Below are 115,343 nucleotides of genomic sequence, written 5' to 3'. Positions count from 1 at the left end.
TTTCACTGGCTCTTTCGTGATGAACAGAAATAACATTACCACCACAATCAGCGATAATCTTACTTACCATTTCTAGCTGACCCGGTTTATCCATAAGTTCAATACATAGGGAAGCACTTCTGCCTGTGTTCATAAGACCTCTCTTAATAACTCTTGATAGGATAGTAACATCAATATTACCACCTGAAACAACACAAACAACTTTCTTACCCTTAACAGGTAGCTTGTTGAACATTACTGCAGCAACAGAAACTGCACCTGCTCCTTCAGCAATCATCTTTTGTTGTTCGATAAGTGCAAGAATAGCAGAAGAAATTTCATCTTCGGTTACTGTAACAATTTCATCAACATATTCTGAAACTAACTTAAATGTATTTTCACCCGGTTCCATAACCTTGATACCGTCAGCAATTGTGTTAACAGAATCAAGCTTAATGATTTTACCTTCCTTAATTGAGTTGTACATTGATGGTGCACCGGCAGCCTGAACACCATAAACCTTAATCTTTGGATTTAACTTCTTAGCAGCAAATGCAACACCACTAATCAGTCCACCACCACCGATTGGTACAACAATAGCGTCAACATCGGACATTTCTTCCATAATTTCAAGACCAATAGTACCTTGACCGGCAATAACATTAATATCATCAAATGGATGAACAAATGTATAACCACATTTATCTCTTAGTTCAATAGCCTTTGCATAAGCGTCATCATATACGCCCTTAACCATACAAACTTCTGCACCATAGTTCTTAGTAGCCTCTACCTTAGAGATAGGAGCACCATCAGGTAGGCAGATTAAAGACTTAATACCATACTTAGTAGCTGCAAGTGCAACACCCTGTGCATGGTTACCGGCAGAACAAGCAATAACACCATGTGCCTTTTCTTCATCACTTAGCTGAGAAATCATATAACCTGAACCTCTTAGCTTAAATGAACCTGTAAGCTGTAAACATTCAGGCTTTAGATAAACTTCACATTCAGGGTTGATTTTTGTAGCTTCAACAAGCTTTGTTTCTCTAACAACATTCTTCAATACATGAGAAGCGTGATAGATTTTGTCTAATGTCAACATTTTAATAACCTCTATTCCATAAAAATAAAAAAGCCTTCGTCCCATAAAGAGACGAAGACCGTAATCTCCGTGGTACCACTCTTTTTATTGCAAAAAAGCAATCACTTAATTCATACACCACTATGTACTATTCTTTAACGCAGAACATACGAACTCTCTTACTAAATTTCAGATGTCAGCTCAAGGGTGATTTACTATGAAACTTTTCGTTATCTTTCACCAACCGATAACTCTCTGAAGAAAAGTACTTCATGTACTGTCCCTATCCTTGCTTTTCAATCATATTTTATTCTTATCAAAAACTTTTGTCAATAGTTTTTTGTAACTTTTAGTATTTTTGTTTTCCACATTGTTACTTATTAAATGTGTAATACAAAAATTCAGGGAAGATACTTCTCCAAAAATGTTCATTGTGACAAGCCTTTTTGTATTCCTTAAATATGATTTTATCTTTAGGATAATTTATGTTTTCAAGATACTTAATCATATTCTTAGTATCGGTTAGTAGCATTGATTCAAGTTCATCACCATCACCGTTGTACATATAAAGTAGGGGATAGTTACCTTTAAAATCAAGATTTTTTAAGTATTTGTTCCATGTGTTTTCATTAAATAATAGAAATGCCGGGGATAATGCACCGATAGAACTGAACTTATCACTGTGTTCCATACCAATATAAAAAGCCTCAAGTCCACCGGAAGAACTACCACATACAGCAGTATGTTCTTTGTCGGTATATGTGTTGTAGTTTTTGTTGATGTACTTCATAACAGTATTTACAACAAAATCGGAAAATTCTTTGCCTGTACCATTTTCAAAATCACCTAAAGACTTTTGGTCTTCTCTGATTTCACCAATGTTAGGGGTAAGTTCATTATCTCTGTTTCCGTCACCATTATCAATACCAACTACAATACAGTTGTTGTCACTGTTCTTCATCATAGAATTTACACTTTCAGCAACATTCCAACAACCTTTATCAGTTGATAATTTGTCAAAAAGATTTTGACCGTCACACATATAAATAACAGAATACTTTTTATTCTTGTCATTTTTGTCATATCCGTTAGGTGTGTAAATGAAAATATTTTTTTCTTTATCCTTATTGTATTTTAAAGATACTGTTTCATATTTTGCATTTTCTTCTTTTTCATCATATACAAATGGAATACCGATATTACCTTCTGAGCTACCGGCCTCTAGGTGATAGCCACTAATGTACTTATTAAATACAAGAACCATTGATTTGTCGGTATCATCACCGATAAACATAACTCTGTCATATTTTTTGTAGTCACCTGTACAACTATATGTATTGTAGTCATCACTTGACTTTATTCTCTTTAGATTTACTTCTTCAGTTTCTTTACTTGTTGTACTGGAAAAGACTGCTTTGATTTTGTCAGAATATGACTCTCTAATATAAATGGTATGTGGATTTTTAATAGTCATTTTTTCCTCCTTACTGACGGAATTATTTTGATTGCTACAACCAAATAATCCCATTATAATTGGTAAAATAAGTAGTATTGCTAATATTTTCTTCATTTTTATCAAGCCCCTCTGTTCCATTGTAACAAAAAGCAATAAACTTCGTCAATAACTATTTATTTTGTATATTTTTCTACTTGCTTTTTACCTCTTTAATGTATTAAAATATATATTGTGTTTTCTATAAACAATATTTTTATGAAAGGGGTAGTATGATTTAATTCATACGAGTAGAACATGGAAAAACTATTCAAACTCAAAGAAAATGGCACTACAGTAAGAACCGAAATTATTGCCGGTGTCACAACTTTCCTTGCTATGGCTTATATCTTGGCAGTTAACCCAAGTATTTTGTCAGCAGCAGGAATGGACCAGAGTGCTGTTTTTGCAGCTACTGCAGTATCTGCTGCTTTCGCTACATTAATTATGGCATTCTTCGCTAATTATCCTGTAGCACTTGCTTCCGGTATGGGACTTAATGCTTATTTTGCATACACAGTAGTTCCTCAGTTAGCAGAACAGGGTATCACTAACCCTTGGCAGGTTGCACTAACTGCAATCCTAGTAGAAGGTATTATCTTTATTATCCTTTCTATCTTTAAGTTTAGAGAAACTTTGGTAAATAAAGTTCCGGCTAACTTAAAAAATGGTATCTCAGCAGGTATCGGTCTTTTCGTTACTATTGTTGGTCTAAAGGGTGCAGGTGTTGTTACAACTGATGCTTACTATGATGGTAAGGCAGTTCAGTCATCAACACTTGTAAAGCTAGGTGACCTAGGTTCAGCTCCTGTAGTACTTGCTTTAGTTGGTCTATTAATTGTTGCTGCTCTATGGCACTTCAAGGTTAAGGGTTCAATCCTTATCGGTATCCTAGCTACTTGGGTACTTGGTATTATTGCTCAGTTAACAGGTTGGTACGATGGTACTTCACTAATTCCTGATTTCTCTAACTACCATGTATTTGGTCCTGTAGCAGATATGGGTTCAAAACTAGCATTCCACTTTGACTTTGGTTATGTAGCATCAAATGTTGTTAATTTTGCAGTTATCGTATTTGCATTCCTATTTGTTGACCTATTTGATACAGTTGGTACTCTAATCGGTGTTGCTCAGGAAGGTAAGCTACTTAATGAAAAAGGCGAACTACCTAGAGTTGGTAGAGCTTTAATGGCTGATGCTCTTGGTACTTGTGCAGGTGCTTGTCTTGGTACATCAACAGTTACATCTTATGTAGAATCTACAACAGGTGTTGCTGAAGGTGGTAGAACAGGTCTTACTGCTTTAACATCTGCAATTCTATTTTTACTTGCACTTCCACTATATCCAATCTTCCTAGCTATTCCATCATTTGCAACTGCACCTGCTCTTGTATTTGTTGGTCTACTAATGCTAAAGAATATTACAAAGATGGATTTCAACACAGATATTGCTGATACAGTTGGTGGTTTCTTAGCTATCATTATGATGCCATTTGCATATTCAATTGCAACAGGTATTATGTTCGGTATCCTATCATGGGTTATCCTAAAGGTTGTTACAGGTAAGATTAAAGACATTCATCCGGTTATGTGGGTTGCATTTGGTCTATTTGTACTTCGTATAGTTACAATTATATTGGGAATTTCTTCCTGATAAATTATAAACATTCTATGGGTTGAGGTTAATGCTTCAACCCATTTTTCTTTTGTTAAATACTTGAAAAACCTTATATCTTGTTGTATAATACTTTTTGGCTTTTTGCCCGTCAGTTCGTGACCATCCTGACGATAAACAAAACTACGGACTCTAGCAATAATAATTTTATTGACTTTGGGCGTAGTATAACTATGCCCATTTTTTATTTGTTACTGTTCCGTCATTTTAGGGAGGAACTATGGAAAGGTACAGTGTCTTAAAGGACAAAAATCCTCGTGAAATTGTTTTATTACGAGGTAGTGGTTGCAAGTGGAAACGATGTACATTTTGTGACTATCATCTTGACTATTGTCTTGATGAGGAGGAAAACTATAATCTAAATGCACAGGTGCTATCTAAGGTTACAGGTATTTATAATAAGCTGGAAGTTATTAATTCCGGTAGTTTTTGTGACTTAGATAACAAGACTATGGATTTGATTATCAAAACTTGTGAAGAAAAGAATATTTCTACAGTACATTTTGAATGTCACTATATTCATCACAGAGAAGTTCCTACATTAAAAGAAAAGTTCAAAGAACACAGTATTAATGTAAGGATAAAAACAGGTGTTGAAACATTTGATGTTGACTATAGAGAAAATGTAATGAAAAAAGGTTTTGGTAAGTCAACACCGGAAAAAATAAGAACATATGCAGATGAAGTTTGTTTACTCTTTGGCTTAACAGGTCAAACAGAAAATTCTATGAAAAATGATATTGAAACAGGTTTAAAGTACTTTGACAGAGTTTGTGTAAACATTATGAATGACAACACAACTAATGTGAAACCTGACAATTCCGTTATCAAAGTTTTTGCAGAAAAAATTGCACCAAATTATATTGATAACGATAGGGTAGATATTTTAATGGAAAATACCGACTTTGGTGTTGGTGGAGAAAGTGAGGAACAAACAAATGATTAATGATTTATTATTGGTAGGTTCACTACTGTTTATTTTTGGTGGTGCATTATTTGCATATAATTTCTTTGGTAAAGCCGGTCTTTATGCAGTTACTGTTATTGCAACAATTACTGCTAATATTGAGGCACTTATTATGATTAGAGCCTTTGGTATGGAACAAACATTAGGTAATGTTTTCTTTGCAGTAACATTCCTTGTAACAGATATTCTCAGTGAAACCGAAGGCAAGAAAGAAGCCAACAAGGCAGTATGGATTGGTGTGTTTACATCAGTATTCTTTATTTGTATGACTCAAAGTTGGATGTTATATACTCCATCTGAGTCTGACTGGGTAATGCCATCAATTACAGCAGTATTTTCAAATACACCAAGAATGATGATTTCTTCATTGGTTGTATATGCAATTTCTCAGTTAATTGATGTTCAACTTTATCACTTGTGGTGGAGATTTACTGAAAAGCATTTTGGTGATAAGAGAAGATTTTTATGGGTTCGTAACAATGGTTCAACTTTGATTTCTCAAATTCTAAATACTGCATTATTCACAATTTTTGCTTTCTGGGGTACATACGAAATCGGTACATTATTTAGCATTATGATTTCAAGCTATGTTATTTATATTGTTACCAGTCTATGTGATACACCATTTGTATATTTTGCAAGATTAATAAAAGAAAGAAAAGATAAGAGATTAGCAACTACTGCTCATTAATTTCAGATATAAAAGTAGCCCTTATAGATTTTATTCCTATAAGGGCATTGTTTTTTTAATTAACTTTTTAATTAACTTTCGTTAAGGTTGTTGTGAATGTAGTAAAGTGTATGACTTTCTGTATCATAATAATATACAGAATATTTGTGATAAATTTTAACTGCCTTTCTTTGACCAACTGAACTTACATTAACATTTTCATCTGCAATACAGTAGTAGTCACCTTCGGTAATCATATCAGTTTTAAAGTCATAATGGTCACTAAAGGAACTTGTAGTACCCCAAGTGTCAAAGTCCTGAAAATAACCTGAAATTTCTTCCTTATTTTTAGAAGTAACCTTTGTATAATTTTCATCTTTGCCAAATTTGCTATCATAACTTTTGTCGTAAGTGTATTTACTAAAATCCTGTTGAGTAGAATTATCATCACCATCAGAATAAGTTTCACTGTCGCTATATCCTTTTAGTACTTGCTTAGGGTCTTCACTATTACCACAACCTGCAAGAATTGTACCACACATTAAACCGGCTAGTAAAATTGTTACTAATTTTTTCAAATATATTCCTCCTTTATAATTTGCTAATACCACTTTCCAATTGTAGCACATAAGTATTGTTAACTCAATATTAAATAAAAATTTTCGGTTTTACACAAATAATCAACACAAATTATATTAATGTTGAATAAACATATACCTATCCTACAAATTTTTGTTGCATTTAAGGGTATTATTCGTTAAAATAGATAACAGAATGTTTCTGGGAGGTACAGTTATGGAAACAAAATGGATTAATGAATCAATGTTTTATCACATTTATCCTTTAGGATTTTTCGGATGTGATATGGAAAATAAAGGTGGGGATAATGAGTCCCACAAAATTTTAAAGTTAATTGACTACATTCCTCATATGAAGTATATAGGAATAAATGCTCTTTATATTGGACCGATTTTCCAAAGTGCAACTCATGGTTATGATACAACTGATTATAGGCTAATTGACACCAGACTTGGTACAAATGAAGATTTCAAGAAAGTTGCACAGGAACTAAAGAAGAATGATATTAAGATTGTTCTTGATGGTGTATTTAACCATGTTGGCAGAAAGTTCTTTGCCTTTGAAGAAGTAAGAAAGCATAGAGAAGGCTCTCAGTATTGTTCTTGGTTTAGTGGACTAAGATTCGATTGGAACAATAGTTATAATGATGGTTTCCATTATGACAGTTGGGAAGGTCATGAACTACTTGTTAAACTTAATATGCAGAACCCTGATGTAAGAAACCATTTGCTTGATGCAGTAGAAATGTGGATTGATGAATGGGATATTGACGGTATCAGACTTGATGCAGCCGATTGTATTGATTTACAGTTCTTCCGTGAATTAAAGCAGAGAACAACTGCTAAGAAAAGTGACTTCTGGCTAATGGGTGAAATCATCAACGGTGAATACACAAGATGGTTACAACCTGATTTACTTGATGCAGTTACCAACTATTCACTGTTTAACGGTATTTACAATAGCTTAAATTCAAAGAACCTTTGTGATATTGGCTACAATGTAAACAGAGAATTTAACAATGAATGGGGACTATACAAAGGTAAGTTACTTTATAACTTTGTTGATAACCATGATGTAAACAGAGTTGCATCCTTAATCAATGACCCTAAAGATTTGTTTAATGTTTATTCAATCCTTTATACTTTACCAGGTGTACCATCAATTTATTATGGTAGTGAATGGGGAATAAAAGGCCACAAAAATGATGGTGGGGATATTGAGCTAAGACCTGCTATTGATGTGGATAATATTCCTATTGAAAATCAAGAACTTGTTGACCATATTAAGAAGTTAGCAGAAATTCGCAAGAATAGTGTTCCTCTAAAGTATGGAGATTATGTTCAAATTAGTAATGAATGTTTGTACTGGGCATTTGCTCGTAACTTTAACGGTGAAACAACAGTAGTATGTGTTAATACTGATGACAACCCTCATCACTTCTCATTTAACTACAACGGCAGACAGTATGACATTGATGTAAATGGCAGAGATACTGAAATTGTATAATTCTTTTTTATATTATATTAGAAAGCTGGAATTAAAATGTATAAGTCAATTAAAATTGCTGATACAACAAGAGAAGAAAGAATTGAAATTATTAAAACTTCTTTAGCTTATAATGAAGACAGTTGTGAAGGTTCTGTAGGTTTTGATGCAATGGCTATGTATCAGCCATATATAGATGGTGAAAAAGAAATTGCACAAATCAATATGGAATTCCGTAGTGGAATGGTAAAGTAAGGAGATTTTACAATGGAAAAGTTTTTTACTCATACTTGGAAAGTAATTTCAAGATTTTTTGAAAACTTCAATTGGGAAGGCTTATTAATAATGATAATCATTTTAGTAGGTGGTTATTTTGCAACAAAAGCCTTTACAAAGGTTGTTAAGAAAGGTCTTGATAAGGCTAATATAGATTATTCACTTTCAAAGTTTTTTATAAACGCAATCAGAATTGCTTGTTATATTGTAATTGTAATGAGTGCATTATCTTATATTGGTATTTCAACAACAGGTTTAGTTGCATTCTTCTCAGCAGGTGCTGCTGCAATAGCCTTGGCTTTAAAGGACAGTTTGTCCAACATTGCTTGTGGTATTATCCTACTTTTTTCAAAACCATTTGTAACTGATGATGTAATTGAAATAAATGGTGAAAGATGTACTGTACTTCAAATTGATTTGATGCACACAAAGGTGCTTACTGCCGACCATAGATATATTATGATTCCTAACAGTGTAATCTCATCAAAAGAAGTAGTAAACTTTACAGCAGAGGATAAGAGAAGACTTGACTTCCATGTACCTGTTGATTACAGTGCCGATATTGAAGAAGTAAAGAAAGTTTTAATGGATGTTGCTTTATCTAATGATAAGGTTATCACAGATGAAGAAATGCCTTTTGTAAGACTGAATGCATTAGGTGACAGTTCACTTGATATGGTGGTAAAAGTTTGGGTTAAAACCGAAGATTATTGGGATGTATATCACGATATGATTGAAAGTATGAAAAAGGCATTAGACCGAAATAATATAGCAATTCCATACAATCAATTAGATGTACATATAACTAAATAATGTCAAAAATGCACCTTGTATTCCACTAAATATTGTGGTATCATATTATGGTATGTTTAAATGTGGAGGTGTTGAGGTGCAGTATAGAAATTTTGGAAACACAGGTATAAAGGTTTCTGCATTGGGTTTTGGTACAATGCGACTTCCTATGTTTCCTAATTCCAACACTATTGACCAAGAAAAGTCTATTGAATTAATAAGATATGCCATTGATAATGGTGTTAATTATATAGATACTGCTTATTCCTATCAGGACGGACAAGCTGAAATTGTTACCGGTAAAGCATTAAAGAACGGTTACAGAAGTAAGGTTTATTTAGCTTCAAAAGCACCTGTATGGGAATACAATAACGAGTATGATTTTGACAGAATTTTAGCTGAACAAATGAGAAGAATGAATGTAAATCAAATTGATTTTTATATGCTTCATTCTCTTGATGCTAATTTCTGGGACAACAAAGTCCTAAAGTATAATGTACTTGAACATCTTTATAAAGCAAAGCGTGACGGTAGAATTCGTTACATTGGTTTTTCATTTAATGATGACTTTGATATGTTTAAGTGGATTTGTGACTATTGGGAACATTGGGATTTTTGTCAAATTCACCTTAACTATATTGATGAAGAATATCAAGCAGGTTTAAGAGGCCTTGAATATGCCAAGAAAAAGGGAATGGCAGTTAATATTATGGAACCACTTAGAAGTGGATACCTTGCTAATGTACCTAAGTCCACACAAATTGTATTTGATGAAATTTGTGCTAAACCTGTAGAAATTGCAATGCAGTACCTTTGGGATAAAGAAGGTGTCAGTTGCGTACTTTCTGATATGGGTAGTTTTGAACATATTAATCAGAACCTTGAATATGCAAAGGTTTCTTCAATCGGTATGCTTAGTGGTAAGCGTATTATGGCTATTAAGAAAGCTCAGCAAACCTATATTAATTCAAGAATGATTCATTGTAACGGTTGTTATAAGTGTAACCGTTGCCCTCAACATGTTATGATACCTAGAAATCTTGAAGCAATTAACAAGATTGGTATTCACAGTAGTGTAAAGGTTGCAAAAGAATTTTATGATGGCAGTGTTGCCTTGGTAGGTGGCAGTGCAACTGATTGTACAAATTGCAAATGGTGTGAGTCAATTTGCCCACAACATATTAATATCAGTCATTGGATGCGCAAACTTCCTGAATTAATTAAATAATAGAATACATAATATAACTAAACCGGTGCTTTTTCAGCACTGGTTTTCTTTATTATTCTATAAAGTAAATATACAATATATATGATAAGAAAAAATTTACTAAACAGAAACTAAAATAAAGTAAAATAATCCTCATAAAAGCTGACTTTGTTGAATATTACCCACAAATAGATGGAAATTATTTACAAGTTAAAATTCTAGTGATGAAAGTGATACTTTGTTATATTGCAAAATATATATGAATTATGTTTATAATAATATATTGCAATATAATTTTTGCAATATAAATAACAATCACTTGCAAAAACACAAAATGTACTAATGTTTATTGAATTTTTTGTAGTTTTTTACAAAAAGTCTGTTAAAACATTGACATTTTAAATCAAAAGTCGGATAATATGGGTGTTATAAGATTATTGGCACACTATATTTTGTAGTGAACCGTAACCAAACAATTTTATATGGAAGAGGAGGCGACATTATGGGCAATATTGCAGAATCAATCCAACAAGAAATGACCTGTGAACCTGTGTTTACAATCCCCATCTTTGGTGGTATCAAAGTTTACGAGTCGGTTGTTGTCACTTGGATTATAATGGCAGTATTCCTTGCATTATGTCTTATTCTTGTAAGAAATCTGAGGGTGAAAAATCCTAGCAGAAAACAAGTTTTCTTAGAGTTTTGTGTAAACTGGCTCTATAAATTTGTTGGTGGAATGGTTGGAGAGGAAGGTTCAGAATATGTACCTTACTTAATATCTGTTCTTATTTATATAGGATTTAGTAACATTATAGGTATTTTTGGCTTTAAGTCACCGACAAAGGACTTGGCAGTTACCATTGCCTTAGCTCTCATGAGTATTATCCTAATTGAAGGTGCAGCTTTGATTAAGAAGCGTCCGAAAAAGTTTCTTAAGAGTTTTATTGAGCCAACACCGATTATGTTGCCCTTTAACATTCTTGAAATTGGAATAAGACCACTTTCACTTTGTATGCGACTATTTGGTAATGTTCTGGGTGCTTTTGTTGTTATGACACTTATCGAATGTGTTGTTCCATTTGTTGTACCGGTAGCATTTAGTCTATACTTTGACTTTTTTGATGGCTTGATTCAAGCCTATGTATTTGTATTCTTGACATCTTTGTTTATCAAGGAAGGTATAGAAACAGAATAATTATTAATTAACATATTAAGGAGTGTTCACTATGTTGACATTACTTGCAATTGGTGCAGGTATAGCAGTATTTACCGGTCTTGGTGCAGGTATCGGTATCGGCTATGCTACATCCAAGGCTACTGAAGCAGTTGCTCGTCAGCCTGAGGCAGACGGTAACATTAGCAAACTTCTACTTCTAGGTTCAGCTCTTGCAGAAGCAACAGCTATCTACGGTTTCGTTGTTGGTTTGCTTATTATTCTATTATTAAAAGATTCAAGTGCAACCCCGGGTATCGCAGTTGGTGCAGGTGTTGCAGTTCTAACAGGTGTTGGTGCTGGTGTTGGTATCGGTCTTGCTACTGCAAAGGCTTGTGAGTCTGTTGCCAGAGCACCTGAGGAAGACGGTAAAATTTCTAAGCTATTGCTTCTAGGTTCAGCCCTTGCTGAAGCAACTGCTATTTATGGTTTCGTTGTAGGTCTACTGATTATCCTACTTCTACCTGATAACTCAAGTCAGTATGTATCTCAACTTGCAATCGGTGCAGGTCTTGCAGTACTTACAGGTGCAGGTGCCGGTGTAGGTATCGGTCTTGCAACATCTAAGGCTTGTGAAGCAGTTGGTCGTATGCCTGAAGCTGACGGTAAGATTTCTAAGCTATTACTTCTAGGTTCAGCCCTAGCTGAAGCAACTGCTATTTACGGTTTCGTTGTAGGTCTACTAATTATCCTACTTCTACCTGACAATGCAGAACTAGGTAAAGGTCTTGTATCCTATACAGGTATCGGTGCAGGTCTTGCAGTTCTTGGTGGCCTTGGTGCCGGTGTTGGTATCGGTATTGCTACTGCTAAGGCTTGTGAAGCAGTTTCTCATCAGCCTGAAGCTGACGGTAAGATTTCAAAGCTATTACTTCTTGGTTCAGCACTTGCAGAAGCAACAGCTATTTACGGTTTCGTTGTAGGTCTACTAATTATCCTACTTCTACCTGGTAACAGTGACCCAACTATTGCTATGGGTGCAGGTATTGCCGTACTTACAGGTCTTGGTGCAGGTGCCGGTATCGGTGTTGCAACATCAAAGGCTTCTCAGTCAGTTGCTCGTCAACCTGAAGCAGATGGCAAAATCTCAAAGCTATTACTTCTTGGTTCAGCACTTGCAGAAGCAACAGCTATCTACGGATTTGTTGTTGGTCTTCTTGTTATTCTACTATTCTAAGGTAGGTGGGATAAATAATGCTAAATTTAGATCCATGGAATATTTTATTCACAGTTATTAACTTATTAGTGTTCTTCTGTATTATTAAGTTCTTCCTTCTAAAACCTATCAAAAAGGTTATGGACCAGAGAGAAAAAATGATTCAGGATGACCTAAACAACGCAGCCGAAACAAAGAAAGCTGCTAATAAACTAAAGGCTGAGTATGAAGGTAATGTACAGGCTGCTCAAGATAAAGCAGCTGAAATTACTAAGGAAGCTAAAAAGACAGCCGAACTTCAGAAAAACAATATTATTGCTTCTGCCAATGATCAGGCAAAAGAAATTGTTGATAAAGCACAAAAGAATGCTCAGCTTGAATATGACAAGACAATGAGCAAACTTGAAAGTGAAATTGCAGGTCTTGCTCTTGTAGCAGCAACAAAGGTTGTTAAGGAACAGTCAAGCAATTCAGATACTTCTTCCTACGATGAGTTTTTAGGTGAGGAGGACAAGTAATGACTACAACAGTTAGTAACTATGCTAAGGTGTTGTACCAGTTAAATGTTAGTGCTGACTCTATTAGTATTGCTGAAGATACTTTTGCCGAAAGCAAGGAACTTATGAAAGTTCTTTGCTCTCCGGTAATTATGCCAAAGAAAAAGTATGAAATTATTGATAAGATTTTTCCAAAAGATATTTGCAATTTTATCAAGGTAGTTTCAAAAAATGGCAGAATGACATCTATTAATGATATTTTCAAAGAGTATCATAATTGGTACAATAAAGAGAACAAGATTGTTGTTGCTCATCTTTATTATGTTGTGAAACCAACTGAGGAACAGCAAGAAAAGTTAAAAGCATTCGTTAAGAAAAAGCTAAATGCCAGTAAGGTTGAACTTGAACTTATTGAAAAACCTGACCTTATTGGTGGATTTGTAATTGAAGCTAACGGTCATGAATTTGACAGAAGTTTCAAGAATAAACTTAACGCATTAAATCGTAAATTAGTCTGGAGGTAAACTCGAATGAGCGCAATCAGATCAGATGAAATTATTTCAATACTAAAAAGTGAAATTGAAAATTTTGATTTTGATAATGGAGAGAAAGAAACCGGTACAGTTATCTCTCTAGGTGACGGTATTGCTCGTGTATACGGCATTGATGCTGCTATGTACGGTGAAATCGTTGTATTTGAAAATGGTGCAAAAGGTATGGTACAGGATATTCGTGCTAACGAAATCGGTGTTATCCTTTTTGACAAAGACCGTGGTATCCACGAAGGTACTAAGGTTTCAAGAACTCACAAAAAGGCCGGTATCCCTGTTGGTGATAACTTCCTTGGCAGAGTTGTAAATGCCCTAGGTGCTCCTATTGACGGTAAGGGTGAAATTAAAGAATCCGACTATCGTCCAATCGAATGTGCAGCACCTTCAATTGTACAGAGAAAATCAGTTGACACACCTATGGCAACAGGTATCCTATCAATCGACTCAATGTTCCCTATCGGTAGAGGTCAGCGTGAACTTATTATCGGTGATAGACAGACAGGTAAAACTTCTATTGCTACTGATGCTATCCTTAACCAAAAGGGCAACGGCGTAATTTGTATTTACGTTGCAATCGGTCAGAAGGCATCAACAGTTGCCAGAATTGTTAATACACTTGAAAAGAATGGAGCAATGGATTATTCAATAGTTCTTTCAGCTACTGCATCAGAACCAGCTCCTGTTCAGTATATTGCTCCATATTCAGGTACTTCACTTGCTGAATACTTTATGTATCAGGGTAAGGATGTACTTATTGTATATGATGACTTAAGTAAACATGCCGTTGCTTACAGAGCAATGTCACTTCTACTTGAAAGATCTCCGGGTCGTGAAGCTTATCCAGGTGATGTTTTCTATCTACATTCAAGACTACTTGAAAGATCAGCAAGACTTTCTGATGAACTTGGTGGTGGCTCAATCACTGCTCTACCAATTATCGAAACTCAAGCAGGTGATGTTTCAGCTTATATTCCTACAAATGTTATTTCCATTACTGACGGTCAGATTTTCCTAGAAAGTGACCTATTTAACTCAGGTATGCGTCCAGCCGTTAATGTTGGTTTGTCAGTTTCCCGTGTTGGTGGTGCTGCTCAGACAAAGGCTATGAAGAAGGCTGCCGGTTCTATCCGTATTGACCTTGCTCAGTACAGAGAAATGGAAGTATTTACACAGTTCTCATCAGACCTAGACCCTGAAACTAAGGAACAACTTCAGTTTGGTAAAGGTCTAATGGAAATGCTAAAGCAACCTTTATGTCATCCACTTTCACTTTCACAACAGGTTATTTCACTTGTTGTTGCCGAAAACAAGCTAATGCTTGATGTTGATGTTAAGGATATTAAGCCATTCCAGATGAATATGTTAGATTACTTTGCTACTAAGCATCCTGAAATCGGTAAAGAAATTGAAGAAAAGAAAGTTCTTTCCGATGAACTAAAGGATAAAATCCTTGAAGTAGCAAAAGAATATAAGTCTATAAGTTAAAGGAAGTCTTGATATGGCAAATACAAGAGAAATCCAAAGCAGAATTAAAAGTATCAACGATACCCTTAAGATTACAAATGCTATGTATATGATTTCTTCAAGTAAGCTAAAAAAGGCTAAGAGAAATTATGAAAATACTCACCCATACTTTATCAGCCTACAGGATTCAATCAGAAAAACATTGAAACTTGTTCCTGATGTTGAAAACAGATTTTTCTGTGACCAAAAGTATGTTGCAGGTGACACTGATAAGCGTAAGGGTATTATTGTTGTTACTGCCGATAAAGGTCTTGCCGGTGCTTATAACCAAAATGTTATTAAGTTAGCCCAAGAAATTATTGATACAGAAAAAACAAGTAACGATAAGCTTTTTGTTATCGGTCAAGTTGGTCGTCATTATTTCAAGAAGAAAGATATTTTTGTTGACGAACATTTCCAGTTTACTGCTCAAGACCCTAGCCTAAACAGAGCCAGAAGAATTGCAGAAACTGTACTTGATTTATATGAATCAAAAGAACTTGATGAAGTTTATATCGTTTATACAAATATGAAGTCAGCTATTGCTACTGAACCAAAGGTTAAGCGTCTATTACCACTTCGTAAACACGCATTTACAGATACATCAGACCATATTGATATGGGTACTCATATTGAGAACATTACTCTTTTACCATCTGCTGATGCTGTTTTTGATAATGTTGTACCGGACTTTATTGCCGGTTACATTTACGGTGCTTTAGTTGAATCTTACTGTAGTGAACAGAATGCCAGAATGATGGCTATGCAGTCTGCTACAGATAGTGCGAAGGAAATGTTAAAGGACCTTTCAGTCCTTTATAACAGAGCTCGTCAAGCAGCTATTACACAAGAAATTACAGAAGTTATTTCCGGTGCAAAAGCTCAGAAAAATAAAGGTTAATTTTCATAATATACTTATGAAAGGATGAATATAATGAATAAAGGTAAAATCATTCAGGTAATGGGTCCTGTTGTTGATGTTCAGTTTACTGAAGACACAATCCCTGAAATCAAGGATGCCCTTACTGTTGAAAATGATGGCAAAACTCTTGTTATGGAAGTAGCACAACACCTTGGTAATGACCAGGTAAGATGTATTATGCTTGCTTCTTCTGATGGTTTATATAGAGATATGGAAGTTACTGCTACCGGTTCAGGCATCAAAGTTCCGGTTGGTGAAAAAACACTAGGCAGACTTTTCAACCCACTAGGTGAAACTATTGACGGTGGCGAAAACCTAGACAATGAACAACATTGGGAAATCCACAGAGACCCACCTTCATTTGAAGATCAAAGTCCTGTTGTTGAAATTCTTGAAACAGGTATCAAGGCTATTGACCTTCTTGCTCCTTATGCTAAAGGTGGTAAGATTGGTTTGTTCGGTGGTGCCGGTGTTGGTAAGACAGTTCTTATTCAGGAACTTATCCGTAACATTGCTACTGAACATGGTGGCTATTCAATCTTTACCGGTGTTGGTGAACGTTCAAGAGAAGGTAATGACCTTTGGACAGAAATGACAGAGTCCGGTGTTATTGAAAAGACTGCACTAGTCTTTGGTCAGATGAACGAACCACCGGGAGCTCGTATGAGAGTTGCTGAAACAGGTCTAACAATGGCTGAATACTTTAGAGATGAAATGAACCAGAACGTTCTTCTATTTATTGATAACATTTTCCGTTTCACACAGGCCGGTTCAGAAGTTTCTGCTCTACTAGGTCGTATGCCATCAGCCGTTGGTTATCAGCCAACACTAGCTACTGAAATGGGTGAATTACAGGAAAGAATCGCATCAACAAAGAATGGTTCTGTTACATCAGTTCAGGCCGTTTATGTTCCTGCCGATGACCTTACTGACCCTGCTCCTGCTACAACATTCGCTCACCTTGATGCTACAACTGTTCTATCAAGAAAGATTGTTGAACAAGGTATTTACCCAGCTATTGACCCATTGGAAAGTACATCAAGAATTCTTGAACCTGATGTAGTTGGTGAAGAACATTACGAAACTGCTCGTAAAGTTCAGGAAATTCTACAGAAATATAAGGAACTTCAAGATATTATCGGTATCCTGGGTATGGAAGAACTTTCTGACGAAGATAAGGTTACAGTTTATAGAGCAAGAAAGATTCAGAGATTCCTTTCTCAGCCATTCCATGTTGCTGAAACATTTACAGGTGTTCCCGGTAAGTATGTACCACTAAAGGATACTATCCGTTCATTTAAGGCTATTATTGATGGTGAAATGGATGAATATCCTGAAGCAGCTTTCTTCAATGTTGGTAATCTTGAAGATGTTATTGCTAAAGCAAAGGCAATGAAAGAATAAAAGGTGATTCATAATGAATACTTTTAAATTAAAAATCTTGGCAGCTGATAAGGTTGTTTTTGATGGTGAATGTGAGAAGATGACTATTCCTTGCTTTGATGGTGAAAAGGGTATCTTGGCTCATCACGAAAACATTTTGATGGCTACTGATGTTGGTATTACTAAGTTTAAGCCTGTTGATGAAGATGAGAGAGTAGTATTCACCGGTCTGGGCTTTATTGAAGTTATCGACAATGATGTTACTTTCCTTGTTCAAACAAGTGAAAGACCTGACGAAATTGATGCTAACAGAGCCAGAGAAGCTAAGGAAAGAGCAGAAGAAGCATTGCGTCAGAAGCGTAGTCAGATTGAGTATCACCACTCAAAGGCATCTCTATCAAGAGCTATGGCTCGACTAAAAGCTACAAGTAAATATATGTAAAAGTCAAAGGTTGTCCTTTATGGGCAACCTTTTTTATGTTATGAAAAAGAAAAATCCCATCTTCAATGAAGATAGGATTATATATTACATATCAAATTGTAAAAATTACTTTCTAACTAAAAGAATTTTACCGGATCAAATTGTAAAAATTACTTTCTAACTAAAAGAATTTTACCGGACTTTTTGTTTACAGTATATTTTCTTAATTTTACTGCAAGTCCAATGTCTAGCTTTTGCATACATTTCAGAGTAAGCAAAATTGTTATAGCAAACAGAATAACACATAAGGAGATAATAGCAACTGCCATAGTCCAGTAAATATCAGATATTAAGTATGTAATACCGAAAACTATTGTGCCGATAATTCCAACAATAAGTGTTACTACACCAACAAAAATAATATTGCTGACAAGTCCACTTCTAAGAACTTTGTCACTAATATTACCGTGAATTTCAATTTCTTTCTGCTTTTCATTTAAAGCAGTGTTTAGGTTTTTCATATTACTTATTTTCATAAAATCACCGTTATTATTATATCATATAAGATTAAATTTGTCATTATTTTATGTTAATGAAATAGTTTACTTTGTTAAATATTTGCAAAAAAAGTGGGAAATATATTGAAATTCAAGTGATTATTTACAATTAGTTCATTGTTTTATTTTGGTGATAGGTTTATAATAAAGATGAAATATATTAGGAGGGATAAAAATGATTAAAAAACCCGTTGCAATCATTCTATCTGTAATGATGATTGTTACTTCAATGTTTACAGCTTCCTCTGCTGTATTTGCAGAAACAACATCAACTGATGGTTTTAAATCAGGTGATACAGTATACTTTGATTGTTCATCCTGTGGTGATAATTGGACTAGTGCCTATGCTACAGAGTATATTAATTTTACAGAATATTCAAAGGCAGATAATGATGGAAAAAATGTTTCTATTAATACTGCTGACAAAACAAAATATAATCCGGTAAAGGTAACTAATGACTTAGGTAACTATAAGTTTAGTTATACATTTACTAATGAAACTGCCGGTGCAAAGGCAATAAGATTTTGGAGAGGTAGTTCTGATACACTATGGAACAATTCTCCTGTTCTTACATATGAAGATTTTGCAAAAGGCAACAACTGTGTATTTGCAACAGATCTAGAGGGCAATGGTTCTGTTGGTAAATATGGTGAAAAGCCTACAGAAACTAAACCTACTGAACCGTCACAACCTTCAACCGGTGAATATAAGTTTAGTTATGCAAAGGCTAATAACCTTTATGTTCACGGTGTAACTGCTAACGAAAATGAAACAGAGGCTTGGCAGGTATGGCAACATAAGTATGATGAAAAAGGTAAATTAACTGATAGTGGTGACTACTATTTCTTCTTACCATCATCAACTGATAAATCTAAGATTGATATTTATAACACATTCTCTTCAACAGTAAAGATTGGCAATGTTGAAATTCCTTCAAAGTCAACAGTTACTATGAATTACACACCAAACAGTAAATATACTGTTACTGTAAATTCAACTAGCTACACTTTAAATATTATGAGAAGTGGCGCTGAATGTGCAGTTTATGTAAATAATGCAGCAAGTTTTAACGGTCAAGATTTATTGTCTTATCTAAGTGCCGATAAGTCAAATAACGCAAAGGCTACTGCAGCAGTTACAGAAAGTAACGGTAAAATTACTGATACTTCAATTAAGAAAGTAAAGGGTAGAGGTAACACTTCTTGGGCAAAGTCAAAGAAGTCATTTAACCTTAACTTTGATTCAGCACTTTCTGTTGCAGGTATGGAAAAGACAAAGAAATATAGCATTGTTGCTAACTATCAAGATGACTCACTATCTCGTAATAGATTCCTATATGATCTAGGTGATCAGGTTGGTATTCCATATAACTCAGACAGTAGATATGCTGATTTCTATATGAATGGTGTATATCTTGGTTCATATCAGCTATGTCAGAAGATTGATGTTGGTACTGATAACTTAATCTCTGATATGACAGGTGAAGAATATATTAACGAAGACGGTACAACACCAACTGATTTCCCATTTGTTATTAAGATTGATGGTGCAGCAGAAGGCTTTGCATTCTATACTTGTGGTCAAAATGTTGAAGTAGTTTCACCTGATATTACTTCATCAGATAAGGGCTATACCAATGCTTATAACTACATTAAGGCAAAGTTTGAGAAAATGTATAATGCAGTTAAGAATAATCACGAAGATTTAGCTGATGTTATTGATGTTGATTCATTTGCCAGAATGTACCTACTAAATGAATATTGTAAAAACTGGGATGCCGGTGTAAGTTCATTCTATTTTGTAAACAAAAAAGATGCTAACGGTAATTATAAGTTATATGCAGCACCTACATGGGACTATGATAATTCACTAGGTAATGCAGCAGGTTTTGGTGGTGGTACATATACAAAGCCTGAAGGTTCATATATTTCAACTAAAGGCGATAGAAATATGTGTACTCTAATGTACAAAAACCCTGTTATCAAAAAGAGAAGTGGAGAACTATGGTATAAAGATTTTGTACCTGCTATTGAATATCTATTTAAGGGACAAAATATTTCTTTCGGAGAATTATATTCATCAGATGTTTACTACAATCTAGTTAAAGACTCAGCAGAAATGAACTATACTTCCGGTAGATTGTTAAACCCAGAACCACAGTGGTTAGCAGACCATAGCACACTTTATAAACTAAGTTTCGATTATAAGACAAAGACATATACAAAGAGCACAACTGCTACTAAGTATGATACAAATACATTTAAGGGTGTATATGATTATATGGTAGATTGGGCAATTAGCCGTGCTGCATATATGTCAAATATGTTTATTGATTATTATGTAGAACCTGTAAAGCCAACTGACCCTACAGAACCAACAGATCCTACAAAGCCAACAAAACCTGAACATCAGGTTGGTGAAAATACAATTTCAGAATTCTATTTTGACAATACAGGTAAGAATACCGGTGATAAGCTAGAAGAATATGGCGACAAGTCCGGTTACAAGGCAACATTCGGTCAGGCTGATTTGTTCCTATCTATGGATGGTAAGAATGGAAGAGCACTTGAATGGTCAGACGCTGAATACGGTAAAGACAGTGATGAGATTGTACCTGTAATGTCAGCCGGTAAGAAGAACCCTTGGGGAGAAACTCCATATATTCAAACTACTTTTGATGGTACTGATTGTAAAGATTTAACATTCTCAATTAGTATGGGTGGTAGTAGTAAAGCACCGGCAAATTGGAAAATGCAGTATAGCATTGACGGTACAAACTTTACAGATATTTCAAACTCTAACTTTACAATTACTTCTGATAACAGAAAGATTTTAACTAACTATATTAACAAGGTTAAACTTCCTGAAGATTGTAATGGTGCAAAGAGTGTTACAATTAGAATTATTGCAACATCAACAACAACTATTGCAGGTGGCAGTACATCAGATAACCCAACAGGTGGCGAAATTGCAGTAAACAATATTGTAATTGAAGGTAAGTCAACTCGCCGAGGTTTAATTGGTGACTTGAACCTTGATGGTAAGATTACTGTACAAGATGCTACAATTCTACAGAAATATACTGTTAAAAGATTAACTTTAACAGATGCCCAAAAGGCAGTTGCAGATGTAAACAATGATGGCAAAATTAACATCAAGGATTGTTCTGCAATTCAAAAAATGCTAGTAAGAATTTCATAATATATTTCTCTTTTTAAACCCCACGCTATAATAGTGTGGGGTTTATCCTTTTGTTTTATTGACTATATGATGTGTTTGAAGTATAATATATTTGGGTGTGTAATATTTTGCACAAAACCTATGTGATTTATAAGAAAGAGATTTTAAAACAGAGGGAAAAATGATGATTGAAGACAATTTTAGAAAAGTTGTTCCTTATGTTCCCGGTGAACAACCTAAGGACAATGATGTTATTAAACTAAACACTAACGAAAATCCATATCCACCATCACCATCTGTACTGGATGCACTTGCTAAAGTGGATAACAATTCCTTTAGAAAGTATCCTGATCCGGATGTTACTGATTTGGTACAAGCTATTGCCGACTATCATCATTTTAAGAAAGAAAATGTTTTTGTAGGTGTAGGTTCTGACGATGTACTTGCAATGTGTTTCTTGTCATTCTTCAATAGTGGTAAGGAAATTTTATTTCCTGATGTAAGCTATGCTTTCTACAAAGTTTGGGCTGACCTTTTCCAAATTAAATATAGGGAAGTACCTTTGGATGAAAACTTTAACATTGTACCAAAGGACTATATGGTAGACAATGGTGGTATAGTATTTCCTAATCCAAATGCTCCAACAGGTCTAACACTTCCTTTATCTGATATTGAAGATATTATTATTGAGAATAAGCACAAGGTTGTTATTGTTGATGAAGCCTATATCGATTTTGGTGGAGAAACTGCTCTTTCTCTAATCAATAAGTACGACAACCTTATTGTTACAAGAACATTCTCAAAGTCACGCTCAATGGCAGGTATGCGTATTGGCTATTGTATTGGTAATGAACAGTTAATTTCTGTTCTAAATTCTGTGAAATTCAGCTTTAATTCATACACAATGTCTGATGTTGCAATTAAGTGTGGTGTTGCTTCTATTAATGATGATACATACTTTAAGAATATTGTAGCCAAGATTATTGATACAAGAGAAAAGACTAAAGAAAGTCTTACAAAACTAGGCTTTACTTTCTTAGATAGTTCATCTAACTTTATTTTTGCTAAGCATAATGAAATTAGTGGTGAAGAATTGTTTAATGCTTTAAAAGAAAATAAAATCTTTGTTAGACATTTTAATGCACCAAGAATTAATGACTATCTAAGAATTACAATCGGTACAGAAAGAGAAATGGAAGAATTAATATCATTCCTAGACTCATATATTAGTGGTAAGAGAGGATAAGAAAATGAGAATTGTAAAATTAACTAAAGAATCAAAGAACAATATCCTTGAGGGGATGCTAAAGAGAAGTCCTAATAACTACGGTAGTTATGAAAGTGTTGTAGCTGATATTTTAGCTAATATTAAGAAAAATGGCGACAAGGCACTTTTTGAATATACTAAGAAGTTTGATAAGTTTGGTCTTAATAAAGACAATATCCGTGTAACAGAAGAAGAAATTAAGGATGCTTATTCTAAGGTTTCAGAAGACCTATTAACAGTTATCAAGAAGTCACTTGTAAATGTTAAGTCTTATCACGAAAAGCAAAGACAGAACAGTTGGTTTAACTCAACAGAAGATGGCACAATCCTAGGACAAAAGGTTACACCACTTGAAAGAGTCGGTGTTTATGTACCGGGTGGTAAGGCAGTTTATCCATCATCTGTACTTATGAACATTGTTCCTGCAAAGGTTGCCGGTGTTAAGGAAATTATTATGACAACACCTTGTAACAGTGAAGGCGAAGTTAACCCTGCAGTTTTAGTTGCTGCTAATGAAGCCGGTGTTGATGAAGTTTATAAGGTAGGTGGAGCACAGGCAATCGGTGCTTTAGCTTACGGTACTGATAGCATCAAAAAGGTAGATAAGATTGTAGGTCCGGGTAACATTTATGTTGCTTTAGCTAAGAAAGCTGTTTATGGTTTTGTTAATATTGACAGTATTGCAGGTCCTTCAGAAATCCTTGTTATTGCCGATGAAACTGCAAACCCAAGATTTGTTGCAGCCGATTTGCTTAGTCAGGCTGAACATGATGAACTTGCATCAGCAATTCTTATTACTACTAGTGAAGACTTTGCAAAGAAAGTTTCTGCTGAAGTTGATAAGTTTGTTGCAGTTCTTTCAAGAAAAGAAATTATTTCAAAGTCACTTGATAACTTTGGTTATATCCTAGTTGCAGAGAATATGGATGAAGCTATTGATGCAGCAAATGAAATTGCATCAGAACACCTTGAAATTCAGACTGCCGATCCATTCCTAGTAATGACAAAGATTAAGAATGCCGGTGCTATCTTCCTAGGTAGCTATAGTTGTGAATCACTTGGTGACTATTTTGCAGGTCCTAACCATGTTCTTCCAACTAACGGTACTGCAAAGTTCTTCTCACCACTTTCAGTTGATGACTTTGTAAAGAAATCAAGCATAATCTATTATTCACAGGATGCCCTAAAAGGTGTTTATAAAGATGTTGCTAAGTTTGCTCGTTGTGAAAGTTTAACTGCTCACGAAAATGCAGCACTTGTTAGATTTGAAGAAGAATAATTCTTTAACGAATAAAGGAGAATTATAGTGGATAGAATTGCAGAAGTAACAAGAGTTACTAAAGAAACTGACATTTATATTAAAATTAACTTAGATGGTAGTGGCAAAAGTAAAATCAAAACCGGTATTGGTTTCTTCGACCATATGCTAGAAGGATTTGCTAAGCATGGACTGTTTGACCTTGAAGTAAAGGTTAAAGGCGACCTTAATGTTGATTGTCACCACACCATTGAAGATACAGGTATTGTTCTGGGTGAAGTTATCAGAAGAGCATTAGGGGATAAGTCAGGCATTAAGAGATATGGCAATTTCCTATTGCCAATGGATGAAACCCTTGTAATGTGTGGTGTTGATTTATCAGGCAGACCTTACTATGTATCTGACTTAAAGTTTACAAATGATAGAACAGGCGAAATGGATAATTGTATGGTTGATGAATTTTTCTATGCAATTTCATATAGTGCAATGATGAATCTTCATTTTGTACAAATGCGTGGTGTTAACGACCATCATATTATTGAAGCAACATTTAAAGCCTTTGCAAAGGCTCTTGATATGGCAACAACTGTTGACCAAAGAATTAATGGTGTACTTTCTACAAAAGGTACTATTTAATTCAATAAATTGCACAAATTTTCTCAATAATTTTGTATAACATTTTTAGAAAAAAACTTTATTTTTAATTATTATTGTGATATAATAAATTATAAATAATATGAGTTGTTATCCTTAAATATAGGAGGAAATTATAATGAAAAAAATATTTGCAATCTTAGCAATTACTGTTGTAGCAATGACAGTTTGTTTCTCATCAATTAGCTTTAGTGCTGCTAGTAGAAAAAGTCCTGTAGCTACAACAACTCGTCCAAGAAATACTAACGAAGACCCATCAAACCATACCGGTAACCCAGGTGGTGGTGGAGATAATGGTAATAATGGTGGTGGCAACGGTACAGATGGTACAAACGGTACAGGTGATTCAACAACTTCTCCTGTAACAGGTGACTATGTTGCATATTCAGTTCTTATTGCTGCCGGTTTAGGTCTATCTTCTTTGTTTGCATATAAGAAATATACTTCAAAGAAAAAGTAATCACAAAGATTATACCCCTACTTTTTAAGTAGGGGATTTTTTGTTTGACCCAAATTCCTTACTATGGTATAATTTTTCTAAAGGAGTTTTATTATGAAAGAAGATAAAAATCTAGTAGAAAATAAATCTATTGAAGATATTATTAAAGAGAATGAACCTGAAAAAAAGCCTAAGAAAAAGTTAGTTTGGCTAGTTGTTTTCATAATCTCACTTGTACTATGTGTTTGTTGTGTTTTGTTTTTTGTTTTAAATGCTTCTTCTTGTACTAATGGTGAGAGTCAGTACAAAAAGTTATCCAGCCAAGTTGTTTCACCAACATTAACAGACGACAATAAACCTAATGTTAAGAAAACTAAAGAGAAAAATCCTATCGACTTTAAGGCATTAAATAAGATTAATAAGGATATTGTTGGGTGGATTAAGATTTCTGATACCAACATTGATTATCCAATCTTGAGAACACCAGAAAGTGACCAAAGTTTCTATCTCCATAGAGATTATTACAAGAACTATCTTTATGCCGGTTCTATCTATATGGAAAGTTATAACCAACCTGATTTTTCCGACAGAAATACTATTCTTTATGGTCATAATATGGCAAATGGCACTATGTTTGCTGATTTGCATAAGTTTGAAGATTCCGGCTTTTTCTCAAAGCACAAAACTTTTAAGGTATATACTCCTAAGAGTATCAAGACCTATAAAGTGTATTCAGCTTATGAATATGATGATAGACATATAAATAATTCTTTTGACCATTTTAGAGATGATAAGGTCTTTAAAGAATATATTGACTATAGTTTAAATCCTACTAACGCAATAGTCAGCAATGTAAGAAAAGGTTCTAAGGTAACAATTAACGATAAGCTAATTACACTTAGCACCTGTACCAACAACCGTCCTGAAAACAGATTTTTAGTTCAAGGTGTATTGATAAAAAATGAAAGAACAGAATAACGATAAAATAATTAAAATTGAAGATAGTCCTCTAATTGAAGAAAGTAAAGATTTCAACAAGAATGCTCCAATAAAAAATATTGCGAATGATACTGCAATTGATGTTGATGGTGTTTCAGGTTATGTACTTTCTTCTGTTAAGAGAAAGAGAATTAACCCTACTGAAAATAAAAATAAAAGTCAACACAATAAGCACAAAATGAAGAAAAGTAAGAAAATTTTGATTACAATTCTTTCTTGCATTTTAGGTTTGTGTTTACTTGTAGTGGGTACTTTCGGTTTCTTGTATTATAGAGGCAAGAACGGACTTCTCGATAAAAGTGGTATGTCACTAAATCCACCATCAGATACAAAGGTTATTGATAACGGTAACTATATTTTCTATAACGGTCATAATTATAGATACAAAGACAGTATGACTTCAATTCTATTTATGGGTGTTGATAAGGATGAACTTGGTACTGTTAAGAATGTAGTTGGTACAGGTGGTCAAGCTGATGCTCTTTATCTAATTGCTATTGACACAGACAATGGTGTTACAACAACATTCCAAATTAGCCGTAATACAATGGTAGATATTGATTTGTACAATACTGCAGGTGACTTTATCCGTACAGAAAATAACCAGATTTGTCTTTCTTATGCTTATGGTGATGGCAAAGAAACATCAGCAGAAAACACAGTAAGGTCAGTCAGAAGATTGTTTTATGGACTTCCTGTAGCTCAGTCTTATACTGCACTTGATATTAGTGGTATCTCAGCATTAAACGATTCTATCGGTGGTGTTACTGTTACTTCACCTGTTACATATAAGGATGATAATAATAAGGTTGTGTACAATGAAGGTCAAACATATGAACTTCACGGTAAAGATGCCGAGAGTTTTGTTCGTTCAAGAAACCACGAAACTGCTAACTATAATGATAACCGTATGGTAAGACAAAAGGCATATTTAAACGCATTTATAGACAAAACAGTTTCTATGACAAAAAGTGATATTACTACACCGGTTACTATTTACAATTCAGCAAAACCTTATATGACAACTAATTTGTCGGCATCAAAGGTTAGCTACCTTGCTACCGATTTACTTCGTAAAGGTATCACAAGTGCTGATATTCAGAAAGTACCCGGTAAAGATAAAGATGGTAAAAATTATGTTGAATATAAAGTGGATAACAAAAAGTTCTTTAAAATGATTGTTGATACTTTTTATGTTCAAGCTGATTAATGGAGGCGTTATGTACAATTTACTTGCTAATTCCGAATCAATGAATGCAGTAGAAGAATTTACTTCAACCGTACCTATTGTACAAAAAGGTACTAATCATGCAGAAAATCCACTGGAAACCAATATGACTTTACAGTACGGTATTCTAATTGGTGTGTTGGTGGTTTTAGTAGCTATATTAGTTTATAGAAAAGTTAAGAACAAAAAGAAAAAGTAAGGAGCATTTATTATGAAAAAGTTTTCAAAAATTATTTCATTATTCTTAGTTTTGGCACTTTGTCTTTCAACTTTTATTGTTTCAGCAAGTGCAACAACAAAGGCAAAGAATTACACATTAAACCTAAATGCTAATAAGTCCAAAGGTTATAGCTGGACTTGTACAGTAAACAACAAAAAGTCAGTTAACTTTACTGTAAAGAAAAAGAATGTATCAAAGACAACTTGTAAGTATACATTTACCTTTATCGGTAAGCAAAAGGGAAGTGCTATTGCAACACTAAAGTATGGCACAAAGAAAAAGACAATTAGTCAGAAAACTATTAACCTAACTGTTGATGAAAACAAAAATGTTACTAAGACAATTCCTCCAAAGAATTATGTTCTAAAGCTAAATACAACATCAACAACTAATTACAATTATTCATATCATAGTTCAGATAAGTCAGTTGCTAATATTAGTGCTGATTTAAAGTTCAATAATAAAGGTGCAACATACATCTTTACTTTTAAAGGACTTAAGAAAGGCAAAGTTACTTATACAATAAAGTATCAAAGTAGCAACAAAAAATCATCTACAAAAGTAGTTAAACTAAATGTAGATAACAAACTTAATGTAACACTTGCAAAATAAAAAATAACCCTCATCTTTTTAGATGAGGTTTTACTTTTGTCAATTTCATAGAAACAAGAAAGAGCAATCACAATTGTGATTGCTCTTTTTTAGCTTATATGTAGAATAAATTACTTATTCTTAATAGCTTCGTCAATAGCAGCAGCAGCCTTTTTACCTGCACCCATAGCTAGGATAACTGTAGCAGCACCTGTTACTGCGTCACCACCGGCATATACGAATGGACGGCTTGTTAGACCATCTTCATCAGCAATAATGCCACCCCACTTCTGAGTATCAAGACCTTCTGTAGTAGACTTGATTAGTGGGTTAGGGGATGTACCGATAGACATAATTACACAATCCATAGGAATAGTAAATTCAGAACCTTCCTTAACGATAGGTCTTCTTCTACCACTTGCATCAGGTTCGCCAAGTTCCATTTCAACACACTTAATGCCTGTTACTGCATCATCCTCATCACCAAGGATTTCAACAGGGTTTGTAAGTGTACGGAAGATAATGCCTTCTTCTTTAGCGTGATGTACTTCTTCTGCTCTGGCTGGAAGTTCAGCATCAGATCTTCTATAGATAATGTTAACTTCCTCTGCACCTAGTCTTAGTGCTGAACGGGCAGCATCCATAGCAACATTACCACCACCAACAACTGCAACTCTCTTAGCGTGCATAATTGGTGTTGTGCTACCTTCTTTATAAGCCTTCATTAGGTTAACTCTTGTTAAGAATTCGTTAGCTGAGTAAACACCCTTTAGGTTTTCACCGGGAATGTTCATAAATCTTGGAAGACCTGCACCACTACCGATGAATACTGCTTCATAACCATCTTCCATTAGTTCATCAATAGAAAGCACTCTACCGATAACCATATTAGTTTCAACATCAACACCTAAATCTCTTAGGTTGTCAACTTCCTTATTAACAATAGCCTTTGGTAGTCTGAATTCAGGAATACCATACTGTAGAACACCACCTGCTGTGTGTAGTGCTTCAAAGATAGTAACTTCATAGCCAAGTTTAGCTAGGTCACCGGCACAAGTTAGACCACTAGGACCACTACCGATAACTGCAACCTTATGACCGTTTGATTCAGGCTTCTGAATTTTTTCTGTTGAGTGTTCATTGTGATAGTCAGCAACAAATCTTTCTAGTCTGCCGATAGCAACAGGTTCTGTCTTAATACCACGAACACACTTTGATTCACACTGAGATTCCTGAGGACAAACTCTACCACAAACTGCAGGTAGGGAAGAACTTTCGGAAATTACCTGATAAGCACCTTCAAAGTTTTCTTCAGTAATCATCTTAATGAAATCAGGAATATTAATATTAACAGGACAACCGTTTACGCAAGGCTTGTGCTTACAGTGTAGGCATCTGCTTGCTTCATCAAGAGCCATCTGCATTGTATAGCCTGTAGCAACTTCTAGGAAGTTCTTAGCTCTTACTGCAGGTTCTTGCTGTGGCATATCTGTTCTTGGAATTTTCATATTTGGCATCTTATTTTACCTCCTTATTTAGAAGGTTACAACTTTCTTCGTAAGCGTGTCTTTCAAATTCTTTGTACATTTGACCTCTCTTCATAGCCTCGTCAAAATCAACAAGGTGACCGTCAAAGTCAGGGCCATCAACACAAGCGAACTTTGTTTCACCGCCAACTGTAAGTCTGCAACCACCACACATACCTGTGCCATCAATCATAATTGGGTTCATTGATACAATGGTTTTTACATCATACTTCTTAGTTAGCTGACATACGAATTTCATCATAATAAGTGGACCAATTGTGATAACTTCATCATACTGGTTGCCTTCTTTGATTAGTTCTTCTAGAGCGTTAGTTACAAGACCCTTTTCACCATAAGAACCGTCATCTGTCATTAGCTTAAATACATCAGAATTGTTCTTAAAGTCATCTTCTAGGATAACAAGGTCTTTGTTTCTAAAACCAACTACTGAGTGAACTTCAACACCCATTTCATGAAGTTTTTTAGCAATAGGGAATGCAATAGCACATCCTACGCCACCACCAACAACAGCAACTTTCTTTAAGCCTTCTGTTTCTGTTGGTTTGCCTAGAGGACCAACAAAGTCATGAATATAGTCCCCTTCATTAAATGAGTTTAGCTGATTAGTAGTAGCACCAACAATCTGGAAAATGATTGTTACAGTACCCTTTTCTCTGTCATAATCAGCAACAGTTAGAGGAATTCTCTCACCGTTTTCGTCAGTTCTTAAAATGATAAACTGACCTGGTTGTGCTTTTTTAGCAATTAGTGGTGCTTCAATTTCCATCTTAGTTACGGTAGGATTAAGCACCTGTTTACTTATAATTTTGTACATGTGTATACTTCCTAACATAATTTTATACCGTACTTTCATTTTACACTAACGGAGTAGTCTTTGTCAATGAAATATTCACATTTTCTATTGAATATAGCCTAAAAATGTGGTTTTTCAACATTAAAATTCGTTAAATAATTAACGGAGCATATTTTCATATGCTCCGTAGATAGTTTTACTATTAAAATTACTTTGCAACAGATGTTAAGTACTCAACTACTTCACTTTCTGTTTTTAGTGTAAGTGCTTTATTTGCTACTTCTTTTGCCTCATCAATAGTCCACTGAGAGATTATCTTTCTTGTCTTTAGTACAGATGTTGCACTAACTGAAAATTCATCTAGACCAAAAGCAAGTAGTAGAGGAATTAGCAGTGGGTCAGCAGCAGCTTCGCCACACATACCAACCATAATATCCTTACCGTCTTCAATAATCTTCTTGATACTTCTTAGTACTGCCGGTTGGAAAGCTGAGTATAAGTAAGCTACATCAGCATTGCCTCTGTCAACTGCCATTGTGTAACCTGTAAGGTCATTAGTACCGATAGAGAAGAAGTCAGCTTCTTCTGCCAATAAGTCAGCAATAAGAGATGCAGCAGGTGTTTCAACCATTACACCAACTTGAATATCCTTGTTGTAAGCAATGTTTTCAGAGTCAAGCTCAGCCTTAATATTTTCAATCATAGCCTTAACTTCTCTAACTTCATCAATACAAGTTACAAGTGGAATCATAATCTTAATATTACCAAAAGCACTTGCTCTTAGTAATGCTCTAAGCTGAGGCTTATAAACATCTTCTCTGTGTAGGCAATATCTAACTGCTCTAAATCCCATAAATGGATTATCCTCTTTTGATAAACCAAGATAAGGAATATCCTTGTCACCACCAACATCAAGTGTACGAATGATAAGTGGCTTGTCACCAAGTTTTAGTACAGTTTTCTTATATGCCTCAAACTGTTCTTCTTCTGTTGGAATAGATGAACTGTCCATATATAGGAACTCTGTTCTAAATAGACCAACACCTTCACCGTCTTTAGATAGAACTGCGTCAGCATCATCAGGTTTACCAATGTTGCAACATAGCTCAACTTTTACACCATCAGCAGTTACTGTTTCTTTGCCGATAAACTTCTTAAGTTCTTCTTTTTCTTTTTTGTATTCAATGGTCTTTTCTCTATAGATAGCAATTTCACCGTCACTAGGATTTTCAATTACTTCACCATGACTACCGTCAACAATAATTTCTTGACCGTTCTCAAATGTTTCCATAACATTAGGAACAGAAAGTACTGCCGGAATTTCCATTGCCCTTGCTAAAATTGCAGAGTGGCTTGTTTTGCCACCAACTTCTGTTACAATACCAACAATGTTTTCTTTCACAATACAAGATGTCATTGACGGTGTTAAGTCTTTAGCAACAAGAACTGTACCGGATGGGGCAGAGGCAATGTCAACTTCTTCCTTACCAAGTAGCATTGTAATAAGACCGTTTTTAATATCTTCAACATCAGATGCTCTCTGTTTTGTTAGTTCATCATCAGCCATTGAGAATACACCAATGAACATATCACATACTTGAGCAACTGCATCTTCAGCACAACAACCACTGGAAATATTACCCTCAATTGAACTGCTCATTGCAGGGTCTTTCAACATAAGTAGGTGACCAAGAATAATGTCAGCTTCTTTTTCACCAATAGTGTTCTTAATGTTTTCAGCTTGTTTTTCTGTTTTTTCACAATATGCGTCAAAAACTTTTCTGTATCTGTCAATTTCAGCTTGAGTATCTGTAATCTGTTTCTTCTCATAATCAAGAGAAACTTCTTCAATAAGCATTACTTTACCAATACCGATACCTTCTGATGCGTTTACACCTTTTAACATAATTTCACCTCTTAAAAGAAAAAGCAGGAGAATTATAATAAATAACTCTCCTGCTAATGTACTTAACTAACGATTAATTATTCACCAAAGCCTGTTGAAATCATTTCAGCAGCTTCTTTCATTGCAGCTTCTTCGTCCGGACCTTCAATCTCAACTGTGATTTCTGTGCCACACTTGATACAAGCAGCAATTAGGTTCATAATGCTTTTACCATCAATTCTGTTGCCATCTTTAACGATAGTAACTGTGCTTTGGTACTTACCCATAGCAGATGTAAAAGTTCCTGCAGGTCTCATATGGAAACCCTGACTATTAGTTATAGTAAATGTTTGTGATACCATTTTAATTTCTCCTTTTGATTAAAAAAGTTTTTCATCACAAATATTATACAATATAAGTCAATTATTATCAATATTTAATTGTGTCAAAATTGAGTTTTATATTATTAAATTGTGATTATATTTTAATTACTTAGATTTCTTCTTCATAAATAGAGCAAGTAGAATCATTGAGATAAATGAACCTACTGCTAGTGCTAGTAGATACCAATACCATGTACCTGCCATTGTAGCAAATACGAAGATACCACCGTGAGGAGCCATTAGCTTACAACCGAATAGTGCTGATAATGCACCGGCACTTGCTGAACCTACGATACTAGCAGGGATAACCTGTAGTGGGTGGCTGGCAGCGTAAGGGATAGCACCTTCTGTAATGAATGATAGACCCATAATGTAGTTTACAGTACCGTTCTTTCTTTCATCAGCAGTCCATCTGTTTTTGTTAAATGTTGTTGATAGAGCAATTGCAATAGGAGGTACCATACCACCAACCATTACAGCAGCCATAATCATATAAGAAGCATCTGTACCTGTTGAAAGTAATCCTGTTGCGAATACATAAGCAGCCTTGTTGAAAGGACCACCCATATCAATAGCCATCATACCTGCAAGTAATGCACATAGAGGAACCATTAAGCCTTCAGTTTTGCTCATAGCTGTTAGAGCATTGTACATACCTGTGTTAATCCAACCCATGATTGGGTTAATTGCACACATAAGTACTGCAATAGCACCTAAACCAAGTAGTGGATAAATAAGAACCGGTTTAATACCTTCTAGAGAATGAGGTAGTTTATCACATGCCTTTTCAATCATTAGCATAATCCAACCACCAACGAAACCGGCAAGTAGACCACCTAAGAAACCTGATGGAACAGCAGCAGCAACACCGGCATCAATAGCAGCTTGACCTGTTAAAGCACCTGGGTTAGCAAAAGTTGCACCACTTGTTGCAAGGAAACCACCTACTAAACCAACTAACAAACCCGGTCTGTCAGCAATACTCATTGCAATGAAACCGGCTAGGATTGGAACCATTAGGTTAAATGCAACACCACCGATTGTTTTTAAGAAAGCAGATACAGGAGTCATTGTACCAAATTGGTCACTACCTGAACCACCATAACCACAGATTGTATCAATTAAGAATGCAACTGCAATAAATAGACCACCGGCTACAACGAATGGTAGCATATGAGAAACACCGTTCATTAGATGCTTGTAAAGCTTTCTACCAAAGCTTTCACCTTCAATTTCATCACTTGAAGCAGCAGCTCCACCATGATGATGGTAAATAGGAACTTGACCACTTTCGATTTTTTCGATAAGTTCTTTTGGCTTGTGAATACCATCAGCAACTTTAGTTGAAATAACAGGCTTACCGTCAAAACGAGCCATTTCAACATTCTTATCGGCAGCAACAATGATACCGTCACATTCTTCAATTTCTTTCTTTGTAAGAATGTTCTTAGCACCACCTGAACCGTTAGTTTCTGCCTTTAGAGGAATACCCATTTCTTTACCGGCTTTTTCAAGAGCTTCAGCAGCCATATAAGTGTGGGCGATACCTGTAGGACAAGCTGTTACAGCAAGAATTCTGTAACCGTCTTTCTGTTCTTTCTTAGCAGGTTCGTCAGGGTATTTTACTTTTTCAAATTCATCAATTGCCTTTAGAAAAGCTTCCTTATTTGGAGCGTTGAGTAACTTGTTCTTAAAGTCAGCGTCCATTAGCATTGTCATTAGTCTTGCTAAAACTTCAAGATGTACATCGCCGTCATTTGGTGCAGCAATCATAAAGATTAGATTAGAAGGCTTACCGTCCATAGCCTCATAATCAACACCATCCGGTACAGTTACTACTGCAAGAGCAGGTTCTTTTACAGCTTCACTCTTTGCGTGTGGAATTGCAATTCCGTCACCAATAGCTGTAGTTCCTCCGGCTTCTCTTGCCAAAATTCCTTCTTTGTAGACCTTAGCATCAACAAGATTACCGGCTTTGTTGTGCAAATCTACTAGTTTGTCAATTGCTTCAGATTTTGAATTTAGCTTAACGCCAAGTTCGATACAATCCTTTTTGAGTAAATCAACGATCCTCATAATTTTACCTCCTGTTTATAAATTTAGATTTTATTGAGTAAATCTATTACTTCCTGTTTTGTAGCCAGACTTTCTGAAAAGGCTGAAGCACTACCTGCTGCAGTACCCATTCTTAAAGCATATTTGTAGTCACCTTTTTCAAGGTATCCGGCACAGAATCCGGCAACCATTGAGTCACCAGCACCAACAGAGTTCTTGACCTTACCTTTTGGTGTACCAATCTTGTGTGCTACATCATTTTCATCAACAAGAATTGCACCGTCACCAGCCATAGAGATAAGTACATTTTTTGCACCTTGTTTCTTTAACTCTCTGGCATAGTAGATAATTTCATTGTCTGTTGTAAGTTCAAGTCCAAAGATTTCACCAAGTTCGTGATTGTTTGGCTTGATTAGAAATGGTTCATACTTTAGTGACTTAACAAGTAAATCACGAGTAGCATCAACAACAAATCTTATGCCCTTGCCGTATAATCTTTCCATAATTCTCTCATACATATCATTTGGGAGAGAGGTTGGAATTGAACCGGCAAGTACAAGTGTGTCGCCTGACTGGAGATTATCAAGCTTTTTAAATAGTTCATCAATTGCAGAGTTTGGAATTTCCGGTCCTCTGGCATTAATATCGGTTTCTTCAACACCTTTAATGTTTACATTGATTCTTGTGTTACCCTCTTCAAGGTTGATGAAGTCGGTTTTAACACCCATTCTTTCAAGTCCTGATCTTAGTGCATCACCTGTAAATCCGGCAACAAAACCAAGAGCAACATTTGGAACTTCTAGGTTTGTTAGAACTCTGGAAACATTAACACCTTTACCACCAAGGTTCATATATTCTCTTGTAGTACGGTTAATTTCTCCAATGTTAAAACTAACTAACTCAACAACATAGTCAATTGCAGGGTTAAAGGTAACTGTGTAAATCATCCATCTACCTCCTTAATTACAGCTAAGTCTTTGTAGCTATTATCTGTAAGTTTGTCTGTAATGATGCAAGAATTTGACATCTCTCCAAAAGAAACAGAAAACACTCTGTTAAATTTACTGTGGTCTGCAAGAATATAAGTAACATAGCTTTTTTCGTGAGCTTTGTTTTTTATCATTGCTTCATCAATGTCAGGAGTGGTAAAACCGTTTGCCTTAGAAATTCCGTTAGTACCAAGGAAACATTTTGAGAAGTTATATCGGTTAAGTTCTTCAATAGCAGTAACACCAATGATAGCTTCTGTAATCAGCTTTAACTCTCCACCGATAACAAATGCTCTAAGTCCTTTTCTAACTAAACTTTTTGCATGAACAATACCGTTAGTAACAAATGTTGCTTTGATATTTTCAGGTAAGTATTTAATTAGCTTTTCTGTTGTAGTACCGGCATCAATGTAAACAAAATCATCATCTTTTATAAGTGACGCTGCGTACTTTGCTATGTTTTCTTTTTCTTGAGAATGAAGATGTGACTTTGTAACAAAGTCATCCTCTGTGTTTACAAATCCATCGTCAGATTTTTTTAATGTAGCACCACCATGAACCTTTTCAAGTTTACCTTGTTCATTAAGTGTGTTTAAATCTCGTCTGACTGTTGATTCAGAAGTACCTAAAACTTCTGATAATTCTTGAACTGTAACAGCTCCTTTTTCTTCTAGTAAATTTAGAATTGTGTTAAATCTTTCTTGTGTCAACATTCAATCACCTTCTATGGTTTAAATTATACATAAAAATATTAGCTTGTCAATAGAAATTATGCATTTTCTTGATATTTTTTTCATTTTCTATCAAATTACTTCAAATATACGCATTATTTCAATCAAAAAGCGTCATATTTTTGATTTTTTATAGAATTTTTTAGTCTTGTTTATGTAAATTTGCACAAAAGTATTATGCACAATTTACAGTTAATAATAAAGAAAGGCGATGAAAAATTCATCGCCCTTAGTTTAATTTTTCTAATTTCATAAATCAGAATATAAAGAAAAACAATATTCCAATAATAGAACTAATCAATATACCTGCAACAACATCACTAATGTAATGTACACCACAAAGTGGTCTTAATGATGCCATTACTAAAGATATACTTAGTGAGATAATTCCAAGTATCGGATTAATGTATAGAAAAGCATATGAAAGTATAAAAGCACTTGCTGCATGACGAGAAGGAAAACTTTTTCCTTTAGTGTCTTTTGGAAACACAGGAGTGTAGTTATATTTTTCATATGGTCTTGTTCTGTTAATTAGTAATCTCATTATTGTTACACCGATAAATGTAACTAGAGGAATTACTATAACCTTAACAATCCTTATATCTTTAGTAAATAAAAGGTAGCATAATAGAATAGGGTAGCCTAGAAAAATTGAAAACGGTACAAACTTGTAAATGAATTTTACTATGTTGTACAGAGCTTTATTGTTTTTTATTGTGTCAATACATTTTATAAATTGTTCTCTTTTAATTTTAATCACCCTTTATTTGGTCGTAAAAATTCAATAGCCCTTTCGTGATTATGAATTTCCACATTATCGGTTTTGCCACCAAATTCACCGTCAAGTGTCCAGTTAAGTGGTTCTTCGCTAATAATTCTAAAGTTGCTACTTCTAAAATATTCAAAGTGTTTACTGTTTAGCTTGCCACTTAATGTGTCGTTAAGTGTTTCTTGAAGTTCAATAGGGTTCTTAGGTTTCTTTACAAAGATAGCTTCAAACTTACCGTCATCAAGAGAAACATCATCTCTGTCGATTTTAAGTAATCCACCTACAGAAAAAGTATTGCAAATCATACCGAAAATATAATTACCTTCTACAGTTTTATTTTCTGTAACTATTTTTACATTAGCACTTTTAATTTTTGTAAGACTTTTAATACCCTCAAGAATATAAGCAGTTTTGCCTAGCATATTTTTAACACTTTGTGATGTTGAGTAAGCAACTTCTGTAAATGCACCAAAACCTGCAATATAGTTAAAGTATCTGTCACCAAATTCACCAATATCATAAGGGAAGATACTACTATCCAAAATTTGGTCAACACATTTGTTAATGTTTTTAGAAATGCCAAGTGAAGTTGCAAAGTCGTTTACTGTACCAGCAGGAATATAACCACAAGGTTTTCTTCTTTCTTTTTCCACTTTCATATATCCTGTAGTAACTTCATTAAGTGTACCGTCACCACCTGAACAAATGATAGTATCGAAATTATCCATATTTTTAACTACAAATTTAGTAGCATCACCTTTTGCTTTAGTAGGCATAACCGTTACTACACCCATAGTTGATAGATTTTCTACAATATAAGAAAGCTTTGACCTTATTGCACCTTTACCTGATACAGGGTTATAAATGAATAATATCTTTTTCATGATTACTATTATCTCCTTACCGTAAACGGTATTATAACATATCAAAGTTGATATTTCAACGAATAGTGATTAATTGTGATTGATTTGTAACCAATATGAAAATCAAAAGTGCAAAATAAATCATAAAAAAGCAGAGTTACAAAAACTCTGCTTTCATCTCTATATATCTATTTCAACATTGTATGTTTTAAACCATTCATCAAGTTCAATAATATAAGCCATAATCTGTGGTGCTCTCATTAATTGACCGTACCAAGGTGTTTCTATCTTATCAGGGTTATCCATAATATCCTTTATGCCATCTCTGTTAAGTAAAGTGGATAATGCACTATTTTTATCTTGTAAAATTTCTTGAACCTTTTTACTGACAATTTCCATATAAACAGGGTTGTGAGTTTTAGGATAAGGACTTTTCTTTCTCCAACATATTTCATTAGGTAATGTGTCTTCAAATGCTTTTCTTACAATACCTTTTTCTCTGCCATCATAGGCTTTCATTTCCCAAGGCATATTGTAAGCATATTCAACAATTCTATAATCACAGAAAGGAACTCTGACTTCAAGACCTGAGTACATACTCATTCTGTCTTTTCTGTCAAGTAGGCATTGCATAAAGAAGTAAAAGTTCAGCATAAACATTTCTCTCATTCTGGCAGATACCTTTGTGTCACTTCTTAGCTTATCGGTTTTTCTACAAGTTTGATAGTATCTTTCGTGTACATATTCTTCACCATCTTTTAATAAACCGGACTTTAGAATTTTTCTTCTGATAGTTTGGTCCTTTGACCAAGGGAAACATTGTTCAAATAAAATATTTTTATTGTGATACCATGGGTACCCACCAAAAAGTTCATCGGCACATTCACCTGAAAGTGCAACTGTATATTCTTGTTTTATCTTTTTACAGAACAGCAGTAGGGAAGAATCAATATCAGCCATCCCGGGTAAATCTCTTGCAACAGTAGCATCATAAAGTGCATCTGCAAGTTGAGGATGATTTAGGATAACTTCGTTATGAACACTATGAGTATCCTTAACCATCATTTTAATATAGTCAGCATCTCTGTTAGGTTGAAATAAACTTTTCTTAAAGTATTTATCATTTTCTTCATACTCAACAGAGAATGTGTGTATTCTGCCTCTGTTCTTTTCTCTGTAGTACATTGATGCAACCTTTGAAATTATTGAACTGTCAAGTCCACCTGATAAGAAGAAACATACCGGCATATCGGAAATTAACTGTCTTTTAATTGAGTCAGTAAGTAGGTATCTTGTTTTCTCAATAGTAGTTTGTAAATCATCAGTATGTTCTTTTGCTTTCAGTTTAAAGTAAAATTCCTTGTGTAGCTTTCCATTTTTGTATAGAGCCATTTCACCGGGACATAGTTCATTAATATCCTTAAATACACCAACTCCCGGTGTTCTTGCAGGTCCCATAAAGAAAATTTCCATTAATCCTTGTTCATCAACAACAGGTTTTACCATACCGGTTGCAAGTATTGCTTTTATTTCCGAAGCAAAAATCAAACCACCTTTGTATTGATGATAGAACAAAGGCTTTACACCGATTCTATCTCTACAAATGAAAAGTTCCTTGCTTTTCATTTCATAAATACCAAAGGCAAAAATACCGTTTAGCCTTTCAACACATTTCTTTCCCCATTGAATGTAGGACTTTAGTACAACCTCTGTGTCACTTCTTCCTCTAAACTTAAAACCTTTTGCAATAAGTTTAGTTCTAACTTCTTCAGTATTATATAACTCACCATTATATACAATAGTATATTTTTTGTCTTTGTGTTGTACTGTCATAGGTTGAGTTCCGTTTTCTCTGTCAATAACTACAAGTCGCCTATGTATAAGGGCAATGTCATTTGTAATGTAAGCACCATTCTCATCAGGACCTCTAGGTATTAATGATTGTGATACTTTGCCGATAACCTCCTTCTTTTCACTAAAGTCAATGTTTTTGTCAAACCATCCTGCTATTCCGCACATAAATTAACCTCCTGATTATTTTTATGATTTATTGACACTAAGAATATTAATGAAAGAAATATAAGGGCAAAACTTCCCCAAATAGTAGAAGAAACCGTTACAGTAGTTCCTTTGTTTATACTTTCAAAGGTTTCTGCCGAAATAGGAAAAACTTTTAAGAGAATAAACATTACTACATAAGAAATTAAACCTTGTAAAACTCTCATTAAAAAGAAAAACACTTTGTTAATATGAATATCTTTTATAATTCCAAAATCTGAAAGTGAACACATATTCCACCAAACCCAATGAAAAATGCAACACCTTCTATTGATAAAATATGATTGCAATTAATAACACCACTTGTGATTTCTAAAACAATAGAAATCAGTTCGGTATGTATAGGTAAAAGTTTAAGTAAATTGTTTGAAACAATAAAAATTATTACGAAACCACACATTGAAAGTGATGACTTAATACTGCTTTCTGTAGCATTTACAATGCTTTCCCCAAGGCTATAATCACTGCTTTTCTCTATACTATTGTATATATAGGGCTTTTTAGACCGTTTATTCAGTATTTTGCAGTTTAAAAATGTAATTAAGAGAACACTTAGATAATTTGCAAATAACAGATAAATGCCAAGTGTTTTGTTGCAAAACAAATTTTCTCCAACAAATGTAACTAAAAATCCCGGACCTGCACCTACTAAGCAATAACTTAAAATTTTAGCCTCACTTTCAGTAATTTTGTTTTCAGAGTATAAAGTAGCAATAGCTTTTCCACCAACAGGAAAACCACCTACTAAACATAAAAGAATAGCTATAAGTCCATTTTTAGATACACCGAAAATTTTACTGACAAAACCTAAATGCTTCGCAATAGGCTGAAAGCAATTTGTGTATATAACAAATGAACTGAGAAAGAAAAATGGAAATAAAGAAGGCAAAAGTACATTACAACATACATCAATACCTTCAATAACACTTTCCTTGTATGTATTAGTAAATATTAGGAGAATGATTATTGCACCTAAAGAAAACAGGAATATTAAGTTTTTCTTAAAATTAATAAAAGTCTTCACTTTTAATATATATGCAATTAGTCATAAATATAACTTTACTTTCGTAAAAATAAGTGAAAGAGGTGACTTGATGAAGAAAGATTTTGAAAGATTTTTCCCAACAGATTTAACTTCAAACATACCATTAATAGAAATGACAGGTAATAGAGAAATTACAATTGAAGGTTGTACAGGTGTTTTAAAATATGAAAGTGAAAATATTAAGGTAAATACAAAGTCAATGGTTATATCGGTTGCCGGTAGAAGTCTGAAACTAAAATATCTTTCTTCTTCAGCTTTAGTAATAGAGGGTACTGTGCTAAAAATAGAATTTATATTGTAGGTGAGTAAATGCTGGTAAAGTTAATTCGTTATGTTCGTGGCTATGTTACTTGTATTGCCAGAGGAAAGTTTACAGAAAGATTAATTAATATTCTAAACCGTCAAGGTTATACATATTGGAACATTGTTCCTTGTAAAGACGGTATTTCTTTTTCTGTTAATGTCAGAGAGTATAAAAGACTAAGAAAATCTTTATATAAAACTGGTATAAAAACAAGGATAAAGAAGAAAGTAGGTTTACCATTTATAATTAAGAAGTATAAAGCAAGAAAAGGTATTTTCATCGGTGCAATAATATTTCTTTTAATAACCTTTACTTTAAGTAAATTTATTTGGGTAACAACAGTTAACGGTAACAACAATGTACCAACTACTAAAATCTTAAATGTTCTAAATGATGTTGGAATTCATAACGGTGTATATAAAGAAAATCTGAATTTAAAGGATATTGAAAGAAAGGTGGTAAAGAAATTACCTGAATTAAGGTGGATTTCAATTAATCTAACAGGCTGTAAAGCTGAAGTAGAAGTGAAAGAAAAATATAAAGAACCAAATAAAGTTTTAAAAAATAATCAACCATCAAATTTAAAATGTAGGAGAGATGCAGTAGTAGTAAAGTCAAGTGTTCTAAAAGGTACACCAATGGTTAAAGTAGGTTCAGCAGTAGTAAAGGGACAAATGCTGGTTAGTGGTGTAGTTGTAAATGGTGAAAGTGAAGAAAATACAGAAACCACAACTACACTTGTACATTCAGTAGGTGAAATTATTGGTAGAACTCATTATGAAAGAACATACAAGATAAAAAAGAAAAGTGAATTCCTTTGTGAAACTAATGAAATGATGAAGAGAAAAAGATGTAATTTACTTTGGTTTTCATTTCCCATAGACTTTAACCATATAAAATATGATACCTATAAATCCACTAAAAAAACTTATTACGGTTATACAAATGATATTGTTCTGCCTTTTTCGCTAACAGAAGAATATATTTATAAATTAGAAAAGAAGAATATTTCTCTGAAAGAATATAAAAAGCAACTGAACAAACTTGCAAAGTTAGAAGAAAAATTTTATTTCCACAATAAAAATATTGAAAAATGTAAATACACCTATCGACAAGATAAAGATTATTACTATATAGATTGTGATTATCAAGTTACAGAGAATTTATGTGTACAGTCACCAATAATTGTGGAAAATTAAAATACTACTTTTTTATGCAAATGAAGTGTGATATAATATCCTTATAAATTTAAGGTTGAAAATAATTCACCTATATAAATATAGAAAGTGTGTATATATGAGAATTTTATGTATTGGCGATGTTGTGGGAAAAAACGGTTGTGAGTTTCTAAGGAAGAAACTTCCTTCTTTAAAGAAAATTAAGTCAATAGATTTAACTATTTGTAATGGCGAAAATGCAAGTGACGGTAACGGTATTACACCTACTTCTGCTGATCATATTTTTACCAGTGGTGCAGATATTATCACTTTAGGTAACCATACATTTAGAAGAAAAGAATTTTATTCTTATCTTGATGAAAAGCCATATATTATAAGACCGGCGAATTTTCCAAACAGTACTACTCCGGGAGTAGGCTATTGTAAATACGATATGGGCAGAGTTACTGTTGGTGTAGTTAATGTTATGGGCAATTCATTTATGGATAATATTCTTGATTGTCCTTTTAGAACAATGGATAAAGTTCTTGAAGAATTAGATGATTGCAAAATTAAGATTGTAGATTTTCATGCTGAGGCAACAGGTGAAAAGAGAGCTATGGGCTATTACCTAGACGGTAAGGTTACAGCAGTATTTGGTACACATACTCATGTACAAACTGCTGATGAAGAAATTTTACCAAACGGCACAGGTTATATAACTGATGTAGGTATGACAGGTCCTATTAATTCTGTGCTTGGTGTTAAACCTGAAATTATTATCAGTAAGCTGAGAAATAAGTTACCTGAAAGATTTGATTATGCAGACGGTGACTGTAAGATGGATTGTGTTATCTTTGATATTGATGACAAAACAGCAGTAACAAAAGATATTGAGAGAATTGAATTAAGATAATTTATACCAAAATATGTAATAAAACTCTTGAAATTGCCACACTAATAAGTTATAATATAACTAAACATTTTATTTGTTGGAGGAAAAAGAATTATGGAAACACTAAAAGTATCTTCAAAATCAGTAACAAATTCTGTTGCAGGTGCAATAGCCGGAGTTATTCGTGATGAGGGCCAGGTAGAAATTCAGGCAGTAGGTGCCGGTGCTACTAACCAAGCAGTAAAGTCAATTGCAGTTGCAAGGTCATATCTAAATGAAGAATGTGACATTGTATGTGTACCATCATTTACAAATGTAGAAATCAATGGTGAAGAACGCACAGCAATGAGTTTTTTAGTAGAAAAAGCGACAAAATAATAACAAAGTGTTGAATAACTATGAAATAACAAAACAAATGGAAATTTTTTCTATTTAAAAAGCTGAAATTTTATACAATTATTTTAAGGGCTTGTCTTGTACAAGTCCTTTTTTTGTGTTATAATGGTTAAGAATTTAATTATCGTTAAGGATAGGATGTGATGAGATGATTACCGGTAACGTATTTAGAGATGCCATCATTTCAGGTGCAAATAATATATGTGCTCAAAAACAAGCACTAAATGACTTAAATATTTTCCCTGTACCGGACGGTGATACAGGTACAAATATGTCAATGACAATTTCTGCAGCAGCTAAGGAACTTAAGAAGATAGAAGATGCTCCTATTTCAGAAGTAGCATCCAAGACTGCTTCCTTTATGCTTCGTAACGCCAGAGGTAACTCAGGTGTTATCCTTTCAATTATCTTTAGAGGTTTTGCAAAAGGTCTTAAGGATAAGGAAAAGGCTAATGGTGAAGATTTAGTTGATGCTTTAGGTATTGGTGTTGATGAGGCTTATAAGGCTGTTACTAAACCGGCAGAAGGTACAATCCTTACTGTTGCTAGAATGGCTTATGAAGCAGGTATGAACATTATTACTGAAACAGGCAATGCTACAATTGTTTGGACAGAAGTAGTCAGAGCAGCAGAAGAAGCTCTTGAACTTACACCGAAGTTCTTACCTGTACTTAAAAAAGCAGGTGTTGTTGATGCCGGTGGTAAAGGTTTGTTAGTTATCTTCCGGGGTATGCTTTCTGTTATTGCTGATGATGAGATTATCCCATTTGAAGAAGAAACAGAAGCTACAACAGATAGCTTTGAAAGTGCAGCAGCTCAGTTTGATGAAGTAATTAACTTTACTTATTGTACAGAGTTTATTGTTGGCAGAGATACTGAGTGTTTAGCAGACCCACAAGACCTAAAGGAATATTTAATGTCTATCGGTGACTGTGTTGTAGTTGTTGATGATGAAGAAATCATTAAGGTTCATGTTCATACAGATAACCCTGGTATGGCACTACAAAAAGGTCTAAAGTACGGTCAGTTACTAACTGTTAAAGTTGAAAATATGAAAGAACAACACAAGAATGCCGGTGCTACAGAAGAAAAAGCACCTAAGCTACAAAAGGCTGAACCAACAGAAGAAATCGGTTTTGTTTCAGTTGCAGCCGGTGAAGGTCTTTCAGAATTATTTACAGATATGGGTTGTAACCACATTGTTTCAGGTGGTCAGAGTATGAACCCATCAACTGATGATATTTATGATGCAATTATGGCAACACCTGCAAAGGTAGTTGTTGTACTTCCAAATAACAAGAATATTATTATGGCTGCTCAGCAGGCTGTTGATATGGTAGATGACAGAGAAGTTTATGTAATTCAGTCAAAGACAATTTCTCAAGGTTTAACTGCTCTTATCAACTATGATGAAGATTCTACAGTTGAAGAAAACCTAGAAGTTATGTCTGAGTCAGTTAAGAATGTTGTAACAGGACAGATTACATTTGCTGCCAGAGATAGCGAATTTGGTGGAAAGAAGATTAAAGAAGGAGAGATTATCGGTCTTAAAGACGGCAAACTTTGTGTTTGCGAAAAGTCTTCTCAGAAAGCTCTTCTAAAACTAGCAAAAGAAGTTATCAAAAAGGGTGCATCATTTGTTACTCTAATTTACGGTGAAGATATTACAGAAGAAGAAGCTAACGAGGCTTATGAAGCATTGCTTGAAAAGTACGGTAGCAACATTGATATTTCACTAATCAAGGGTGACCAGCCGGTATATTACTACATTATGGGTGTAGAATATTAATTTAGAAGTTTTAAAAGGGCAGGATTTTTCCTGCCTTTTTTGTTTATAAGATTTTATGAGGTATAATATGGCAAGTCTATTTAAAAAGAAAATTGAATGCCTTAAAGGAATAGGAGAGAAGAGAGCAGAACTTTTTCACAATCTTTCTGTATATTCTGTTGGTGACTTAATTAGATATTATCCTCGTAACTATGAGGATTGGAGCAGTCCTACTCCTATCAAAGAGGCTGAAATCGGTATTAATGTGTGTATTAGGGCAACTGTAGGAACTGCTTTCAAAGTTGGTTTTGCTCGTGGTAGTGGCAAGATGATTTGTAAGGCAATGGCTTATGACGATAGTGGTGCAGTAACTTTGCTTTACTTTAATAATAAATATATTAGCCAAATGATAAAGCAAAATGAAGAATATTTCTTTTTTGGAAAAATAACTCAGGCTAAATCAGGTTTGCAAATGATTGCACCTACTTTTGCAAAGGTCAGTGACGGTACTTCAATTCACCCTATTTATCCTTTAACTGCCGGACTTAATAATAGAATTGTCACAGATGCAGTAAAGAATGCCTTAGACCTATTACCGGAAAAGGTAAACGACCCATTACCTCAGTGGATAAGGGATAAATACAACTTGCAAAGCCTTGACTATGCAATTAGGAAAATTCATTTTCCTCTTGATAGTGATGAACTTTACACTTCAAGAAGAAGATTGGTTTTTGAAGAACTTTTAGTTTTAATATTAGGACTGAAATTTCTAAAAAGTAATACTAAAGAAGAAAACGGTATTGTTCTCCAGAAGAATTATACAGATGAATTTTTAAGTATGTTGCCATTTAATCTAACAAATGCACAGAAAAGAACTATTGATGATTGCCTAAATGATATGATGAACAAACGCTCACCAATGAACAGACTTGTTCAAGGTGATGTTGGTTCAGGTAAAACTGCAGTTGCCTCAGCAGTAGCATATAGTGTTATTAAGAATGGCTACCAAGTAGCTTTTATGGTACCGACAGAAATTTTAGCTCAACAGCATTATGAAAGTATTTCAAAATTACTGGAAAATACCGATATAAAAGTAGATTTGCTAACAGGTTCATTAACTCCTAAAAATAAAAAATTAGCAAGAGAAAAACTTGCCTCAGGAGAAACTAACCTTGTTATAGGTACTCATGCATTGTTAACAAAAGATACCGAATTTAAGTCATTAGCACTTGCAATAACTGATGAACAACATAGATTCGGTGTAGGTCAAAGGTCAACCTTGCTTTCAAAGGGCAACCACCCACATTTGTTAGTAATGAGTGCAACACCTATTCCGAGAACTTTAGGACTTATTATTTACGGTGACCTTGATATTTCTATAATTGATGAATTACCACCTGGAAGACAGGTGATTGATACTTTACTGATTGACGGTAAAAAGAGAGCAAGAGCATTGGGTTTTATTAAGAAAAATGTTGAAGAAGGTCATCAATGCTATATTGTTTGTCCTTTGGTAGATGAAAGTGAAAACCAAATGCTTAACCTACATTCAGCAGAAATGTATGCAGAAACTTTGAGAAATCATACTGACTTTCAAAATATAAATGTAGGTCTTATTCATGGTAAAATGAAACCTGCAGATAAAGAAAAGGTAATGAATGACTTTAAGGATAACAAAATTCAAGTCCTAGTTTCCACAACAGTAATTGAAGTTGGTGTTGATGTGCCAAATGCAAATATTATTATGATAGAAAATGCTGAAAGGTTTGGTCTTTCTCAACTTCATCAGTTAAGAGGTAGAGTAGGTAGAGGTAGTGAAAAAAGTTATTGTATCCTAGTTTCCGACAACACTACTCATGATACTATCAAAAGACTTGAAACTATGAAACGCACTTCAAATGGTTTTGAAATTGCTGATGAGGACTTGAAACTTAGAGGACCGGGTGACTTTTTTGGTGAGAAACAACATGGTTTACCTGAAATGAAAATTGCCGATTTAGGCAATATGGAAGATTTAAATGAGGCACAAATGTGTGCTGAAGAAATTCTGAAAAAGTCAAGTGACCTAAGTGAAGATGAATACAAAGGCATCAAGGCTGAAATTAACCAACTCTTTGGCAGAGTAGGTGGAGAAAGTTTAAATTAATATATTTCCATAAAAGAAAAAACTGCTTGATTTGTTCAAGCAGTTTTCTTTATATATAAGAATAAGTTAAAAAATTCTGGGTTTTTCCTTTTTATTAACCGGCAAAAGTTCATTAAACACACTAAAATAATTTGGTCTGACTTCTTCATCAATATGTGCATATCCAAAGAACCATTTGTCAAAGGTAACTTGTTCAGCAATTTGTTCAAGGTAAATATTAACTGCATTAGGTTTTAAGTCAGGATTAATAATACCTTTAATTTGAGTAGGTGGTTCGTGAGTAATAATGTAATCCAGTTTACCACCGAATTTATTAAGTTGTCTTGCACCTTCAATAAATTCTTCCTTGCTAGGCATTTCTCTTTCAAACCACATATTAATGTCAAGCATTTTCTGTAAATCTCTGCTAACTCCACCACCAAAGGTAAAGATACCTTTCTTTTCTATAATATACACCTGACCTCTCATTAAATGATAAATGTTGTGTGCAATTTTTCTAGCTTTAGCACCACCGAATTTTACAATAGGGTACTTTTCTATCATATTAAAATTTTCGTGAGTACCATCAACAAATAGTATTTTATATGGTTGTCTCATTAAATATTTCAGATTTTCGATTTCTTGCCTACTATTGTTCCAAAAGAAACCAAAGTCACCTGTTATTATTAAGTAATCATTCTTTTTTAGCTTTTTCATTTCTTTTCTTTTAAAGAAAGAAATGTCCCCATGCTTATCACCTGTTATGTAAATCAAAAAGTATCACCTAAAATTTAAAATTTTGATTGAAAGTAAATCAGTTTTGTAGTATAGTATATATGATATATTAACATATAAGAGGTATTTTTTCTATGAAAAAAAGAATTTTTTCAATAATTTCAGTAATTTTAGTTACATTCGTTTTGTGTTCATCACTTGCTTTACCGGTAAGTGCAACAACTTCTTCAAATATTAATAAGGACTCGGCAACTATTTCTAACTTTGATTTTGGTTGTAATGTAAAGACAAAGTCAGAAACAGTTTTGCTTGTAAACCTAGATACAGGTGTTACAGTATATAGTAAAAATGCTGATGTAAAGAGATACCCTGCATCTCTAACAAAGATTATGACTTATGTAGTAGTTGCTGAAAATGTAAGTGACTTTACTCAGAAGGTTAAGATTAAGGCAAGTGTCCTAAAGCCACTTGAAGGTACAGGCAGTTCACAGTCTGCTGTTTCCGATAATATCGGTAAATCTTTTACTATTGAACAGTTATTAAAGTGTTTGATGATTTCTTCCGGTAATGATGCAGCCCTTGTACTTGCTGACTATGTTGGTGGTGAAGGTGGTGTTACTCACTTTGTTCAGATGATGAATGATAAGGCTAAGGAACTTAAGTGTAAGAACACTCATTTTGTAAACCCTCATGGTCTACATGATGCTAACCACTATACAACTGCCGAAGATATGTACAAAATTGCAAGTTATGCACTTATGCTACCTGAATTCTCAGATATTACAAATACAATTTCCTATACAATCGGTGATACATATTATTCATCAACTAACCACCTAATTGACTCAACTACTGAATATTATTATCAGTATGCCAAGGGTATCAAGACAGGTACAACAGATCAGGCAGGTCGTTGCTTAGTTACTCAGGCAGTAGCTGATGGTTATAGTTATATGGCAGTTCTTATGAAAGCACCATATAACGAAGAACAAGGCATTGATGAATATTACAATATGGAAGATGCAGCAGCTTTGTTCCGTTGGGCATTCCAAAATATTGAACTTAAAGAAATTGTTTCAAGAGAAACTCCTGTATGTGAAGAAAAGGTAGATTTGTCTTGGGATAAAAATTCTATTCAGTTAAGTGCAGAAGATGACTTTAATATTCTTCTACCAAGCAGTGTTAAGGATAAAGAAATTACTATCAAAACAGATGTGCCTGACTCAATAGATGCACCTATTAAAGAAGGTGACTATGTAGGTAAAGCATCAGTTTATTATAAAGGCGAAAAGGTTTCTACCTTTAACCTTGTAGCTGATGAAACAGTAGAGAGAAGTACTCTTCTTTATGTACTTGATATTTTGAAAAATGTATTTACTTCAATCTACTTTATTATTGCAGCAATTATTGTTGTAATCCTATTTGCAATTTATCTATTTGTTGTTGTTAAACACAACAGACAGAAAAAGTCAAAGAAAAGAAGAGTAAAGCATTATCGTGATATGTAATAACTTATAAAGGATATTTTTATGAAGTATAAGAAGATGTGGTTTACATTAATACCTACAATATTATTAATGTCAATAACTAAAGTGTATCAAATTTATACAGAACAAACCGGTAACAGTATTTTTGGCAATGACAATATAATTGCATCATATGTTACAATAGGACTTGTTTTTGTTCAGTTTATTATTTTGTTTATTATGTCTGTTACTGATAAAAAGACTGCTTCTGTTTATAATTATAAGAAGAACACATTTGCAGGTTCAATGTGTTTATTTTCAGCAGTAGCACTTATAGTTGATGTTTGTTGTTACTTGCCATCAATCTTAATTTACAAGAATTATACTTCAACTACACTTTTAAATATTATCCTTTCTTGTGTTGCAGCTTTTGGTTTGTTCCTACTTAGTTGGACTCATATTAGTGGCAAAAAACCACCATCAACTGTTTCACTGTTAATGTTAACAGTACCTCTATGGTGTGTTGTAAAATTGTTTACTGCTTTAACAGAGAACAGTGCAAGTTCAGTTGTAATGACTGATGTACTTGATTTGTTTATCTATCTTTTCTTGTCACTGTATTTACTTTCAGCTACTTCAATAATTTCAATGTTAAACCAAAAAAATTATGTGAAAGAGATTATTCTTTTTGGTATTCCTTTAGTTTCAGTACTTGTAACATATGATGTTCAAATTGTAACAAAACTGATTCTTAACGGTTATACAAGTGGTTATTATATGGAAATCATCAAGGCTTGTGAGTTAACCTTATTTGCTTTGTATGCAGTAGCTTTTATGTTGGAAATCTCAAAGTATAGTAAAAATAAAGATGAAGTTAGAATTATTGAGTCACAAGAAGAAATCCTTGAACTTAATGAAGAAATCCGTAATCAAAAGCTAAAAAGTTTTGAGAAAATCCAAGCTAAAGAGCGTAAGAACGGTAATCTATATATCACTCACGACAGTAGTTTTCAGTCTATTGATACCAGAGACAGTGGCTATTTCCCAACAGGTGCAACTTATGGTAAGTATGTTGAGGACTATCCTGTAGTATCAGGTAGTGATGAAAACGACAAAGAACTTACAACAGAAGAAAAAATTTCTAATGTAGATAGACTTATTCTGGAAATCACTTCCGGTAAAAATGATAAAGATTTATCTCCGGAAGATGAAGAAAATTAAAAATAGTAATTGACAATAGAAAATTAAAGTGATAATATAAATCTAAAGCGTTGAGAAGGACACGATTATTAGCCACCGAATCAAGAGAGTTTTGCTTATTAGCTGTAAGGCAAAATATTTAGGAGCTTTTAGTTACTACCTTTGAGTGTATGTAGGAAATGACATACCGGTTAACTCCGTTAAAGGTAAATGAGGGTTTTTATACCGAACTTGGGTGGAACCACGATTTAGTTTATATCGTCCCAATATTCTTTTATAGAATATTGGGGCTTTTATTTTTATACAAAGGAGAAATCAATATGGTTAGTGTAAAACTAAGAAATGACGTTAAGGAATTTGAAAATGGCACAACACCATACGAAATTGTAAAAGGTTTCGGAGGAGGCTTTTTTAAGCAAGTTTGTGCTTGTAAGATAGATGGTGAGGTTTATGACCTTCGTACCCCAATTAATAATGATTGTACTTTAGACTTTTTAACTTTTGATGATCCGGATGGCAAGAAAGCATTTTGGCATACTGCTTCTCATGTACTTGCTCAAGCAGTTAAAAGACTTTATCCAAATGCAAAGTGTGCAATCGGTCCTGCAATTGACACAGGCTTCTACTATGACTTTGATGTGGAAAAACCATTCTCACAGGAAGACCTAGACAAGATTACTGCTGAAATGAAGAAGATTGTTAAGAGCAAAATCAAACTTGAAAAGTTTGAACTTTCTCCACAAGATGCAATCAAAAAGTTAGAAGAAATGAATGAACCTTATAAGGTAGAACTTTGTAAGGAACATGCCGATAAGAACGAACCTATTTCTTTCTATCAGCAGGATGAATTTATTGACCTATGTGCAGGTCCTCACCTAATGGATGTATCAGTTCTAAAGGCTGTTGCTTTAACAAACTGTACAGGTGCTTATTGGAGAGGTGACTCAAACAACCATCAGCTATGCAGAGTTTATGGTATAGCTTTCCCTAAGGCATCAATGCTTGATGAATACCTGGAAATGATGGAAGAAGCAAAGTCAAGAGACCACAACAAGCTAGGTCGTGAACTTGAACTATTTACAACAGTTGATTGTATCGGTCAGGGTTTACCTGTACTTCTACCTAAGGGTGCAAAGATTATTCAGATTTTACAGAGATGGATTGAAGACGAAGAAGCAAAGCGTGGTTGGCAGTTAACAAAGACACCTTTAATGGCAAAGTCTGATCTATACAAAATCTCAGGTCACTGGGACCATTACAAAGACGGTATGTTTGTTCTTGGTGATGAAGAAAAGGATGATGAAGTATTTGCACTTCGTCCAATGACTTGTCCTTTCCAGTATCAAGTATTCCTAAACAGACAGCGTTCATATCGTGACCTACCTATGAGATTGTCAGAAACTTCAACTCTATTTAGAAATGAAGCATCAGGCGAAATGCATGGTCTAATTCGTGTAAGACAGTTTACAATTTCTGAAGGTCACTTAATGTGTACACCTGATCAGCTTGAAGATGAATTTGCTCAGTGCCTAGACTTAGTTAAATATACACTAAAGACACTAGGTCTATATGAAGATGTTTCTTATCGTTTCTCACAGTGGGATCCTGAAAATACAGAAAAGTATATTGGTACTGCTGAAGATTGGGATGAAGCACAGGGTGTTATGAAGAAGATCCTTGATGACCTGGAAATTCCTTATTCAGTAGGTAAAGGTGAAGCTGCTTTCTATGGTCCAAAGCTTGATGTACAGATTAAGAATGTATTTGGTAAGGAAGATACTCTAATCACAATCCAGATTGACCAGTTCTTAGCTGAAAAGTTTGGTATGGAATATGTTGATAAGGATGGTCAGAAGAAGAACCCTTATATTATTCACCGTACATCTGTAGGTTGCTACGAAAGAACATTAGCACTATTAATCGAAAAATATGCCGGTGCATTCCCACTATGGTTAGCACCTGTTCAGGTAAAACTTTTACCAATTGCCGACAGACATCTTGACTACATTTATGAAGTTAAGAAACAGCTAGAAGCAAAGGGCATCAGATGCGAAGTTGATGACCGTTCAGAAAAGATTGGTTACAAGATTCGTTCAGCACAGTTAGAGAAGATTCCTTATATGATTCTTGTTGGTGATAAGGATATTGAAAACAACTGTATTTCTGTTCGTCATCGTAAACAAGGTGACCTTGGTTCAATGAGTGTTGAAAAGTTCTTAACAGATGCACTTGAAGAAATCAATACAAAAGAAATTAAGTAATAATTTTACGAGGTGAAAATCTTGCAAGATAAATCCAAAGGAAGACATGGTGGCAGTACAAAGCCGGAAGGCTTTTATACCGGAAAAGATAAACACTATGTTTATGGAGATAATACCCCTAGGAAAAAGGGAAATGCAATTAATATTTTGTTCTATGTTTTACCTATCGTTATGGTTGTGATTTTAGCCTTAGGTTCATTCCTAAGTTACTATGCCTATGTTTCCTCATCAAAAGGTGAGGAAACTGTGGTGAAATCCAACGATGACTATATCTCAAAGGAACAACAAAAGACTTTATACAAAATTGTTAGTGTTGCTGACCCATTGGAAAGAAACTATGTACCAACAACAAAAGATTTTGGTGGTGTAAAGGTTAGTACAATGATTTACGATTCACTAAACAAAATGGTAAATGCTGCTAAGAAAGATGGTGTTGACCTAAAGATTAGGAGAGGTTATGTTTCATATGATGACCAACATACTCTCTATAGTGGATATGTAAATACTTTGCTTAACACAGGCAAATATACCCAAACAAAAGCCGAGTCAATTGCCAATAGAAGAATTGCTGATAGTGGCAATAGCGAAAGACAACTTGGACTTTCTGTTGAATTTGATAGCGAAAAGAGAAGTACTTTCAACAAAACTAAGGCTTATCAATGGTTAATTAAGTACGGTGCAGAGTATGGCTTTATTCAAAGATATACTAAAGAAAATGAGCAGGTAACTGCAATGGACTCTGACTATACTTTATGGAGATATGTTGGCAAAAACAATTCTCTTTTAGCCAGAAAACTTGGTCTAAATTTCAATACTTTAATTGATTATTTAGAAAGTTAAAAATTTTTTTGAAAAAACACTTGCATTTTCAGGATTTATGTTGTATAATCTAAACTGTTATTTACGGTTTCAGCGAAAGAGGTGAAATGAAATGAAGGAAAGTATCCATCCAGATTATAAGCAGACAACAATTACTTGTGCTTGTGGTAATGTAATCGAAACAGGTTCAACAAAGGAAAATATCAGAGTTGAAATTTGTTCAAAGTGCCATCCTTTCTTTACAGGTAAGCAGAAGCTCGTTGATACCGGCGGACGTGTTGATAGATTTAAGAAGCGTTTTGGTATGAAATAATTTTGTAATTGTTGAGGCGGTACATTTAGTGTACCGCCTGTTTTTTTAATTGTTATGGAAGATTTTTATTATACTACAAAAGAAGAAAATCAAGCTGAGTTTGTTGAGAAACACAGCCGTTTTATAGGCTATTGTAAACCTATTTCAACAGAACAAGAAGCTATTGATTTTATTAACGAAAAGCGTAAGAAGCATTATGATGCTACTCATAATGTTTATGCATATAGCCTAAAGAATGATTTTATTAAGCGTTATTCTGATGACGGAGAACCTCAGGGTACTGCCGGTGTGCCTGTCCTTGATGTACTTAACAAAAATAATGTGGTAAATACTGTAATAGTGGTTACTCGTTATTTTGGTGGTATTATGCTTGGTGCTGGTGGACTTGTCAGAGCATATAGTCATGGTGCAAAGATTGCACTTGATGCCTCCAAGATTCTTCGTATGGAAAAATGCTATAATTGTTCTGTTACTTTGAGTTACGATTTTTACGGAAAACTTTCCGGTCTTATTCCGGAATGTGGTGGTATTATTGATGACTCAAACTTTTTAGAAAATGTTATTATCAGTTTTCATATTCCAATAAATGAACTTGGATTTTTTAACAAAAAACTTGCTGATGCAACAAATGGAAAGATAGAAGTAGAAGTTGTTAATGAAGATTATTTTCCTATGTAACAACATATTTATCTAATATAATCTGTTTTTTCAAAAATATTTTTAAAAATTTTGAAAAAATAAAGGAATAATATAAATTTTGTTGTATATAATAGTGTAGGTTTTACAACTATTGAAAGGAGTGTTATTTTGCCATTACCGGAAAGCTTTTTGCAAGAACTAAAAATGCGTAGTGACCTTACAGAACTTGCATCAAATTATATTTCTCTAAAGCGTAAGGGTAGGAATATGGTAGGACTTTGTCCTTTCCATGGCGAAAAAACACCATCTTTTAATATTTATACCGAAAACAATTCTTTTTACTGTTTTGGTTGTGGTGCAGGTGGTGATGTAATTACCTTTACCATGAGGATAGAAAATCTTGATTACATTGAGGCAGTTAAATTCTTAGCCGAAAGAGCAGGACTTAATATGCCTGAAGAAAGTAATTATGATGATTCTATGGCTAACCTTAAGAAAAGAATTTATGAGGCAAATAGAGAAACTGCAAGATTTTTCCATAGGTGTCTTTACAGTCCTTTAGGTAAGGAAGGCTTAGATTATCTTCATAGCAGAGGATTAACTGATAAGACTATTAGACATTTTGGTTTAGGTTTTGCTCCAAATGACCACTTTGCACTTTCAAATTATCTGAGGAAAAAAGGTTTTAAGGATAATGAACTTATAAGTGCAAACCTTGTTTATAAGAACAAAAGTGGTAACGGTACAAATGATAGATTCTATAACCGAGTTATGTTTCCTATTATAGATGTAAGGGGAAATGTAATTGCCTTTGGTGGTAGAATTATGACTGACCAAAAGCCTAAATACCTAAACACAAGTGATACACCTGTATTTAGTAAAAGTAATAATTTATTTTCACTAAATAATGCTAAGAAAAATCAGGACAGAACCCTTATTTTGTGTGAGGGTTATATGGATGTTATTGCAGTAAACCAAGCCGGTTTTCAGAATGCAGTTGCTACTTTAGGTACTGCATTAACAAGTCAACAAGCATCAGTTATGAAGCGTTATGCCGATGATGTTATCATTTGTTATGATGCCGATGAAGCAGGTCAAAAAGCAACCCAAAGAGCCATTGGAATTCTCAGAAGAACAGGACTTAACATAAGAGTCCTTACAGTTCCTGACGGCAAAGATCCTGATGAATTTATCAGAAAACATGGTGATAACGGTGGTGCTGCTTTCTATAATTTGGTGAATGGTAGCTTCAATGATGTTGAGTATCAGCTATCAAAAGTGAGAAAGAAATATGACCTAAAACTGGCAGACCAAAGAGTTAAATATGTCAATGAAGCAATTAATATAATTGCTAAAATAGATGATGATGTAGAACGAGATGTTTATAGCTCTAAGTTAGCTGATGAAACAGGTGTTCATACAGAGTCAATTTCTAATTCTCTAAAGAGAGTTAGAAGTAAAATTAAATATAGCAATAGAAAAGAAGAGTTTAGAAAAATCAGAACTAATCTTTCAGGCAGAGAAGACAAAATAAACTTGCAACATAAGGATAAGCCAAGGGCAACTATTGCCGAAGAAATGTTATTATCATATATGGTTAATCATCCTGAGGTTGAACAGTATATTTATTCAAGAGTGCCTAATGATTCATTTGTCACAGATTTTAACAAAAAACTTTATGGTTATTTTGTCAACAGAATTGAGGGTGGTTATGAGCCACTAACTTCTCTAAATGAGGATTTTACTTCTGATGAAATAAATAAAATCTATTCTATTGTCAATAAAACAATAGACAAAAATCCTACTCAACAAGCTCTGGATGAGTACATAAGTGTTATCTTTGAGGAAAAGGGTAAGTTGTCAAAGGAACAAATCGCAAACACATCACTTGATGAGTTTAGTCAGCAGATTAATAATCTGAAGAAGAAACGAGAATAAGGAGAGATATATATGAGTGGACAGGTTGATAAGAGAACAGTAATCAAAGATTTACTTGAACAAGGCAAACAAAAGGGAAGCCTTTCAAACCAAGAAATCCTTGATGCTATCGGTGAAATTGAATTTTCACCGGAACAACTGGAAAAACTATATGATGGTTTAGAAGCACAGGGTATCGAAATCATTGAAGACAATAGTGTTGATTTGTCAGATATTGAAATTGTAGCATCAAAATCATCCAGCAAAGGTGACGAAATTGCAGCAGAAAGAGTTGCAATTGATGACCCAGTAAAGGTATATCTAAAGGAAATCGGTAGAGTTCCACTACTTTCTCCTGAAGAAGAAATTGACCTTGCTATTAAAATTTCTGATGGTAATACAGAAGCTAAGAAAAGACTATGTCAAGCAAACCTTAGACTTGTTGTTTCTATTGCTAAGCGTTACTTAGGCAGAGGTATGCTATTCCTAGATCTTATTCAGGAAGGTAACTTAGGTCTGTTAAAGGCTGTTGATAAGTTCGACTATACAAAGGGCTTTAAGTTCTCAACATATGCTACATGGTGGATTAGACAGGCTATCACAAGAGCTATTGCCGACCAAGGCAGAACAATCCGTATTCCTGTTCATATGGTTGAAACTATTAACAAAGTTAAGAAAGTTTCTTCTCAGCTACTTCACCAGAATGGTCACGAACCAACTGCTGATGAAATCGCATCAGAAATTGATATGCCTGTAGATAAGGTTAGAGATATTATGCGTGTTGCTCAAGAACCTGTATCTCTGGAAACACCTATCGGTGAAGAAGAAGATTCTCACCTAGGTGACTTTATTCCTGATGATGATGCTCCTGCACCTGCTGATGCAGCATCTCATACATTACTTCGTGAACAGCTAAATGAAGTTCTTGATACTCTAACTCCAAGAGAAGAAAAGGTTCTAAGACTTCGTTTTGGCCTTGAAGACGGCAGAAGTCGTACACTTGAAGAAGTAGGTAAGGAATTCAATGTTACTCGTGAGAGAATTCGTCAGATTGAAGCAAAGGCTCTTAGAAAGCTAAGACACCCTTCAAGAAGTAAAATTCTAAAAGATTACCTAGACTAATCAGTATAATTTAACCTCCTTTGTCAATAATGATAAAGGAGGTTTTTTATATGTGTATGTTAATTGAAGAAATAAAGGGAAGACAAGTCCTAGACTCTAGAGGCAATCCAACAGTAGAAGCAACAGTAACATTATCTGACGGTACAGTACAGTCAGCAATTGTTCCAAGTGGTGCATCAACAGGTGCATTTGAAGCAGTGGAACTTCGAGATAATGATGATGTGTATTTTGGCAAGTCAGTATACAAAGCAGTAAAAAATATTAACGAAACTTTGGATCATCATTTAGTAGGCACAAGTCCATATCAACAAAGATTAATTGATAGAATGATGTGTGACCTTGATGGTACAGAGAATAAGAAAAACTTAGGTGCAAATGCTATTTTGGCAGTTTCAATTGCAGTAGCAAAAGCCTCAGCATCATCACTTAATTTACCATTATATAGGTATCTAGGTGGCTTTAATGCTCATAGATTACCTTACCCTATGATGAATATTCTCAATGGTGGTGCTCATTCAGATAACAATGTGGATATTCAAGAATTTATGATTATGCCGGTAGGTGCTGACAGTTTCCGTGACGGACTAAGACAATGTACAGAAATTTACCACACACTAAAAACATTATTGAAGAAAGATAAACTTTCTACTGCAGTAGGTGATGAAGGTGGTTTTGCACCAAACCTTTCAGGTGATGAAGAAGCACTTGAATATATTCTAAAAGCAATTGAAGAAGCAGGATATAATACAGATAATACAAAATTAGCTTTAGATATTGCCTCATCAGAATGGTATGCTGAGGGTATGTACAACTTGCCTAAGAGAAAAATATCTATGACTACAGAGAATATGATTGAATACCTTGATAATCTTACAGAGAAATATCCTATTATCTCAATAGAAGATGGACTTTCAGAATTTGATTGGTCAGGGTGGGAAGAACTTACCGGAAAGTTATCCCACATTCAATTAGTAGGTGACGACTTATTCGTTACAAATGTAAATAAACTTTATAATGGTATCAAGGTTGGAGCAGGTAATTCAATCCTAGTGAAAATGAACCAAATCGGTACTTTAACAGAAACATTTGATGCAATCGAACTTGCCCATAAAGCCGGTTATACAACTGTAATTTCTCATAGAAGTGGTGAAAGTGAAGATACAACAATAGCAGATATTGCAGTTGCTTGTAACTCAGGACAGATAAAAACAGGTGCGCCATGCAGAAGTGAAAGAACTGCAAAGTATAATAGATTGTCAAGGATAGAAGAAGAATTAACAGGTGTGGCAACATATGGCATAGATTAATGACTTTATTAATAAATCTTTCATAAGTTAAATGAAAATATAGTCAAAATGACTATATTTTGACCTGTTTTTTCTACACGTAAACCGTCTATAAAGACGGTTTAATTCTTTTGTAGAAAATTATTTACAATAATATTTGTTAGAATGGGTGTATGTAAAAACAGAACTAAGGGGGATTTTATGCCTATTAAAAAAATTCTTTCTTTGGTTTTGATACTAGTTATGATGGTGGGATTAAATATAGTGAATTTTAATGCTGAAACAACCAAAGATTATGCTGCTTATGCAGCAAAGTTAGATGAAACAGCTTATAATGGAAATGACCTAGGTGCTACTTATACTAAGAAAGCTACTACTTTCAAGGTTTGGTCACCAACTGCTTCTGAAGTTAAGGTTAGACTTTATAAGTATGGTTCAGAGAAAGAAAACAAGGATGGTTTCTTTAAAGAACAGGATATGACATTTGATAAATCAAATGGTGTATGGTCTTGTACCTTAACAGGTGATCTAAAGAACATATACTATACATATGTTGTTACTAATGATGGCAAAGCTGAAGAAGTAGTAGATATTTATGCCAAGGCAGTTGGTGCTAACGGTAAGCGTGGTATGATTGTTGATTTAACTTCAACTAATCCAACAGATTGGGATAAAGATACTCACAAAACTGTCAAAAATCAGACAGATGCTGTTATTTGGGAAGTACAGGTTAAGGACTTTTCTTATGCTGAAAATTCCGGTGTAAGTAAAGAAAACAGAGGTAAGTTCTTAGCTTTTACAGAAGATGGTACAGTTGTTGATGGTGTAAGTGGCAACAATGCTACTTGTATTTCTTATCTAAAGAAACTAGGTGTTAACTATGTACAGATTAACCCTATGTATGACTTTGGTTCAGTAGATGAAACCGGTAAGGATGACCAGTTTAACTGGGGTTATGACCCTGTAAACTATAATGTTCCGGAAGGTTCATTTTCTTCTAACCCTTATGACGGTAATGTTAGAATCAATGAATGCAAACAGATGATTAAAGCTCTTCATGATGCCGGTATCGGTGTTATTATGGATGTGGTTTATAACCATACTTATACAGGTGAAGACAGCTATTTTAACAGAACAGTTCCAAATTATTATTATAGAATGAATAGTGACGGTACATTTTCTGACGGTTCAGCTTGTGGTAATGATACTGCTTCCGAACATAAAATGTTCAGAAAATTTATGATTGATTCTATTACTTATTGGGCAAGTGAATATCACATTGACGGTTTTAGATTTGATTTAATGGGGCTTCACGATTGTGATACAATGAATCAAATTCGTTATGCTCTTGATGAAATCAATCCACAAATTTTAATGTACGGTGAAGCATGGGATTTAAAGACTGCTTGTGATGATGGTACAGTCTTAGCAACTCAAGCTAATATGGATAAACTTGATAACAGAATCGGTGCTTTTGATGATACAGTCCGTGATGCTATTAAGGGTAATACTTTTGATGCAACAGATAAAGGCTTCTTAGCAAGTGGTAAGAAAACCGGTAATATCAAAATCGGTCTTTCAGGTGAATGTGTCAACGGTTGGGCATCAGCACCAACACAGTCAGTTGTTTATTCAAGTTGTCACGATAACTATACTTTATATGATAAGTTAGTTAGTTCTCTATATCCTGATGAAAAGGACTTTAGAAAGCGTCATGCAAATCTAGTTGAAATGACTAAGCTAAACGCTGCAACAATTTTTACAGCTCAAGGTATGACATTCTTCCTAGCAGGTGAAGAGTTCTGCCGTAGTAAAGATGGTGATGAAAATAGCTTTAAGTCATCAGCAACTCTAAATATGATTGATTGGGAAAGTGTTAATAACTATAGTGATGTTGTAGAGTACTATAAAGGTATGATACAGATTCACAAGAAGTTTAATGCATTTAGAGACCCAACAACTACTACTGCAAAGAACCTTGATTTCTTTGAAAATGATACAAAGGGTTTAGTTGCTTTTGCAGTTGATGGATTAGAAGATGACAACTTTAAGAAAGTTGCAGTTCTTCTAAACGGTAACCCTGATAAATCTGTTAAAGTTGATTTAAGCAAGATTAAGAATTATTCAGATGATTTTGTAATTATAGCAAATGATGAAACTGCAGGTTTAAGAAACTTAGGTACAGTTTCCGGTACTGTAGAAGTTCCACAAAGTTCAGCAATGATTCTTGTTGATAAAGACAGTTTTGATAAGAACTGTCATTCAACAGAGGGTGCAGTAGTTGTTGATTATGTTGACAACAAAACCGGTGAAAAGGTTTCTACTGAAATTGTAAAGGGTCAAGTAGGTGATAGCTATAGTATCACTCCTAGTGACTCAGTAAGAAGAAAATATAAGATTATTGATAAAGAAAGTACAACAGGTAAATTCACATCAGAAAATAAACATTGTAAATTTACTGTTGAGGCTTATACAGGTGAATATAGCACAGTAACAATTAAGTTTATTGACTCATCAACCGATAAGGCTATTGCTCCAAGTAAGGTTCTAAAGAACCAAGTTGGTCAGCAGTACTTTACTGATGAAATTCCTTCAATTAAGGGTTATGTACTTGATACAGATGCATTGCCTGAAAACGGTGCAGGTCTTTTTGCAGTAGGCGATAAGGTAGTTACTTATAAGTTTACCAAAGAAAAGACAAAGAAATGTCAAGTTAATGTTATCTATATGGATTCTGATGGCAATATTATGGACATCAAGAAACTAGAAGGTAAGCAAGATAAAAAGTATAAAACAAAGGCCAAGGAGTATGAGAATCTTACTTTAACATCTACTCCAAAGAATGCCTCCGGTGTTTATACAAAAGCCGAACAAACTGTTATCTATAATTATCAGTTAAATGACAATAGCAAGAAAGCTCTTGTTACTACTATAGCATTGGTTGGACTTGGTCTATTGGCCGGTGCTGGTATTACCCTAAAAGTTCGTTCTTCAAGAAAGAAGAAGAGAATTAAGGGTATTGAAATTCAGAAATAATATTCTTTTGAGAATTATTTTTTAAATAAAAAAAGGGAGGAAAAAATAAAATGAAAAGAATTATTTCCGTAGTTCTTTCTATCATGATGTTGGCAACTGTTATTCCATTTGCAACAGTTTCTTCATCAGCAGCTACTGCTAACACTCCAACAAAGTATGAAACAGCAGCTCACGAAATTGATAGTAAGTATAGCTACAACGGAACAGACCTTGGTGCTAATTATACTAAAGAAGCAACAACATTCAAGGTTTGGGCACCTACAGCTACATCAGTAAAAGTTAATTTTTATGCAACCGGTTCTGATAAAGAAAAAGGTGCTAAGGACTTAGGTTCAAAAGACCTAACACTAGACGAAAAGACAGGTGTTTACTCAGTAAAGATTGATGGTGACTTAGTAAACACATACTACACTTACACAGTAACAGCTGCAAGTATTGCAGATAGTTCAAAGGTTACTACTAAGGAAATTCCTGATGTATATTCAGTAGCAACCGGTGTAAATGGTAAGCGTTCAATGGTTTGTGACCTTTCTAGTACAAATCCGGAAGGTTGGGATCAGGATAAGCATGTTTTAACAGATGACATTGCTGATGCTTCAATTTGGGAAATCCATGTAAAGGACTTCTCTTATTCTGAAAGCTCAGGTGTTTCTGCTAAGAATCGTGGTAAGTATCTTGCATTTACAGAACTAGGTACAACTCTAAACAACCTAGGTTCAATTCCAACTTGTGTTGATTATCTAAAAGAACTAGGTATCTCATATGTTCAGATTAACCCAATGTATGACTTTGGTTCAGTTGATGAAGCAGGTTCTGATGACCAGTTTAACTGGGGTTATGACCCAATGAACTACAATGTTCCTGAAGGTTCATATTCATCAAACCCATATGATGGTAATGTTAGAATTAACGAAATGAAGCAGATGATTCAGGCTCTACATAAGGCAGGTATCGGTGTTATTATGGATGTAGTATATAACCATATGTACAACACAGATACATCTTTCCAGGGTACAGTTCCTGATTATTACTACAGAAAGAACGCTGATGGCACATGGTCAAACGGTTCAGGTTGTGGTAACGATACAGCTTCTGAAAGAGCTATGTATCATAACTTTATGGTACAGTCAGTTAACTATTGGGCAACAGAATACCATATTGATGGTTTCCGTTTTGACCTAATGGGTCTTCATGATGTAAAGACAATGAACGCTATTCGTTCAACACTAGATAAGATTAGTACTAAGATGCCTGTATATGGTGAAGGTTGGGCAATGACTACTAAGAATGACCTAACAGACTATGATGGCGAAACAGTACAAATGGCTTCCCAGGGTTCTACAAAGAATCTAGATAGCAGAGTTGGTATGTTCAATGACCAATTCCGTGATGGTGTAAAGGGTAGTTACTCTTCAATCGGTGCTAAGGGTTATATCCAAGGTAACCTGGTTGGTTCTGCAAAAGATGTTAGATACGGTGTAAGAGCTAATACTGCCGGTGCTTCTGCAAACTGGAAGGCATATTCTCCTGCACAGTGTGTTAACTATGTATCTTGCCACGATAACAATACTCTATATGATAAACTATGGGGTTCTGTATATGGTAAGACATCTGATTACAGAGCAAGAAATAATAACCTAATTCGTATCAATAAGTTTGCCGAAACAATCGGTGCAACTTCTCAGGGTCTACACTTCTTCCTAGCCGGTGAAGAAATGGGTAGATCAAAAGACGGTGACGAAAACTCATATAATTCTCCAGCTACAGAAAATATGTTTGACTGGAACGATGTTTCTAAGAATGCAGACCTAGTTTCTTACTACAAGGGTATGCTTGATATTCGTAAGGCTTTCTCACCATTTACAACAGATGATATTAACCTAAAGAATAACTATAAGTTTGGTGAAACTCTAACAAGTTCATCTAATATCGTTTCTTATACAGTTTCAAATTCTACTCCTGGCGAATGGAACAAACTAGCTGTTGTTATGAATAACGATACTAAGAACAGTGCTACAGTTTCTCTAGGTTTTGATAATACTCTTTCTAGCAATACAGAATGGGTAGTTATTGCTGATAGTGATGAAGCAGGTCTAACACCTATTAAGTATATTAAGGGTAACGAAATTGAAGTTCCTTCACAGACTGCTATGGTTCTTGTTGAAAAGTCAACATACGAAAAGGCTAATATTAAGTCTAACAAGTCTAAGGTAACAGTTGTTAATAAAGATGCTGATACAGGTAAGGTACTTTCTAAGCAGGTTCTATACGGTACAGTAGGTACAAAGTATGAAGCTAAGATTGATGATTCTCTAAAGCTTCAGTATGACCTACTAAATGTTGAAGGTGAACAGAATGGTACATTCGGTTCAACTGATAAGACAGTTACATTTAACTTTGTTGAATATGTACCTGAAAGTCTACAGAAGACACTAACAGGTAAAGAAAAGTTTACTGTTAAGGATGCTACTCTAATTCAGAAGTATCTAAGCAAGACTGCAACTTTCACTGATGAACAAATCAAAACTGCTGACTACAACCAGGATGGCGTTGTAAATGTTGCTGATGCTACTCTAATTCAGAAGAAGATTACTCATAAGGACTATGGCCTAGTAAATACAATTCGTGTAAGATATATCAGTAAAGCAACTAATAAGCCTGTTGCTGATGATCAGGTATTTAACATTGTAGCCGGTAAGACTGACACTTATTCTCCTGAAAAGCTAGTTGGTTATAAGTATGCTAATGAATACACACTTGACGGTACTAAGACTACAAGTGAAGATTCCAGTGTAACAATTCAGCATAAGTTTAATAGTCAGCTTCTACTATTCTACTATGATGATGATAACTATGATGTAACACTTCATGTAAAACATAGTGGTTCAGCTACATGGACACCTACACTATGGGCTTGGTACAATGTTGGTACTAAAGCATACAACATCTATGATGGATGGCCAGGTCAGAATATGACTAAGGGTGATAACGGCTGGTACACAGCTTCATTTAAGGTAGCTAATGGTACTGATTATAGCGTAATTATTAACAATAATGGTGCTACTCAGACTCAGGACTACGACGGTGTTTCAGGTTCAGAAAAGTGGATTATTATTAATGATGATAAGGTTTCCGATAAGGGTGACTTCCTATCATTCTATGATACAAACCCTGAACTATAATAGTTAATATAATTATTATCAGATAAATCTAGCCCCACTTTATGTGGGGCTATTTTTGTACTTACCAAATACTTCGACATATATTTACTAAATAATACCAAATTGTAATATATAAAACAAAATTATTTCAATTATATAACAATGTTGTACCAAATAGTGACAAATAATACTATATAGTGCTATAATCTACTTGTAAGGAAAAAGATATTCTAAATATATTTCTAGTCTTTAATTTATCATATGATAAATGTATATATGCAGAATTGTTTTGTTCCACTTGTTAATTTGTTAGAAAATACGGGTGCTAATGCACCTGTTTTTTCTTTTGTGTAAAAGTAGTTCTATTGTTGACAATTAGAATTCAAAGTGTTATTATAATTATCGGAAAGAAGGAGAGGTAATGAGCTATCATAAGTTAATGATGGAGAATAACACAATGTACACGAAAAAGGTATTTGACAATGTGGCAGATAGAAAGTTGTCTAAGGGACAACCGAAAATCTTAGAATACCTTTACGAAAATGATGGTGCAGTACAGAAAGATATTGCAAAGTCTTGTTTTATTGAACAAGCAACTGTCACAAGCATTTTAGCAAGAATGGAAAAGAATGAACTTATCATTCGTAAGGTTGATCCGGATAATCGCAGATTTCAGTTTGTGTATTTAACTGAAAAGGGTAAAGTAGAGGCAAAGTTCGTAATAGAGTCTTTTGCAAAACTAGAGAATAATGCTCTGAAAGATTTTACTGATGAAGAGAAAATGCAATTTGTAAATTTTCTAAACAGAGTCAATAAAAATTTAAAGGAGTGTTAGTATGAAGAAGAAAAATTTAGTTAGACGATATATTGTATTTTTGTTTGGACTTTTTATAAGTTCTTTAGGCGTTGCATTTGTAACAAAAGCAAGTCTGGGTACATCACCGATTTCAAGTATCCCATATGTACTTAGTTTAAAATTTACACCAACATTAGGTGTATTCACAATTTATTTCAGCCTATTTTTAATTCTTTTACAGATTATTATTCTAGGTAAGAAATTTAACAAAATAGATTTATTGCAAATTCCTGTATCAATCTTGTTTGGTTATTTTATAGATATTTCTATGTTTCTTTTAACTTGGGTTAATAGCGATATTTATGTAGTAAAAGTTCTTTACCTGTTAATAGGTTGTGTAATCCTTGGTTTTGGTGTTTATTTAGAAGTAATTGCTGATGTTCTTATGCTTCCGGGTGAGTCATTTGTCCGTTCACTAACAATTCGTTTTGGTGTTGATTTTGGTATTACTAAGGTTTGTTTTGATGCATCAATGACAGTGACAGCCGGTATAATTTCATTTGTTTTGTTTAACGCAATTAACGGTGTAAGAGAAGGTACAATTGTAGCAGCCTTGATAGTAGGATTAATTGCAAAGTTCTTTGGTAAGCACCTTGCATTCTTAACAAAACTACTTATACCACAATCTACAACTGATGAAACAACTGAACATAAAGAAAACACAAATAATCTTGTTGTCACAATTGCAAGAGGTTACGGTAGTGGTGGTCGAGAAATCGGCAAATTGGTGGCTGATAAGCTAGGTATTAAATATTATGACAAAGATATTATTACATTAACAACTGAGCAAAGTGGAAACACAGAGCATTATGTTGAGAATAATGAGCAAAAAATAGCTAACAGTGCTTTTTATAATTTCTATTCACAGTTTTATTATGAGGGTGCTGAAAGTACAAAGTGTGATAAACTGTTTAATGTTGAAAAGAATGTTATGATAGACCTTGCATCTAAGGGTGATTGTGTTATCTTAGGCAGATTAGGTAACTTTATTTTTAAAGATTATAAAAATGCTTTACATATATTTATTGACAGTAACATTGAAAATAAAATTGCCAGAGTTATGAAAAGGGATAATTTGTCAGAAAATGATGCCAAAGCAAAAATTAAAAGAGTAGAAACTGAAAGAAAAAATCATTGCAAACATTTCTCAAATAGAGAATGGGGAGCAACTTCTACTTATGATTTAACGCTTAATAGCAGTAAATATTCTGTTGATGAAATTGCAGATATTATTGTATCTTTAGTGAAAAGTAAATTTAATAAATAAATGCAAAAAAAATAAACTCCTCACAACTGTGAGGAGTTTTGTTATATAAAAATGTATTCTTAATTAGTTCTTAAGTGCCTGTAGTGGAGCAGGAATCTGACCACCTCTGTTAATAAACTTAGAAGGAGAACCTTTTCTAAGTTCCATAACAGGACCGTAACCAAGTAGACCACCAAAGTTAAGAGTATCACCGGCTTTTTTGCCAATAGCAGGAATAAGTCTTACTGCAGTTGTCTTAGTATTAACCATACCAATAGCTGCTTCATCAGCAATAACTGCACTGATAACATCAGCAGGTGTATCACCCGGAACAACAATCATATCAAGACCAACAGAACAAACAGCTGTCATACTTTCTAGTTTAGTAATGTCAAGGTAACCATTTTCAGCAGCAGCAATCATACCGGCATCTTCTGATACAGGAATGAATGCACCTGAAAGACCACCAACTCTTGAAGATGCCATAACGCCACCTTTTTTAACTGCATCATTTAGCATAGCAAGAGCAGCAGTAGTACCATGAGCACCACAACCTTCAAGACCCATTTCTTCCAGAATATAAGCAACTGAGTCACCAACTGCAGGAGTAGGAGCAAGAGAAAGGTCAACAATACCGAATGGTACATCAAGTCTTTTACTAGCCTGTTGAGCAACTAACTGACCCATTCTTGTAATCTTAAATGCAGTCTTTTTGATAACATCAGCAATCTGAGCAATGTTGTGATTTTCACATTTTGTAAGAGCAGCTCTTACAACACCCGGACCTGATACACCAACATTGATAACCTTATCAGCTTCACCAACACCGTGGAATGCACCTGCCATAAATGGGTTATCTTCCGGAGCATTACAAAATACAACTAACTTTGCAGCACCAATACAATCTTTATCCTTAGTTAGTTCAGCTGAGTCCTTAACAATCTGACCCATAATCTTAACTGCATCCATATTGATACCGGCTTTAGTTGAGCCAATATTTACAGATGAACATACTTTTTCAGTAGTTGCAAGTGCTTCAGGAATAGACTTAATCAGTTCCATATCACCTGATGCAAAACCTTTTTGTACAAGTGCTGAGTAACCACCGATAAAGTTAATACCAAGTGTATCAGCAGCCTTATCAAGTGTTTTAGCAAACTTAGTAATATCCTGGTTCTTACATGGAGCAGCAACCATACCGATAGGAGTTACAGAAACTCTCTTGTTAATGATAGGAATACCGTATTCACTTTCAATATCCATACCTGTTTTTACTAAGTCTTTTGCACTGTAACAAACCTTGTCATAAACCTTCTGACAAGCCTTGTCTATATCATTATCCATACAATCAAGTAGAGAAATACCCATTGTTATAGTTCTAACATCAAGGTCCTCATTGTCAATCATATTTATTGTTTCAAGAATATCTTTTGTTTCTAGCATTACTTATACCCCTTAAATTTTGTGCATTGAATTGAAAATATCTTCATGCATTGAGTGAATCTTAAGGTTGTTTTCATCACCAAGTTTTTCAAGAGTAGATGAAAGTTCACCAAAATTCTTCTTTCCTAGTTCTACAAGCATAATCATAGCAAACATATCCTGAAGAACGCTCTGTGATACTTCAACGATATTTGCGTCATATTCAGAACATACTGTAGATACTTTAGCAAGAATTCCTACAGTGTCTTTACCTACAACAGTGATAACAGCTTTCATAATGTACCTCCAAAAATTAATTTCTTTAATTATACTACTTAATCGTATAATTGTAAAGTCACTGTATGTGCTAAAATGATATGACCCAATAAAAAAGAGGAGTAACTTCAAAATATGGTATAATGGAATCGCTCAAAAACATTAACCTAAGAAAGAAGTACTCCTCATGAATATAATAACACAAGAAGCAAAGAAAAAGCAAGCCATAGTAAAATACGCACTAAGAAAAGGAAAAAGCGAAGCAAGTAGAGTGTACGGTGTAAGTCTTTCAAGCGTAAAGAGATGGTGTAAACAATATGACGGTACCTGGCAATCGCTATTGCCTAAATCACGCAGACCACATAGTCATCCCAACAGACACACAAAAAGAGAAGAAAGACAAATTAGAAATTCTTTTAAAAGTGCTATGAAAGATATGGATGGGATGGAGTATACAGTGATTTAAAGAGAAAAGGATATACAAGAAGCTATTCAGGAATGATATATGCTGCAAAAAGAATGGGCTTAGTAAAATATAAAAAGACCAAGAAAAGAGCCGTAATCATAGAAGATATCCGGAGCTGTTAATACCTGGAGAAAAGGTGCAGATAGATGTAAAAGAAGTGCCATACAATTGCTTAAGAGGCAAGGCTTTAAGGGACGGAAAGCATTTTATCAATGGACTGCAATAGATGAATGTACAAGAATGAGATTTGTATATGGGTTTGAAGAACATACACCGGAAAACTCAACTAAATTCTTGAAAATGTTATTAAAAGAATTTCCGTTTAAAATAAAAACGGTTCAAACAGATAACGGAAGAGAGTTCACATATAAATATCAAAGCAGTGAAGTGAAAAGTCCTTTTGAAATAGAATTGAACAAATTAGGTATAAATCATAAATTAATACCACCACGAACACCTTGGCACAATGGGAAGGTAGAAAGAAGTCATAGAAACGACCAAAGATATTTCTATGATTGGGAAACATTCAAAAATATTGAAGAATTAAATACAAAGTTAAAAGGACATTTAGAATGGAGTAATAACAAGACAATGAGAACACTTGAATACAAAAGTCCAATGCAGTTATTGAGTGAAAAGTTAGAATTGAAATCCATTCATTAATTAATATTCATAATCAAAAGTCAGTAAAACAAGCGAAATATTAAATCGTATTTTATTTTTACCCTAAAATGGGTCATATCTATTTACAACACAGAACTTAATCGTATAATTGTAAAGTCACTTTATTGCATTAAAGTGCAAAATGTGATAAACTTCTTATAGGTGATATTTATGATTATATGTGATAGCCACACTCATTCATCATTTTCTTTTGATGCAGAAGTACCAATGGAAGATATGGTGAAAGGTGCAATTAAGAAAAATATTAATGTAATTACTTTTACTGACCATTGTGATGCAATAGGTATTTATGACGAAAAGAAATTTGAGTCGGTTCTTGAAGAAGAAATTCCAAAGTCAGTAGCTGAGTCAAAAAGATTAAAAGAAGTTTATAGTGACAAAATCAAAATTCTTACAGGTGTTGAACTAGGTGAACCTACTCATTCACCTGAAAAAACCAAAGTTGCTTTAGGTTTAGGTGACTATGATTTTATCTTAGCATCAACTCATGAAGTAAGGGGCAGAGAGGACTTTTATTTTCTGGAATACGATGAGAATAATATTGACACTTTACTTACAGAATACTTTAATGAACAATTAGAAGTAGTAAAGTGGAATGGCTTTGATAGTTTAGCACATTTTGATTATCCTGCAAGATATATTGCAGAAAGAACTGATATAAAGCCGGATTATTCAAAGTATAATAATGTAATTGATGAAATTCTTACTACCTTAATCAAGAACAATAAAGCCCTTGAAATTAATACTTCTACTATCAGTAAACCACTTTCTAGACCAATGCCCGACAAAAATATCCTTAAAAGATATAAAGAACTAGGTGGGTATTTAATTACTTTAGGTAGTGATGCTCATAATGTTGAGGCGCTTTCTCAAGACTTTAATAAAGCCTTTGAAATCTTAAAAGAATTAGGATTTACTTCATATTATTATTATGAAAAACATAATCCTGTAAAGGTGGATTTGCTATGACACATTATATGAATTTATGTAGTGAACCATTTAATTCTATAAAAAATAAAGAGAAAATTTATGAACTTAGACTTCTTGACTCTAAAAGACAAAAGGTAAAAGTAGGGGACACTATAACTTTTACTAACCTTGATAATAAGGAAACTTTATCAGTTAAAGTAGTTGGCTTACATAAATTTAGTTCTTTTGAAGAATTATATAATAACCTACCACTTGACAAATGTGGTTATAATGAAAGTAATATTAATAAAGCTAATCCAAATGATATGGAAAAATATTATTCCAAAGAAAAGCAAAGTCAGTATGGTGTAGTAGGTATTGAAATTTCTTTATTAGAAAATTAATGCTACATTTGAATAAAATATTGCAACAAAAAAGTGTGCAGAATTTTCTGCACACTAATTTTTTTACTATGTAGTCTTAAAGAGTTTTTGCAAATTCCTTAAGATATTTCTTAAAGTCTTCACCAACTTCAGGATGATTAATACCAACTTCAATTGATGCTTGTAGAATACCTAGCTTGTTACCCATATCGTATCTTGTGCCTGTATATTCAACAGCAGTCATACCAACAGTAGTAGCAATTTCTTTCATTGCATCAGTTAGCTGAATTTCACCACCCTTACCAGGCTTAGTGTTTTCAAGAATTTCAAAAATTTCAGGTGGAAGAACACATCTACCAAGAATAGAGTAGCAAGAAAGCACTTCTTCAGGAGTTTGTGGTTTTTCAACCATATCAGTACACTTATAAACATTGTCGTGAATGTTTTCAACTGAAAGTGAACCGTATTTGTGAATTTCTGTTTCAGGTACTAACTTAACACCAACAACACCCTTGCCATATTCACCGTAAGAGTCAATTAGTTCACCAATTGCAGGATTTTCACCAATGATTACATCATCACCATACATAACTGCAAATGGTTCGTTACCAACAAAGTTCTTAGCTTTTAGAATAGCATGACCAAGACCCTTAGTTTCAACCTGCCTGATAAATGTAATGTTAGCAAGTTTAGAAATATTCTTTACTGTCTCAAGAATTTCTTGCTTTTCAGGTTTGTCAAGAGCAGCTTCAAGTTCAGGTGCACGGTCAAAGTGATCTTCAATAACACCTTTACCTCTGTTAGTGATAATTAAAATGTCAGTAATACCGGCCTTAACAGCTTCTTCAACAATGTACTGAATAGCAGGTTTGTCAACGATAGGGAACATTTCTTTTGGCATAGCCTTTGTTGCAGGTAGTACTCTTGTACCTAAACCTGCAGCCGGAATAACAGCCTTTGTAATTTTCATATTTACCTCAATCCTTAATTTTTAACTTATTTTTATCTTAATAAAAAGACCGGAGCATAGTTAAGAATTAGCATTACAACAATTAAGCTAAATGCTAGAGCAGTATTAACTCCACCCTTTGTTTGCAATTCATTGTCAGCAGCAGTTTCTGAAGAACTCTGTGACTTAATTTTCTTTACTTGTTTGCAACAATGTTTGTAGTAACATCTGTTTGCTATAAATCCACACACCAAATGCAATGCATAATATATAAGCAGACATATAAACGAGAAGATTACTATTAAGTAATCACCGGTATCCAGCTTTTCAACTGCACTCATAAACATTGGATATATGTCAGATGGATTCATATTTGTATGTGTGTTTACAACATCATTTAATACTTGACTGATAACTGTGTAATTACCGTAAGTGAAAAATGTGTAACAAGCAATCATTATTGCTGTAATAAATCCACCTAGTTTGTATTGCTTTCTATATAGTAGATAACCACCACCAAAAAGCAAACCGGCAAAATTAAACTTAGACTTGTTGAAAGTCTTAATTTTGTTAAATACTTGCATATAGTATGGTGTGTTTTGCTTAACTAGCTTAGCAACTTCACCGGCTTTTGCACCATCTTCAAATTCAGTTTCAGGAGCAACACCACCCATAGGGTCAAACTGTACTGCATTAAAACCACCAAAAGGCATACCGTTAGGGTTATTGCCAAAAGGATTGCCGTTTTGATTATTTCCAAATGGATTTCCTTGTTGATTGTCATTATTACCGTAAGGATTACCTTGGTTTCCTTGATTATTATTTTGATTTTGACCAAAATTATTGTTTGGAATGTCAATCAAAGGTGTGCCACATTTTGAACAGTAAAAAGTACCCTCAGAATTAATTTCACCACAATTCTTGCATTTTACAGATCCTTCTGGAACATCACTTTCATTTTCTTCTTTCTCAAAGTCATAGCCCTCACTATGCTTATCTTCATTGTAACAATGACCAAGTTCTTCGTAACATTTTCTGTGATGGGGAGTACCACACACAGGACAAACAACTACATCATCATCAGCATGAAAGTTTTTGTCACAAACAGGACATCTAAAACCTATATAGTCCATTTTTACTTCCTTTATTCTCTCTTATTAGTGTATAATTAGTACATAATACACTTATTATGCTACTAATTTTAATATATTATATCAAATATATTATCATATATCAATACATTTTTTCTAATATTTGTATTATGTTTAAGATGATTATTTACATTTTTGAAATTATGGGATATAATGAATTGTGATAATGTAAATGAGGTATGTATTATGGTACAGTTTGAAGAATTAAAATTAAAACTAGAGGGTTTAAAGCCTGAGATTGATGACTTGTCGGATGCACTGGGTCTTTCGGCTATTAAAAGTGAAATTCAACAGTTAGAGAATCGTGCTGCTGAACCTGGTTTTTATGATGATATTGAAAAGAGTCAGAAGATTCTTAAGAGAACTTCTGACCTTAACGCAAAGGTAGATAACTTTAATTCGCTTGTAGATAAGTATGAAGATACCTTAACTCTAATTGAACTTGGAGATGAGGAAGAGGACTTGTCTCTACTTGAAGAAGCAGAAAGTGAAGTTGCTAAAGTAGAGGAAATTCTGGAAAAGCAAAGACTACAAACTTTGCTAACAGGTGAATATGACAAGAACAACGCTATCCTTACTTTCCATGCAGGTAGTGGTGGTACAGAAGCTCAGGACTGGGCTGAAATGCTTTATAGAATGTACACTCGTTGGGCAGCAGACCATGGCTTTAATGTTAAGGAAGTTGACTACCTAGAAGGTGATGAAGCAGGACTAAAGTCTGCTGTACTTTTAGTTGAAGGTGAAAATGCTTACGGCTACCTAAAGAGTGAAGCCGGTGTTCATAGATTAGTTAGAGTATCACCATTTGACTCAGCAGGTAGAAGACATACAAGTTTCAGTTCACTTGAAGTTATGCCTGAAATTAATGACGATATTAAAATCGACATTCGTGACGAAGATATTAAAATGGATGTTTACCGTGCATCAGGAGCAGGTGGACAGAAAGTTAACAAAACTTCATCAGCAGTTAGACTAACACATATTCCAACAGGTATTGTTGTTGCTTCTCAGGTTGAGCGTAGCCAATACCAGAACAGAGATGTGGCTATGAAAATGCTTATGTCTAAGTTGATGGAAATTAAAGAAAGAGAACATTTAGACAAAATCGAAGATATTAAGGGCGTTCAGAAGGAAATTACATGGGGTAGCCAGATTCGTTCATATGTATTTATGCCATATACACTTGTTAAAGACCATAGAACAAACTATGAAACAGGTAATGTAAATGCAGTTATGGACGGTGACCTTGACGGTTTCATTAACGCTTACTTAAAGATGATTGGACACAAGGAGAATCAATAATGAAATATTTAGTAATGTTATGTGACGGTATGGCTGATGAGCCATTTGAAGAGTTAGGCAACAAAACTCCTATGGAAGTTGCAAATAAACCTATGATGGATTTACTTGCATCAAAGGGTGAAGTAGGTATGGTTAAGACAGTAGCAGAGGGATTAAAACCCGGTTCTGATGTTGCTAACCTTTCTGTACTTGGCTATGAACCTGCAGTTTATTATACAGGCAGAAGTCCTCTGGAAGCAGCATCAATCGGTATTGATTTAAAAGAAACTGATGTTACACTAAGATGTAACCTTGTAACTTTGTCTGATGAAGAAAATTACGAAGACAAAACAATGGTTGACTATTGCGGTGGCGATATTAGTACAGAAGAAGCAAAGGTTCTTATTGATTATATTGATGAAAAGTTAGGCAATGACATTTTTAAGTTCTATGCCGGAGTTCAGTATAGACATTGCTTAGTATGGGCTAACGGTGACAAAGACAATGTTTCTTTCACACCACCTCATGATATTTCTGAAAGAGTTATCAAGGATTATATTCCAACAGGCAGCAAGGTTCAGCCACTATATGATTTAATGAAAAAGTCTTATGACTTACTAAAAAACCACCCACTAAACCAAAAGAGAATTGCTGAGGGTAAGCGCCCTGCTAACTCAATTTGGCTATGGGGTGAAGGTACAAAGCCTGTTCTTGACAGTTTCTATAATAAGTTCAAGAAGAAAGGCTCAATGATTTCAGCAGTTGACCTACTAAAGGGTATTGCTATTTGTGCCGATATGGATAGTATTGATGTTGACGGTACAACAGGTTACATTGATACTAACTTTGAAGGTAAAGCAAAGGCTGCCATTGAAGAATTTAAGAAAGGTCAAGACTTTGTTTATATTCATGTTGAAGCACCTGATGAATGTGGTCACAGAGGTGAATACAACAACAAGGTAAAGGCCATTGAATTAATTGATGAAAAGATTTTAACACCTGTAGTTGAATTCTTAAAGGGTTATGATGATTTTGCAGTTCTTGTATGCCCTGACCATCCAACTCCACTTAACATTAAAACTCATTCATCAAATCCTGTTCCATTCCTAATTTATAATAGCAAGGATGAAAAGAACAGTGGTGTAGATGTATTCACAGAAGCAAATGCTAAGAAAACCGGTGAATACATTGAAAAAGGTTTCACAATGATGAATTACTTCCTAAGTAAGTAATTTTCAATAAAAATCTAAAGTAATAGCGTGTAGATTTTTCTACACGCTATTGTTGATTTTATGGACTTTTTGTGATAAAATGACTAAGCAAATTAAATATAGGGTATAAATTGGAAACGCACATTACTTTTCTAGTGATGATAACGAACAACACAAAATTTTTAATGTGTTGTTTTTTTTATTATTATTTTTTAGAAAAGTGAGGAAAAATTTATGCCAAAGACAAAATTTCAAGATGTTATTTTTACTATTATGATGGTTATCCTAATGGTGTATGCAATGATTTGTTATAACATTGCAATCAGTATGGGAGGACTAAGTAATCAGGTATTTTTAATGGCTTTTTCAGAAATGCCAATTATGTGTGCCGTAGCTTTTGTACTGGAATTTTTAGTAGTAGGCAGAGTTGTAAAGAATATAACTTTCAAAACTATTGACCCTGCAAAGACTCAACCAATCTTTATTACTCTAATGATTTCAGCACTAACAGTTTGTTTTATGTGTCCTGTAATGAGCTTTGTTGCATCAGTTCTGTTTAATTACAGTGGTGCAGATAAGATTGTTTCAACTTGGTTACAGATTACAGTTATGAATTTCCCTATGGCTATGTTCTGGCAGTTATGTTATGCCGGTCCAATAGTGAGAAAGATTTTTAGAACAATTTTCAAGAAACAACTTGCTAAAGATAAGTAAAATTTAATGTAAATATAAAAATGCCGACTAATTACTAGTCGGCATAAATTTTTGTTTTTTAATTTTTGGACTCTATTATGTGAAAGTTATATTGAAAAATTAAAATTCTTCAACTGCTTCTTCAATAGCATTAGCAAGCTGATCAGGACAGCTTGTACCTCTGCCTCTACAGTCAATGCCCTTTAGTCTTTTGATAGCTTCTTCAGCATCCATACCTTCAATCAAAGCTGCCACACCCTGAGTATTGCCGGCACAACCACCAACAAACTTTACATTTCTTACCTTACAATCATCATCAAGTTCAAAGTTAATTTGTCTTGAGCAAACACCATGTGGTGTATATGTATATGTCATAACCATTTCCTCCTAAATTGTATAAATAAAAAATAGTGGTCAAAAACCACTATTTACTGGAGCGGATGACGGGGCTCGAACCCGCTACCTCCACCTTGGCAAGGTGGCGCTCTACCAGATGAGCTACATCCGCATATCTTCACAACAATTGTATTATATCATAAAATTTCAAATAGTCAAGATAAAACTTTGAAAAAAACTTTATTTTTCGTCAAAATTATGGTACAATCTGTGTTACAATATAAAGAGAATTAGAAGAAAGGGTGTTTTGCATTGTTAATTGAACTTAATTTAGGCAAGTGGGGTTCTATTTTTCCGGTACCTAATAGTGTAGTTGATGAAGATATTAAGTTAGCAACAGAAAATCAACTAAAGGTACTTCTATATGTTTTGCGACATAACGGAGATACACTTACAGAAGAAATTTTAAGTGACAAGCTAGGTATAAATAGTGATGATGTTACAGATGCCCTAAACTTTTGGGTTAGTAGGGAAGTACTTTCAAATACTTACGATTTACCACTTAGAGATACTGCATCGGTTCAAAAACCTAAAGTACAACCTGCTAGGGAAACTGTTTCAAGAAACACACCACCTAGAACAAATGCACCTAACCCTACTGTAAACCAAGTACAACAAAATCCAATTCCAATAAATCAAGGTTCTGTAAATCAAAAGCCGGTTAATAACACTGTGCAAAATGTAGAAACTGTAAAAGAAGTTAAAAAGCCAAGACCACTTTCTCGTCAACAAAAGCCTGATTCAGTTTTTGTTGCTCAAAGATTAAAGGAAGATAAGCAACTTGCAGAACTTCTTGAAGAAGTACAGAATGTGTTTGGTAAGCCAATTTCAAGTGGTGATATTGCAACACTTGTTATGTTGCATGAAACAGATGGTTTGCCTTGTGAAGTACTTATGATGCTTGTCTACTATTGCCATTCTATCGGTAAAGACAATATGAGATATATTGAGAAAATGGGTGTTGAATGGGCAGCTAATGACATTACTACCCTTGAACGAGCAGATGAAAGAATTGCCAATATGCAAACTTATGGGGAAAGCTGGAAACGAGTTTCTCAGATTATCGGTATGTATAATTCAGGTTATCCAACAAAAGCACAACAGGAAAATTCCAACCGTTGGGTAAATGAATGGAAGTTTTCTGATGAAATGATCAAGGAAGCATATGAAAGATGTGTAAATCATAAGAATAAGTTTAACATTTCTTATACAAATGGTATTCTTAAGAATTGGCACAAAAACGGTATTACAACATTACAAGAATTAAGAGATTTTGAAGAAAAGAAATCTATCACAAATTCAACTAACAAAAATCAAGAAAAACAAGCTGTATCATATGATATAGACAGTTATGAAGATTTCAGTATGTTTGACTAAGAGGTTAATATGGGGTTCAACAGTAAAATTAATCAAAAAGCTGACGAAATATTAAATAATAAAAGGCTAGAGGCTCTACATAATCAGGACAGAATGAGGAGCATAGTGTATAGCCAATTTCCTAGATTACAAGAGATTGAACAACAATTGATTATCATAGGATCAGAAACTGCAAAAGCAGTTCTAAATGGTGGTTCAGCAGTAGAAATGACAAAGAAATTAGCTAAAGAAAGTTTAGCACTTCAAAGTGAAGCAAGAGATATTTTGGTTTCTCATGGTTACAAAGAAGATACTTTAGAACCACATTTTTCTTGTACTAAATGTAACGATACAGGAAGATACGATGATGAAAAAGGCAGAACAGTTCTTTGTGATTGTTTAAAGAAAATCAGAATTGATGTAGCATGTGATGAACTTAACAAGTCCTCACCACTTGAATTATCTTCATTTGATAATTTCAGCCTTGATTATTACGATATGGATATTCAGGAGGATAAGCAAGTTTCACCATATGAAAGAATGAGCAAAGTCCTTGCTTATTGCAAAAAGTATGCAAGAACTTTTTCTCTGGACTCACCAAGCATTATGATGAGAGGTGCAACAGGACTAGGCAAAACTCATTTAAGTTTAGCAATTGCCAATGAAGTTATCCAAAATGGTTTTGGTGTAATTTATGTTTCAGCACCAATGTTGCTTTCAACTTTGGAGAAAAGTCATTTTAAGTATGATTACGATACAGAGGAAGAAACAATAAATTCTCTTGTAACTTGTGATTTGCTTATTATTGATGACTTAGGAACAGAATTTCAGTCCAGCTATTCCACATCAACAATCTATAATATCTTTAATTCACGATTACTAAACAGAAAACCTACTATTATGAATACAAACTTAACTCTAAAAGATTTAGAGAAAAGCTATTCACCAAGGTTTGTATCTCGTGTAATGGGTAATTGTGCTAAGATTGACTTCTTAGGCAGAGATATTAGAAGACCTAGACCAAGAAGACAGTAAATATTTTTACATAATAAAAGACTCAAACTTTTTATGTTTGAGTCTTTTTCTATATGTGATTATTTAAAATTAACTGTAATAGGACAAATCTCAGCATGAGTACCAACTCTAATGTATGGACCGTAAATACCAACACCGGAAGTAACAATGTTGTGCATATTACCTTTCTTTAAGTAACCACAAGCATTTTCCCAAAATAGCTTAATAAAAATATTACCCGGAAAAATTTGTCCGTCATGAGTGTGACCACATAATAACACATCAGTACCAGCTTTGCTTAGTTCATCCAGTTCATTAGGTTCGTGATAAATAGTGAAGATAGGTTTTGATTTATCAAGACCTTTTAATAGTTCATCAGCACTTTTCTTTACTTCACCGGTAGCAGGTTTTTCATCATCTAATCTACCTGCAACATAAAATTTATTATCAATCAGCTTTACTTCATCAGTTAACAAGTTGATTTTAGCTTTCTTAAAGAATGAGTCCATTCTCTTGTCATGTTCAAGTGTTTTGCCTGTACTAAATGTAAAACCGGCAAGTATCTTTTGGTTTACATCGTGATTACCCCAACAAGCATATGTACCATATGTACTTTTCATTTGAGAAAGTAAATTTGCTAACTTGTCAGGATCTTCAAGTGAATTATAGTCATTGTCATAAATATCACCGGCAATACACACCAAATCAGGCTTTTGTTCATTTACCAGCTTAACCATCTTTTCAATTTGGTCAACACCGATACTGTAACCCATATGTAAGTCAGCTAATAGTACGACTTTCATACTTTTAACATTTTCAACTTGTTTGTTAACTGTTATGTTGTAATCGGTAACTTTAATGTCTCTGGCATTATAAAGTCCATAAGCAGAAACACCACCAATAATGGCAAGTGTAAGAATACCACTTATAATACTGTTTTTTCTTATCTGAAAGAAGTTATGTGGTGTAATCTTGAAAACTCTTCTTAACAGAATAGAAAGAAAATGACCGATAGCAACAATAATTAGTGTGTATATCAGTAGTGCAAACCAGTAGTTACCGACTCTTGTTGCCATTCGTTTAGTTTCTGTACCATAAGGCATCAAGAATCCAACAATAGGGGACACAGCAAATATACCGTAAATAATGTATATTATAACTTGTAGCCATTTTCTGCTGAATGTTTCTTGGCATTTAATTAAAAAGTTTTTCAGTCTATGTAGTATATAAATGTTTATAACAATATATACAGGAATTAAAAATAAAGCAATCATATCAAATCTCCTTAACACAGAAAATTATAGCACACATAATATACATTTACAATTAAATGTTGATATAAAATAGATTTATTACTATTTTGTTATTGTATGTGCTAAAATGATATGACCCAATAAAAAAGAGGAGTAACTTCAAAATATGGTATAATGGAATCGCTAAAAAAACATTAACCTAAGAAAGAAGTACTCCTCATGAATATGATAACACAAGAAGCAAAGAAAAAGCAAGCCATAGTAAAATACGCACTAAGAAAAGAAAAAAGCAAAGCAAGTAGAGTGTACGGTGTAAGTCTTTCAAGCGTAAAGAGATGGTGTAACCAATATGACGGTACCTGGCAATCGCTATTGCCTAAATCACACAGACCACATAGTCATCCTAACAGGCACACAAAAAGAGAAGAAAGACAAATTAGAAATTCTTTCAAAAAGTGCTATGAAAGATATGGATGGGATGGAGTATACAGTGATTTAAAGAGAAAAGGATATACAAGAAGCTACTCAGGAATGATATATGCAGCTAAAAGAATGGGCTTAGTAAAATATAAAAAGACCAAGAAAAAGAGCCGTAAGCATAGAAGATATCCGGAACTGTTAATACCTGGAGAAAAGGTGCAGATAGATGTAAAAGAAGTGCCATATAATTGCTTAAGAGGTAAGGCTTTAAGGGACGGAAAGCATTTTTATCAATGGACTGCAATAGATGAATGTACAAGGATGAGATTTGTATATGGGTTTGAAGAACATACACCGGAAAACTCAACCAAATTTTTGAAAATGTTATTGAAAGAATTTCCGTTTAAAATACAGACTATTCAAACAGATAACGGAAGAGAGTTCACATATAAATATCAGAGCAGTGAAGTGAAAAGTCCTTTTGAAATAGAATTAAACAAACTAGGTATAAATCATAAATTAATACCACCACGAACACCTTGGCACAACGGAAAGGTAGAAAGAAGTCATAGAAACGACCAAAGATATTTCTATGAATGGGAAACATTCAGAAATATTGAAGAATTAAACACAAAATTAAAAGGACATTTGGAATGGAGTAATAACAAAACAATGAGAACACTTGATTACAAGAGTCCAATGCAGTTATTGAGTGAAAAGTTAGAATTGAAATCCATTCATTAATTAATATTCATAATCAAAAGTCAGTAAAACAAGCGAAATATTAAATCGTATTTTATTTTTACCCTAAAATGGGTCATATCTATTTACAACACAGAAAATAGATTTATTACTATTTTGTTATTTAATTGATTTAAGTTAATTATTGTGATACAATAAAGTGAATGTTTGTGTATAAGGGGTGATATAGTGAATAGAAAAATGCTGAAAAAAAACGGCAAAAAGCATTTTAAAGCACATTATTGGATATGTGTTGTTGCCTGTTTACTTGCTTCGTTATTTGGTATTGAGTTTGTTGGTTCTACAGATATTGTAAAGGCTTTTACAAGTGATACTAGCCAAACAGACATTACAAGTGTTTCACCATTTGTTGCCAATACATATAGCTTAATTGATAACTTTATGGGTGAAGATAAAGAGAAGATAAAAGAATCTGCTACCAAACTTATGGATGATGAGAAGAATAAGGATGTTACCTATGGTGGACTTGAACTTGGTCGAAAAGACGGTGTCCTTGCTCATGTGGTAAATATGGTTTCATCAGGTTCAATGATTTTAACAATCCTTGTTGCTATTAAGAATGTAGCTGAGTCAAGTTATTTTTTAGCTGCAATTCTTGTTGTGATTTCTCTGCTACTGATAATCTTAATTTGGGCAATTATTTTCAATACATTTTCTGTTGCATACAGAAGAATCTTTATGGAAAGCAGAGTATATGAGAAGATGCCATTCCAAAGATTTTTGTTTATTTATAGGGATAGAAAATTGTTCAAAATTGCACTTACTGTTGGATTGAAAGAAGTATTTCAGTTTTTATGGAACTTAACAATAGTAGGTGGTTTCATCAAAAGATATTCCTATGCATTAGTACCTTATATTGTAGCTGAAAATAAGGATATTTCACCTTTAAAGGCTATTACATTATCAAGAAAAATGATGAAAGGTCATAAGTGGGAATTATTTGTTCTTGATATTTCTTTCATAGGTTGGTATATTTTAGATTTCCTTACATTGGGACTTTTAGGTATTTTCTTCCTAAACCCATATAAAGAATCTGTTGTTTGTGAATATTATGTAAATCGCAGAGAAAAGTGTAAATCAGAAAATCTAGCGAATATTGATTTATTAAATGATACATATTTGTATGAAAAAGCATCTAATGAAATAATCAGAAATTCATATAAAGATATTATTGAACTTATGGATACACCTGAACCTGTAATTCATAAGAGAAACAAGTTCCTTACTTTTGTAGCAAATGTATTTGGTGTAATTCCTACTTACAATCAGACAGAAAAGGAATACACAGAATTTACCGAAAGAAAAATCAAAATTGCCAACTTTAAGGATGTTATTAACGGATATACATACCCAACAAGACTTTATCCTTTAGGTGAAAAGGTGAGAAAACCAAGATTTGAACACCTACACTATATGAGAAGATACTCAGTAACTTCATTAATAATGATGTTCTTTATCTTCTGTTTTATGGGTTGGTTCTGGGAAGTAATTTTCCACTTTATCGAAAAAGGTGAGTTTGTAAACCGTGGTGTAATGCATGGTCCTTGGTTGCCTATTTACGGTAGTGGTTGTGTAATGATTCTTGTTTTACTGAATAAACTTAGGAAGAACCCTATTATTGAATTTATTTCAGCAGTTGTACTTTGTGGTATAGTTGAATATTTTACATCAGTATTCCTAGAATATCAGTACGGTAAACTTTGGTGGGACTATAGTGGATATTTCCTAAATATCAACGGTAGAGTTTGTGCAGAAGGTCTGCTTGTGTTTGGTGTTGGTGGTATTATTGTTGTTTATATAGTAGCACCATTACTTGATAACCTACTTCGTAAAATCCCATTTAAAATATCAATTACAATCTGTGTTGTACTTGTCCTAGCTTTTACAGCAGATAGGATTTATTCTTCAAAAGTACCTAACTCCGGTAAAGGTGTTACCGATTATAGTAGGGAAATTAAGTTAAAACCTAAGTCAACCAAAACCTCTTATAACCCTACTTGTAATGTAACGGATTTGGATAGTTATATTATCAGTAAATCAGCAAAATTGTAATTAATAAATTTAATAGTGTTAACTAAACTAATGGTCATACAGAAATGTATGACCATTTTTATGCCTATATTTTGTTTAATAGTTAATACAGTAAGATAAATCTGGGTTTGTGGGTGTGAATTACAACAAAATTTTGGCTCACAGTCGTAGGGGCTTCACTACAAAAGTTTTTTATTCAAAAACTTTTGCATAAGTTCACATTAGCAAATCAAACTTCGCCTATGGCTCGTTTTCTTTGATGTTCACTTAATTGTTCGCCCGAATAAAAGTATAGTATTTATGGAATTCTGTCCTATGCAGAAACTAGAAATTATAACCTACTACACAGGGCAAAGTACCTATATAAAGGCTAGTTTGTAACGGTCCAACACTGTTGGACCCTACACCTGTGAGTCATAGTTCTATATTACTTTAAGGTATTTATTCTTATTATAAATTTTTCTTTATAGTAAATTGAATTCAAAAGAAATTTACCTTTACCCACAACCAAAACTAAAAGACAAACCCTAATTTACCTTTACCTACAATTTAAGTTAAAAAAACAAAATGTATAGAGCTATTTTTTCAACACATAAAAAATCCAAAATAAAAAAATCAAAATTAGGTCTTGACAACAGGATAATAACAATGTATATTATAAACATACTAAACAGATAGGTTATATATGAAAGGGAGATAATTATGAGTAAAGATATTAATAACAACTTAGGTTTTCAGACAAGAGCAGTACATAAAGGTAACGGCATCGACAAAGAAACCGGTGCTATCAAAAGACCAATCACAATGGCAAACAGCTATGAATTACCTTATGACCCTAGTGACTTAAACTGGAGTAGTGCAGGTAAAAATCTTTATACAAGAAACGGTGGCTCTAACCAACAGTATCTACAAGAAAAACTTGCATCTCTTGAAGGTGGAGAAGATGCAGTAGTACTTGCCAGTGGTGTAGCTGCTTTATCAGGTTTATTCTTTGCATTACTAAAAAGTGGTGACCATGTAATTTTTTCAAGTGTCACTTATATTGCAGTTTATAGATTACTAAATGAACTTCTAAATAATAAGTTCGGTGTAGAAACAACTATTGTTGATACTTCAAATGTAGAAAATGTAAAGAAAGCTATTAAGCCTAATACAAAGCTAATTCATATTGAAACACCAGGTAACCCAACACTTACAATTTCAGATATTAAGGCTATTGCAAAGGTAGCACATGATAATGGTGCTTTACTTTCTGTTGATAATACTTTTGCTTCACCATACAATCAGCGACCTGTTGAACTGGGTGCTGACTTTACAGTAGAAAGTTTAACAAAGTATATTAACGGTCATGGTGATGCAATGGGTGGTGCTATTATCGGTAAGAAGAAGTATCTTGATATTATCAGAGCACAGTCACAGATTAACCTAGGTGCAACAATCAGTCCATTTAACGCATGGCTGATTATGAGAGGTTCTGTAACATTACCACTTAGAATGAAACAACATAACGAAAATGCACTAAAGGTAGCTAAGTACCTACAAACAGTTAAGGGTGTTAGTTTTGTTGCTTATCCCGGACTGGAAAATCACCCTAACCACCAAATTGCAAAAGAACAAATGACTAACGGTTATGGTGGTGTGTTGTCATTTGGTCTAAAAGCTGACCATGATACATATAATAGATTTGTAAGTCATTTAAATGTTATTACATCAGCAGTTTCTTTAGGTCACGATGAAAGCCTAATTGTATTCTTAGGTGAAAATGATGAAAGACAATATCTATATCCTGAAGAATTCCACAACGGTTTCTTTAGATTTAGTGTAGGTATTGAAGATGCCGATGATATTATTGCAGACTTGCAACAAGCATTTGAAAAAGAAAATTTAGTATAAATTAAAATTTCTTAACATAAAACTGAATTCCCTGTAAAAGAAAAGTAGATGCTTATATAGAATAAACATCTACTTTTTCTATATATAATAATGTATAGGCAGAAAAAAAGCCTTTCCATAGGGGAAAGGCTAAATTTAGGTATTAAATCATATAACTGTCCGAGGTTCTGTCTTTCTGCATATCAAGAATATCTTGCAAAGTAATGTTGTCAAGATAATTAGTGATAACTTCATAAAGACCTTGCCATACAGGTAAAGTCATACATTCACCGGCTCTTTCACATTCGTTAGGGTCTTGATCAAGACAAGCAACCGGTGCAATACTGCCCTCTGTAATTCTAAGAATTTCACCAACAGTATATTTATCAGCAGGTCTGGATAACTTGTAACCACCTTGATAACCTCTGTTAGTTCTTAATGTGTCAGCCTTGTTAAGAATAGGCACAATCTGTTCTAAATATTTTTTAGAAATATTTTGTCTTTCTGCAATATCTTTAAGTGCTACAAACCCATCATTGCCGTTTTCAGCAAGGTCAAGCATCATTCTTAGTGCATATCTACCTTTTGTTGATATTTTCATTTTATTACCTCTTTATTTTGTACATAATAACATACTATAATAATACCATATGATTAATAGGTTTTCAAGAGTAAATTTTCCCAAAAAGAAAAAAGACACCGAATTATTAATTCAGTGTCTGTCCTGTCACTTTTGAATACGGCGTCGTGACCTCAGTTGTCCCGAACCAAAAGGGTCTCGCACATAAACTTCAATTATGACAGAACCAATATTAGGTACGGCACCGTGTTCTCGATGGCTTTCGGGAACCAAAGGAACTTGCACATAAACCCTAATACTGTTTTCTTAAATTTAACATATACAGATAATAATATCAATATTTAATGTAAAATTGATTTAAAAAATAGAGGATAAGTCCCATAAATAGTATATTTAATGGGCAAAATAAAGAAAATAAAAAAATATTAAAAAAATTTATAAAAAAGGGTTGACTTTTCTTGAAAATAGTATATAATAAATATCGTTGTTGAGAGACACGACAACACAAATCAAATATAGAGGTATAGTGTAACGGTAACACTCCGGACTCTGACTCCGTCATTTAAGGTTCGAATCCTTATACCTCTGCCACAGAGCACTGATTTTCATCAGTGCTCATTTTTTTGTTTTAATAATAATTTTGTGATAATTGTGATATAATATAATTAAAAATCCTAAAATTTGTTATTTATTTTAATTGACCTTTTTCGTCAATAATAGTATAATTTGATACAGTAAAATATGAATATATGGAGGCAAACATAATGAAAAAAGTTTTAGCTATTACTTTATCACTTGTATTTGTGTTATTTGCATTTGCAGGTTGTGGTTCAAGTAGCAGTAATAAGGATGTTGAACTTGCTAAGGTTCTTTCTGATGTAAATGATAACGGTAATCTTTCTTCAATGAAGACTATCTCAAATACAAAGGATTTACAGAAGCAGTTTGATATTGACCCTAATACTGTATCAGATTTTATTGCAGAAGTTTCAGAAGATGGTGACTTCCCAACAACTGTTATTGTTACTAAGGCTAACGATGAAGAAGGCAAGGACAAGATTAACGATAAGTTAAATTCTTACCTAAACGAAAAGCTAAGCAATGCTCAGTCTTACAACACTGATCAGGTTTCTACTATTGAGGCTTGTAAAGTACAGGACAACGGTCTATATTCAATGTTAGTTATTGCTAAGAATCACGAAGACATTGAAAAGATTATCAATGGTTATTTTAGCTAATTAAATAAAGATTCCTAGCCACAACTTTTTGTTGTGGCTTTTCTTTTTTTATGATATAATGTATATGTTTGTATGATAATTCTATTAAAGAAATATAAAGAAAGTTTGAGATAGATTATGAGTTTAACTGAATTACAAAAAGAGTATTCTTTTATGAATGATATGCAGCAGAAAGCTGTTTTTAAGACAGAAGGTCCTGTTCTTATCCTTGCAGGTGCAGGTAGTGGTAAAACAACAGTTCTTGTAAACAGAATCAGCTATATTCTTCGTATGGGACTTTGCAGACCCTGGCAGATACTTGCTATCACTTTTACCAATAAAGCAGCTACAGAGCTTAAAGAAAGAATCTGCAAAGCAGTACCGGAACAAGGTGATGACATCTGGGCAGCAACATTCCACAGTACTTGTTCAAGAATTTTGCGTAGATATGGTGACAGAATAGGTTATTCTAACCATTTTACTGTTTATGATTCTGATGACCAAAAAAGACTTGTAAAAGAAATTCTAAAGCAACTTAATATTGATGAAAAGTTTTTACCTGTAAAAACTGTATTAAACGAAATTTCTCATGCTAAGGATAAAATGGAAACACCTGAAATGATGGAAGAAAAAGCCGGTTATGACAACCGTCTTGTTTCTATTGCTAAGGTTTATAAGCAGTATACAGGCAGACTTAAGTCCTCAGATGCAATGGACTTTGACGATATGCTATTAAATACTGTCCATCTTCTAAAGACTTGTCCTGATGTACTGGAGTATTATCAGAACCTATTTAAGTACATAATGGTTGACGAATATCAAGATACCAACAAAGTACAGTATGAATTTGTAAGACTACTTGCTGAAAAGTCAGGCAACATTTGTGTTGTTGGTGATGATGACCAGAGTATTTACAAATTCCGTGGTGCTACTATTGAGAATATTTTGTCATTTGAAAACAACTTCCCGGGAGCAGAAGTAATTAGACTTGAACAGAACTACAGAAGTACACAGACAATCCTTGATGCAGCCAATGAAGTTATTAAGCATAACTCAGCCCGTAAAGGTAAAACATTATGGACAGAAAATAAAAAGGGTGATAAGGTTACTTTCTATACTGCTTTTTCCGAAAGAGATGAAGCAATGTTTATTGCCGATAAAATTCTTGATGGCGTAAAAGAGGGAAGAAAGTTCTCTGACTTTGCAGTTCTATATAGAATGAATGCACAGTCAAATGCAGTGGAACATTCACTTTCAAGAGCAGGTATCCCACACAGAATTATCGGTGGCCACCGTTTCTATGACAGAGAAGAAGTTCGTGATATGGTAGCATATCTTCATGTTATCAATAACCCTCATGATGATATAAGACTTAGAAGAATTATCAATAAGCCTAAGAGAGCAATAGGTGCAACAACAGTTGAAAAAGCTGCTAATATTGCAACTAACCTAGGTGATAGTATTTATAATGTTATCAAAGAGGCAGATGCCTATCCTGACCTTTCAAGAGCAGCTAAAAAGCTAAAAGAATTTGTTGCATTGATTGATGGTTTCATTGATGCAGTAAATAGCAATATGTATAGTCTAGCTGAAATCTATAACCTTATCCTAGAGCATACTGATTATGAAAGATATATCAGAACAGAAAAAGATAAGCCGGATGAAAGAATTGAAAATATAGAGGAACTTCGTTCTAATATTGTTAATTTCGAAAAGGAATATGAAGAAAATGCTGACCTTACAACATTCCTAGAAGAAATTTCTCTACAAACAGATATTGATAACTATGATGCCGACTCCGATACAGTAGTAATGATGACACTTCATAGTGCAAAGGGTCTTGAATTCCCTGTAGTATTTATTCCGGGTATGGAAGAGGGAATTTTCCCATCAAATATGACAATTATGAATCCGGAAGAAATGGATGAAGAACGCAGACTTGCATATGTAGGTATCACAAGAGCAAAAGAAAAACTTTACCTACTGAGGGCTCAAGACAGAATGTTATTCGGTTCAACTCAGCATAACCGACCATCAAGATTTACTAAGGAAATTCCTGAAGAATTAGTTGATTTACAAGGAAAGGAAAGAAAAGAAAAAGTAAGCGAAGACTTCTTGAAATATGGCAAACCTAAGAAGAACTTCTCAGGCTTTAAGAAAACACCTACAACCACCCCTAAGTCAACTACATATGCAGTAGGGGATGCAGTAATGCATAAAGTTTTCGGTAAGGGTACAATCGTAAGAGCAGACAAAATGGGTAACGACCAAATGTTGCAAATTGCCTTTGATACTGCCGGTACAAAAACCCTAATGGCAAACTTCTGTAAAATGGAAAAACTTTAATTTTATTTTAATTCTTATTGTTTAGATTATTATAAGTCAGACAAGTAAGAGTTTGTGGGCGTGAATTATAACAAAATTTTGGCTCACAGTCGTAGGGGCGAACAGTGTTCGCCCGTTTAATAGTAAAATGTTTTATGTAACTTTGTCCTTTGTAGAAACTAAAAATTATAACTTACTACATAGGGCAATATGTCAATAAAGAGGCTGATTTGCTCGGTCCAACAGTGTTGGACCCTACACCTGTGAGACATAGTTTTGTATGGTTTTATGGTATATATTCTCACTATAAATTTTTCTTTATAGCCGATTGAATTTAAAACAAATTTACCTTTACCCACAGACAAAATTGAAAAACCCAAATTTACAGAACTGATTAATCTTAACCAACAATCAAGAAATTAAAAATTAACAAAATAAAATTTATCTATTCAATCACAAAATCAGAAAACCTCCATATGATATAGTGTTACACCGTCAATGACGGAAACAAAAGTTTCACTATGTATGGAGGTTTTACTTATGGCAGAAAGTCCTTTTGGTGAACATACTGCTTGCAACCCTAAGGAATCTATTTGTATTGATGCCCAACGAATATATGACAGTTGTGGAGATAAGGATTGCCTTAGCGATTTAAGGGTGTATTTTACCGAACAAAGCCAATCAGTAATTGACGGTGCAGTATCCGTCAGAATTAAGTCAGCAGATGTTATTACAGTGTATTCAACACTAGAGCAAGTACCATTCCATAGAGGCTTTTATTCTGTGGATATGACCTTCTTCTTTGATGTTGCTATTGAGGCATTTATGTCACCGGGTAGTTGTCCGGTAACAGTAAACGGTCTTGCAATTCATAGTAAAAAGGTTATTCTTTATGGTAGTGAGGGAAGTGTAAAGACTTTCACAAGTGAATACAACTATGATGAGTGTGATTGTAAACAACTTCAACCATCACAAAATCTACCGAAAGCTACTGTTCAGGTAGCAACACCAATTGCTCTTTCTGCAAAGGTTTGTGAGTGCAAATGTCCTTGCAATCCACCTTGCAGAATTCCTGAGTCAATTTGTCGTAGATTTGGTGGAGATTTCTTGCAGAACGGTTCAATGTCAGTGTATGCAACAATCGGTATCTTTACAATAGTACAGATAGAACGAAATGTACAAATGCTTATACCGGCATATGACTTCTGTATTCCTGAGAAAGAGTGTGTCACAACTTCGGATAATCCTTGTGAAATGTTCAATAGACTTGAATTCCCTACAAATGAATTTTTCCCACCAACAGTTTGTGATATTGGTGATGAAAATAAAAAGCCTGATTGTGGTTGTAAATAAAAATAACTGCCATCCTTATGGGTGGCAGTTTTCTTATATATTTTTCTTTACCGTTTGATAAATTAGGGGTATAATAATTTATGGTGATAGTAAAATGAATGAAATGTGGATTAAAAATATTGAAAATATTTCAATTAATAATGAAGTAGGGGAATGTCCTTTTTGTTGCAGTAATGATACAAATTATTGTGATGTTGAGGTCAATAATGGTTATGGGTATGAGATAATATGGTGTAATAATTGTAAAAATGCTTGTCATATATCTCGTATTAAAATAACTGCACAAAGCCATACAAATATTAATATACCTAAGGATTTGAAATTTTGAGCATAGAAAAACCGTCTTATTAAAAGACGGTTTTATTTATATAGTTGTATTATTGAATATTTAACATTCATTAGCACCCATTAGTGCAGCAACTCCTCGTTCACCTGTTCTGATTCTTAGAACATCAACAACTTCAGTAACAAAGCACTTACCGTCACCAACTGTACCTGTCTTTAAACATTTTTCAACTGTTTTTAGTACTTCTTCATATGGAATTTCAGAAACAACAACAGTAACCTTGATTTTCTTAATTAGGTTAACATCTCTTTTGACACCTCTGTAATATGTGTGACCTTTCTGCATACCACAACCGTTTACATCAGAAACTGTCATACCGTTAACACCAAGGTAGTTAAGTGCTTCTTTTAAATCATCAAAAAGTTCAGGACGAGTAATAATTTCAACCTTATAAATTTTATTCATTGTCAAAACCTCTTATTAAATAGTTTTTGTTTACCAATCTTTTAGTTCATCACCTTTTACAAGAAAGGCTTTCTTTGAAATTTCAGCAAGGGGAGAGTCACTGTAACTGTCACTGTAAAAGTCATCAATTTTTCCATTAGGAAACATTTCGTAAAATCTTCTGACTTTTTCTTTACCATGACAGTTTATTCCTTCATATTTGCCTGTTTTCTTATCAACTTTAGATGCCATTAGGTACTTAATTCCCAGTTCCTTACAAATAGGTTCTAAGAGAAATTCGGGGGAAGCCGAAATAATAACATCATCTTCTCTTTGTGTTTTGTAGTACCAATCTTTAATATTATTCTTATGACTTGCCCAAAATTCAGGTAAGTCCTTTTCTATATTAACATAAGGTAAGAAACGATACATCTTTTCTTTAAAATCAGTTTTGTTACCTTTTTTAAGTACATAAAACTTTGTAAAAGCCTTAATTAAACCGGGAAAAGTCTTAATAATACCTTTATGTCTTTTTAAGCAAAATAAGTAGAAATCTTTAGTAGAGTCCCCATTATATATAGTTTTATCAAAATCGTAACAGTTCATAAATACCTCTCAAATTGGATTTTATACTATTATATATTTTTTTGTAGCAAAATTCAATAAGGAGGTATTTTATGAAATAATTATCTTAATTAAATGTCAGCCGGATAAGCAACTTCACCATGTTGTGATTCGTCAAGGCCAAGTCTTTCAACTGTATCAGAAACTCTAAGTTTCTTAACAAATAGCTTAACAATACCGGCACAAATTAGTGTACCAACTACTGCAATTATAATAGTAACTATAATGCTTTCTGCTTGTGCAAGGAATAGGTGATAGTCACCAAATACAAGGCCATCCCACTTTGCACCTGACTCAACACCGGGAGCAAGTTCCTTAACACCAAAGATACCTGTTGCAAGACCACCCCAGATACCACCAATGCCGTGACAACCAAAAGCATCAAGTGCATCGTCAATCTTTAGAACCTTTTTAATTAGGTGTACACCACCGACACAAATAGGGCTAACAAGTAAACCAATAATAATAGATGCCCAAATTGGTACAAATCCAGCCCCAGGAGTAATTGCAACCAGACCAACAACTAAACCTGTAGAACAACCAACAAGTGTTGGCTTTTTGGCAGTAATAATATCCATAATCAGCCATGAGATTAAACCACAAGCTGATGAAATACCTGTTGTCATAAATGCATGAACTGCAGTACCGTTAGCAGCTAAAGCACTACCTGCATTAAATCCAAACCAACCGAACCATAGGAATGCAGCACCTAAAAGAACAAATGGAATGTTGTGTGGTTGATAACTGTTTTTGTGGTAATCTCTTCTTTTGCCAAGAATAATAGCAAGTACAAGACCGGTAATACCTGAACTGATATGTACAACATTACCACCGGCAAAGTCAACAGAATCAAGGTAAAGTCCTGTTCCGAATAAACCTGAACCACCTTCAACTTCTGCTCCCATAAATCCACCACCCCAAACCATATGGGCTAGAGGATAATAAACAAGTAAAGACCATAAACAGATGAATGGTACAAGAGCTTTAAACTTCATTCTACCTGCTACTGCACCGGTAATAAGTGCCGGTGTAATAATAGCGAACATCATCTGGAATGCACAGAATAGTAGGTCAGGAATTTCAAGACCTCTTGTGCTTTCACTAATACTAACACCACTAAGACCTAAGAAGTCAAAGTTACCGATGAAACCACCATTGTCACTACCAAATGATAATGAATAACCAAATAGTACCCACATCAGTACAGCAGTACCGGCAATGAACATTGTAGCCATCATTGTGTTAATTACATTTTTCTTTCTTACTAGTCCTCCATAAAAGAATGCAAGTGCCGGTGTCATAATAAACACCAATGCAGTGCAAACCATCATAAAAGCTATACTACCCCTATCCATTTTTTGTTCTCCTTTCAATATGGAAATAGAATAAAAAAAGACAAAGACGCAAACTACCTCTAGGTAGTTGACCTCTTTGTCTGAATTTAGTTTAGCATAATAAAATTTGCTTGTCAATACTTTATTTCTTGCAAAATTATAAAAATTAATTAAATATATGTCTAAAATACTTGTGAAATTGCAATTAAAATAAAATATCTTGCATTTATTTGTTATTAATAAACAAATAATTAATGTGAAATTATAAAAATCTTTATGAACATAAATTAACAATAAGTATATATTAAATGAAATAAAAGTTACTTTTTAGTAACAAACTACCATATTATCGTAACCTTTTGTAATATAACTATTGTAAGATGTCAAAAGATGTGATATAATAAACTAGATAAATTGTATGTTGAGGTGGACAGTATGTTTGGTTATGTTACTATATATAAAGACGAACTGCTTGTCCGAGAGTTTAATGAGTACAAGTCTATTTATTGTGGACTGTGTAGAACACTTGGCAAGGAATATAGCAAATTGTCAAGGTTTATACTATCCTACGATTGTACTTTTTATGCTTTGCTTTTGCTTTCACTTAACGGTGAATGTCCCGGTTACGAAAAGAAAATGTGCAGATGTAACCCACTAAAGAAATGTACTTATATAAAGAATGGTGAAGATGCACTTTCAAAAGCATCGGCACTTTCTGTTGTAAGTGTGTACTTTAAGATAGTGGATAACATTTCAGACTCAAAGGGTATTAAGAAATTAGCATACAAATTTCTGAAACCTATTGCAAAGAAATGGGCAAATAAAGCAAAAGAAAAATATCCTTACATATATAATGCAGTTGAAACAATGTCTAAAGAACAATTTAAAGTTGAATCAATGGACAATGCTCAGCTGGATATGTCAGCAGACCCTACTGCTAAAATGTTAAAGTCTGTTTTGTCTTACGGAGAACAAGACAAATCACGAAAATTAATTTTAGAAACAATGGGATATAACTTAGGTAGATGGATTTACCTTATGGATGCTGCTGATGATTTAGAAGAAGATAGAGAGAAAAATAATTATAATCCATTTTTATTAATGAATTATAACGGTGAACAAAATTTCAAAAACTACATTTCTCAGATTTTGAACCAGTCTTTAGCACAAGCATATAATGCCTTTGAATTACTTGATATTACATTATATAAAGGTATTATTGATAATATTTTGCTTAAAGGACTAGCTCAAAAGCAGAGAGCAGTTTTATTTTCGGAGGAAAAGAATGGTAACAAATCCGTATAAAATTTTGGATATTCCAGAAACAGCATCTGATGAAGAAGTAAAGACAGCATACAGAAAACTTGCAAAAAAGTATCATCCTGATAAGTATGTTGATTCTCCTTTAAAAGATGTTGCAGATGAAAAAATGAAAGAAATAAACGAAGCATATGATATGATTATGGATATGAGAAAAAATAAAAATTCTCAGAACCAATCATCATATGGTTCAAGTACCGGTTATGGTGGTGCATCTGATCCAATCTTCCAGAGAGTTCGTCAGCTAATTATGGCAAACAGTCTTGATGAAGCTGACAGAATGTTGGATTCAATGGCAGATTCTCAGAAGATTGCTGAGTGGTACTTCCTAAAGGGTATGATTGCTTCCAAGAAAGGTTGGGGAGAACAAGCCTTTCAGTATATCCAAAGGGCAGTACAAATGAATCCGGGTAATCCTGAATATACAGCAGCTTATCAGAACATAATGCGTGCAAGACAGTACGGTGCAGGTGGTGCATATAATCAGCCTAATCAACAGTATGGCTGTAGTTGTTGCGATATGTGTGCCGGTATGATGTGTGCAGATATGTGTTGTAACTGTTGTGGTGGTGGATGCTAATGAAACAAACTCAGGCCTTTAAAATTGCCATTGGTGGTGTAATTTCTGCAGTATCTTTAGCACTTATGATGTTTACAGGAATTTTTCCTTTTGGCACATATGCCTTTCCGGTTCTATCAGGAATTTTTCTAATTTCAATTTTCCTAGAATTTGGTTTTGGCTGGTCAATGCTTGTTTATGCAGTAATCTCCATAATGTCAATTTTGTTTGTTTCCGATAAAGAGGCAGCACTGTTCTTTACTTTGTTTTTTGGTTATTATCCTGTAGTGAAAAGCTATATAGAAAGACTAAAAAGTAAAGTGGTTCAGTATATCATAAAATTTGCAATTTTCAATGCTGCTTGTGTATCTGTTTATTTCTTAATGCTTTTTGTTTTTTCATTACCAAAGGATGCATTTGAAGTTTTTGGAGTTAACATTCCTTTAATTTTCCTATTGGCAGGTAATTTGATTTTTATACTTTATGACTTTGCAATTAAGGTAGCAGTTGCTCAGTACATAGATAAGTATAGAAAAATATTTTTTAAACAATGAGTGGGTGATTTCAATGGATAATTCGTTTTCAGCTAGAAAAGCTATTAGTGTTTTTCTGGCTATGATAATCGTAATTTCAACCTTTTTTGTTATGCCTATAACTTCTTCAGCTTATAGCAACAAGTATAAAGTTACTGCAAACGGTAATTTTAATATGAGAAAGTCAGCTAGTTCCAAAGGTGAAGTTGTTAAGACAATAAAAAAGGGACAAGCACTTTACATTCAAAAGAATAGTAGTGGTAGCTGGGTTTATTGTAAAGACAGCTCAGGAAAAGCAGGTTATGTTCCGGTAAAGCATATTAACAAAACTAAGGACTCATCCGTTTATATGACTTGTAAAACTACCGATAATGTAAATTTAAGAAAAGGTGCAGGTACTTCCTACGGAGTAATTACTGTTGTTCCAAGTGGCACAACAATGAATATGTCCGATAACGGTAATTCCTCATGGTCAAAGGTAAGTTACAACGGCTCAACAGGTTACCTTTCTAAATCTTACATAAGCATTTATTTCAAAACTACAAAAACATCACCAACACCTCCATCTACAGGTGGTGTAACAAAAGGTCCTCTTACTTTAAAGAGTACATCAGCCTCTGTATATAAAGGCAGTTACTACGGTATTCAGTATAGCAATACTTCAAGTTCAAAGGTAAAGTGGACTTCAAGTAACTCTAAAGTTGCAACAGTTGATGATGAAGGCATTTTGTATGGTAAGGCTAATGGCTCAACAACAGTTAAAGCCAGTGTTGGTGCAAATTCTTTGTCTTGTAGTGTAAATGTTCGTACAAAGAATAATAGTGTGAATATTTCAAATAAAACTATAATATCACTAAAGGTAAATCAGTTTATTTAACTTCTTCTTCATCCGGTGCAAGTTGGTCTAGTTCAGATAATTCAGTAGCTACTGTTACAAATTATGGTTTGGTAACAACTAAGAAAGCCGGTAAAGCTGTTGTTTACTGCAAAACCTCTTATGGTTGGGCAAGTTGTTTGCTTGATGTTAAGGGTGCAGAAGCTGTAAAGTTTACATATGCAAATCCTAACTCAGCACCAAAGAACAGTACAGTAACATTTGTTGCTATTACAGATAAAAGCAGAAGTGCAGTTAAATTTGATATTACAATCGGTAGCAAAAAATATACTGTAAAAGCAACAGAAAAATCCGAAAGTGGTAACAACTACATTTGGAAAGGCAAGAAAAAGTTAACAGAGTCCGGTAAGTACAAGGTAGTTGCCTACTCACAACACAACGGTACTTGGTCAAAAAGTGTTGGTAGTTATGGTAAAGCTTTTGTAACTAAGGTTACCAGCAATACAGAAACTTCTTGTGAAGAGAGACACGCAAGTAACAGCGTTATTAACTTTATTTCTAACTATGAAGGTCTACTTTCAAATGCTATGTTTGACCCATTAACAAGTTTTCCTTGCTTAACTGTTGGTTATGGTAGAGTTATTTATTCAGGTGATTCATTCTACAACGGAATGACCAAGAGTGAAGCTATGGCTTACTTAGTTGATTCTGTAGAAACTGATGGTTATGTTACTAAGGTAAATAATTTCCTACTTGGCAACAGAATAAAGTTTAATCAAAGACAATTTGATGCTTTAGTTACACTTGTATATAACTGTGGTACAGGTATTTTATCCAACGATAGTGATATTATTAATATGTTTGTTAATCATTCATATCCAAGTTCTAATTCCAACCCAACTAAGGTGAAAACATCTGCAAAAGTTTCTATGAAAAAGTCTGCATCTGACAGTGCAGCTAATGTAAAAACTATTTCCAAAGGTGCTACACTTAAACTTGCCAGTGCTTCAATATACAGTAAAAAATATTATAAGGTAATTGACAGTAAGGGTGCAGTTGGTTATATTAACTACAAGTATCTAAATGTAACTTCTTACAACAAGAAAGGTACTCGTGACCTAAAGAATGTGTTTATCAAGGACTTTATCAGCAATATTTTCTGTTACCATCATGCAGGTGGCAGTTGTTATGCAGGACTATTGTATAGAAGAATTGATGAATGTGAAATGTACTATTACGGTGACTATACCCGTGATGGTGAAAAGAATAAAAACAACTTCTATTATCGTTGTGTATATCATAACCCAAGCTTTGGTTGTGGCTAAAAGGAGAGAGAATAATGGATAAAAAAATAGGTTTTATTGGTGCAGGTAATATGGCAACTGCCATTATTAACGGACTACTAAAGAATAAGGTGGTTGCACCGGAAAACATTAATGTTTTTGATGTTAACGAAAATCAGCTTAAGCTAATGGCTGAAAAAGGTGTTACTACTTGTGATGCTTCTACTAAGGTAGTTACTGATAGCAATATTATTGTTTTAGCAGTTAAACCTCAGAATTACGAAGAAGTGCTTAGTGGTGTTAAAGACTCAGTAAGTGAAGAAAAGATTTTTGTTTCTATTGCAGCAGGTATCTCAATTTCTTATGTACAGAAAGCTCTAGAATGTAATTGTCCTATGGTTAGAGTTATGCCAAATACACCGTTACTACTTGGTAAAGGTGCAACTGCTCTTTGTCCATCAGATAATATCAGTGAAGAGGACTTTTCTGTAGTAAAGGATATGTTTGGTCTTAATGGTGCAGTAGAAGTGTTTACTGAGGACCATATGAATGAAATTATTGCAGTAAACGGCAGTAGTCCGGCATATATTTACCTATTTGCAAAGGCAATGGCTGACTATGCTAAGGAGTGTAACATTCCTTATGAAAGTGCGTTGAACCTTATTGTTGCTACCCTAGAAGGCAGTGCAGCTATGATTAAGGATAGTGGTGACTCTCTTGATACTCTTATTAAGAAAGTATCTTCACCGGGTGGTACTACTCTTGCAGCACTAAAAACTTTAGAAGACTACAAATTCTATGATGGTATCAAAGAAGCTATGAAGTCTTGTACAAATCGAGCAGAAGAGCTTGGTAAATAATCATAAATAAATAAATCCTTTCATATATATTCTTACATAAGGACAACTTATGGAGGTATATATGAAAGGAATAGTTTTAAAATTAAATCACCAAAAAATTTTCACAACAGAAAAATAACATAACCTACTTTATAAAAAGATACGGTATCTTTACTATGTTTCTTATTTCAATTTTAGTAGGTTTTATTCTGGGTATATATTTTGGGGTAAATACCGATTTAGAATTTAAAAAGTCCTTTGACTTTTTATTTCCAACTGATTTTACAAGTAGAGCAAGTCTTGATTATTTGGGTGTGTTTAGTTGTAATTTTGCCCCTATATTTATATTTTTTGTGGCAATATTCTTACTTGGATTTTGTCCATGGGGTAATGGACTTACACCACTTGTTACTATGTTTAAAGGTTTTGGTATGGGTCTATCCTTAACTACCTTATGTTCAATCAATGGTCTAAAGGGTTTTGGATTTTTCCTACTTGCTATGATACCAGGTTTTTTTGTTTCTTCTGCTTCACTTGCTTTACAAGGTGAAAAGACCTTTCATCTTTCAGCAAATGTTTTTAAGGTGATTATCAAGAAAGAGAATATTTCTCTTGAATTAAGAGAATTTGTTGAAGATTCAGCCACTTGTCTTTTTATAGCAATGGTTGGTTCTGTGGTGGATTCGGTACTGTTTTTGTTACTGTATTTTCACTTCTTTAACATATAAAATTTAGGATAAGGAATTATAATGGCGACAGAAAGAAAAAAATTTACTTTTGAAAATCTAGTTTCTATTTATTTTAGAAAAATACATAAAATCATTTTTACAAATTTACTTTTTGCTTTACCATTTGGTATTGTTGTTTTTTTGCTACACCTTATAGGTAACAACTTTGGTTCAGTACTTAACATTGTTATTACAACACTTGTTATACCTATTTGTTATCCACTATATGCAGGTGTAACTAAGGTAACAAGAAACCTTGGTCGTGTTGAAGATGTGGATGTTTTTGCAACTTTTATTAGTGGCATAACTGAAAACTATAAGCAGTTTCTAATTCATAGCATAATACTTTACTTTGTGTTTACTATAGGAATTTTCTCATTTTCCTTTTATGCAGGAATGGCAAAAGTACTTGGTGGTATGATGTATGTTATGCTTGTTGCAGTAATATTAATTGCTTTGTGGGTACTTTTTATGTATCTATATATTCCGTTAATGACAGTAACTTTTGAATTATCCGAAAAGGATATTCTAAAGAATAGTGCATTAATGGCTATCGGTGAACTAAAAGTTAACTTTGCTGCACTTTTCTCTTTAGCAATTCTAACTGCTATTTGTGCAACACCACTTATATTCTGTATGGGTAATGGTGTAGCAGTTTTAGTGGTTTCTGCTATTATGTTACTGCTAATTTATCCGGCATCATTTTCTCTTGTATCAAACTTTTTTATTCAAGAAAATATGATGATGATGATTACTGGCAAAGCTGATTTAATTCATGATAGAAAAAGTACAGAAGAAAAGTTAGCTCAACTCCGTAATGAGTCTAAAGAAGACTTTAGTGATGTTGATGTAGAGAAAGTTAAGAAAAGTAAAGAGGACTTTATTTTCCATAATGGTAAAATGATTAAAAGAGATGTTCTATTAAAAATGATAGAAGAGAAAGAGAGTGAAAAGAATGAGTGACAATAAAAGACCTTATGATGATGAACAGGTCAATATTAATGACCTTAATGATGATTTAGATAAAACAAAGGTTTTTAATCTTAACAGTAAAAGTGATAACCAAAATACAGGTGAGTATGTTTCAAAACATTCACTAAGCAATGATGATTATGGTGATGACTTTTCCGGTGATAATTGGGATAGTGAAGAAATCAGTAGCTATTCTCAAGCAGATAAAGCTAACTATAAAGATGATTATGATATGGGTCAGGTTGATGATGAACCAAAACCTATTGTTTCTCGTACAGATACATATGGTTCACCTAAGAAGAAAAATAACAACAAAAAGCCTCTTATTATCGGCTTGATTGTAGCAGCAGTTGTACTTATTATTGTTGCAGTTGTTATAGTTCTCAATAGCTGTGGCAAAAATAAAAGTGATAACACTACTACTTCAACTACTACTTCTTCTACAACTACTATGACTACAACTTCTGAAGATACTTACACATCTGAAGAAAATACTACAGAATATACAACTGAACCTACAACAGAAGAAACTACAGAACCTACTACCGAGGAAGAAACAACAGAGCCTACTACTACAGAGGCAGAACCAACAACTGCTCCTAATTCCGATACCGTAGTGGTGTAACTGCTTCGTTTGCACCATATAAGTGTATTACTCCTGATGGTGATGTTATTTCTGATGATTTTTCTAAGGAACTAAAGGGTGATGTTTCTTTATCACTAAATAGTAACGGTACTTACACTTTAAAGGTTGGTAATGTAGCTAACGAAAGTGGTAATTACGAAATTGACGGTAATTCAATTACTTTAGGTTCATATGACGGCAATATTTACTTTGACAATGCCGGTAATCCGGTAGGTGTTACAGTTTATGTTGATGATTATACAGTATCATTTAACTAAATAAATATTTATAAAAACTAAGGTGCAGTAATTTTTACTGCACCTTTTCTATACCTAATAAATCAATTAATTTAATATTAATTTAGGGAATTTCTTAAACAATATTGTTATTTTCTACTTTTTTAAATCCCAAACAACATCACCTTTACTATGTTTTTTTAATCTTTCTAACGCAATTTGTCTACCGTTAAAATCTTTAGTCTCCTTTTTAAAAAGCTCAACTTTATCAGGTGAAACTTCAAATGACCCTCTTATTGGTACTGCAAGTACTGACATAATTGTTTCCTCCTTTTAGTTACCATTTTTTAATATTATATCCACACCTAAAAACAATATAATTCTATATGATTTATTGTGTTTAGTCAATTAGTTACTGAGTTTTCAATATAATTTGATTGATGCTATTTTGGCTTAACAACATAGTTATTAATTCCAAATATAGTGTAAAATTATTTTCAACAAACCATCTGTTACTTTCTAAATATAAATACCTTGTGTGATTCATAATTTGACAGGTGTATCTAACACCAACACCACCACTTTTTAAGGAACTTGCAAAACGAATATCGGTGATTTTGTCAATTTTATATTTTCTGCCATCATCCCAGTTTATCACCAAAGGCAACAAACTTCCATCTTCATCAAATTTTGCCGTAACGCTAACATATTCTTTCATAAAATTTCTCCATTAAAAAAATCCTACTGGGTGAATAATATGGTCATCTTTTGGATTTAATAAAGTAAGGTTTTTGTCTTTCATCAAAAAGGCAGGTCGTACTGCATAGTTGCCAAATCTGTTTTTTAGTGAATCAAGTGTCTTGTCTAACTTTTCATCTCTAATATCCTTGTTGTTGTCCTCAAAGAAAGATAGCTGAAATGGTGAGTTGTCACCAATAAGCCCACTAACAGATACACCGATTGACCGTATAGGTTTTCTAAAGTTATAGTTGTTTCTAAATAATTCCAAAGCCTTGTCACGAATATCACCGGTACAACTGCTGAAATTCTTTAGCTGACCTTGCCTAGTGAAAGAGAAAAGGTCTTTATCTCTAATAGATATAGTGACAGTTTTACACCTAAAGCCTAATTCTCTCATTCTTCTTCCAACACTATCACTTAGTATTTGTACAATCATTTTTACATCAGAATAATTTTCTAAATCTCTGGGTGTGGTTGTAGAGTTACCGATAGATTTTACATCAGGCCTTTCATCAAATTGTGCAACAGGGGAGGAGTCAAGACCATTTGCAAAGGTGTGTAGAACTTCACCCATTTTGCCTAAGTTACTGTTAAGTATCTCAACGGGACAATTTGCAATATCTCCAATGGTGTATATACCAATAGTGTGTAAATGCTTTTTAGTTGCCCTACCAACATAAAGTAAGTCCTCACAAGGAAGAGGCCATACCTTGTTTTTGTATCCGTCATAACCGTCAATATCAATCTTAGTTATAGCATCAGGCTTCTTGTAATCACTGCCTAATTTTGCAAAAATTTTGTTAAAGCTAACGCCGATACTAACAGTAATTCCAAGTTCATATTTAATTCTTTCGTTAATTTCTTTTGCAATTTCATAACCACTTCTATTGCAACCGGTAACATCAAGCCATGCCTCATCTAAACCAAAGGACTCAACTCTATCGGTATATTCGGCATACATAGCCTTAGTTAATTTTGAGAATTTCATATATTGGTCAAAGTGTGGTTCAATAACAACAAGTTCCGGACATTTATTTTTTGCTTGCCATATGGCATCTCCTGTTTTTACAAAGTACTTTTTAGCAAGTTCATTTTAGCTAAAATAATACCATGCCTATTCTCAGCATCACCTGCAACGGCAAGTGGCTTATCTCTGTATTCCGGATGTAGTAAAGACTCTACACTGGCATAAAAACCATTGCAGTCACTGTGTAATATTGTTCTCATTTTGCTGTTCCTTTCCTTTGTTCTATATAATTATAGAACATTTGTTCTATAAAGTCAATACCATAAATGGGACAGTAAATTTATGTTGATATTATTTTTTTATTATGTTACAATCAGTAATTATGGAATGGGGGATTATATGACTATAACAAAAAGTAATAATCAAAGTATTACCAAGAAATTTGTAAGATATGTTTCTCAAAATGTTTTGGGAATGATAGGTATGTCACTATATATTCTTGCAGATACTTTTTTTATTTCAGATGCAGTGGGTACTAATGGTATCACAGCTTTGAACATTGTATTGCCGATATATAGCTTTATTTTCGCAATAGGTGCAATGATTGGTGTTGGCTCAGCAATACGATTTTCTATTAATAAAATAAAGGTTCAAAAAGCAAAACCAATTACTTTTTTAACGCACTGTTTTGGGGAACAGCTATAGGTCTTATATTTTCATTTATAGGTTTATTTTTCCCGGGACAAGTTGTTTCTATTATGGGTGGTGACAGTACCATTGTAGAAGTGGGTAGAGGCTACACAATGATATTTATGTCATTTGCACCATTCTTTATTTGGAATCATATCTTCAATGCATTTGTTCTAAATGACGGGTCACCCTCAATTGCAATGTCAGCAACATTGTTCAGTAGTTTGTTTAATATTGTATTTGACTATGTGTTAATGTTTCCACTAAATATGGGTATGGAAGGTGCTGCTTTAGCAACTGCATTGTCACCAATTGTAGGTGTAATGATTTGTTTTATTCATATTTTCTCAAAGAAAAATACAACATCATTAAAGCCACAAAAACCATCATTTAAGAAACTTATTTATTCTTGTCAGGTTGGTGTATCCTCATTTGTAGGACAAATTTCATCAGGTGTTATTACAATAGTATTTAACTTCCTGATTTTAGGTTTAACAGGTAACACAGGTGTTGCAGCTTACGGCATTGTAGCAAATGTTTCTCTTGTGGGAATTTCAGTATTTAACGGTGTGTCACAAGGTAGTCAGCCTTTATTTAGCGAACATTACGGTAAAGGTGATAAAGATGGTATCAAAATTTTAAGAAGACTAAGTATCATAACTTCATTGTTATTTTCAGCAATAATGATTTTACTTATCTTTGTGTTTACTGATTTTATTGTTGGTGTGTTTAATAGTGAAAATAACTTATTACTTGAAAAGTATGCAGTAGTAGGCTTAAGATTATATTCAATAGGATTTATCTTTGCAGGTTTAAATGTAATAGGTTCAGGTATATTCAGTGCAACAAATTTCCCTAAGTGGGCTTTTGCAACATCAATAGCAAGAGGTTTTGTGTTGATTATACTTTCAGCAGTTGTTATGTCAATTTTATTTGGTATGACCGGTGTGTGGTTAGCTTTTGCAGTGGCAGAGCTATTAACACTAATAATTACTTCAATAGGTTTAACCAAGATAACAAAATTCTAAAATTTCATATTTATAATAAATTAAGGTGGCTTTTATTAGCCACCTTTTTATATGCAAAAAAATTGGCTATGCAGAAATTCCACATAGCCATAATTTTATGATTTATTAAATTAGTTTAGACCTAACTGAGCTTTAACATCATCAGCAATCTTGTTACCGATTTCAACTGATTCTTCTTCTGTCTTACCGATAGAAGTAATGTAAAGCTTAATCTTTGGTTCAGTACCACTAGGTCTTACAATAACTGCATTACCACCTAAGCAGAAGTGAAGTACATTTGACTTTGGTAGGTCAATAGCAGTGATTTCACCTGTAGCAACATCTTTTTCTTCACTCTTTAGGTAATCGTAAATTGTCTTAACAGTTTCACCATTAACAGTCTTTAGTGGGTTTTCACGAAGATTATCCATAATTTCTTTCATCTTCTTCATACCACTTGCACCGTCAAATTCAAATGAAAGTGTTGTGTTTCTGTAATAGCCGTATTCTTTGTAAATTTCATCAATTACATTAGCAAGAGTCTTGCCTTGCTTTCTGTAATAAGCAGCCATTTCACAGATTAGCATTGAAGCAACAACAGCATCCTTATCTCTTACATAAGTACCTGCAAGGTAACCGTAGCTTTCTTCAAAACCAAATACAAATCTTTCTTTTTCATTCTTTTCTTCAAGTCTTAGGATAACTTCACCAATATACTTGAAGCCTGTTAGAACTTTCTTTAGTTCACAGTTGTACTTCTTACAGATTTCATCAATTAGTAGAGAAGTAACAATTGTTCTTACAACGATAGGATTTTCAGGTAATGTGCCTTTTTCTTTTCTAACACTTAGTAGGTAGTTAGTTAGCATAATACCTGTTTCGTTACCTGTAATTAGTCTGTATGTGCCATTATCAGGAACTGCAATACCAACTCTGTCAGCATCAGGGTCAGTAGCTAGTAGTAGGTCAGGTTTAACCTTTTCACACATATCAAGACCTAACTGTAGTGCTTCCTTGATTTCAGGGTTAGGGTAAGGACAAGTTGTAAAGTTACCGTCAGGCATTTCCTGTTCAGGAACAACTGTTACATCATTAATACCGATTTCCTTTAGAACTCTTCTAACCAGCTTGTTACCTGTACCGTTAAGTGGTGTGTAAACAACCTTTAGACCTGAGTCAGCACATAGACCTTCATTTACCTGCTGCTGTTTAACATTAGCAAGGTATTCTGTATATACATCATCATTAACATATTCAATAAGACCTTCTTCAACTGCCTTGTCAAAGTCCATAGTCTTAACACCTGTGAACATATCAATCTTCTGAATTTCATCATAAACTGCACCGGCAGCATTGTCTGTCATCTGACAACCGTCACTACCATATGCTTTATAACCATTGTATTTTGCAGGGTTATGAGAAGCAGTTACCATAATACCTGCTTTACAACCAAAATGTCTTACTAGGAAAGAAAGAACAGGTGTTGGCTGTAGTTCACTTGTGATATATGCTTTAATGCCGTTAGCAGCAAGAACCTTAGCAGCTTCATTCATAAATAGGTCAGCTTTAATTCTGCTATCATGGCTAATTGCAACAGCACCGCCACCGATATTATTTACATAGTTTGCAAGACCCTGAGTAGCCTGACGAACAACATAAATGTTCATTCTGTTAGTACCTGCACCGATAACCCCTCTAAGACCGGCAGTACCAAATTCTAGGTTCTTGTAGAATCTTTCGTAAATCTCATTTTCATTGCCTTTAATTGCAGCTAATTCTTCAATTAAATCTTTATCTTCCTTGGCGTTTTCGCACCATACATTATATAAAGTGTTAGAATCCATCTCAAGTTTCTCCTTTATGAGTTGCTTTTTCTTTAAGGAATATATTTCCTTGCTTAAAAATATACCACAAAATCAACCTTCTATCAATAAGTTTTTTGAATTTTTATTAAATTGTTATAACTTTATCAATATATATAAAAATAAAAATGTTGATTTATTGAGAATAATATTGTATAGTAGTATATAGCGAAATTTTTGAAAGGAATATTCTAATGGATAATAACGAAAACAATATTAACAATGAAAACCTAGTTGAGGAAAATACCTCTGCTAATGAAACTAACGGTGTAGACGAAAACGGTGGTTATGTATCACAGTTTGGTGAACTGACAAATGCAGATGGTGAACCACTACAAACTACTGTACAGGTAGAAGAACCAAAGAAGAAGTTCTTCCTATTTAAGTACATTCACCCAAGTATCTTTATTGCAATTTGTGTATTCTTAGTAGCACTTATTGCTTTTGGTGTTTATTGGATTTTTGGTTCAAAGACAATCACAGGTACATGGATGAGAGAAGTAGAGAACAACAGTTCAGCATCATCAACTGCTGATGAAGTTGAGAAGATTGCAGTATATTATACTTTTGAAAAGGCAGATTCAAACGGTAAGGGTACTTACTACATGAATGTTCAGGGTGAACAGTCTAAGGGTGAATATAAGCTATCAACTAGTGGTGATAAGAAAAAGATTACTATCGGTAATTCAGAACTTACATACGAAGTAACAGGTGTTAAGCTTTTTGGTAATGCAACACTTAAGTTAACTCAGGATGCTTATACAGACCAGACAACAGGTCAAAAGGTTGAGTCTCAGACAATTGAAATGAACCAAGACAAAAATCCCGGTTATGATGAAATGTCTATGAAGGACTACAAGACTGATAAGGACCTTATCGGTAAGTGGAATACAGAATACAAGATTTCTTATTACTATGGTATGTATCAGCTAGATTGTGACATTGAAATCAAGGATAACGGTATTATGACTGTTCATGCAAGTAACAGTGATATTGGTATGGACTCAACATACTACTATGCTTATTCTGCTGAAAATGGTAAGTTAACATTTAAGGGTGTTACTGATAAAGATAAGAATAAGGCAACTCTTGAATATAAACTAAAGGATGGTATCCTAACTATTGTTGATAAGGATAACAAGACAATGTTTAGTGAATCAATCCTAGGTTCTGCTCAGTTCTATAAAGACGGTGAAAAGAAGCCTGAAGGCATCACAACAGTTACAACAACAACTGCACCATCAACAGAAGCTGCTACACAGGCTACAACTCAAACAACAACAAAAGCTAAATAAGATTATTTAAAGCTAAAGCCACAACTTTGATAGTTGTGGCTTTTATCTTTATGATATTATAATTATTTTATAACTACTAATAATTATTCATACTTTTAAAATTAAAGGACAAAAAGAAAAGGACGGTTAAATAAATAACCGTCCTAAATTATTGAAATAGATGTAATTTAAAAATTGATTAGTCCATTTCCCAGTTATGCCAAACATTCTGAATGTCATCATTTTCTTCAAACATATCCAGCATTTTCTGCATCTTAGCCTTAGTTTCTTCATCTTCAATCTTTGTGTATGTTGATGGTACTTCTTCAACTTCGGCAGATACAAATTCATAACCCTTAGCAGCAAGGTCATCACGAATAGCAGAGAAGTCATCAGGCTCTGTGTAAATTGTGAAGATGTCTTCATCAGCCTCAAAGTCAGAAGCACCTGCTTCAAGAGCTTCTTCCATTACAGTGTCTTCATCTTTGTCAAAGTCTTCTCTTTCAACAACAAGAACACCTTTCTTTGAGAACATAAAACCAACACAACCCGGTGTACCCATATTGCCACCAAACTTATCAAAGTAGTGACGAACTTCACCTGCAGTTCTGTTTCTGTTATCTGTAAGAGCTTCAACAATTACAGCAATACCTGATGGGCCGTAACCCTCATATGTAACAGATTCATAGTTGTCACCTTCATTAGAAGATGCAGCCTTTTTAATAATTCTTTCAATGTTGTCATTAGGAACATTAGCAGCCTTAGCCTTAGCAATACAATCACGAAGTTTTGAGTTTACATTAGGGTCAGCAGAACCACCGTCACGAATAGCAACAATAAGTTCTCTACCAATCTTTGTAAATACCTTTGCTCTGGCAGCATCATTTTTGCCTTTTTCTGCTTAATGGTACTCCATTTATTATGTCCTGACATTTATATCATCCCTTATATTAAAATTTGCCTTAAAATTATATCACAAATATAGGGAAAATGCAAATAAAATGAGAATATATTTATTTGATTTTCTACTATGAAAAATACCTAAAATATATATTACAATTTAGTTACAAAAGTGCGTTATACTCTTGAATGTTTGATATAATAGGTATTAAATACAATATAGGGTACTATGCAAATACGAAATGCCCATATATGTATAAAATGAATTTTTTAATTAATATACGAGGTTATAATAATGGTTCGTTCAATGACAGGCTTCGGAAGACACGAAGCAACTGTTGACGGCAGAGATATTGTAGTAGAAATCAAGAGTGTAAACCACCGTTACTATGAATTTAATTGCCGTACAACAAGAGGCTATAACTTTCTTGAAGAAAAGTTAAAGTCTTATATTAAAGAAAAGGTTAGCAGAGGTAAGATTGATGTTTATGTTTCTTTAAGCCAAAAGGAAGATACAGAGTCAATTGTAAAGATTAACCCAAGTTTAGCACAAGGTTATATTAATGCACTAAAGAAACTTTCAACAGACTATGGTGTAACAGACGATATTTCTGTTTCTACTGTTGCTCAGTACAACGATATTTTCCAAGTACACAGAGCACCTGAAGATGAGGAAGAAGTTTGGAATGCAGTTAAGGAAGTTCTTGATGTAGCACTTGATAACTTTATCAAAATGAGTAGAAGGAGAGAAGATGAAGGCTGACATTATGTCAAGAGCCGAAACTATCCTTTCTATTGTTTCTAAGATTGAAGAAAAGTCACCTGAAAGAGTAAAGGATTATGAATCCAGACTAAAAGAAAGAATTGAAGAACTTTTAGGTAGTGCCGATTTTGATGAACAGAGAATTTTAACAGAAGTTGCAATTTTTGCAGATAAGGTTGCAGTTGATGAAGAAACTGTTCGTCTAAGAAGTCACTTTGATCAGCTAAAATTACTTATGAATAGCGATAGTGAAATCGGTAGAAAGATTGACTTTATTATTCAAGAAATGAATAGAGAAGCCAATACTATCGGTAGTAAAGCTAACGACAGCATACTATCTCATATGGTAGTTGATATTAAAGCTGAAATTGAAAAGATTAGAGAGCAAATTCAAAACATTGAATAAAGGTGCTTTATGAAACTTATTAATATTGGATTTGGTAATTTAGTTAATTCAAAGATCATATCTGTAGTCAGTCCTGATTCTGCTCCTATAAAAAGAATTGTTCAGGATAGTAAACAGAAAAGTATGCTTATTGATGCTACTTATGGTAGAAGATGTAAAGCAGTTATTATTACAGACAGTGACCATGTTGTACTTTCTGCTATTTCTCCTGAAACAATAGGTAACAGATTGGAGGGTGAACAAAGCGATGAATAACAAAGGGCTACTTATTATTTATTCCGGTTTTTCCGGAGTAGGTAAGGGAACAATTATGAAGGAAATGCTAAAGAAAGAAGATAATTTCCGACTATCTGTTTCTGCTACTACAAGAGCTCCAAGACCGGGAGAAGTAAACGGTAGAGAATATTACTTCATTTCTAAAGAAGAATTTGAAGAAATGATTAAGAATGATGAGTTCTTTGAATATGCTCAGTATTCTGATAATTACTACGGAACACCTAAGAAACCTGTTGAAGAAATGCTGGAAAAAGGTCTTGATGTATTTCTTGAAATCGAAGTTCAAGGTGGACTTCAAATGATGGATAAGCGACCTGATGCACTTAGTATCTTTATTGTGCCACCATCATTAGAAGAACTTGAATCTCGACTTCGTGGCAGAAATACCGAAACCGAAGAGGTTATCGAGAAGCGTCTTTCAGCAGTAGAATTTGAAAAGCAGTTTGTTCCAAAATATGATGTTAAGGTTGTTAATGACAAGGTTGAAGATGCAGTAAACCAAGTTATTGATATAGTAAAAAAGAAAGAAAAAATAATTAATTTATAAAAGGAGATATAATTATGCGTTTAGCTTCAGTAGATGATATGTTATCAGGTAAGGAAAGTCGTTATGCACTAGTAATCGGTGTAGCAAAGAGAGCAAGAGAAATTGCACAGGAATTTGAAGAACAGGGTATAATTACTGACGAAAAGCCGGTTCTTCTTGCTATCGAAGATTTTAAGAATCACAAGTACAACCTACTTGAACCAGAAGATGAAGAATGATGAATTCCTCATTGCAGGAATTGCAGTAGATAATACTACTTACAGTTTTGACAGACTCTTTAGCTATAAAGTACCGGTTCATTTGTCTAATGTAAAAGTTGGGCAGAGAGTCCTTGTACCTTTTGGCAGAGGAGATAGATTTCGTCAAGGAATGATTTTGTCTTTGTCTTATGGTAAAGAAGAAAATCTAAAAGAAATTTCATCATTATTAGATGATAAGCCTATCTTTACCGATGAAATGATAGATACAGTAAATTTTATCCATGATAGATATTTCTGTACTTATTATGACTCTGTAAAGGTGATGCTACGGTAGGAATTAACTATAATATTTCTACATTTTATACAGCAGTAAAGGTTAATGATAATGTACTAAATTCTCTAACTGACTATGAAAGAGAAATTTATGATTATCTTTTATCAGAGAAAAAGCCTGTAAAAAAAAACAATCTTAAATGTATTTTCTAAAGGAGAAAATTCCCTTAATAAACTTTACCGTCAAGGTGTAGTAAATAGAGAGATGATGCCTTTAGAAAAACTAAAGATGCGACTGTAAAGATGGTTTCACTTTGTGATGATGTTGATATTAATGATTATAAGTTAACACCAAAGCAACAGAAAGTTGCAGAATTGCTAACTGTTGTGGATAAGGCTTCTGTAAAGGAAGTTTGTTACTATACAGGCTACACTCAGTCAGTAACCGACTCTTTGGTTAAGAAAAAGATTGCAAAGTACTTTACTGATGAAGTTATGAGAATACCTTATACTGTTTCAAATGTAAAGAAAGATGAAGTGGTGTTAAGCCCCTCACAACAATCTGCTTTTGATAATTTATACAGTAAATATTGTGAAGACAAAGCCTCAGTTTCTTTACTTTATGGTGTTACCGGTAGTGGCAAAACCTCAGTATTTATGAAGTTAATTGAAAAGTGCTTTAATGATAATAAGGGTACAATATTAATGGTACCTGAAATTGCTTTAACACCTCAGTTAATCAAAATATTTACTTCAAGGTTTGGTGATAATGTTGCAGTATTCCATAGTGGTTTATCAATAGGTGAAAGACTTGATGAATATAAAAGAGTCAGCAGAGGAGATGCAAAAATTGTCCTAGGTACAAGAAGTGCAGTTTTTGCCCCACTAAAAAATATCGGTTTAATTGTTATGGATGAGGAACAAGAAAGTTCCTATAAATCCGAACAAACACCAAGATATAACGCAAGAGATATTGCAAAGTTTAGGTGCTATAAGCACAATGCTTTGTTACTTCTTTCTTCAGCAACTCCAAGTGTAGAAAGTTTCTATATGGCTGAAAAAATTTATAATCTTGTGAAATTAACAGAAAGATACGGTAAAGCAACATTGCCACAAGTTTCTGTTGTTGATATGAATGAAGAACAAATGAAAGGTAATTTTAGTAACTATTCAAGTACACTAAAAGAGCTTCTTTCAAGTAACTTAATTCATAAAAAACAGTCTATTATTCTTCTTAACAGAAGAGGATACAATACATTTTTAAGTTGTAGAAGTTGTGGTCAAGTTGTAACTTGTCCTAATTGTTCAATTTCTATGACATACCATAGTGCAAACAATAGAATGATGTGTCACTATTGTGGCCATTCAGTTCCTTATACCGATGAGTGTCCTGACTGTCATCAGCATACACTAAAGTTTAGTGGTGCAGGTACTCAAAAGGCAGAACAAGAGCTTGTTGATATGTTCCCAAGTGCCAGAGTGTTAAGGATGGATGCTGATGCCACAATGACAAAAAGCAGTTACGAAACAAAACTTACTGCTTTTGCAAATGGTGAATATGATATTCTTATCGGTACACAAATGGTAGCTAAAGGTCTTGACTTTCCAAATGTAACATTGGTAGGTGTTATCAATGCCGACCAAATGCTTTATTCTGATGACTATAGAAGTTACGAAGAGCATTTTCTCTATTAACTCAAGTAGTTGGTAGATCCGGCAGAGGTGACTCAAAGGGTGTTGCAGTTATCCAAACTTCAACACCGGAAAATTATGTTATAGGTCTATCGGCAAAGCAAGACTATGATACATTTTATAAAGGTGAAATAGGAGTAAGAAAAGCTCTGCTTTATCCTCCTTTTTCCGACATTTGTCTTATAGGTTATCAAGGTATAATGGAAGGTGCAACAATAAAGTGTGCAAACGCCTTTCAAAATGCCTTAATCAACAAAATCAAAGCTAATTATAGCAGTATGCCTTTAAGGGTGCTTGGACCAAGCCAAGCCTATGTTTATAAGGTAAATAATAAATATAGATACAAGACTATAATTAAGTGTAAAAATTCAAAGGATTTCCGTAGTGTTATTAAGGAAACATTACTTGAATTTTCTAAGAATAAGGAATTTAAAAATATAGGTATAACAGTAGATATAAATCCACTGTCTTTTAATGGTGAATGAGTATGGCTATTAGAAATATTGTAAAAGATGGAGACGAAATTCTTCATAAGAAATGTAGAAATGTAGAAGTTCGACGATAAGTTAGCAACACTTCTTGATGATATGGCTGAAACAATGCACAAAGCTGACGGTGTAGGTCTTGCAGGTCCACAGGTTGGTATGCTAAGAAGAGTTGTTGTTATTGATATTGGTGAGGGTGTAATTGAACTTGTTAACCCTGAAATTATTGAAACTAGTGGTGAACAAGAAACTGCTGAAGGTTGTCTTTCTTTCCCGGGAGAATACGGCATTACTAAGCGTCCAATGTATGTAAAAGTAAAGGCTCAAGACCGTAACGGTAATTTCTTTGAAATGGAAGGTGAAGAACTTCTTGCAAAGGCTTTCTGTCACGAAATTGACCATCTAAACGGTATTGTGTTTAAGGATATTGTTGTTAGAATGTTAGACCCAGAGGAGTTAGGCTAATGAATGTTGTTTTTATGGGTACTCCGGACTTTGCAGTTCCTTCATTAGAAAATATTGCAAAGGTTCATAATGTACAAGCTGTCTTTACTCAGCGTAGGTAGAAAATGA

Annotated in this window: 108 protein-coding genes, 2 tRNA genes, 8 pseudogenes and 1 other annotated feature (1 of these 119 running past the window's edge); of the genes and pseudogenes, 86 read left to right on the top strand and 32 right to left on the bottom strand. The window is 33.8% G+C overall.

The features are described from left to right. Both ilvA and E5Z56_RS00555 read right to left on the bottom strand, forming a co-directional pair. Window positions 1–1,084 carry the 5' portion of a threonine ammonia-lyase gene (ilvA, locus tag E5Z56_RS00560; protein ID WP_138156048.1) on the bottom strand. It extends 110 nt beyond the left edge of the window, so 1,084 of the gene's 1,194 nt are visible here — the first part of the coding sequence; it begins with the start codon at window positions 1,082–1,084; its stop codon lies off the left edge, out of view. Window positions 1,085–1,128: 44 nt separating this feature from the next. Beyond that, window positions 1,129–1,362: a binding site (T-box leader), on the bottom strand. Window positions 1,363–1,436: 74 nt separating this feature from the next. Further along, complete coding sequence (locus E5Z56_RS00555; protein ID WP_175405320.1) at window positions 1,437–2,537, bottom strand: alpha/beta hydrolase; 1,101 nt, start codon at window positions 2,535–2,537, stop codon at window positions 1,437–1,439. Window positions 2,538–2,813: 276 nt separating this feature from the next. Here E5Z56_RS00555 and E5Z56_RS00550 point away from each other — a divergent pair, with 276 nt between their 5' ends. From E5Z56_RS00550 to E5Z56_RS00540, 3 genes are all read left to right on the top strand, one after another. After that, entirely contained in the window at window positions 2,814–4,208 is a 1,395-nt protein-coding gene (locus tag E5Z56_RS00550; protein ID WP_138156046.1) for an NCS2 family permease, read from the top strand. Window positions 4,209–4,449: 241 nt separating this feature from the next. Continuing rightward, a complete protein-coding gene (locus E5Z56_RS00545) occupies window positions 4,450–5,175 on the top strand; it encodes a radical SAM protein (RefSeq protein ID WP_138156045.1) in 726 nt (241 codons plus the stop codon). Next, window positions 5,168–5,887: a queuosine precursor transporter gene (locus E5Z56_RS00540; protein ID WP_175405319.1), complete on the top strand. Its 720-nt coding sequence runs from the start codon at window positions 5,168–5,170 to the stop codon at window positions 5,885–5,887. Before E5Z56_RS00545 ends, E5Z56_RS00540 begins: the two co-directional genes overlap by 8 nt. Window positions 5,888–5,958: 71 nt before the next feature. Here the strand turns inward: E5Z56_RS00540 and E5Z56_RS00535 are convergent, their stop codons facing one another. Further along, a complete protein-coding gene (locus tag E5Z56_RS00535; RefSeq protein WP_138156044.1) occupies window positions 5,959–6,444 on the bottom strand; it encodes a hypothetical protein in 486 nt (161 codons plus the stop codon). 217 nt (window positions 6,445–6,661) lie between these two features. Here E5Z56_RS00535 and E5Z56_RS00530 point away from each other — a divergent pair, with 217 nt between their 5' ends. The 16 genes and pseudogenes from E5Z56_RS00530 (at window position 6,662) to atpC (ending at window position 17,872) form a co-directional block, all read left to right on the top strand. Next, a complete protein-coding gene (locus tag E5Z56_RS00530; RefSeq protein ID WP_138156043.1) occupies window positions 6,662–7,951 on the top strand; it encodes an alpha-amylase family glycosyl hydrolase in 1,290 nt (429 codons plus the stop codon). A 36-nt stretch (window positions 7,952–7,987) separates the two neighbouring features. Then, a complete protein-coding gene (locus tag E5Z56_RS00525) occupies window positions 7,988–8,185 on the top strand; it encodes a purine biosynthesis protein PurH (protein ID WP_138156042.1) in 198 nt (65 codons plus the stop codon). Window positions 8,186–8,197: 12 nt separating this feature from the next. Beyond that, on the top strand, window positions 8,198–9,019 hold the full coding sequence (locus tag E5Z56_RS00520; RefSeq protein ID WP_138156041.1) for a mechanosensitive ion channel family protein: 822 nt from the start codon (window positions 8,198–8,200) through the stop codon (window positions 9,017–9,019). A gap of 76 nt (window positions 9,020–9,095) precedes the next feature. Beyond that, window positions 9,096–10,226 (top strand): aldo/keto reductase, encoded by a 1,131-nt coding sequence (locus E5Z56_RS00515; RefSeq protein WP_175405318.1) that lies wholly within the window; start codon window positions 9,096–9,098, stop codon window positions 10,224–10,226. Window positions 10,227–10,707: 481 nt separating this feature from the next. Further along, window positions 10,708–11,400 (top strand): F0F1 ATP synthase subunit A, encoded by a 693-nt coding sequence (locus E5Z56_RS00510; RefSeq protein ID WP_138156039.1) that lies wholly within the window; start codon window positions 10,708–10,710, stop codon window positions 11,398–11,400. A gap of 31 nt (window positions 11,401–11,431) precedes the next feature. Beyond that, a pseudogene (gene atpE, locus E5Z56_RS00505) lies at window positions 11,432–11,653 on the top strand (ATP synthase F0 subunit C); the annotation flags it as partial. A 21-nt stretch (window positions 11,654–11,674) separates the two neighbouring features. Further along, window positions 11,675–11,881 (top strand): annotated as a pseudogene (gene atpE / locus E5Z56_RS00500) (ATP synthase F0 subunit C); the annotation flags it as partial. After that, a pseudogene (atpE, locus tag E5Z56_RS11815) lies at window positions 11,870–12,118 on the top strand (ATP synthase F0 subunit C); the annotation flags it as partial. The pseudogenes atpE (E5Z56_RS00500) and atpE (E5Z56_RS11815), both read left to right, overlap by 12 nt. A gap of 45 nt (window positions 12,119–12,163) precedes the next feature. Next, window positions 12,164–12,364, top strand: a pseudogene (gene atpE / locus E5Z56_RS11810) (ATP synthase F0 subunit C); the annotation flags it as partial. A 27-nt stretch (window positions 12,365–12,391) separates the two neighbouring features. Then, a complete protein-coding gene (gene atpE, locus E5Z56_RS00490; protein ID WP_022506153.1) occupies window positions 12,392–12,595 on the top strand; it encodes an ATP synthase F0 subunit C in 204 nt (67 codons plus the stop codon). A gap of 17 nt (window positions 12,596–12,612) precedes the next feature. Continuing rightward, a complete protein-coding gene (gene atpF, locus E5Z56_RS00485; protein WP_138156038.1) occupies window positions 12,613–13,092 on the top strand; it encodes a F0F1 ATP synthase subunit B in 480 nt (159 codons plus the stop codon). Next, window positions 13,092–13,595, top strand: coding sequence for an ATP synthase F1 subunit delta (gene atpH / locus E5Z56_RS00480; protein WP_138156037.1), 504 nt, complete (start codon window positions 13,092–13,094; stop codon window positions 13,593–13,595). The genes atpF and atpH overlap by 1 nt, the downstream gene beginning before the upstream one ends. Before the next feature lie 6 nt (window positions 13,596–13,601). After that, entirely contained in the window at window positions 13,602–15,107 is a 1,506-nt protein-coding gene (atpA, locus tag E5Z56_RS00475; protein WP_138156036.1) for a F0F1 ATP synthase subunit alpha, read from the top strand. A 13-nt stretch (window positions 15,108–15,120) separates the two neighbouring features. Further along, a complete protein-coding gene (gene atpG, locus E5Z56_RS00470) occupies window positions 15,121–16,026 on the top strand; it encodes an ATP synthase F1 subunit gamma (protein WP_138156035.1) in 906 nt (301 codons plus the stop codon). Between the two features lie 33 nt (window positions 16,027–16,059). Next, window positions 16,060–17,451 (top strand): F0F1 ATP synthase subunit beta, encoded by a 1,392-nt coding sequence (atpD, locus tag E5Z56_RS00465; RefSeq protein ID WP_022506158.1) that lies wholly within the window; start codon window positions 16,060–16,062, stop codon window positions 17,449–17,451. A 13-nt stretch (window positions 17,452–17,464) separates the two neighbouring features. Beyond that, on the top strand, window positions 17,465–17,872 hold the full coding sequence (gene atpC, locus E5Z56_RS00460; protein WP_138156034.1) for an ATP synthase F1 subunit epsilon: 408 nt from the start codon (window positions 17,465–17,467) through the stop codon (window positions 17,870–17,872). 149 nt (window positions 17,873–18,021) lie between these two features. Here atpC and E5Z56_RS00455 read toward each other — a convergent pair whose 3' ends face one another. After that, window positions 18,022–18,387, bottom strand: a complete 366-nt coding sequence (locus tag E5Z56_RS00455) for a hypothetical protein (protein WP_138156033.1) — start codon at window positions 18,385–18,387, stop codon at window positions 18,022–18,024. Window positions 18,388–18,583: 196 nt separating this feature from the next. Between E5Z56_RS00455 and E5Z56_RS00450 the strand changes: the two genes are divergently transcribed. The 9 genes from E5Z56_RS00450 (at window position 18,584) to E5Z56_RS00410 (ending at window position 28,266) form a co-directional block, all read left to right on the top strand. Further along, window positions 18,584–21,610, top strand: a complete 3,027-nt coding sequence (locus E5Z56_RS00450; RefSeq protein ID WP_138156032.1) for a CotH kinase family protein — start codon at window positions 18,584–18,586, stop codon at window positions 21,608–21,610. A 160-nt stretch (window positions 21,611–21,770) separates the two neighbouring features. Beyond that, on the top strand, window positions 21,771–22,835 hold the full coding sequence (hisC, locus tag E5Z56_RS00445; RefSeq protein ID WP_138156031.1) for a histidinol-phosphate transaminase: 1,065 nt from the start codon (window positions 21,771–21,773) through the stop codon (window positions 22,833–22,835). A 4-nt stretch (window positions 22,836–22,839) separates the two neighbouring features. After that, the gene (hisD, locus tag E5Z56_RS00440; RefSeq protein ID WP_138156030.1) at window positions 22,840–24,135 is read left to right on the top strand and encodes a histidinol dehydrogenase; all 1,296 of its coding nucleotides are present in this window, start codon (window positions 22,840–22,842) and stop codon (window positions 24,133–24,135) included. Between the two features lie 27 nt (window positions 24,136–24,162). Beyond that, the gene (gene hisB / locus E5Z56_RS00435) at window positions 24,163–24,750 is read left to right on the top strand and encodes an imidazoleglycerol-phosphate dehydratase HisB (RefSeq protein WP_022506163.1); all 588 of its coding nucleotides are present in this window, start codon (window positions 24,163–24,165) and stop codon (window positions 24,748–24,750) included. 136 nt (window positions 24,751–24,886) lie between these two features. Further along, window positions 24,887–25,228: a hypothetical protein gene (locus E5Z56_RS00430; protein ID WP_138156029.1), complete on the top strand. Its 342-nt coding sequence runs from the start codon at window positions 24,887–24,889 to the stop codon at window positions 25,226–25,228. 93 nt (window positions 25,229–25,321) lie between these two features. Further along, window positions 25,322–26,185, top strand: coding sequence for a class B sortase (srtB, locus tag E5Z56_RS00425; protein WP_138156028.1), 864 nt, complete (start codon window positions 25,322–25,324; stop codon window positions 26,183–26,185). Next, window positions 26,169–27,416 (top strand): LCP family protein, encoded by a 1,248-nt coding sequence (locus E5Z56_RS00420; protein WP_138156027.1) that lies wholly within the window; start codon window positions 26,169–26,171, stop codon window positions 27,414–27,416. The genes srtB and E5Z56_RS00420 overlap by 17 nt, the downstream gene beginning before the upstream one ends. A 10-nt stretch (window positions 27,417–27,426) precedes the next feature. Next, entirely contained in the window at window positions 27,427–27,633 is a 207-nt protein-coding gene (locus tag E5Z56_RS00415; protein ID WP_138156026.1) for a hypothetical protein, read from the top strand. Window positions 27,634–27,645: 12 nt separating this feature from the next. Further along, window positions 27,646–28,266, top strand: a complete 621-nt coding sequence (locus E5Z56_RS00410) for a protease inhibitor I42 family protein (protein ID WP_138156025.1) — start codon at window positions 27,646–27,648, stop codon at window positions 28,264–28,266. A gap of 110 nt (window positions 28,267–28,376) precedes the next feature. Here E5Z56_RS00410 and gltA read toward each other — a convergent pair whose 3' ends face one another. The 11 genes from gltA to E5Z56_RS00355 all read right to left on the bottom strand — a co-directional run bounded on the left by gltA (window position 28,377) and on the right by E5Z56_RS00355 (window position 41,342). Continuing rightward, complete coding sequence (gene gltA, locus E5Z56_RS00405) at window positions 28,377–29,762, bottom strand: NADPH-dependent glutamate synthase (RefSeq protein WP_138156024.1); 1,386 nt, start codon at window positions 29,760–29,762, stop codon at window positions 28,377–28,379. Between the two features lies 1 nt (window position 29,763). Then, entirely contained in the window at window positions 29,764–30,606 is an 843-nt protein-coding gene (locus E5Z56_RS00400) for a sulfide/dihydroorotate dehydrogenase-like FAD/NAD-binding protein (RefSeq protein ID WP_138156023.1), read from the bottom strand. Between the two features lie 187 nt (window positions 30,607–30,793). Next, window positions 30,794–32,491, bottom strand: a complete 1,698-nt coding sequence (gene ptsP, locus E5Z56_RS00395; RefSeq protein ID WP_138156022.1) for a phosphoenolpyruvate--protein phosphotransferase — start codon at window positions 32,489–32,491, stop codon at window positions 30,794–30,796. Between the two features lie 77 nt (window positions 32,492–32,568). Further along, a complete protein-coding gene (locus E5Z56_RS00390; protein WP_138156021.1) occupies window positions 32,569–32,832 on the bottom strand; it encodes an HPr family phosphocarrier protein in 264 nt (87 codons plus the stop codon). 126 nt (window positions 32,833–32,958) lie between these two features. Beyond that, window positions 32,959–34,929: a PTS fructose transporter subunit IIABC gene (locus E5Z56_RS00385; protein ID WP_138156020.1), complete on the bottom strand. Its 1,971-nt coding sequence runs from the start codon at window positions 34,927–34,929 to the stop codon at window positions 32,959–32,961. Between the two features lie 23 nt (window positions 34,930–34,952). Then, on the bottom strand, window positions 34,953–35,855 hold the full coding sequence (gene pfkB / locus E5Z56_RS00380; RefSeq protein ID WP_138156019.1) for a 1-phosphofructokinase: 903 nt from the start codon (window positions 35,853–35,855) through the stop codon (window positions 34,953–34,955). Continuing rightward, window positions 35,852–36,610 (bottom strand): DeoR/GlpR family DNA-binding transcription regulator, encoded by a 759-nt coding sequence (locus tag E5Z56_RS00375; RefSeq protein WP_138156018.1) that lies wholly within the window; start codon window positions 36,608–36,610, stop codon window positions 35,852–35,854. Before E5Z56_RS00375 ends, pfkB begins: the two co-directional genes overlap by 4 nt. Window positions 36,611–36,884: 274 nt before the next feature. Continuing rightward, the gene (locus tag E5Z56_RS00370; RefSeq protein WP_138156017.1) at window positions 36,885–37,388 is read right to left on the bottom strand and encodes a phosphatase PAP2 family protein; all 504 of its coding nucleotides are present in this window, start codon (window positions 37,386–37,388) and stop codon (window positions 36,885–36,887) included. Continuing rightward, window positions 37,385–38,281, bottom strand: coding sequence for a diacylglycerol/lipid kinase family protein (locus E5Z56_RS00365; protein ID WP_138156016.1), 897 nt, complete (start codon window positions 38,279–38,281; stop codon window positions 37,385–37,387). The genes E5Z56_RS00370 and E5Z56_RS00365 overlap by 4 nt, the downstream gene beginning before the upstream one ends. Before the next feature lie 159 nt (window positions 38,282–38,440). Beyond that, window positions 38,441–40,279 carry an asparagine synthase (glutamine-hydrolyzing) gene (gene asnB / locus E5Z56_RS00360; protein WP_138156015.1) on the bottom strand — a complete coding sequence of 613 codons (1,839 nt, stop codon included), beginning with the start codon at window positions 40,277–40,279 and terminating at the stop codon, window positions 38,441–38,443. 241 nt (window positions 40,280–40,520) lie between these two features. After that, the gene (locus E5Z56_RS00355) at window positions 40,521–41,342 is read right to left on the bottom strand and encodes a hypothetical protein (protein WP_175405317.1); all 822 of its coding nucleotides are present in this window, start codon (window positions 41,340–41,342) and stop codon (window positions 40,521–40,523) included. 70 nt (window positions 41,343–41,412) lie between these two features. On the opposite strand from E5Z56_RS00355, the gene E5Z56_RS00350 reads away from it, so the two are divergent. The 6 genes from E5Z56_RS00350 to recG all read left to right on the top strand — a co-directional run bounded on the left by E5Z56_RS00350 (window position 41,413) and on the right by recG (window position 48,029). Next, a complete protein-coding gene (locus E5Z56_RS00350; RefSeq protein ID WP_175405316.1) occupies window positions 41,413–41,664 on the top strand; it encodes a YabP/YqfC family sporulation protein in 252 nt (83 codons plus the stop codon). Window positions 41,665–41,672: 8 nt separating this feature from the next. Next, entirely contained in the window at window positions 41,673–42,866 is a 1,194-nt protein-coding gene (locus tag E5Z56_RS00345) for a sporulation protein YqfD (RefSeq protein ID WP_138156012.1), read from the top strand. 97 nt (window positions 42,867–42,963) lie between these two features. After that, window positions 42,964–43,740 (top strand): TIGR00282 family metallophosphoesterase, encoded by a 777-nt coding sequence (locus tag E5Z56_RS00340; RefSeq protein WP_138156011.1) that lies wholly within the window; start codon window positions 42,964–42,966, stop codon window positions 43,738–43,740. Window positions 43,741–43,833: 93 nt separating this feature from the next. Further along, window positions 43,834–44,097 carry a stage V sporulation protein S gene (locus tag E5Z56_RS00335; protein WP_138156010.1) on the top strand — a complete coding sequence of 88 codons (264 nt, stop codon included), beginning with the start codon at window positions 43,834–43,836 and terminating at the stop codon, window positions 44,095–44,097. Window positions 44,098–44,263: 166 nt separating this feature from the next. Then, complete coding sequence (locus E5Z56_RS00330) at window positions 44,264–45,904, top strand: DAK2 domain-containing protein (protein WP_138156009.1); 1,641 nt, start codon at window positions 44,264–44,266, stop codon at window positions 45,902–45,904. A gap of 67 nt (window positions 45,905–45,971) precedes the next feature. Beyond that, entirely contained in the window at window positions 45,972–48,029 is a 2,058-nt protein-coding gene (gene recG / locus E5Z56_RS00325; protein WP_138156008.1) for an ATP-dependent DNA helicase RecG, read from the top strand. A 66-nt stretch (window positions 48,030–48,095) separates the two neighbouring features. Here the strand turns inward: recG and E5Z56_RS00320 are convergent, their stop codons facing one another. Beyond that, entirely contained in the window at window positions 48,096–48,782 is a 687-nt protein-coding gene (locus E5Z56_RS00320; protein WP_138156007.1) for a metallophosphoesterase, read from the bottom strand. 95 nt (window positions 48,783–48,877) lie between these two features. Between E5Z56_RS00320 and E5Z56_RS00315 the strand changes: the two genes are divergently transcribed. From E5Z56_RS00315 to E5Z56_RS00255, 13 genes are all read left to right on the top strand, one after another. Further along, window positions 48,878–50,251 (top strand): D-alanyl-D-alanine carboxypeptidase family protein, encoded by a 1,374-nt coding sequence (locus E5Z56_RS00315; RefSeq protein ID WP_138156006.1) that lies wholly within the window; start codon window positions 48,878–48,880, stop codon window positions 50,249–50,251. 21 nt (window positions 50,252–50,272) lie between these two features. Then, complete coding sequence (locus E5Z56_RS00310; RefSeq protein ID WP_138156005.1) at window positions 50,273–51,430, top strand: hypothetical protein; 1,158 nt, start codon at window positions 50,273–50,275, stop codon at window positions 51,428–51,430. A gap of 299 nt (window positions 51,431–51,729) precedes the next feature. Beyond that, window positions 51,730–53,670: a threonine--tRNA ligase gene (gene thrS / locus E5Z56_RS00305; protein WP_138156004.1), complete on the top strand. Its 1,941-nt coding sequence runs from the start codon at window positions 51,730–51,732 to the stop codon at window positions 53,668–53,670. 21 nt (window positions 53,671–53,691) lie between these two features. Then, on the top strand, window positions 53,692–54,510 hold the full coding sequence (locus E5Z56_RS00300; RefSeq protein ID WP_138156003.1) for a M15 family metallopeptidase: 819 nt from the start codon (window positions 53,692–53,694) through the stop codon (window positions 54,508–54,510). Window positions 54,511–54,601: 91 nt separating this feature from the next. Next, complete coding sequence (gene rpmE, locus E5Z56_RS00295; RefSeq protein WP_022506307.1) at window positions 54,602–54,802, top strand: 50S ribosomal protein L31; 201 nt, start codon at window positions 54,602–54,604, stop codon at window positions 54,800–54,802. Between the two features lie 54 nt (window positions 54,803–54,856). Then, window positions 54,857–55,480, top strand: a complete 624-nt coding sequence (locus E5Z56_RS00290) for a YigZ family protein (protein WP_138156002.1) — start codon at window positions 54,857–54,859, stop codon at window positions 55,478–55,480. 129 nt (window positions 55,481–55,609) lie between these two features. Beyond that, complete coding sequence (gene dnaG, locus E5Z56_RS00285) at window positions 55,610–57,379, top strand: DNA primase (protein WP_138156001.1); 1,770 nt, start codon at window positions 55,610–55,612, stop codon at window positions 57,377–57,379. Window positions 57,380–57,391: 12 nt separating this feature from the next. After that, entirely contained in the window at window positions 57,392–58,480 is a 1,089-nt protein-coding gene (rpoD, locus tag E5Z56_RS00280; protein ID WP_138156000.1) for an RNA polymerase sigma factor RpoD, read from the top strand. A 50-nt stretch (window positions 58,481–58,530) separates the two neighbouring features. Then, the gene (eno, locus tag E5Z56_RS00275; protein WP_138155999.1) at window positions 58,531–59,787 is read left to right on the top strand and encodes a phosphopyruvate hydratase; all 1,257 of its coding nucleotides are present in this window, start codon (window positions 58,531–58,533) and stop codon (window positions 59,785–59,787) included. Between the two features lie 180 nt (window positions 59,788–59,967). Beyond that, window positions 59,968–62,802, top strand: coding sequence for a type I pullulanase (gene pulA, locus E5Z56_RS00270; RefSeq protein ID WP_138155998.1), 2,835 nt, complete (start codon window positions 59,968–59,970; stop codon window positions 62,800–62,802). Window positions 62,803–62,852: 50 nt separating this feature from the next. Then, window positions 62,853–65,984 (top strand): type I pullulanase, encoded by a 3,132-nt coding sequence (gene pulA, locus E5Z56_RS00265; RefSeq protein WP_138155997.1) that lies wholly within the window; start codon window positions 62,853–62,855, stop codon window positions 65,982–65,984. A 400-nt stretch (window positions 65,985–66,384) separates the two neighbouring features. Continuing rightward, window positions 66,385–66,798, top strand: a complete 414-nt coding sequence (locus tag E5Z56_RS00260) for a MarR family winged helix-turn-helix transcriptional regulator (protein WP_138155996.1) — start codon at window positions 66,385–66,387, stop codon at window positions 66,796–66,798. Between the two features lies 1 nt (window position 66,799). Next, window positions 66,800–68,086: a cytidylate kinase family protein gene (locus tag E5Z56_RS00255; RefSeq protein ID WP_138155995.1), complete on the top strand. Its 1,287-nt coding sequence runs from the start codon at window positions 66,800–66,802 to the stop codon at window positions 68,084–68,086. A 63-nt stretch (window positions 68,087–68,149) separates the two neighbouring features. Here the strand turns inward: E5Z56_RS00255 and E5Z56_RS00250 are convergent, their stop codons facing one another. Both E5Z56_RS00250 and E5Z56_RS00245 read right to left on the bottom strand, forming a co-directional pair. Then, a complete protein-coding gene (locus E5Z56_RS00250; RefSeq protein ID WP_138155994.1) occupies window positions 68,150–69,508 on the bottom strand; it encodes a PFL family protein in 1,359 nt (452 codons plus the stop codon). A 12-nt stretch (window positions 69,509–69,520) separates the two neighbouring features. After that, a complete protein-coding gene (locus E5Z56_RS00245) occupies window positions 69,521–69,784 on the bottom strand; it encodes an ACT domain-containing protein (RefSeq protein WP_022505632.1) in 264 nt (87 codons plus the stop codon). A gap of 166 nt (window positions 69,785–69,950) precedes the next feature. Between E5Z56_RS00245 and E5Z56_RS00240 the strand changes: the two genes are divergently transcribed. The 4 genes from E5Z56_RS00240 to E5Z56_RS00225 all read left to right on the top strand — a co-directional run bounded on the left by E5Z56_RS00240 (window position 69,951) and on the right by E5Z56_RS00225 (window position 72,226). After that, window positions 69,951–70,229, top strand: a complete 279-nt coding sequence (locus E5Z56_RS00240) for a helix-turn-helix domain-containing protein (protein ID WP_138155993.1) — start codon at window positions 69,951–69,953, stop codon at window positions 70,227–70,229. Window positions 70,230–70,397: 168 nt separating this feature from the next. Next, window positions 70,398–70,892: a DDE-type integrase/transposase/recombinase gene (locus E5Z56_RS00235; RefSeq protein WP_138155992.1), complete on the top strand. Its 495-nt coding sequence runs from the start codon at window positions 70,398–70,400 to the stop codon at window positions 70,890–70,892. A 171-nt stretch (window positions 70,893–71,063) separates the two neighbouring features. Beyond that, window positions 71,064–71,882 carry a histidinol-phosphatase HisJ family protein gene (locus tag E5Z56_RS00230; RefSeq protein WP_138155991.1) on the top strand — a complete coding sequence of 273 codons (819 nt, stop codon included), beginning with the start codon at window positions 71,064–71,066 and terminating at the stop codon, window positions 71,880–71,882. Further along, on the top strand, window positions 71,879–72,226 hold the full coding sequence (locus E5Z56_RS00225) for an ASCH domain-containing protein (RefSeq protein ID WP_138155990.1): 348 nt from the start codon (window positions 71,879–71,881) through the stop codon (window positions 72,224–72,226). Before E5Z56_RS00230 ends, E5Z56_RS00225 begins: the two co-directional genes overlap by 4 nt. 76 nt (window positions 72,227–72,302) lie before the next feature. Here E5Z56_RS00225 and galU read toward each other — a convergent pair whose 3' ends face one another. Together galU and E5Z56_RS00215 are read right to left on the bottom strand one after the other, a co-directional pair. Beyond that, window positions 72,303–73,175, bottom strand: a complete 873-nt coding sequence (gene galU / locus E5Z56_RS00220) for a UTP--glucose-1-phosphate uridylyltransferase GalU (protein ID WP_138155989.1) — start codon at window positions 73,173–73,175, stop codon at window positions 72,303–72,305. 32 nt (window positions 73,176–73,207) lie between these two features. Further along, on the bottom strand, window positions 73,208–74,287 hold the full coding sequence (locus E5Z56_RS00215; RefSeq protein ID WP_138155988.1) for an RING finger protein: 1,080 nt from the start codon (window positions 74,285–74,287) through the stop codon (window positions 73,208–73,210). A gap of 204 nt (window positions 74,288–74,491) precedes the next feature. On the opposite strand from E5Z56_RS00215, the gene prfB reads away from it, so the two are divergent. The 3 genes from prfB to E5Z56_RS00200 all read left to right on the top strand — a co-directional run bounded on the left by prfB (window position 74,492) and on the right by E5Z56_RS00200 (window position 77,511). Continuing rightward, entirely contained in the window at window positions 74,492–75,607 is a 1,116-nt protein-coding gene (prfB, locus tag E5Z56_RS00210; RefSeq protein WP_022505637.1) for a peptide chain release factor 2, read from the top strand. Further along, window positions 75,607–76,818 (top strand): cofactor-independent phosphoglycerate mutase, encoded by a 1,212-nt coding sequence (locus tag E5Z56_RS00205; RefSeq protein WP_138155987.1) that lies wholly within the window; start codon window positions 75,607–75,609, stop codon window positions 76,816–76,818. Before prfB ends, E5Z56_RS00205 begins: the two co-directional genes overlap by 1 nt. Window positions 76,819–77,031: 213 nt before the next feature. After that, window positions 77,032–77,511 (top strand): DUF2798 domain-containing protein, encoded by a 480-nt coding sequence (locus E5Z56_RS00200; protein ID WP_138155986.1) that lies wholly within the window; start codon window positions 77,032–77,034, stop codon window positions 77,509–77,511. Between the two features lie 99 nt (window positions 77,512–77,610). Here E5Z56_RS00200 and E5Z56_RS00195 read toward each other — a convergent pair whose 3' ends face one another. Then, entirely contained in the window at window positions 77,611–77,865 is a 255-nt protein-coding gene (locus E5Z56_RS00195) for a TIGR03905 family TSCPD domain-containing protein (RefSeq protein ID WP_138155985.1), read from the bottom strand. A 57-nt stretch (window positions 77,866–77,922) separates the two neighbouring features. Beyond that, window positions 77,923–77,998, bottom strand: a tRNA-Gly gene (locus E5Z56_RS00190). Between the two features lie 140 nt (window positions 77,999–78,138). On the opposite strand from E5Z56_RS00190, the gene E5Z56_RS00185 reads away from it, so the two are divergent. Both E5Z56_RS00185 and E5Z56_RS00180 read left to right on the top strand, forming a co-directional pair. Then, the gene (locus E5Z56_RS00185) at window positions 78,139–79,263 is read left to right on the top strand and encodes a DnaD domain protein (RefSeq protein WP_138155984.1); all 1,125 of its coding nucleotides are present in this window, start codon (window positions 78,139–78,141) and stop codon (window positions 79,261–79,263) included. 9 nt (window positions 79,264–79,272) lie between these two features. Beyond that, a complete protein-coding gene (locus E5Z56_RS00180; protein WP_138155983.1) occupies window positions 79,273–80,277 on the top strand; it encodes an ATP-binding protein in 1,005 nt (334 codons plus the stop codon). A 59-nt stretch (window positions 80,278–80,336) separates the two neighbouring features. Here E5Z56_RS00180 and E5Z56_RS00175 read toward each other — a convergent pair whose 3' ends face one another. After that, window positions 80,337–81,530: a metallophosphoesterase gene (locus tag E5Z56_RS00175; RefSeq protein ID WP_138155982.1), complete on the bottom strand. Its 1,194-nt coding sequence runs from the start codon at window positions 81,528–81,530 to the stop codon at window positions 80,337–80,339. 204 nt (window positions 81,531–81,734) lie between these two features. Between E5Z56_RS00175 and E5Z56_RS00170 the strand changes: the two genes are divergently transcribed. The 3 genes from E5Z56_RS00170 (at window position 81,735) to E5Z56_RS00160 (ending at window position 86,615) form a co-directional block, all read left to right on the top strand. Further along, window positions 81,735–82,673 carry a DDE-type integrase/transposase/recombinase gene (locus tag E5Z56_RS00170; RefSeq protein ID WP_175405315.1) on the top strand — a complete coding sequence of 313 codons (939 nt, stop codon included), beginning with the start codon at window positions 81,735–81,737 and terminating at the stop codon, window positions 82,671–82,673. A 186-nt stretch (window positions 82,674–82,859) separates the two neighbouring features. Then, on the top strand, window positions 82,860–84,743 hold the full coding sequence (locus E5Z56_RS00165) for a DUF975 family protein (RefSeq protein ID WP_138155980.1): 1,884 nt from the start codon (window positions 82,860–82,862) through the stop codon (window positions 84,741–84,743). Between the two features lie 681 nt (window positions 84,744–85,424). After that, the gene (locus E5Z56_RS00160; RefSeq protein ID WP_138155979.1) at window positions 85,425–86,615 is read left to right on the top strand and encodes a trans-sulfuration enzyme family protein; all 1,191 of its coding nucleotides are present in this window, start codon (window positions 85,425–85,427) and stop codon (window positions 86,613–86,615) included. A 142-nt stretch (window positions 86,616–86,757) separates the two neighbouring features. On the opposite strand, the gene E5Z56_RS00155 is transcribed toward E5Z56_RS00160, so the two are convergent. Next, window positions 86,758–87,195, bottom strand: a complete 438-nt coding sequence (locus tag E5Z56_RS00155; RefSeq protein WP_138155978.1) for an RrF2 family transcriptional regulator — start codon at window positions 87,193–87,195, stop codon at window positions 86,758–86,760. A gap of 496 nt (window positions 87,196–87,691) precedes the next feature. On the opposite strand from E5Z56_RS00155, the gene E5Z56_RS00150 reads away from it, so the two are divergent. From E5Z56_RS00150 to E5Z56_RS00130, 5 genes are all read left to right on the top strand, one after another. Beyond that, a tRNA-Gln gene (locus E5Z56_RS00150) sits at window positions 87,692–87,765 on the top strand. Between the two features lie 173 nt (window positions 87,766–87,938). Next, entirely contained in the window at window positions 87,939–88,412 is a 474-nt protein-coding gene (locus E5Z56_RS00145) for a DUF4358 domain-containing protein (protein ID WP_175405314.1), read from the top strand. A 153-nt stretch (window positions 88,413–88,565) separates the two neighbouring features. Next, window positions 88,566–90,737: an ATP-dependent helicase gene (locus E5Z56_RS00140; protein WP_232842459.1), complete on the top strand. Its 2,172-nt coding sequence runs from the start codon at window positions 88,566–88,568 to the stop codon at window positions 90,735–90,737. A 519-nt stretch (window positions 90,738–91,256) separates the two neighbouring features. Continuing rightward, on the top strand, window positions 91,257–92,069 hold the full coding sequence (locus E5Z56_RS00135) for a hypothetical protein (protein ID WP_232842458.1): 813 nt from the start codon (window positions 91,257–91,259) through the stop codon (window positions 92,067–92,069). 94 nt (window positions 92,070–92,163) lie between these two features. Then, window positions 92,164–92,397: a hypothetical protein gene (locus E5Z56_RS00130; RefSeq protein ID WP_138155975.1), complete on the top strand. Its 234-nt coding sequence runs from the start codon at window positions 92,164–92,166 to the stop codon at window positions 92,395–92,397. 60 nt (window positions 92,398–92,457) lie between these two features. On the opposite strand, the gene E5Z56_RS00125 is transcribed toward E5Z56_RS00130, so the two are convergent. From E5Z56_RS00125 to E5Z56_RS00115, 3 genes are all read right to left on the bottom strand, one after another. Continuing rightward, window positions 92,458–92,820: a P-II family nitrogen regulator gene (locus tag E5Z56_RS00125; RefSeq protein ID WP_022505651.1), complete on the bottom strand. Its 363-nt coding sequence runs from the start codon at window positions 92,818–92,820 to the stop codon at window positions 92,458–92,460. Window positions 92,821–92,850: 30 nt separating this feature from the next. Beyond that, a complete protein-coding gene (locus tag E5Z56_RS00120) occupies window positions 92,851–93,405 on the bottom strand; it encodes an HAD-IB family phosphatase (protein ID WP_138155974.1) in 555 nt (184 codons plus the stop codon). An 89-nt stretch (window positions 93,406–93,494) separates the two neighbouring features. Further along, complete coding sequence (locus E5Z56_RS00115) at window positions 93,495–94,778, bottom strand: ammonium transporter (RefSeq protein ID WP_138155973.1); 1,284 nt, start codon at window positions 94,776–94,778, stop codon at window positions 93,495–93,497. A gap of 414 nt (window positions 94,779–95,192) precedes the next feature. On the opposite strand from E5Z56_RS00115, the gene E5Z56_RS00110 reads away from it, so the two are divergent. From E5Z56_RS00110 to E5Z56_RS00070, 9 genes are all read left to right on the top strand, one after another. Continuing rightward, window positions 95,193–96,062 carry a DUF5685 family protein gene (locus E5Z56_RS00110; protein WP_138155972.1) on the top strand — a complete coding sequence of 290 codons (870 nt, stop codon included), beginning with the start codon at window positions 95,193–95,195 and terminating at the stop codon, window positions 96,060–96,062. After that, a complete protein-coding gene (locus E5Z56_RS00105) occupies window positions 96,043–96,657 on the top strand; it encodes a J domain-containing protein (RefSeq protein WP_138155971.1) in 615 nt (204 codons plus the stop codon). Before E5Z56_RS00110 ends, E5Z56_RS00105 begins: the two co-directional genes overlap by 20 nt. Next, window positions 96,657–97,190 (top strand): hypothetical protein, encoded by a 534-nt coding sequence (locus E5Z56_RS00100; RefSeq protein ID WP_022505657.1) that lies wholly within the window; start codon window positions 96,657–96,659, stop codon window positions 97,188–97,190. Before E5Z56_RS00105 ends, E5Z56_RS00100 begins: the two co-directional genes overlap by 1 nt. Before the next feature lie 13 nt (window positions 97,191–97,203). Continuing rightward, window positions 97,204–98,046 carry an SH3 domain-containing protein gene (locus E5Z56_RS00095; RefSeq protein ID WP_138155970.1) on the top strand — a complete coding sequence of 281 codons (843 nt, stop codon included), beginning with the start codon at window positions 97,204–97,206 and terminating at the stop codon, window positions 98,044–98,046. After that, window positions 98,019–99,329 carry a glycoside hydrolase family protein gene (locus E5Z56_RS00090; RefSeq protein ID WP_138155969.1) on the top strand — a complete coding sequence of 437 codons (1,311 nt, stop codon included), beginning with the start codon at window positions 98,019–98,021 and terminating at the stop codon, window positions 99,327–99,329. The genes E5Z56_RS00095 and E5Z56_RS00090 overlap by 28 nt, the downstream gene beginning before the upstream one ends. 14 nt (window positions 99,330–99,343) lie before the next feature. Then, a complete protein-coding gene (proC, locus tag E5Z56_RS00085) occupies window positions 99,344–100,147 on the top strand; it encodes a pyrroline-5-carboxylate reductase (RefSeq protein WP_138155968.1) in 804 nt (267 codons plus the stop codon). Window positions 100,148–100,479: 332 nt separating this feature from the next. After that, entirely contained in the window at window positions 100,480–100,854 is a 375-nt protein-coding gene (locus E5Z56_RS00080) for a hypothetical protein (RefSeq protein WP_138155967.1), read from the top strand. A 21-nt stretch (window positions 100,855–100,875) separates the two neighbouring features. Next, on the top strand, window positions 100,876–101,817 hold the full coding sequence (locus tag E5Z56_RS00075; protein ID WP_138155966.1) for a hypothetical protein: 942 nt from the start codon (window positions 100,876–100,878) through the stop codon (window positions 101,815–101,817). Beyond that, window positions 101,810–102,451 carry a hypothetical protein gene (locus tag E5Z56_RS00070; protein ID WP_138155965.1) on the top strand — a complete coding sequence of 214 codons (642 nt, stop codon included), beginning with the start codon at window positions 101,810–101,812 and terminating at the stop codon, window positions 102,449–102,451. The genes E5Z56_RS00075 and E5Z56_RS00070 overlap by 8 nt, the downstream gene beginning before the upstream one ends. Before the next feature lie 392 nt (window positions 102,452–102,843). Here the strand turns inward: E5Z56_RS00070 and E5Z56_RS11590 are convergent, their stop codons facing one another. The 3 genes and pseudogenes from E5Z56_RS11590 to E5Z56_RS00060 form a co-directional block, all read right to left on the bottom strand. Beyond that, window positions 102,844–103,005 carry a hypothetical protein gene (locus E5Z56_RS11590; RefSeq protein ID WP_175405312.1) on the bottom strand — a complete coding sequence of 54 codons (162 nt, stop codon included), beginning with the start codon at window positions 103,003–103,005 and terminating at the stop codon, window positions 102,844–102,846. A 94-nt stretch (window positions 103,006–103,099) separates the two neighbouring features. Then, window positions 103,100–103,405, bottom strand: coding sequence for a hypothetical protein (locus tag E5Z56_RS00065; RefSeq protein WP_232842457.1), 306 nt, complete (start codon window positions 103,403–103,405; stop codon window positions 103,100–103,102). Window positions 103,406–103,417: 12 nt separating this feature from the next. After that, window positions 103,418–104,655: pseudogene (locus E5Z56_RS00060) on the bottom strand (Y-family DNA polymerase). Between the two features lie 139 nt (window positions 104,656–104,794). On the opposite strand from E5Z56_RS00060, the gene E5Z56_RS12055 reads away from it, so the two are divergent. Together E5Z56_RS12055 and E5Z56_RS00055 are read left to right on the top strand one after the other, a co-directional pair. Beyond that, window positions 104,795–105,100 carry a hypothetical protein gene (locus E5Z56_RS12055; protein ID WP_332870314.1) on the top strand — a complete coding sequence of 102 codons (306 nt, stop codon included), beginning with the start codon at window positions 104,795–104,797 and terminating at the stop codon, window positions 105,098–105,100. Continuing rightward, window positions 105,079–106,113: an MATE family efflux transporter gene (locus tag E5Z56_RS00055; RefSeq protein ID WP_332870343.1), complete on the top strand. Its 1,035-nt coding sequence runs from the start codon at window positions 105,079–105,081 to the stop codon at window positions 106,111–106,113. The genes E5Z56_RS12055 and E5Z56_RS00055 overlap by 22 nt, the downstream gene beginning before the upstream one ends. A gap of 110 nt (window positions 106,114–106,223) precedes the next feature. On the opposite strand, the gene E5Z56_RS00050 is transcribed toward E5Z56_RS00055, so the two are convergent. Further along, a complete protein-coding gene (locus tag E5Z56_RS00050; protein ID WP_138155964.1) occupies window positions 106,224–107,936 on the bottom strand; it encodes a phospho-sugar mutase in 1,713 nt (570 codons plus the stop codon). Window positions 107,937–108,148: 212 nt separating this feature from the next. Here E5Z56_RS00050 and E5Z56_RS00045 point away from each other — a divergent pair, with 212 nt between their 5' ends. After that, window positions 108,149–109,249, top strand: a complete 1,101-nt coding sequence (locus E5Z56_RS00045; protein ID WP_138155963.1) for a hypothetical protein — start codon at window positions 108,149–108,151, stop codon at window positions 109,247–109,249. A gap of 178 nt (window positions 109,250–109,427) precedes the next feature. Here E5Z56_RS00045 and E5Z56_RS00040 read toward each other — a convergent pair. Then, window positions 109,428–110,161 (bottom strand): annotated as a pseudogene (locus E5Z56_RS00040) (YebC/PmpR family DNA-binding transcriptional regulator). 262 nt (window positions 110,162–110,423) lie between these two features. On the opposite strand from E5Z56_RS00040, the gene E5Z56_RS12050 reads away from it, so the two are divergent. From E5Z56_RS12050 to E5Z56_RS11790, 10 genes and pseudogenes are all read left to right on the top strand, one after another. Continuing rightward, window positions 110,424–110,891, top strand: a complete 468-nt coding sequence (locus E5Z56_RS12050; protein WP_332870313.1) for a YicC/YloC family endoribonuclease — start codon at window positions 110,424–110,426, stop codon at window positions 110,889–110,891. Continuing rightward, window positions 110,881–111,297: a DUF1732 domain-containing protein gene (locus tag E5Z56_RS12045; RefSeq protein ID WP_332870312.1), complete on the top strand. Its 417-nt coding sequence runs from the start codon at window positions 110,881–110,883 to the stop codon at window positions 111,295–111,297. Before E5Z56_RS12050 ends, E5Z56_RS12045 begins: the two co-directional genes overlap by 11 nt. A 9-nt stretch (window positions 111,298–111,306) precedes the next feature. Beyond that, window positions 111,307–111,552 (top strand): DUF370 domain-containing protein, encoded by a 246-nt coding sequence (locus E5Z56_RS00030; protein WP_138155962.1) that lies wholly within the window; start codon window positions 111,307–111,309, stop codon window positions 111,550–111,552. Continuing rightward, window positions 111,545–112,120 carry a guanylate kinase gene (gene gmk / locus E5Z56_RS00025; protein ID WP_138155961.1) on the top strand — a complete coding sequence of 192 codons (576 nt, stop codon included), beginning with the start codon at window positions 111,545–111,547 and terminating at the stop codon, window positions 112,118–112,120. The genes E5Z56_RS00030 and gmk overlap by 8 nt, the downstream gene beginning before the upstream one ends. Before the next feature lie 14 nt (window positions 112,121–112,134). Beyond that, window positions 112,135–112,338 (top strand): DNA-directed RNA polymerase subunit omega, encoded by a 204-nt coding sequence (rpoZ, locus tag E5Z56_RS00020; protein ID WP_022506103.1) that lies wholly within the window; start codon window positions 112,135–112,137, stop codon window positions 112,336–112,338. Further along, window positions 112,328–112,654, top strand: coding sequence for a primosomal protein N' family DNA-binding protein (locus E5Z56_RS11805; protein WP_232842456.1), 327 nt, complete (start codon window positions 112,328–112,330; stop codon window positions 112,652–112,654). The genes rpoZ and E5Z56_RS11805 overlap by 11 nt, the downstream gene beginning before the upstream one ends. A gap of 242 nt (window positions 112,655–112,896) precedes the next feature. Further along, window positions 112,897–114,288 carry a replication restart helicase PriA gene (gene priA / locus E5Z56_RS11800; protein WP_232842455.1) on the top strand — a complete coding sequence of 464 codons (1,392 nt, stop codon included), beginning with the start codon at window positions 112,897–112,899 and terminating at the stop codon, window positions 114,286–114,288. Between the two features lie 197 nt (window positions 114,289–114,485). Beyond that, complete coding sequence (locus E5Z56_RS11795) at window positions 114,486–114,770, top strand: hypothetical protein (RefSeq protein WP_232842454.1); 285 nt, start codon at window positions 114,486–114,488, stop codon at window positions 114,768–114,770. 2 nt (window positions 114,771–114,772) lie between these two features. Further along, window positions 114,773–115,235: pseudogene (gene def, locus E5Z56_RS00010) on the top strand (peptide deformylase). Further along, window positions 115,235–115,327 (top strand): annotated as a pseudogene (locus E5Z56_RS11790) (methionyl-tRNA formyltransferase); the annotation flags it as partial. The pseudogenes def and E5Z56_RS11790, both read left to right, overlap by 1 nt. Window positions 115,328–115,343 lie beyond the last annotated feature (16 nt).

Origin of the sequence: Ruminococcus bovis, assembly GCF_005601135.1 — a bacterium.
GTDB lineage: Bacteria > Bacillota > Clostridia > Oscillospirales > Acutalibacteraceae > Ruminococcoides > Ruminococcoides bovis.
Note: the sequence above shows the minus strand (reverse complement) of the source record. Positions and strands in the feature narration are given on the sequence as shown.

What these genes read in the sequence shown, in the direction of transcription:
- atpH (WP_138156037.1), top strand. Translation starts at nt 13,092, where the DNA reads ATGACTACAACAGTTAGTAACTATGCTAAGGTGTTGTACCAGTTAAAT.
- E5Z56_RS00075 (WP_138155966.1), top strand. Translation starts at nt 100,876, where the DNA reads ATGGCGACAGAAAGAAAAAAATTTACTTTTGAAAATCTAGTTTCTATT.
- E5Z56_RS00125 (WP_022505651.1), bottom strand. Translation starts at nt 92,820, where the DNA reads ATGAATAAAATTTATAAGGTTGAAATTATTACTCGTCCTGAACTTTTT.
- E5Z56_RS00200 (WP_138155986.1), top strand. Translation starts at nt 77,032, where the DNA reads ATGCCAAAGACAAAATTTCAAGATGTTATTTTTACTATTATGATGGTT.
- E5Z56_RS00350 (WP_175405316.1), top strand. Translation starts at nt 41,413, where the DNA reads ATGAAGAAAGATTTTGAAAGATTTTTCCCAACAGATTTAACTTCAAAC.
- asnB (WP_138156015.1), bottom strand. Translation starts at nt 40,279, where the DNA reads ATGTGCGGAATAGCAGGATGGTTTGACAAAAACATTGACTTTAGTGAA.
- E5Z56_RS00415 (WP_138156026.1), top strand. Translation starts at nt 27,427, where the DNA reads ATGTACAATTTACTTGCTAATTCCGAATCAATGAATGCAGTAGAAGAA.
- E5Z56_RS00335 (WP_138156010.1), top strand. Translation starts at nt 43,834, where the DNA reads ATGGAAACACTAAAAGTATCTTCAAAATCAGTAACAAATTCTGTTGCA.
- E5Z56_RS12055 (WP_332870314.1), top strand. Translation starts at nt 104,795, where the DNA reads ATGACTATAACAAAAAGTAATAATCAAAGTATTACCAAGAAATTTGTA.
- rpmE (WP_022506307.1), top strand. Translation starts at nt 54,602, where the DNA reads ATGAAGGAAAGTATCCATCCAGATTATAAGCAGACAACAATTACTTGT.
- E5Z56_RS00530 (WP_138156043.1), top strand. Translation starts at nt 6,662, where the DNA reads ATGGAAACAAAATGGATTAATGAATCAATGTTTTATCACATTTATCCT.
- E5Z56_RS11590 (WP_175405312.1), bottom strand. Translation starts at nt 103,005, where the DNA reads ATGTCAGTACTTGCAGTACCAATAAGAGGGTCATTTGAAGTTTCACCT.
- E5Z56_RS00110 (WP_138155972.1), top strand. Translation starts at nt 95,193, where the DNA reads ATGTTTGGTTATGTTACTATATATAAAGACGAACTGCTTGTCCGAGAG.
- E5Z56_RS00045 (WP_138155963.1), top strand. Translation starts at nt 108,149, where the DNA reads ATGGATAATAACGAAAACAATATTAACAATGAAAACCTAGTTGAGGAA.
- E5Z56_RS00385 (WP_138156020.1), bottom strand. Translation starts at nt 34,929, where the DNA reads ATGAGGATCGTTGATTTACTCAAAAAGGATTGTATCGAACTTGGCGTT.
- gltA (WP_138156024.1), bottom strand. Translation starts at nt 29,762, where the DNA reads ATGCCAAATATGAAAATTCCAAGAACAGATATGCCACAGCAAGAACCT.
- E5Z56_RS00135 (WP_232842458.1), top strand. Translation starts at nt 91,257, where the DNA reads ATGGCAGAAAGTCCTTTTGGTGAACATACTGCTTGCAACCCTAAGGAA.
- E5Z56_RS00100 (WP_022505657.1), top strand. Translation starts at nt 96,657, where the DNA reads ATGAAACAAACTCAGGCCTTTAAAATTGCCATTGGTGGTGTAATTTCT.
- E5Z56_RS00205 (WP_138155987.1), top strand. Translation starts at nt 75,607, where the DNA reads ATGAAATATTTAGTAATGTTATGTGACGGTATGGCTGATGAGCCATTT.
- E5Z56_RS00410 (WP_138156025.1), top strand. Translation starts at nt 27,646, where the DNA reads ATGAAAAAGTTTTCAAAAATTATTTCATTATTCTTAGTTTTGGCACTT.
- E5Z56_RS00215 (WP_138155988.1), bottom strand. Translation starts at nt 74,287, where the DNA reads ATGGACTATATAGGTTTTAGATGTCCTGTTTGTGACAAAAACTTTCAT.
- E5Z56_RS00455 (WP_138156033.1), bottom strand. Translation starts at nt 18,387, where the DNA reads ATGAAAATAAGTAATATGAAAAACCTAAACACTGCTTTAAATGAAAAG.
- E5Z56_RS00130 (WP_138155975.1), top strand. Translation starts at nt 92,164, where the DNA reads ATGAATGAAATGTGGATTAAAAATATTGAAAATATTTCAATTAATAAT.
- E5Z56_RS00450 (WP_138156032.1), top strand. Translation starts at nt 18,584, where the DNA reads ATGATTAAAAAACCCGTTGCAATCATTCTATCTGTAATGATGATTGTT.
- rpoZ (WP_022506103.1), top strand. Translation starts at nt 112,135, where the DNA reads ATGCGTTTAGCTTCAGTAGATGATATGTTATCAGGTAAGGAAAGTCGT.
- E5Z56_RS00230 (WP_138155991.1), top strand. Translation starts at nt 71,064, where the DNA reads ATGATTATATGTGATAGCCACACTCATTCATCATTTTCTTTTGATGCA.
- E5Z56_RS00145 (WP_175405314.1), top strand. Translation starts at nt 87,939, where the DNA reads ATGAAAAAAGTTTTAGCTATTACTTTATCACTTGTATTTGTGTTATTT.
- pfkB (WP_138156019.1), bottom strand. Translation starts at nt 35,855, where the DNA reads ATGATTTACACAGTTACCTTTAACCCTGCAATTGACTATGTTGTTGAG.
- thrS (WP_138156004.1), top strand. Translation starts at nt 51,730, where the DNA reads ATGGTTAGTGTAAAACTAAGAAATGACGTTAAGGAATTTGAAAATGGC.
- E5Z56_RS00250 (WP_138155994.1), bottom strand. Translation starts at nt 69,508, where the DNA reads ATGCTAGAAACAAAAGATATTCTTGAAACAATAAATATGATTGACAAT.
- E5Z56_RS00120 (WP_138155974.1), bottom strand. Translation starts at nt 93,405, where the DNA reads ATGAACTGTTACGATTTTGATAAAACTATATATAATGGGGACTCTACT.
- atpF (WP_138156038.1), top strand. Translation starts at nt 12,613, where the DNA reads ATGCTAAATTTAGATCCATGGAATATTTTATTCACAGTTATTAACTTA.
- E5Z56_RS00175 (WP_138155982.1), bottom strand. Translation starts at nt 81,530, where the DNA reads ATGATTGCTTTATTTTTAATTCCTGTATATATTGTTATAAACATTTAT.
- E5Z56_RS00070 (WP_138155965.1), top strand. Translation starts at nt 101,810, where the DNA reads ATGAGTGACAATAAAAGACCTTATGATGATGAACAGGTCAATATTAAT.
- E5Z56_RS00050 (WP_138155964.1), bottom strand. Translation starts at nt 107,936, where the DNA reads ATGGATTCTAACACTTTATATAATGTATGGTGCGAAAACGCCAAGGAA.
- atpA (WP_138156036.1), top strand. Translation starts at nt 13,602, where the DNA reads ATGAGCGCAATCAGATCAGATGAAATTATTTCAATACTAAAAAGTGAA.
- E5Z56_RS00290 (WP_138156002.1), top strand. Translation starts at nt 54,857, where the DNA reads ATGGAAGATTTTTATTATACTACAAAAGAAGAAAATCAAGCTGAGTTT.
- E5Z56_RS00105 (WP_138155971.1), top strand. Translation starts at nt 96,043, where the DNA reads ATGGTAACAAATCCGTATAAAATTTTGGATATTCCAGAAACAGCATCT.
- atpG (WP_138156035.1), top strand. Translation starts at nt 15,121, where the DNA reads ATGGCAAATACAAGAGAAATCCAAAGCAGAATTAAAAGTATCAACGAT.
- E5Z56_RS00195 (WP_138155985.1), bottom strand. Translation starts at nt 77,865, where the DNA reads ATGACATATACATATACACCACATGGTGTTTGCTCAAGACAAATTAAC.
- E5Z56_RS00400 (WP_138156023.1), bottom strand. Translation starts at nt 30,606, where the DNA reads ATGTACAAAATTATAAGTAAACAGGTGCTTAATCCTACCGTAACTAAG.
- prfB (WP_022505637.1), top strand. Translation starts at nt 74,492, where the DNA reads ATGGTACAGTTTGAAGAATTAAAATTAAAACTAGAGGGTTTAAAGCCT.
- E5Z56_RS00095 (WP_138155970.1), top strand. Translation starts at nt 97,204, where the DNA reads ATGGATAATTCGTTTTCAGCTAGAAAAGCTATTAGTGTTTTTCTGGCT.
- E5Z56_RS00260 (WP_138155996.1), top strand. Translation starts at nt 66,385, where the DNA reads ATGAGCTATCATAAGTTAATGATGGAGAATAACACAATGTACACGAAA.
- rpoD (WP_138156000.1), top strand. Translation starts at nt 57,392, where the DNA reads ATGAGTGGACAGGTTGATAAGAGAACAGTAATCAAAGATTTACTTGAA.
- E5Z56_RS00545 (WP_138156045.1), top strand. Translation starts at nt 4,450, where the DNA reads ATGGAAAGGTACAGTGTCTTAAAGGACAAAAATCCTCGTGAAATTGTT.
- eno (WP_138155999.1), top strand. Translation starts at nt 58,531, where the DNA reads ATGTGTATGTTAATTGAAGAAATAAAGGGAAGACAAGTCCTAGACTCT.
- E5Z56_RS00225 (WP_138155990.1), top strand. Translation starts at nt 71,879, where the DNA reads ATGACACATTATATGAATTTATGTAGTGAACCATTTAATTCTATAAAA.
- E5Z56_RS00155 (WP_138155978.1), bottom strand. Translation starts at nt 87,195, where the DNA reads ATGAAAATATCAACAAAAGGTAGATATGCACTAAGAATGATGCTTGAC.
- E5Z56_RS00510 (WP_138156039.1), top strand. Translation starts at nt 10,708, where the DNA reads ATGGGCAATATTGCAGAATCAATCCAACAAGAAATGACCTGTGAACCT.
- E5Z56_RS00115 (WP_138155973.1), bottom strand. Translation starts at nt 94,778, where the DNA reads ATGGATAGGGGTAGTATAGCTTTTATGATGGTTTGCACTGCATTGGTG.
- E5Z56_RS11795 (WP_232842454.1), top strand. Translation starts at nt 114,486, where the DNA reads ATGGAAGGTGCAACAATAAAGTGTGCAAACGCCTTTCAAAATGCCTTA.
- ptsP (WP_138156022.1), bottom strand. Translation starts at nt 32,491, where the DNA reads ATGTTAAAAGGTGTAAACGCATCAGAAGGTATCGGTATTGGTAAAGTA.
- E5Z56_RS00390 (WP_138156021.1), bottom strand. Translation starts at nt 32,832, where the DNA reads ATGGTATCACAAACATTTACTATAACTAATAGTCAGGGTTTCCATATG.
- E5Z56_RS12045 (WP_332870312.1), top strand. Translation starts at nt 110,881, where the DNA reads ATGAAGGCTGACATTATGTCAAGAGCCGAAACTATCCTTTCTATTGTT.
- E5Z56_RS00245 (WP_022505632.1), bottom strand. Translation starts at nt 69,784, where the DNA reads ATGAAAGCTGTTATCACTGTTGTAGGTAAAGACACTGTAGGAATTCTT.
- E5Z56_RS00315 (WP_138156006.1), top strand. Translation starts at nt 48,878, where the DNA reads ATGAAAAAAAGAATTTTTTCAATAATTTCAGTAATTTTAGTTACATTC.
- E5Z56_RS00030 (WP_138155962.1), top strand. Translation starts at nt 111,307, where the DNA reads ATGAAACTTATTAATATTGGATTTGGTAATTTAGTTAATTCAAAGATC.
- E5Z56_RS00310 (WP_138156005.1), top strand. Translation starts at nt 50,273, where the DNA reads ATGAAGTATAAGAAGATGTGGTTTACATTAATACCTACAATATTATTA.
- atpD (WP_022506158.1), top strand. Translation starts at nt 16,060, where the DNA reads ATGAATAAAGGTAAAATCATTCAGGTAATGGGTCCTGTTGTTGATGTT.
- E5Z56_RS00255 (WP_138155995.1), top strand. Translation starts at nt 66,800, where the DNA reads ATGAAGAAGAAAAATTTAGTTAGACGATATATTGTATTTTTGTTTGGA.
- E5Z56_RS00160 (WP_138155979.1), top strand. Translation starts at nt 85,425, where the DNA reads ATGAGTAAAGATATTAATAACAACTTAGGTTTTCAGACAAGAGCAGTA.
- E5Z56_RS00170 (WP_175405315.1), top strand. Translation starts at nt 81,735, where the DNA reads ATGATAACACAAGAAGCAAAGAAAAAGCAAGCCATAGTAAAATACGCA.
- E5Z56_RS00375 (WP_138156018.1), bottom strand. Translation starts at nt 36,610, where the DNA reads ATGTTGACACAAGAAAGATTTAACACAATTCTAAATTTACTAGAAGAA.
- E5Z56_RS00555 (WP_175405320.1), bottom strand. Translation starts at nt 2,537, where the DNA reads ATGACTATTAAAAATCCACATACCATTTATATTAGAGAGTCATATTCT.
- E5Z56_RS00240 (WP_138155993.1), top strand. Translation starts at nt 69,951, where the DNA reads ATGAATATAATAACACAAGAAGCAAAGAAAAAGCAAGCCATAGTAAAA.
- E5Z56_RS00420 (WP_138156027.1), top strand. Translation starts at nt 26,169, where the DNA reads ATGAAAGAACAGAATAACGATAAAATAATTAAAATTGAAGATAGTCCT.
- recG (WP_138156008.1), top strand. Translation starts at nt 45,972, where the DNA reads ATGGCAAGTCTATTTAAAAAGAAAATTGAATGCCTTAAAGGAATAGGA.
- E5Z56_RS00550 (WP_138156046.1), top strand. Translation starts at nt 2,814, where the DNA reads ATGGAAAAACTATTCAAACTCAAAGAAAATGGCACTACAGTAAGAACC.
- E5Z56_RS12050 (WP_332870313.1), top strand. Translation starts at nt 110,424, where the DNA reads ATGGTTCGTTCAATGACAGGCTTCGGAAGACACGAAGCAACTGTTGAC.
- E5Z56_RS00340 (WP_138156011.1), top strand. Translation starts at nt 42,964, where the DNA reads ATGAGAATTTTATGTATTGGCGATGTTGTGGGAAAAAACGGTTGTGAG.
- E5Z56_RS00540 (WP_175405319.1), top strand. Translation starts at nt 5,168, where the DNA reads ATGATTAATGATTTATTATTGGTAGGTTCACTACTGTTTATTTTTGGT.
- E5Z56_RS00430 (WP_138156029.1), top strand. Translation starts at nt 24,887, where the DNA reads ATGAAAAAAATATTTGCAATCTTAGCAATTACTGTTGTAGCAATGACA.
- atpC (WP_138156034.1), top strand. Translation starts at nt 17,465, where the DNA reads ATGAATACTTTTAAATTAAAAATCTTGGCAGCTGATAAGGTTGTTTTT.
- gmk (WP_138155961.1), top strand. Translation starts at nt 111,545, where the DNA reads ATGAATAACAAAGGGCTACTTATTATTTATTCCGGTTTTTCCGGAGTA.
- E5Z56_RS00140 (WP_232842459.1), top strand. Translation starts at nt 88,566, where the DNA reads ATGAATGATATGCAGCAGAAAGCTGTTTTTAAGACAGAAGGTCCTGTT.
- E5Z56_RS00345 (WP_138156012.1), top strand. Translation starts at nt 41,673, where the DNA reads ATGCTGGTAAAGTTAATTCGTTATGTTCGTGGCTATGTTACTTGTATT.
- pulA (WP_138155998.1), top strand. Translation starts at nt 59,968, where the DNA reads ATGCCTATTAAAAAAATTCTTTCTTTGGTTTTGATACTAGTTATGATG.
- srtB (WP_138156028.1), top strand. Translation starts at nt 25,322, where the DNA reads ATGAAAGAAGATAAAAATCTAGTAGAAAATAAATCTATTGAAGATATT.
- hisD (WP_138156030.1), top strand. Translation starts at nt 22,840, where the DNA reads ATGAGAATTGTAAAATTAACTAAAGAATCAAAGAACAATATCCTTGAG.
- E5Z56_RS00065 (WP_232842457.1), bottom strand. Translation starts at nt 103,405, where the DNA reads ATGAAAGAATATGTTAGCGTTACGGCAAAATTTGATGAAGATGGAAGT.
- E5Z56_RS00365 (WP_138156016.1), bottom strand. Translation starts at nt 38,281, where the DNA reads ATGAAAAAGATATTATTCATTTATAACCCTGTATCAGGTAAAGGTGCA.
- priA (WP_232842455.1), top strand. Translation starts at nt 112,897, where the DNA reads ATGGTTTCACTTTGTGATGATGTTGATATTAATGATTATAAGTTAACA.
- E5Z56_RS00520 (WP_138156041.1), top strand. Translation starts at nt 8,198, where the DNA reads ATGGAAAAGTTTTTTACTCATACTTGGAAAGTAATTTCAAGATTTTTT.
- galU (WP_138155989.1), bottom strand. Translation starts at nt 73,175, where the DNA reads ATGAAAATTACAAAGGCTGTTATTCCGGCTGCAGGTTTAGGTACAAGA.
- E5Z56_RS11805 (WP_232842456.1), top strand. Translation starts at nt 112,328, where the DNA reads ATGAAGAATGATGAATTCCTCATTGCAGGAATTGCAGTAGATAATACT.
- E5Z56_RS00525 (WP_138156042.1), top strand. Translation starts at nt 7,988, where the DNA reads ATGTATAAGTCAATTAAAATTGCTGATACAACAAGAGAAGAAAGAATT.
- hisC (WP_138156031.1), top strand. Translation starts at nt 21,771, where the DNA reads ATGATGATTGAAGACAATTTTAGAAAAGTTGTTCCTTATGTTCCCGGT.
- pulA (WP_138155997.1), top strand. Translation starts at nt 62,853, where the DNA reads ATGAAAAGAATTATTTCCGTAGTTCTTTCTATCATGATGTTGGCAACT.
- E5Z56_RS00330 (WP_138156009.1), top strand. Translation starts at nt 44,264, where the DNA reads ATGATTACCGGTAACGTATTTAGAGATGCCATCATTTCAGGTGCAAAT.
- proC (WP_138155968.1), top strand. Translation starts at nt 99,344, where the DNA reads ATGGATAAAAAAATAGGTTTTATTGGTGCAGGTAATATGGCAACTGCC.
- E5Z56_RS00180 (WP_138155983.1), top strand. Translation starts at nt 79,273, where the DNA reads ATGGGGTTCAACAGTAAAATTAATCAAAAAGCTGACGAAATATTAAAT.
- atpE (WP_022506153.1), top strand. Translation starts at nt 12,392, where the DNA reads ATGGGTGCAGGTATTGCCGTACTTACAGGTCTTGGTGCAGGTGCCGGT.